Annotated in this window: 94 protein-coding genes and 6 pseudogenes (1 of these 100 running past the window's edge); 40 read left to right on the plus strand and 60 right to left on the minus strand. The window is 70.1% G+C overall.

The annotated features are described in order from the left end of the window. Together ACFYPC_RS26165 and ACFYPC_RS26170 are read left to right on the plus strand one after the other, a co-directional pair. On the plus strand, positions 1 to 5452 hold a 5452-nt coding region (locus ACFYPC_RS26165), incomplete at its 5' end, for a type I polyketide synthase (protein WP_388680707.1). A 245-nt stretch (positions 5453 to 5697) separates the two neighbouring features. Further along, positions 5698 to 8466: a LuxR C-terminal-related transcriptional regulator gene (locus ACFYPC_RS26170; protein ID WP_388680710.1), complete on the plus strand. Its 2769-nt coding sequence runs from the start codon at positions 5698 to 5700 to the stop codon at positions 8464 to 8466. 83 nt (positions 8467 to 8549) lie between these two features. On the opposite strand, the pseudogene ACFYPC_RS26175 reads toward ACFYPC_RS26170, so the two are convergent. Beyond that, a pseudogene (locus tag ACFYPC_RS26175) lies at positions 8550 to 9242 on the minus strand (thioesterase II family protein); the annotation flags it as partial. Between the two features lie 391 nt (positions 9243 to 9633). Here ACFYPC_RS26175 and ACFYPC_RS26180 point away from each other — a divergent pair. Genes ACFYPC_RS26180 through ACFYPC_RS26190 form a run of 3 tightly spaced genes read left to right on the plus strand, consistent with a single transcriptional unit; the run spans position 9634 to position 10831 of the window. Next, a complete protein-coding gene (locus ACFYPC_RS26180; RefSeq protein ID WP_388680713.1) occupies positions 9634 to 10380 on the plus strand; it encodes a thioesterase II family protein in 747 nt (248 codons plus the stop codon). Next, positions 10377 to 10604: a hypothetical protein gene (locus ACFYPC_RS26185; RefSeq protein ID WP_388680716.1), complete on the plus strand. Its 228-nt coding sequence runs from the start codon at positions 10377 to 10379 to the stop codon at positions 10602 to 10604. Before ACFYPC_RS26180 ends, ACFYPC_RS26185 begins: the two co-directional genes overlap by 4 nt. Beyond that, on the plus strand, positions 10598 to 10831 hold the full coding sequence (locus ACFYPC_RS26190) for a BTAD domain-containing putative transcriptional regulator (protein ID WP_388680718.1): 234 nt from the start codon (positions 10598 to 10600) through the stop codon (positions 10829 to 10831). The genes ACFYPC_RS26185 and ACFYPC_RS26190 overlap by 7 nt, the downstream gene beginning before the upstream one ends. A gap of 1093 nt (positions 10832 to 11924) precedes the next feature. On the opposite strand, the gene ACFYPC_RS26195 is transcribed toward ACFYPC_RS26190, so the two are convergent. Continuing rightward, the gene (locus ACFYPC_RS26195; RefSeq protein WP_388680721.1) at positions 11925 to 12719 is read right to left on the minus strand and encodes an acyltransferase domain-containing protein; all 795 of its coding nucleotides are present in this window, start codon (positions 12717 to 12719) and stop codon (positions 11925 to 11927) included. Then, positions 12709 to 13005 (minus strand): antibiotic biosynthesis monooxygenase family protein, encoded by a 297-nt coding sequence (locus tag ACFYPC_RS26200; RefSeq protein WP_388680723.1) that lies wholly within the window; start codon positions 13003 to 13005, stop codon positions 12709 to 12711. Before ACFYPC_RS26200 ends, ACFYPC_RS26195 begins: the two co-directional genes overlap by 11 nt. Positions 13006 to 13726: 721 nt before the next feature. On the opposite strand from ACFYPC_RS26200, the gene ACFYPC_RS26205 reads away from it, so the two are divergent. Continuing rightward, complete coding sequence (locus tag ACFYPC_RS26205) at positions 13727 to 14011, plus strand: PqqD family peptide modification chaperone (protein WP_388680726.1); 285 nt, start codon at positions 13727 to 13729, stop codon at positions 14009 to 14011. 101 nt (positions 14012 to 14112) lie between these two features. Next, on the plus strand, positions 14113 to 16770 hold the full coding sequence (locus tag ACFYPC_RS26210) for an AAA family ATPase (RefSeq protein ID WP_388680729.1): 2658 nt from the start codon (positions 14113 to 14115) through the stop codon (positions 16768 to 16770). Positions 16771 to 17421: 651 nt separating this feature from the next. Here ACFYPC_RS26210 and ACFYPC_RS26215 read toward each other — a convergent pair. The 3 genes and pseudogenes from ACFYPC_RS26215 to ACFYPC_RS26225 all read right to left on the minus strand — a co-directional run. Further along, a complete protein-coding gene (locus tag ACFYPC_RS26215) occupies positions 17422 to 18390 on the minus strand; it encodes an aromatase/cyclase (RefSeq protein WP_388680731.1) in 969 nt (322 codons plus the stop codon). A gap of 46 nt (positions 18391 to 18436) precedes the next feature. Further along, positions 18437 to 18922, minus strand: coding sequence for an aromatase/cyclase (locus ACFYPC_RS26220; protein WP_388680734.1), 486 nt, complete (start codon positions 18920 to 18922; stop codon positions 18437 to 18439). Between the two features lie 134 nt (positions 18923 to 19056). Beyond that, positions 19057 to 19152 (minus strand): annotated as a pseudogene (locus tag ACFYPC_RS26225) (thioesterase); the annotation flags it as partial. 35 nt (positions 19153 to 19187) lie between these two features. Here ACFYPC_RS26225 and ACFYPC_RS26230 point away from each other — a divergent pair. Then, positions 19188 to 19343 carry a hypothetical protein gene (locus ACFYPC_RS26230; RefSeq protein WP_388680736.1) on the plus strand — a complete coding sequence of 52 codons (156 nt, stop codon included), beginning with the start codon at positions 19188 to 19190 and terminating at the stop codon, positions 19341 to 19343. Between the two features lie 250 nt (positions 19344 to 19593). Here the strand turns inward: ACFYPC_RS26230 and ACFYPC_RS26235 are convergent, their stop codons facing one another. The 8 genes from ACFYPC_RS26235 to ACFYPC_RS26270 form a co-directional block, all read right to left on the minus strand. Further along, positions 19594 to 20415 (minus strand): BTAD domain-containing putative transcriptional regulator, encoded by an 822-nt coding sequence (locus ACFYPC_RS26235; protein ID WP_388680738.1) that lies wholly within the window; start codon positions 20413 to 20415, stop codon positions 19594 to 19596. 248 nt (positions 20416 to 20663) lie between these two features. Beyond that, a complete protein-coding gene (locus ACFYPC_RS26240; protein WP_388681240.1) occupies positions 20664 to 21647 on the minus strand; it encodes an MBL fold metallo-hydrolase in 984 nt (327 codons plus the stop codon). A gap of 229 nt (positions 21648 to 21876) precedes the next feature. Further along, positions 21877 to 22698: a 4'-phosphopantetheinyl transferase family protein gene (locus ACFYPC_RS26245; RefSeq protein ID WP_388680740.1), complete on the minus strand. Its 822-nt coding sequence runs from the start codon at positions 22696 to 22698 to the stop codon at positions 21877 to 21879. Beyond that, positions 22695 to 24704 carry a polyketide synthase gene (locus tag ACFYPC_RS26250; protein ID WP_388680742.1) on the minus strand — a complete coding sequence of 670 codons (2010 nt, stop codon included), beginning with the start codon at positions 24702 to 24704 and terminating at the stop codon, positions 22695 to 22697. The genes ACFYPC_RS26245 and ACFYPC_RS26250 overlap by 4 nt, the downstream gene beginning before the upstream one ends. Positions 24705 to 24736: 32 nt before the next feature. Then, positions 24737 to 25513 (minus strand): phosphopantetheine-binding protein, encoded by a 777-nt coding sequence (locus ACFYPC_RS26255; protein ID WP_388680745.1) that lies wholly within the window; start codon positions 25511 to 25513, stop codon positions 24737 to 24739. Positions 25514 to 25546: 33 nt separating this feature from the next. After that, positions 25547 to 26248, minus strand: coding sequence for a ScbR family autoregulator-binding transcription factor (locus ACFYPC_RS26260; protein ID WP_388680748.1), 702 nt, complete (start codon positions 26246 to 26248; stop codon positions 25547 to 25549). Positions 26249 to 26336: 88 nt separating this feature from the next. Beyond that, positions 26337 to 27179 (minus strand): BTAD domain-containing putative transcriptional regulator, encoded by an 843-nt coding sequence (locus ACFYPC_RS26265; protein WP_388680750.1) that lies wholly within the window; start codon positions 27177 to 27179, stop codon positions 26337 to 26339. Between the two features lie 311 nt (positions 27180 to 27490). Next, positions 27491 to 28126 (minus strand): ScbR family autoregulator-binding transcription factor, encoded by a 636-nt coding sequence (locus ACFYPC_RS26270; protein WP_388680753.1) that lies wholly within the window; start codon positions 28124 to 28126, stop codon positions 27491 to 27493. A 481-nt stretch (positions 28127 to 28607) separates the two neighbouring features. Between ACFYPC_RS26270 and ACFYPC_RS26275 the strand changes: the two genes are divergently transcribed. Continuing rightward, the gene (locus tag ACFYPC_RS26275) at positions 28608 to 29558 is read left to right on the plus strand and encodes a ScbA/BarX family gamma-butyrolactone biosynthesis protein (RefSeq protein ID WP_388680756.1); all 951 of its coding nucleotides are present in this window, start codon (positions 28608 to 28610) and stop codon (positions 29556 to 29558) included. Positions 29559 to 29605: 47 nt separating this feature from the next. Here ACFYPC_RS26275 and ACFYPC_RS26280 read toward each other — a convergent pair whose 3' ends face one another. Further along, positions 29606 to 30451 carry an NAD(P)H-binding protein gene (locus ACFYPC_RS26280; protein WP_388680758.1) on the minus strand — a complete coding sequence of 282 codons (846 nt, stop codon included), beginning with the start codon at positions 30449 to 30451 and terminating at the stop codon, positions 29606 to 29608. 127 nt (positions 30452 to 30578) lie between these two features. On the opposite strand from ACFYPC_RS26280, the gene ACFYPC_RS26285 reads away from it, so the two are divergent. After that, on the plus strand, positions 30579 to 31241 hold the full coding sequence (locus ACFYPC_RS26285) for a ScbR family autoregulator-binding transcription factor (RefSeq protein WP_388680761.1): 663 nt from the start codon (positions 30579 to 30581) through the stop codon (positions 31239 to 31241). A gap of 15 nt (positions 31242 to 31256) precedes the next feature. Here the strand turns inward: ACFYPC_RS26285 and ACFYPC_RS26290 are convergent, their stop codons facing one another. The 3 genes from ACFYPC_RS26290 to ACFYPC_RS26300 all read right to left on the minus strand — a co-directional run bounded on the left by ACFYPC_RS26290 (position 31257) and on the right by ACFYPC_RS26300 (position 33877). Continuing rightward, positions 31257 to 32723 carry an FAD-dependent monooxygenase gene (locus tag ACFYPC_RS26290; protein ID WP_388680764.1) on the minus strand — a complete coding sequence of 489 codons (1467 nt, stop codon included), beginning with the start codon at positions 32721 to 32723 and terminating at the stop codon, positions 31257 to 31259. 395 nt (positions 32724 to 33118) lie between these two features. Then, entirely contained in the window at positions 33119 to 33538 is a 420-nt protein-coding gene (locus tag ACFYPC_RS26295) for a DUF6193 family natural product biosynthesis protein (RefSeq protein ID WP_388680766.1), read from the minus strand. A gap of 123 nt (positions 33539 to 33661) precedes the next feature. Next, a complete protein-coding gene (locus ACFYPC_RS26300) occupies positions 33662 to 33877 on the minus strand; it encodes a DUF6243 family protein (RefSeq protein WP_388680768.1) in 216 nt (71 codons plus the stop codon). A 354-nt stretch (positions 33878 to 34231) separates the two neighbouring features. On the opposite strand from ACFYPC_RS26300, the gene ACFYPC_RS26305 reads away from it, so the two are divergent. The 3 genes and pseudogenes from ACFYPC_RS26305 to ACFYPC_RS26315 all read left to right on the plus strand — a co-directional run bounded on the left by ACFYPC_RS26305 (position 34232) and on the right by ACFYPC_RS26315 (position 35717). Next, the gene (locus ACFYPC_RS26305; protein ID WP_388680770.1) at positions 34232 to 34372 is read left to right on the plus strand and encodes a hypothetical protein; all 141 of its coding nucleotides are present in this window, start codon (positions 34232 to 34234) and stop codon (positions 34370 to 34372) included. Between the two features lie 536 nt (positions 34373 to 34908). Next, positions 34909 to 35103: pseudogene (locus tag ACFYPC_RS26310) on the plus strand (amidase family protein); the annotation flags it as partial. Positions 35104 to 35279: 176 nt separating this feature from the next. After that, positions 35280 to 35717: pseudogene (locus ACFYPC_RS26315) on the plus strand (molybdopterin-binding protein). A 368-nt stretch (positions 35718 to 36085) separates the two neighbouring features. Here the strand turns inward: ACFYPC_RS26315 and ACFYPC_RS26320 are convergent. From ACFYPC_RS26320 to ACFYPC_RS26330, 3 genes are all read right to left on the minus strand, one after another. After that, positions 36086 to 36523 (minus strand): DUF2267 domain-containing protein, encoded by a 438-nt coding sequence (locus ACFYPC_RS26320; protein WP_388680772.1) that lies wholly within the window; start codon positions 36521 to 36523, stop codon positions 36086 to 36088. A 55-nt stretch (positions 36524 to 36578) separates the two neighbouring features. Further along, complete coding sequence (locus ACFYPC_RS26325) at positions 36579 to 36974, minus strand: DUF2267 domain-containing protein (protein ID WP_388681242.1); 396 nt, start codon at positions 36972 to 36974, stop codon at positions 36579 to 36581. 99 nt (positions 36975 to 37073) lie between these two features. Then, positions 37074 to 37505: an Hsp20/alpha crystallin family protein gene (locus tag ACFYPC_RS26330; protein ID WP_388680775.1), complete on the minus strand. Its 432-nt coding sequence runs from the start codon at positions 37503 to 37505 to the stop codon at positions 37074 to 37076. Positions 37506 to 37632: 127 nt separating this feature from the next. Between ACFYPC_RS26330 and ACFYPC_RS26335 the strand changes: the two genes are divergently transcribed. Continuing rightward, positions 37633 to 38265 carry a type III effector protein gene (locus ACFYPC_RS26335; RefSeq protein ID WP_388680777.1) on the plus strand — a complete coding sequence of 211 codons (633 nt, stop codon included), beginning with the start codon at positions 37633 to 37635 and terminating at the stop codon, positions 38263 to 38265. 124 nt (positions 38266 to 38389) lie between these two features. Then, a complete protein-coding gene (locus tag ACFYPC_RS26340) occupies positions 38390 to 38533 on the plus strand; it encodes a hypothetical protein (protein WP_388680779.1) in 144 nt (47 codons plus the stop codon). 812 nt (positions 38534 to 39345) lie between these two features. On the opposite strand, the gene ACFYPC_RS26345 is transcribed toward ACFYPC_RS26340, so the two are convergent. The 13 genes and pseudogenes from ACFYPC_RS26345 to ACFYPC_RS26405 form a co-directional block, all read right to left on the minus strand. Continuing rightward, positions 39346 to 40167, minus strand: a complete 822-nt coding sequence (locus ACFYPC_RS26345; protein WP_388680781.1) for an SDR family oxidoreductase — start codon at positions 40165 to 40167, stop codon at positions 39346 to 39348. 27 nt (positions 40168 to 40194) lie between these two features. Then, complete coding sequence (locus ACFYPC_RS26350) at positions 40195 to 40965, minus strand: metallophosphoesterase (RefSeq protein ID WP_388680783.1); 771 nt, start codon at positions 40963 to 40965, stop codon at positions 40195 to 40197. Next, positions 40962 to 41237, minus strand: a complete 276-nt coding sequence (locus ACFYPC_RS26355) for a hypothetical protein (RefSeq protein WP_388680786.1) — start codon at positions 41235 to 41237, stop codon at positions 40962 to 40964. Before ACFYPC_RS26355 ends, ACFYPC_RS26350 begins: the two co-directional genes overlap by 4 nt. A 10-nt stretch (positions 41238 to 41247) precedes the next feature. Continuing rightward, positions 41248 to 41946, minus strand: coding sequence for a nucleotidyltransferase family protein (locus ACFYPC_RS26360; RefSeq protein WP_388680788.1), 699 nt, complete (start codon positions 41944 to 41946; stop codon positions 41248 to 41250). 94 nt (positions 41947 to 42040) lie between these two features. Then, positions 42041 to 42199, minus strand: a pseudogene (locus ACFYPC_RS26365) (cyclase); the annotation flags it as partial. A gap of 223 nt (positions 42200 to 42422) precedes the next feature. Next, positions 42423 to 43292 carry a universal stress protein gene (locus ACFYPC_RS26370; protein WP_388680792.1) on the minus strand — a complete coding sequence of 290 codons (870 nt, stop codon included), beginning with the start codon at positions 43290 to 43292 and terminating at the stop codon, positions 42423 to 42425. 630 nt (positions 43293 to 43922) lie between these two features. After that, on the minus strand, positions 43923 to 44561 hold the full coding sequence (locus ACFYPC_RS26375) for a CoA transferase subunit B (RefSeq protein WP_388680794.1): 639 nt from the start codon (positions 44559 to 44561) through the stop codon (positions 43923 to 43925). 2 nt (positions 44562 to 44563) lie between these two features. After that, positions 44564 to 45343, minus strand: a complete 780-nt coding sequence (locus ACFYPC_RS26380; protein WP_388680797.1) for a CoA transferase subunit A — start codon at positions 45341 to 45343, stop codon at positions 44564 to 44566. A gap of 64 nt (positions 45344 to 45407) precedes the next feature. Then, positions 45408 to 46214, minus strand: a complete 807-nt coding sequence (locus ACFYPC_RS26385) for a hypothetical protein (protein ID WP_388680800.1) — start codon at positions 46212 to 46214, stop codon at positions 45408 to 45410. A 287-nt stretch (positions 46215 to 46501) separates the two neighbouring features. Further along, positions 46502 to 48805 carry a hydantoinase B/oxoprolinase family protein gene (locus ACFYPC_RS26390; protein WP_388680803.1) on the minus strand — a complete coding sequence of 768 codons (2304 nt, stop codon included), beginning with the start codon at positions 48803 to 48805 and terminating at the stop codon, positions 46502 to 46504. A 30-nt stretch (positions 48806 to 48835) separates the two neighbouring features. Next, on the minus strand, positions 48836 to 50962 hold the full coding sequence (locus ACFYPC_RS26395; RefSeq protein WP_388680806.1) for a hydantoinase/oxoprolinase family protein: 2127 nt from the start codon (positions 50960 to 50962) through the stop codon (positions 48836 to 48838). Between the two features lie 27 nt (positions 50963 to 50989). After that, positions 50990 to 51397 carry an acetone carboxylase subunit gamma gene (locus ACFYPC_RS26400; RefSeq protein ID WP_388680809.1) on the minus strand — a complete coding sequence of 136 codons (408 nt, stop codon included), beginning with the start codon at positions 51395 to 51397 and terminating at the stop codon, positions 50990 to 50992. 47 nt (positions 51398 to 51444) lie between these two features. Then, positions 51445 to 53373, minus strand: coding sequence for a hydantoinase/oxoprolinase family protein (locus ACFYPC_RS26405; RefSeq protein ID WP_388680812.1), 1929 nt, complete (start codon positions 53371 to 53373; stop codon positions 51445 to 51447). Positions 53374 to 53587: 214 nt separating this feature from the next. Between ACFYPC_RS26405 and ACFYPC_RS26410 the strand changes: the two genes are divergently transcribed. Beyond that, positions 53588 to 55429: a sigma-54-dependent Fis family transcriptional regulator gene (locus tag ACFYPC_RS26410; protein WP_388680815.1), complete on the plus strand. Its 1842-nt coding sequence runs from the start codon at positions 53588 to 53590 to the stop codon at positions 55427 to 55429. 264 nt (positions 55430 to 55693) lie between these two features. On the opposite strand, the gene ACFYPC_RS26415 is transcribed toward ACFYPC_RS26410, so the two are convergent. The 10 genes from ACFYPC_RS26415 to ACFYPC_RS26460 all read right to left on the minus strand — a co-directional run bounded on the left by ACFYPC_RS26415 (position 55694) and on the right by ACFYPC_RS26460 (position 66649). Further along, positions 55694 to 56581, minus strand: a complete 888-nt coding sequence (locus ACFYPC_RS26415; RefSeq protein ID WP_388680818.1) for an NAD-dependent epimerase/dehydratase family protein — start codon at positions 56579 to 56581, stop codon at positions 55694 to 55696. Positions 56582 to 56661: 80 nt separating this feature from the next. Next, a complete protein-coding gene (locus ACFYPC_RS26420; protein WP_388680821.1) occupies positions 56662 to 57588 on the minus strand; it encodes an NAD(P)-dependent oxidoreductase in 927 nt (308 codons plus the stop codon). Between the two features lie 64 nt (positions 57589 to 57652). Next, positions 57653 to 58672: a substrate-binding domain-containing protein gene (locus ACFYPC_RS26425; protein WP_388680824.1), complete on the minus strand. Its 1020-nt coding sequence runs from the start codon at positions 58670 to 58672 to the stop codon at positions 57653 to 57655. Positions 58673 to 58753: 81 nt separating this feature from the next. Then, entirely contained in the window at positions 58754 to 59857 is a 1104-nt protein-coding gene (locus tag ACFYPC_RS26430) for an ABC transporter permease (RefSeq protein ID WP_388680826.1), read from the minus strand. Then, positions 59854 to 60879: an ABC transporter permease gene (locus ACFYPC_RS26435; RefSeq protein WP_388680829.1), complete on the minus strand. Its 1026-nt coding sequence runs from the start codon at positions 60877 to 60879 to the stop codon at positions 59854 to 59856. Before ACFYPC_RS26435 ends, ACFYPC_RS26430 begins: the two co-directional genes overlap by 4 nt. 119 nt (positions 60880 to 60998) lie before the next feature. After that, the gene (locus ACFYPC_RS26440; protein WP_388680832.1) at positions 60999 to 62582 is read right to left on the minus strand and encodes a sugar ABC transporter ATP-binding protein; all 1584 of its coding nucleotides are present in this window, start codon (positions 62580 to 62582) and stop codon (positions 60999 to 61001) included. Then, on the minus strand, positions 62579 to 63445 hold the full coding sequence (locus ACFYPC_RS26445; RefSeq protein WP_388680835.1) for a class II fructose-bisphosphate aldolase: 867 nt from the start codon (positions 63443 to 63445) through the stop codon (positions 62579 to 62581). The genes ACFYPC_RS26440 and ACFYPC_RS26445 overlap by 4 nt, the downstream gene beginning before the upstream one ends. After that, positions 63439 to 64911, minus strand: a complete 1473-nt coding sequence (locus tag ACFYPC_RS26450; protein WP_388680838.1) for a four-carbon acid sugar kinase family protein — start codon at positions 64909 to 64911, stop codon at positions 63439 to 63441. Before ACFYPC_RS26450 ends, ACFYPC_RS26445 begins: the two co-directional genes overlap by 7 nt. After that, the gene (locus tag ACFYPC_RS26455; RefSeq protein WP_388680841.1) at positions 64908 to 65591 is read right to left on the minus strand and encodes an aspartate/glutamate racemase family protein; all 684 of its coding nucleotides are present in this window, start codon (positions 65589 to 65591) and stop codon (positions 64908 to 64910) included. The genes ACFYPC_RS26450 and ACFYPC_RS26455 overlap by 4 nt, the downstream gene beginning before the upstream one ends. Before the next feature lie 353 nt (positions 65592 to 65944). Continuing rightward, a complete protein-coding gene (locus ACFYPC_RS26460) occupies positions 65945 to 66649 on the minus strand; it encodes a FadR/GntR family transcriptional regulator (protein ID WP_388680844.1) in 705 nt (234 codons plus the stop codon). Between the two features lie 400 nt (positions 66650 to 67049). Here ACFYPC_RS26460 and ACFYPC_RS26465 point away from each other — a divergent pair, with 400 nt between their 5' ends. The 8 genes from ACFYPC_RS26465 (at position 67050) to ACFYPC_RS26500 (ending at position 78674) form a co-directional block, all read left to right on the plus strand. After that, complete coding sequence (locus ACFYPC_RS26465) at positions 67050 to 69845, plus strand: SpoIIE family protein phosphatase (RefSeq protein WP_388680847.1); 2796 nt, start codon at positions 67050 to 67052, stop codon at positions 69843 to 69845. Positions 69846 to 70304: 459 nt separating this feature from the next. Next, a complete protein-coding gene (locus tag ACFYPC_RS26470; RefSeq protein ID WP_388680850.1) occupies positions 70305 to 71195 on the plus strand; it encodes an ABC transporter substrate-binding protein in 891 nt (296 codons plus the stop codon). After that, the gene (locus ACFYPC_RS26475; protein ID WP_388680853.1) at positions 71195 to 72796 is read left to right on the plus strand and encodes an amino acid ABC transporter permease/ATP-binding protein; all 1602 of its coding nucleotides are present in this window, start codon (positions 71195 to 71197) and stop codon (positions 72794 to 72796) included. The genes ACFYPC_RS26470 and ACFYPC_RS26475 overlap by 1 nt, the downstream gene beginning before the upstream one ends. Then, entirely contained in the window at positions 72793 to 73224 is a 432-nt protein-coding gene (locus tag ACFYPC_RS26480) for a RidA family protein (RefSeq protein ID WP_388680856.1), read from the plus strand. Before ACFYPC_RS26475 ends, ACFYPC_RS26480 begins: the two co-directional genes overlap by 4 nt. Beyond that, complete coding sequence (locus ACFYPC_RS26485) at positions 73221 to 74336, plus strand: acetamidase/formamidase family protein (RefSeq protein ID WP_388680859.1); 1116 nt, start codon at positions 73221 to 73223, stop codon at positions 74334 to 74336. The genes ACFYPC_RS26480 and ACFYPC_RS26485 overlap by 4 nt, the downstream gene beginning before the upstream one ends. A 104-nt stretch (positions 74337 to 74440) precedes the next feature. Then, positions 74441 to 75178, plus strand: coding sequence for a FadR/GntR family transcriptional regulator (locus tag ACFYPC_RS26490; RefSeq protein WP_388680862.1), 738 nt, complete (start codon positions 74441 to 74443; stop codon positions 75176 to 75178). A 279-nt stretch (positions 75179 to 75457) separates the two neighbouring features. Then, a complete protein-coding gene (locus tag ACFYPC_RS26495; protein ID WP_388680865.1) occupies positions 75458 to 76849 on the plus strand; it encodes an acetamidase/formamidase family protein in 1392 nt (463 codons plus the stop codon). Positions 76850 to 77033: 184 nt separating this feature from the next. Next, complete coding sequence (locus tag ACFYPC_RS26500; protein WP_388680868.1) at positions 77034 to 78674, plus strand: amidase family protein; 1641 nt, start codon at positions 77034 to 77036, stop codon at positions 78672 to 78674. Positions 78675 to 78944: 270 nt separating this feature from the next. On the opposite strand, the gene ACFYPC_RS26505 is transcribed toward ACFYPC_RS26500, so the two are convergent. Continuing rightward, a complete protein-coding gene (locus tag ACFYPC_RS26505) occupies positions 78945 to 80087 on the minus strand; it encodes a 4-hydroxy-3-methylbut-2-enyl diphosphate reductase (RefSeq protein ID WP_388680871.1) in 1143 nt (380 codons plus the stop codon). 136 nt (positions 80088 to 80223) lie between these two features. Beyond that, complete coding sequence (locus tag ACFYPC_RS26510) at positions 80224 to 81615, minus strand: hypothetical protein (RefSeq protein WP_388680873.1); 1392 nt, start codon at positions 81613 to 81615, stop codon at positions 80224 to 80226. Positions 81616 to 81832: 217 nt separating this feature from the next. Here ACFYPC_RS26510 and ACFYPC_RS26515 point away from each other — a divergent pair, with 217 nt between their 5' ends. The 7 genes from ACFYPC_RS26515 to ACFYPC_RS26545 are packed head-to-tail and all read left to right on the plus strand — an operon-like array spanning position 81833 to position 89218. Continuing rightward, positions 81833 to 82834, plus strand: coding sequence for an ACP S-malonyltransferase (locus ACFYPC_RS26515; protein ID WP_388680876.1), 1002 nt, complete (start codon positions 81833 to 81835; stop codon positions 82832 to 82834). A gap of 31 nt (positions 82835 to 82865) precedes the next feature. After that, a complete protein-coding gene (locus tag ACFYPC_RS26520) occupies positions 82866 to 84722 on the plus strand; it encodes an acyl-CoA dehydrogenase (RefSeq protein ID WP_388680878.1) in 1857 nt (618 codons plus the stop codon). Beyond that, entirely contained in the window at positions 84719 to 85780 is a 1062-nt protein-coding gene (locus tag ACFYPC_RS26525; RefSeq protein WP_388680881.1) for a 3-oxoacyl-ACP synthase III family protein, read from the plus strand. Before ACFYPC_RS26520 ends, ACFYPC_RS26525 begins: the two co-directional genes overlap by 4 nt. Next, positions 85777 to 86619 (plus strand): SDR family NAD(P)-dependent oxidoreductase, encoded by an 843-nt coding sequence (locus ACFYPC_RS26530; protein ID WP_388680883.1) that lies wholly within the window; start codon positions 85777 to 85779, stop codon positions 86617 to 86619. Before ACFYPC_RS26525 ends, ACFYPC_RS26530 begins: the two co-directional genes overlap by 4 nt. A 39-nt stretch (positions 86620 to 86658) precedes the next feature. Beyond that, positions 86659 to 87768 (plus strand): beta-ketoacyl-ACP synthase III, encoded by a 1110-nt coding sequence (locus ACFYPC_RS26535; RefSeq protein ID WP_388680886.1) that lies wholly within the window; start codon positions 86659 to 86661, stop codon positions 87766 to 87768. Continuing rightward, positions 87741 to 88007: an acyl carrier protein gene (locus ACFYPC_RS26540; RefSeq protein ID WP_388680889.1), complete on the plus strand. Its 267-nt coding sequence runs from the start codon at positions 87741 to 87743 to the stop codon at positions 88005 to 88007. Before ACFYPC_RS26535 ends, ACFYPC_RS26540 begins: the two co-directional genes overlap by 28 nt. Then, positions 88004 to 89218, plus strand: a complete 1215-nt coding sequence (locus ACFYPC_RS26545; RefSeq protein ID WP_388680891.1) for a beta-ketoacyl-[acyl-carrier-protein] synthase family protein — start codon at positions 88004 to 88006, stop codon at positions 89216 to 89218. The genes ACFYPC_RS26540 and ACFYPC_RS26545 overlap by 4 nt, the downstream gene beginning before the upstream one ends. Before the next feature lie 192 nt (positions 89219 to 89410). Here the strand turns inward: ACFYPC_RS26545 and ACFYPC_RS26550 are convergent, their stop codons facing one another. Next, positions 89411 to 90013, minus strand: a complete 603-nt coding sequence (locus ACFYPC_RS26550; protein WP_388680893.1) for a TetR/AcrR family transcriptional regulator — start codon at positions 90011 to 90013, stop codon at positions 89411 to 89413. Positions 90014 to 90103: 90 nt separating this feature from the next. Between ACFYPC_RS26550 and ACFYPC_RS26555 the strand changes: the two genes are divergently transcribed. After that, positions 90104 to 91036 carry a zinc-binding dehydrogenase gene (locus tag ACFYPC_RS26555; protein ID WP_388680895.1) on the plus strand — a complete coding sequence of 311 codons (933 nt, stop codon included), beginning with the start codon at positions 90104 to 90106 and terminating at the stop codon, positions 91034 to 91036. A 75-nt stretch (positions 91037 to 91111) separates the two neighbouring features. Here the strand turns inward: ACFYPC_RS26555 and ACFYPC_RS26560 are convergent. After that, a pseudogene (locus ACFYPC_RS26560) lies at positions 91112 to 91240 on the minus strand (dihydrofolate reductase); the annotation flags it as partial. 98 nt (positions 91241 to 91338) lie between these two features. Here ACFYPC_RS26560 and ACFYPC_RS26565 point away from each other — a divergent pair. Next, positions 91339 to 92664 (plus strand): MFS transporter, encoded by a 1326-nt coding sequence (locus tag ACFYPC_RS26565; RefSeq protein ID WP_388680898.1) that lies wholly within the window; start codon positions 91339 to 91341, stop codon positions 92662 to 92664. Positions 92665 to 93032: 368 nt separating this feature from the next. On the opposite strand, the gene ACFYPC_RS26570 is transcribed toward ACFYPC_RS26565, so the two are convergent. After that, positions 93033 to 93971, minus strand: coding sequence for a serine protein kinase RIO (locus ACFYPC_RS26570; protein ID WP_388680901.1), 939 nt, complete (start codon positions 93969 to 93971; stop codon positions 93033 to 93035). A 516-nt stretch (positions 93972 to 94487) separates the two neighbouring features. Here ACFYPC_RS26570 and ACFYPC_RS26575 point away from each other — a divergent pair. Continuing rightward, complete coding sequence (locus ACFYPC_RS26575) at positions 94488 to 94868, plus strand: VOC family protein (protein ID WP_388680904.1); 381 nt, start codon at positions 94488 to 94490, stop codon at positions 94866 to 94868. Between the two features lie 362 nt (positions 94869 to 95230). Continuing rightward, entirely contained in the window at positions 95231 to 95641 is a 411-nt protein-coding gene (locus ACFYPC_RS26580; RefSeq protein ID WP_388680907.1) for a RidA family protein, read from the plus strand. A 208-nt stretch (positions 95642 to 95849) separates the two neighbouring features. Here the strand turns inward: ACFYPC_RS26580 and ACFYPC_RS26585 are convergent, their stop codons facing one another. Beyond that, positions 95850 to 96761 (minus strand): alpha/beta fold hydrolase, encoded by a 912-nt coding sequence (locus ACFYPC_RS26585; RefSeq protein WP_388680909.1) that lies wholly within the window; start codon positions 96759 to 96761, stop codon positions 95850 to 95852. A gap of 116 nt (positions 96762 to 96877) precedes the next feature. Here ACFYPC_RS26585 and ACFYPC_RS26590 point away from each other — a divergent pair, with 116 nt between their 5' ends. Continuing rightward, positions 96878 to 97495, plus strand: a complete 618-nt coding sequence (locus tag ACFYPC_RS26590; protein WP_388680912.1) for a TetR/AcrR family transcriptional regulator — start codon at positions 96878 to 96880, stop codon at positions 97493 to 97495. A 435-nt stretch (positions 97496 to 97930) separates the two neighbouring features. Here the strand turns inward: ACFYPC_RS26590 and ACFYPC_RS26595 are convergent, their stop codons facing one another. Together ACFYPC_RS26595 and ACFYPC_RS26600 are read right to left on the minus strand one after the other, a co-directional pair. Next, positions 97931 to 98563 carry a DUF2461 family protein gene (locus ACFYPC_RS26595; RefSeq protein ID WP_388680914.1) on the minus strand — a complete coding sequence of 211 codons (633 nt, stop codon included), beginning with the start codon at positions 98561 to 98563 and terminating at the stop codon, positions 97931 to 97933. Positions 98564 to 98929: 366 nt separating this feature from the next. Then, the gene (locus ACFYPC_RS26600) at positions 98930 to 99118 is read right to left on the minus strand and encodes a hypothetical protein (RefSeq protein ID WP_388680916.1); all 189 of its coding nucleotides are present in this window, start codon (positions 99116 to 99118) and stop codon (positions 98930 to 98932) included. A 194-nt stretch (positions 99119 to 99312) separates the two neighbouring features. On the opposite strand from ACFYPC_RS26600, the gene ACFYPC_RS26605 reads away from it, so the two are divergent. Further along, positions 99313 to 102105 (plus strand): discoidin domain-containing protein, encoded by a 2793-nt coding sequence (locus ACFYPC_RS26605; protein WP_388680918.1) that lies wholly within the window; start codon positions 99313 to 99315, stop codon positions 102103 to 102105. A gap of 166 nt (positions 102106 to 102271) precedes the next feature. On the opposite strand, the gene ACFYPC_RS26610 is transcribed toward ACFYPC_RS26605, so the two are convergent. Then, positions 102272 to 103228, minus strand: a complete 957-nt coding sequence (locus ACFYPC_RS26610) for a LysR family transcriptional regulator (RefSeq protein WP_388680920.1) — start codon at positions 103226 to 103228, stop codon at positions 102272 to 102274. An 83-nt stretch (positions 103229 to 103311) separates the two neighbouring features. On the opposite strand from ACFYPC_RS26610, the gene ACFYPC_RS26615 reads away from it, so the two are divergent. Next, positions 103312 to 104073, plus strand: a complete 762-nt coding sequence (locus ACFYPC_RS26615) for a sulfite exporter TauE/SafE family protein (protein ID WP_388680923.1) — start codon at positions 103312 to 103314, stop codon at positions 104071 to 104073. Positions 104074 to 104241: 168 nt separating this feature from the next. Here ACFYPC_RS26615 and ACFYPC_RS26620 read toward each other — a convergent pair whose 3' ends face one another. From ACFYPC_RS26620 to ACFYPC_RS26635, 4 genes are all read right to left on the minus strand, one after another. Beyond that, positions 104242 to 104943 (minus strand): 2-phosphosulfolactate phosphatase, encoded by a 702-nt coding sequence (locus ACFYPC_RS26620; RefSeq protein WP_388680926.1) that lies wholly within the window; start codon positions 104941 to 104943, stop codon positions 104242 to 104244. Between the two features lie 11 nt (positions 104944 to 104954). After that, positions 104955 to 105128 carry a hypothetical protein gene (locus ACFYPC_RS26625; protein ID WP_388680929.1) on the minus strand — a complete coding sequence of 58 codons (174 nt, stop codon included), beginning with the start codon at positions 105126 to 105128 and terminating at the stop codon, positions 104955 to 104957. 245 nt (positions 105129 to 105373) lie between these two features. Continuing rightward, a complete protein-coding gene (locus ACFYPC_RS26630; RefSeq protein WP_388680930.1) occupies positions 105374 to 106624 on the minus strand; it encodes a hypothetical protein in 1251 nt (416 codons plus the stop codon). Between the two features lie 170 nt (positions 106625 to 106794). Beyond that, positions 106795 to 107151, minus strand: coding sequence for a hypothetical protein (locus ACFYPC_RS26635; protein ID WP_388680933.1), 357 nt, complete (start codon positions 107149 to 107151; stop codon positions 106795 to 106797). 210 nt (positions 107152 to 107361) lie between these two features. Here ACFYPC_RS26635 and ACFYPC_RS26640 point away from each other — a divergent pair, with 210 nt between their 5' ends. Continuing rightward, a complete protein-coding gene (locus ACFYPC_RS26640; protein ID WP_388680936.1) occupies positions 107362 to 107796 on the plus strand; it encodes a cupin domain-containing protein in 435 nt (144 codons plus the stop codon). Between the two features lie 44 nt (positions 107797 to 107840). Here ACFYPC_RS26640 and ACFYPC_RS26645 read toward each other — a convergent pair whose 3' ends face one another. The 3 genes from ACFYPC_RS26645 to ACFYPC_RS26655 form a co-directional block, all read right to left on the minus strand. After that, a complete protein-coding gene (locus ACFYPC_RS26645; protein WP_388680938.1) occupies positions 107841 to 108719 on the minus strand; it encodes a GNAT family N-acetyltransferase in 879 nt (292 codons plus the stop codon). Positions 108720 to 109394: 675 nt separating this feature from the next. Then, positions 109395 to 110417, minus strand: coding sequence for a DNA-directed RNA polymerase subunit alpha (locus tag ACFYPC_RS26650; RefSeq protein WP_388680941.1), 1023 nt, complete (start codon positions 110415 to 110417; stop codon positions 109395 to 109397). A 299-nt stretch (positions 110418 to 110716) separates the two neighbouring features. Beyond that, positions 110717 to 111403, minus strand: coding sequence for a M24 family metallopeptidase (locus tag ACFYPC_RS26655; RefSeq protein ID WP_388680942.1), 687 nt, complete (start codon positions 111401 to 111403; stop codon positions 110717 to 110719). Between the two features lie 317 nt (positions 111404 to 111720). Between ACFYPC_RS26655 and ACFYPC_RS26660 the strand changes: the two genes are divergently transcribed. Then, a protein-coding gene (locus ACFYPC_RS26660) for a molybdopterin-dependent oxidoreductase (protein WP_388681244.1) crosses the window boundary here: on the plus strand, positions 111721 to 115343 show its 5' portion. Its footprint extends 421 nt past the window's final position; the window shows 3623 of its 4044 coding nt (coding positions 1-3623); the start codon lies at positions 111721 to 111723; the stop codon falls past the right edge of the window.

The raw sequence follows: 115343 nt of genomic DNA on the forward strand, positions 1-115343 counted from the left end.
TTACGCCGCCGCCAACGCCTATCTCGACGCCCTCGCGGAGGAGCGCCGAGGCCGCGGCCTCACCGCCACCTCCCTCGCCTGGGGCCCCTGGGCCGACGGCGGTATGGCGGACGAGGAGATGGCCGCGGAGCTGGGCCGACGCGGTCTGCCGGCGATGGCTCCGGATGCGGCGGTCACGGCGATCGGCCACGCACTGGCGCTGGGCGAGACATGCGTGGCCGTGGCGGATGTGGACTGGGCACGCTTCGTGGCTCCGTTCACCGCCCTGCGGCGGAGCCCGCTCCTCGGTGACCTGCCCGACGTGGAGCAGGTGCTGCGGCAGACCGCTGCGCCGGAGTCGGCGGGCGGGGACGCGGTACTGCATGCCCGTCTGGCCGGCCTGACCGGGGCCGAACAGCTGCGCCTGCTGCTGGGTGTGGTCCGCGAGCAGGCCGCGCTGGTGCTGGGGCACAGCGGCGCCGCTGCGGTCGGCGAGACGGCGACCTTCCGGGAGCTGGGCTTCGACTCGCTCACCGCGGTGGAGTTCCGCAACGCCCTGGCGGGCGAGACGGGGCTGTCGCTGCCCGCGACCCTCGTCTTCGACTACCCGAACCCCGCCGTCCTCGCCGAGCACGTGCGGGACGAGCTGCTGGGCGCCGAGGCACAGACCGCGGGCGTTGCCGCGGCCGTCGGCGGTGCCGTCGACGGGGACGACCCCATCGCGATCGTCGGCATGAGCTGCCGCTACCCGGGTGGCGTGCGGTCGCCGGAGGACCTGTGGGAGCTGCTGGCGTCCGGAGCGGACGCGGTCTCCGGGTTCCCGGTGGACCGTGGCTGGGACCTGGAGCGGCTCTACGACCCGTCGCGCGAACGGGAGGCGGCTTCGTACGTCGACCAGGGAGGATTCCTGCACGACGCCGGGGAGTTCGACCCGGTGTTCTTCGGGATCTCGCCGCGTGAGGCCCTGGCGATGGACCCGCAGCAGCGGCTGCTGCTCGAGACCTCGTGGGAGGCGTTCGAGCGGTCCGGCATCGACCCGGCGTCGGTGCGCGGCAGCCGTACCGGCGTGTTCACCGGTACGAACGGCCAGGACTACACAGGTCTGCTGCTCGCGTCGCCGGACAGCGCCGAGGGCCATGTCGGCACGGGCAACGCGGCGAGCGTGGTGTCGGGGCGTATCTCGTACACGTTCGGTCTGGAGGGCCCGGCCGTGACGGTCGACACGGCCTGCTCGTCCTCGCTGGTCGCCCTGCACATGGCCATCCAGTCGCTGCGGTCGGGTGAGTGCGAACTCGCCCTGGCCGGTGGTGTGACGGTCATGTCGACTCCGGGCGCGTTCATCGAGTTCTCCCGCCAGGGCGGGCTCGCGGCGGACGGCCGGGTGAAGGCGTTCGCCGAGGCTGCGGACGGTACGGGCTGGGGCGAGGGTGTCGGCATGCTGCTCGTCGAGCGGCTCTCCGACGCACGCGCCAAGGGCCACCGTGTCCTCGCGGTCGTCCGGGGCTCCGCGATCAACCAGGACGGGGCGTCCAACGGTCTGACGGCCCCCAACGGCCCGGCCCAGCAGCGCGTCATCCGCCAGGCCCTCGCCAACGCGGGCCTGACCGGTGGCGATGTCGACGTCGTCGAGGCGCACGGCACGGGCACGACGCTGGGCGACCCGATCGAGGCGCAGGCCCTGATCGCCACCTACGGCCAGGAGCGGCCGGCGGACAAGCCTCTCCTCCTCGGCTCGGTGAAGTCGAACATCGGCCACACGCAGGCCGCCGCGGGCGTCGCCGGCATCATCAAGATGGTCATGGCCATGCGCCACGGCGTCCTCCCGCAGACTCTCCACGTCGACGAGCCGTCCACGCACGTCGACTGGTCGGCGGGCGCGGTGGAACTGCTCACCGAGGCCCGCAAGTGGGAGGAGTACGAACGGCCGCGCCGCGCGGCGGTCTCCTCGTTCGGCATCAGCGGCACCAACGCCCACGTGATCATCGAGGAGGTTCCGGCGGAGGCCGGGGTCGCGGATGAGGCCGGTCGCCCGGCGGACTCCCCGACGCCGGTGGTGCCGTGGGTGCTGTCCGCGAAGACGCGGTCGGCGCTGGCCGCGCAGGCACAGGCGCTGCACACGAGCCTGCTGAGCCGGCCGGAAACGGACGCGCGGGACGTGGCGTTCTCGCTGGCCACGAGCCGCAGCGCCTTGGAGTATCGGGCCGCTGTGGTCGGCGGCGACCGGGCCGCGCTCATCGAGGGCGTCAAGGCGCTCGCGGAGCGGGGCATGGAGGAGGACGCCCTTGTCGGCCGGGCCCTCCCCGGCAGCCAGGTCGGCTTCCTGTTCTCGGGTCAGGGGTCGCAGCGGGCCGAGATGGGCCGGGACCTGTATGAGGCGTATCCGGTGTTCGCGGATGCCTTCGACGCGGTGTGTGCGGAGCTGGACCGGCACTTGGACCACCCGGTCAAGGAGATCGTCTTCGGTGGCTCGGAGCTGATCGACCAGACTGTTTACACGCAGGCGGGCCTGTTCGCGATCGAGGTGGCTCTGTTCCGCTTGTTGGAGCACTGGGGGGTGACCCCGGACTATCTCCTCGGCCATTCCATCGGCGAGCTCGCGGCCGCGCATGTGGCCGGTGTCTGGTCGCTTCAGGACGCGGCCGCGCTGGTCGCGGCTCGCGGCCGTCTGATGCAGGCACTGCCGACGGGCGGCGCGATGGTCTCCCTCCAGGCCACCGAGGACGAGGTCCTTCCCCTCCTCACCGAGGGTGTCTCCATCGCAGCCCTCAACGGCCCTGACTCTGTTGTCATCTCCGGAGACGAAGACGTGGTTCTCGCCATCGCCTCCCGCTTCGAGAAGACCAAGCGGCTCCGGGTGAGCCACGCCTTCCACTCGCCGCGCATGGTGCCCATGCTGGCCGAGTTCAAGGCGGTCGCCGAGGGCCTGACCTTCCACACCCCCCGTATCCCGGTCGTCTCCAACCTCACCGGCGAACTCGCGGGCGAGGACATCCTGTCGGCGGACTACTGGGTCGACCACGTCCGCCAGACCGTCCGCTTCCTCGACGGCATCCGGCACCTCGAAACCCAGGGCGTCACCACCTACCTCGAACTCGGCCCCGGCGGAGTCCTCTCCGCCATGGCCCAGGACTGCCTCACCGAAGACGCGGCCTTCGTTCCCGTCCTCCGCAAGGACCGTCCCGAGGCTCACGCCCTGACCACCGCCCTCGCCGAACTTCACGTCCGCGGCGCCTCCGTCGACTGGACGGCGTACTACGAAGGGACCGGCGCCCAGTGCGTCGACCTGCCGACGTATGCCTTCCAGCGCCGGCGCTTCTGGCCGAAGGCCCCGCTTGCGGGCGGGCGCCCCGGTGCCGCCGGGGAGGTTCGGGCGGCGGACGCGGAATTCTGGGAGGCCGTGGCGCGCGAGGACCTGTCGGCGCTGGCCGGCGGTCTGGAGCTGTCGGCCGACAGTCCGCTGAGCGAGGTGCTCCCGGTGCTGTCGTCCTGGCACAGCCGTCAGCGGGAGCGTTCGGTGGTCGACGGGTGGCGCTACCGCGTCACCTGGAAGCCCGTACAGCCGTCGGGCGGTGTGCTGTCGGGCCGCTGGCTGCTGGCCCTGCCGGAGTCCCTGGTCGGCTCCGCCGTCGCCGAGTGGTGCGAGCACGGTCTGAAGGCAGCGGGCGCGGACGTCGTGCGCCTCGCCGGTGTCACGGACCTGTCCGCGAACGCCGACGCGGCGGGCGTGCTGTCCTTGCTGGGGCTGGCGGACGGCGAGACCCTCGACGCCGGCGTCGCCCCGGGTCTGGCGGCCACGCTGGAACTCGTCCGACAGCTGGGCGAGGCCGGGGTGGAGGCACCGTTGTGGTGCCTGACCCAGGGCGCCGTCTCGACCGGCACCTCGGACCCGCTGCGTAGTGCGGCCCAGACCCAGGTCTGGGGCCTGGGCTGGGTCGCGGCTCTGGAGCACCCGAAGCGCTGGGGCGGTCTGATCGACCTGCCGCAGGGCCTCGACTCCCGCGCCTGGGACCAGGCGGCGGCGGTGCTGTCGGGCACGCCGGGCGAGGACCAGGTGGCGCTCCGCTCCTCCGGCGTCTTCGCGAGCCGGCTGGTGGCGGCCGCGGCCCCCGCGGGCGACCGCGAGTGGACGCCGCGGGGCACGGTGCTGATCAGCGACGGCACCACGCCGCTCGCGGGACATCTGGCTGGCTGGCTGGCAGGCACGGCGGTGGAACGGGTCGTTCTGCTGACCCCGGCCGACGGCGCACTCGACCCGGACGTCCTCGCGAAGCTGGGCGAGCGGGCCGTGGTGCGGGCGGTCGACGTGACCGATCGTGCCGAACTGGCTGCCCTGGCAGCCGAGTTGGAGGCCGGCGGGGCTCCGGTCCGGGCCGTGGTCCATACCTCGGGCGTGCACCACTTCGCGCCGGTCGCCGGCACGGACGGGGCGCAGCTGGCCAAGGCGCTGCGGGCCAAGACGGCCGGAGCGGACGCTCTGGACGCCGTGTTCGCGGACGCCGGACTCGATGCCTTCGTCCTCTTCTCGTCCATCGCCGGTGTCTGGGGCAGCGGCGGACAGGCGGCCTACGCCGCCGGCAACGCCTACCTCGACGGGCTGGCTCAGCTCCGGCGGGCCCGGGGCCTGGCCGCCACATCCGTGGCGTGGGGTCCGTGGGTCGGGGACACGGTCGCGCCTGCGGCCGGAGGCGGCTCCGGCGACCCGGGTGACAACAGCGCCGAGGAGCAGATGCGCCGCCGTGGCCTGTTGGCCCTGGAGCCGGAGCAGGCGCTCACCGCGCTGGCCCGGGCGGTGGCCGAGGAGTCACCGGTCCTGACCGTCGCCGACGTGGACTGGGAGCGTTTCGCCCCGTCGTTCATGGCGCTGCGGCCGAGCCCGCTGCTGGCGGACCTGCCGGAGGTGGCCCGGATCACGGCGGCTGCCGAGGACGAGGCGGAGGACACGGATGTCTCCGACGAGCTGCGGCAGCGCCTGGCCGCCTTGTCGGAGGCGGAGCAGGAGGCCGAACTGGTCGAGCTCGTCCGCCGCCAGGCGGTCGCGGTGCTGGGGTACTCCTCGGTAGGTGACATCGAGGCGGGGCGGGCCTTCCGCGAGATGGGCTTCGACTCGTTGATGGCGGTCGAGCTGCGCAACCGGCTCACCCGGGCCACGGGGCTGCGTCTGCCCGCGGGCTTCGTGTTCGACTATCCGAACGCGGTCGCGGCGGCCCGTCTGCTGCGGCAGGACATCTTCCGGGACGGCGCGGCGAACGGGGACTCCCTGCTCACCGAGTTGGACAAGCTGGAGGTCTCGCTGGTCACCTCGGAGCCCGATGCACTCACCCGTACGCGGGTGGCGGTGCGACTGCAGGCGTTCCTCGCCAAGTGGCAGGGCGAGGAGACGGAGTCGGCGGCGGAGGGCGGTGTGCTGGGACAGCTGGAGTCCGCTTCCGACGACGAGCTGCTCAGCTTCATCGACCGCGAGATGGGGCGGTAGTCCTCGCACCCTCTGTGTCACCGGGGGCCCCTGGCCCTGCCGTCGGGGCGGCGGACCACGAGTTTCGGCCAGATCCTCGTGTCCGCCGCCCGGCGGGTTCCGTCGCCTGTCGCGGTTCGTCCTGTGCGGTGTTCCGCCCTGGCTCGACCCGCCCTGTAGGTGACGGCAGCACCCTGTAGGGGGCCAAGGTAGCCCGTCGGCGAGAGGTTCAGGGGGGCACAGTGGAACGGGATTGCCGTGAAGCGTTGGACGGTCTTGCGCGGCAACTCGCCGAAAGCGCCGACGGCGCCGGCCGGCTGGCGCTGGTGTCAGGGGGTCTGGCCAGCGGAAAGACTCATCTGATCCATGCGTTCTCGCGTTGTGTGAAGGAGTCCGGTGCGCTGCATCTGACGGCCACCGGGTCCCGGACGGAGTACGCGTTCCCGGTAGGGGTCGTGGATCAGCTGTTCCGCAATCCGGACCTTCCGCCGGAGGTCGTGGAGCGCGCGGCCCGCTTGTTGTCCGACGCGTCCGAGCCCGCCGGCGCGGCCCGTGCCGTCCATGAGCTCACCGTGGAACTGCTGGAACTGGCCAGGCACCGCCCTCTGGTGGTCAGCATCGACGACATCCAGTTCGTCGACGCGCTCACTCTTCAGCTGATCAGGCATCTGCGGCAGCGGATCGCCTCGGCGCGGGTCATGATCTTGCTGGCCGAGTGGAGCTGGGCCCACCCGGCGATGACGCGTTTCCACGCGGAGATCACGCAGTATCCGCATCTGCGGCTGCGGTTGGGGCCGATGGACGAGCCGGCTCTGCGCGAGCTGATCGCCGAGCAGACCGCGCCGCAGTTCGCCCCCGCGTACGCACCGGCCTTCGTCCGGCTGACGGGCGGCAACAGGCTGCTGGCCGCCGCGCTGCTGGAAGACTACCGGACCTGGCAGTTGGCGCATCCGGGGACGCCGGCCGAGCACGAGGTGGTCGGTCCGTCGTATGCGCAGGGAGTGCTGAGCTGCCTCTACCGCTGGGACACCAGTCTGCTGACCGTGGCGCAGGGGCTGGCCGTACTGGGCGGGGAGCGGGCTTCGGCCGCGCTGGTCGCGCAGCTGGTCGCCGTGCCGGAGGACGTGGTCGAGCGGGTACAGAGCGTGCTGTCGGCGGCGGGGGTGCTGGACGGTGTGCGGTTCCGGCATCCCGTGGCCGCGCAGGCCGTGCTGGGCACGCTCGCCCCGGAGGCGCGGGCCCGGCTGCACGGGGCGGCCGCCGAGCTGCTCCACCTTCGGGGAGCCGGTCCGGTGACGGTGGCGGGGCAGTTGATCGCCTCCGGCTCCGGGGCGGCCGCGCACTGGCCGGCCTGGGCCGCCGACGTGCTGCGCGGCGCGGCAGCGGAAGCGGCCGCGGTGGACGACGTCGAACTGGTGACCCGCTGTCTGGAACTGGCGCTGGAGACGACCGCGGACCCGGCGGAGAAGGAGGTGCTGCGGCGCGCTCTGTCCCGGGCGGTGTGGCAGGTTGACCCGGCGGCGTCGGACCGCTGGCAGGCCGCGGCGCGCGAGTGTCTCGCGGAGGACGCGCAGACGGGGCCGGACGCGCTGCCGCTGCTGAAGCAGGCGTTGTGGAAGGGCGATCAGGCCACGGCGCACCGGGCGCGGGAGGCGTACGGGCGCGGGACGGGATGGGACGGCGGCCGGTACGCGGAGGCGGAACTCCAGCTGGCGTACCGGTGGTTCTACGGCCCCGGCGCCGCTGGAGGTGCCGACACCGCGCCGCCCTGGCAGGGTGGCCGCGGTGGTGGGGACGCGCAGGTGGAGGATCCGTGGATCCGGGCGGTGCTCGCCGTCGCCGAGAGCGGCGCGGGGGCGGGTGCGAAGGGTGCGCTGCCCAGTGCGGAGCACATCCTGGAAAGCTGCCGACCGGGCGAGTCGCTGCTGGAGGTCGTAATCGCTGCGCTGTTCACGCTGATCGGCGGCAACCAGCTGCAGCAGGCCGGTGAGCGGACGGAGCGGCTGTACGCGCAGGCACGGCGGCGCGGTGCGCTCACCTGGCAGGCCGCGCTGGGCACCGTATGGGCCGAGATCGCGTTGCGCGGGGGCGAGCCGGCGGTGGCCGCCGGGCGGGCGCGGGCCGCGCTGGAGGTGCTGTCGCCCCAGGGCTGGGGCGTGATGCGTGGGTACCCGTTAAGTGTTCTGGTCTCGGCGCAGACGGCGATGGGGCAGCACGCCGAAGCTGAGGAATCGCTTCGCCAGATGGCCCCGGAGGCCGCGTCGACCACGCTGTGGGGGTTGCGCCTCCTGTTCGCCCGCGGTCAGAACCACTTGGCGACAGACCGGCTGCTCGCGGCGGTCAGGGACTTCCAGACGTGCGGCCGGCTGGCCCAGGAAGGGGAGCTGGACCTCACGGAACTGGTCCCCTGGCGCAACGGACTGGCCGAGGCGAATCTACGGCTCGGCCGTACGGTCGTCGCCCAGGACCTGGTCAAACAACAGCTGGGCCGGGCCCAGGGGGTCAGCCTGCGCACCCGGGGAATCTCGCTGCGGCTGCTCGCGGCGTGCGGCGAGCTGATGCAGCGTCCGGCTCTGCTGCGCAAGTCCGTCGAGGCCCTCCAGGCGGCGGGCGACCGGATGGAGCTGGCGCGTGCGCTGGGGGATCTGAGCGTGGCCTGCCGCAGCGTCGGCGCGCTCGACGAGGCGCGGGCGGCGTCGTGGCGCGCGGCCCAGGAGGCGAAGCTGTGCCAGTCCGGGATGGCGGCGGCCGACCCGGTGGCGCGTGCGCCGCGTACACCGCACCCCGGGTACGAGAGCGCGGCCCCGGCGGCCGAGCCGGCCGGTGACACGGAGACCTCGCTGCTCAGCGACGCCGAGAGCCGGGTGGCACTGCTGGCCGCCCGCGGCTTCAGCAACAGGGACATCAGCCAGCAGCTGTTCATCACGGTCAGCACGGTCGAACAGCACCTGACGCGCGTCTACCGCAAACTGGGCGTCAGCAGCCGCCGAGCACTCCCCACCCGCCTCCTGGCACCTCCCGTACAGTCCCTCTGACCCCGCGGGACCGGCCGGGACACCCTGCCGCCAAGCCATTCGGCCAGAAGGCCGAGCGCCCGCCGCCGTTCGCGGTTCGCCGTTCAGACGGGAAGGGCCGCTCGGTGCGCGACGCGGCATGCGCGGTCCAGGAGGCGGGGGAGCTCCTGGCCGCGTTCGAAGAAGTGGCCGCCGGAGACGGTCCGGCATACGAAGCGTGCGGCGGTCCAGCGGCACCAGCCGCCCGCGGTCGCGGGGCGCACCACCACGTCCTCGCTGCCGCAGAAGGCGAGCACCGGCACCGGCAGCGGTCCCCCTGTGGACGGGTCGTCGGCGGCCCTGCGCAGTGCCGCGGCCAGCCGCAGGTCGTCCCTGCGTACCGGCAGCGCGGAGCGGTACCACAGACCGCCCGGGTCCCTGGAGGTCCCGGGCGGCAGGGCGCCCAGATCGGTCAGGAGCCCGACCAGTTCCCGGTCGGGGAACTCGGCGGCACCCATCAGCGCGGGCGGGGCGTCCGGCGGCGGGCAGGCGCCCACGGCGACGAACGAGGGCTGCGGCAACCCTTCGTCGGCGAGCGCCCGCGCCAGCGTGTAGGCGACCATGGCGCCGAGGCCGTGCCCGTAGAACGCGAACGGTCCCTCGCCCGCACCACGCCGCCCCAGCCCGGCCAGCAGCTCGTCGACGAGCTGGTCGCGGCCGGTGAGCCGGGCGCCGCTCCGCCGGCCGTCCCGGCCGGGCGGGCCGGCCAGCGCGCGCCACCGGTGGAATCCGGTGCCCCCGGAACCGGCGTGCGCGAAGCAGTGGAGCGTTACGGGGCGCCCGTCGGGCGTGGCGTGGCATCTCCTTCACGAATTCCCCGCGGCCGCGGGAGCAGGACTACGGGAACAGGGCCCCGGGAACGGAACTGCGGGAACACGGGACTAGGGGAACACGGCCGCGGGAACGGGCCGGCGGGAGCGGGCCTGGAGGAACAAGGCCTCGGGAACAGGAAACCCCGGCCCCCGCCCCGAGCTTCGCCGCCCCGCCTGGAGGGTCGCTCGACATTCCGCCCAGGCGGCGAAAAGGTTTTTCCGGTCCGCTCGAGAACGCATTCACGCCCGCTCGAAAGGCAATCGCGCATTCCGTGCGAGGAGCGCGGAAACGGCTAGCGTCGTCTTGTCAGGATTCGCCCCCGGAACGGAGATCACGATGCGATTCGGCAGCGGTCTGCGGCTCTTCGTGTTCCCCCACGCGGGCGGGTCCCAGCTGATGTTCACCGAGTGGGCCCGGCTCTTCCCGGCGGGCTGGCGGCTGCTGCCGCAGGACTACCCGGGGCACGGGCTGCTGGCGGGCGAGCCTCCGATCGGCGACGCGGACACGCTCGTCGACTGGTTCCTGGACCGGCTGTCCGCCGAACTCGACGACGAGGGAGCGCCGTTCGCCTGCTTCGGGCACAGCATGGGCTCCCTCATCGCGTACGAGCTGACCCGCCGGCTCGTCGACGAGGGCCGTCGGCCGCCGGTGTGGCTGGGACTGTCGGGATGCGGAGCCCCGCGGCCGGACCGCCCGGCCGGCGAGCCGGACGAGATGTCCGACGCGGAGCTCCGCCGCAGACTGATCAGACTGGGCGGTACACCGCCTCGCATCCTCGACGACCCGGAGCTGTGGAGCGTCTTCGCCCCCGTCATCCGCGCGGACATCTCCCTGGTGCGGAACTGGCGCCCTCCGCGGGACGTGACGCCGCTGCCCGTGCCGCTCACCGTCTTCCACGGCGAACAGGACACGACGGCGCCCGCCGGCCGGCTCGAGCAGTGGGCCGAGTCCACCGACCGCTTCCTGGGCGTCCGGCGCTTCGAAGGCGGCCACTTCTACTTCCAGGACGATCCGGCCGCGCTGGCCGACGGGATCACCGCCGATGCGCTGACATGCCTGGCGGCCCGGGCGGACAACCCGTGACCGAGTTCCGCATCCTGGGGCCGGTCGAGGTGCACGACGGCCGCACGGGCCGGCGAGTCGTCCCGCCCGGCACCAAGCAGCGCACGCTGCTCGCCGCGCTCGTCCTCGGGGCGGGCCGGACGCTGACGGTCGACGGGCTGGCCGACGAGCTGTGGGGCGACGAGCTGCCGGTGCGGGCCGCCAACGCCTACAGGCCCACGTCGCCCGGGTGCGCCGGATGTTGAGCGGCTGCGGCGGCGGAGAGTGGATCAGCACCGAGCCGACGGGCTATCTGCTGCGGCTCGGCGGCGCCACCACGGACGCCCGGCTCTTCCACCGGCTGTCCGCCGAGGGCCGGGCCGCGGCGGACACCGACCCGGCGCACGCCACCGAACTGCTGCGGCGCGCACTGGCGGTGTGGCGCGGACCGGCGCTGCAGGACTGCCGGTACGGGCCGCTGTGCGCGGCGTAGGCCGAGCGGCTCAAGGAACACCGGCTGACGGCCCTGGAGGAGAGTGCGGTCGCGGCGATGACGCAGCGGTTGACCTGGAAGGTGCGCAGTGCCAGGGCCACGCCCTCGCTCGTCCGGCCGACGAGGGCGTCGGCGGGGATGTCGCAGTCGGTGAACCGCAGGCCGGAGAACAGGTTCCCCCGCATTCCGGTGGTGGGCACCCTGGGCAGTCTGGTGAGCCCGGCGGTGAGTTCGTCGGGGTCGAGGAGCAGCACGGAGTGGCTGAGGGGGGTGCGGGCGGGGTCGGTCCCTGCGTAAACGACGTAGGCGGCGTTGATGATGAGGTCCTTGCGGCCGGCCAGGGTGAAGCCGCCGCCGGGGCGCGGCCGGGCGGTGAACTCGTCGCGCAGGATGGCGTTGGCGTGGGCCGGCTCGTGGTGGACGATCGAGGCACGCCCGCCCGAGAGCAGCAGGTCGGCGGTGGTGCGCCGCTGCTCGGGCGTGTCCGCCGCCCACACGGCGGCGGTGGCGAACAGCGAGGTGATGCCGGATCCGAAGCCGAGTGCGAGGTCGCGGCGGAACACGGGGCGCAGCACCTTGACGAGCAGGTCGGCGCGGGTGAGCCGGCCGCCGACCTCGGCGGGCACGAGCTCGGCTCCCAGCCCGGCCTCGACGAGCAACCGCTCGGTGACGGCAGGCGGTTCGCGCCGCTCGTCGGCGGCGAACAGGGCACCGAGGCCGTGGAGGTGGCCGGCTCGTACGGGTCGCCGAGGAGAGCTTCGAGCCGGGCGGCCCGTCACAGAGCGTCGGTCTCCTCGGCGGCACGCCCGGCGATCCGCTCCGCGTGGATCTCGGTGGTGACCATGGTGGCGTGGATCAGCTCCTTCGTCACGGGACTCTCGGCGTAGGGGTGTCCCCGAAGTGCCCGGGCGGTACCTCGCCGGCACGCCCGGCAGCCGCGGGGCTGGTCCGTTCATGTGCGCGGGAGTTCCAGCGTCACGGCGGACGCTCGACATCCACTCGAGGCCCCGTACAGCCACTCCGCCACGGCCACGAAACCCGCTGGCGGCCCGGGGCCGGACGTACGGCTTCCGTCTGGGCGGGCACGCTGCCGTCAGTGTTGTGCCGGGCCCTGGGTGTGGATCCGGGCGGTGGCGCCGAGGGCGGTGCGCAGTTCGCAGCCCGGAGCGGTGTCGGTGGGGTCGGGGCCGCAGGGGTGTGGGCGCGGGAATCCGGACCGTTCCAGCGTGCGTACCGCGTCGGAGTCGTAAGTGACCTGGCGGGTGCGGCGCAGCAGGTACTCGGGCGTCCACGCCAAGCGGCCGGGTTCGGGCCCCATGGTGCGGCCGGTCGTCGCGCACACCAGCGGGATCCGCGGCGGCGCGGCGGCGCAGTCGGCGGCGGCCCGCAGGAAGGCGTCCGCCGCGTCGAGGGCGGCCGCGAAGTCCCCGGCGACGACGGCCGGGTGCACCGGCAGCAGCCGGCCGCGCGCGGCGACGAGGCGGGCCGCGTCGTTCAGGCCCAGCACGCCAGCCGCGTGGGCGGCGGAGAGTTCGCCGGCGCCGTGCCCGGCCACGGCGCCGGCCCGCAGCCCCCAGGACCGCCAGAGCCGGAACAGGGCCACGTGGAACGCGAAGAGGGCCGGCTGGGCGAACTCGGACCGGCGGATCAGGGTCGCGTCGACCCCGCCCTCGGGAGCGAACACCACGGCGGCCAGGGGCAGGCGCAGCCAGGGGTCCAGTGCGGCGCGCACGTCGTCGTACGCGGCACGGAACGCGGGGAACGTGCCGTAGAGCTCACGGCCGAGCCCGGGCCGGGTTCCGGCGCTGCCGGCGAAGAGCACGGTCAGGGCCGGGCCAGTCGCCGGACGGACCCGGCGGCCGAGGACCGCCGAGGTGTCATCGGGCATCGGTGGCCGCCTCCACGGTCTCGTACAGCGCGGGCTCGGGGGTGGCGAGCGGGCCGAGGTTCTTCACCAGGGCCTGGAACTCCTCGCTGCGGACGGCCCGCTGGTGGGCGGCGGCGTCCTCCCAGACGGCGAGCTCCAGGAAGACGCGCTCGTCGCCGAGGTGGCGCAGACCCTCGTGGCGGACGTAGCCGGGCTGGCTGCTCATGTAGGCGGCCAGGCGGTCCTTGACGGCCAGGAACTCGTCGATGTCGCCGTGGACGGTCAGCTTGTTGCCGAAGGTCACCATGTCAGGCTCCTGGGGTCGGCCACGGCAGGGGTGCCGCTCGCGGGTACGGGACGGGGTCGCGACCTCGTCGGGGTGGTCGCTGGGTCGGGCTGTGGATGCCACGGTCGACGGCGGTGCTCGAAGAACCGTCGAAGACCGCTCGAATCCTGCTGCAGAACGTCCCGAGACGCGGCGGAGGACGAGGGGGCGCCGACCGTCACCCGGACCGGCCGCGCCGGTTTCCCCGGGTGTTCCCCGCGGGGGTCGGAGCGGGTGTCACGGCGGCTTCGGATTTTCCTGCGCAGCCCCCTCGGATCCCGTCCGGGTGGAAAAGGGGCCGGGGTGGCGGAATTTCTTCCGCCCGGCCCACCGCCGGTATTCGGCTGATGGGATCGATTCCCTTTACCCGGACCGTTCATGCCTCACGGCCGCCCCTGTCCGCCCGCCACGCCGCCGGTCATTCCGGCCCAGGAGCCCCGCGCCGTCCGGGCGCCGCCCGGAGGCGCGCCCCCGGGCCTCGGACGGTGCCGGGACGCCGACGCGACGCGCCTCCCGCGCCCCCTATCCCCCGGGCGCCGCACTCCGCCTGGATAGGGGGTACGAAGCCCTCGAACCCCAGAGTGCGGCCACTTCCATGGATCTGACGGGGGTTGCGTAATAGCTTGAGCCTTCCTCGATCGGTTGAAGAGCCGACGCTCAAGAAGGTGTCTCCGGGGAAGCAGGCCCGGCGCTGGAGGTGTCCGTGCGTGTTCGACCGATGCCGGGGGTGAGTGTCGCCTCGGTGGACGCGACCGGCCGCCTGGAACTCCTAACGGAAACGGCGGTGGGATCCGGGCGCTACCGGTGCAGTCCGGTGGGCACCGCCATGTGGATTGCACTGCGCCGCAACGAGGGCGACACGGGAGCCGCGGCGCACATGCTCGCGGAATTGTGGAATACCGCACCGGAGAATGCCCGCGCCGATCTCGACATCTGGATCGAGGAAATGCGCGACGCCGGTCTCCTGTGCGCACAGCCCTCCCCCTGAAGCCCACCCCTGCCCTTCCTCAGCGGTAGCTCGACCGCCCCTGTAGGCGCAGACTTCACCCTGTCCCGGTTAGGGGTGGACCTTCATCGACGGGGGCGGGTATGAGACTGGTCGGCAGGACAGCGGTGATCGACACGCTGGGCGGCGCGCTCGCGGAGGCCGCGGCGGGCGCCGCCCGCGCCGTCCTGGTCGAGGGGCCCGCCGGATGCGGCCGGAGCACCCTGGCCGACGCCGTCGCCGAACAGGCGGCCACGGACGACGCCCTGGTCCTGACCGCCGTCGCCACGGCGGCCGAGCGGCAGGTCCCGCTCGGTGTCCTGCGCCAGTTCGGCCACAGCGCCCCGGGGATCGCGCTTCCCGACTACAGCGTCGGCGGGCGTCCCGCACGGACGGAGGCCCTGCAGGCGTTCTGCACGCGCGTACGCGAACTGAGCCTGGACCGGACGGTCGTGCTCTGCGCCGACGATGTGCAGCACGCCGACGCGGAGTCCCTGCGCCACCTCCAGTACCTCGTGCGCCACGCGCGTGGCGCACGCGTCCTCGTGGTCCTCACCAGCTCCCCGTACATCCCTTCGCAGGACCCCCTGTTCACCGCCGAGCTGATGCGTCACCCCCACTTCCGCCGGATCCGGCTCGGCCTCCTGTCCCCCGGGGAGACCGCCCGCGTACGGGAACAAGACGGCACCGGCGGATTCACCGCCGAGGAGGCGCACCTCGTCAGCGGCGGCAACCCGCTGCTGCTGCGCGCCCTGGCCTCGGAGTGCGGCGACACCGTCGGGGAGGCGGATCTCCCCGCCGGCGGCCCGTTCGCCCAGGCCGTCGTCGCCTGCGTGCGGCGCTCCGGTCCCGCGGCCGCCCCGATCGCCCGTGCGGTCGCCCTGCTCGGGGAGCAGGCCTCCCCCGCGCGCGCCGCCCGGGCCTCAGGCACGGACGGCGCCGCGGCGGCGCAGGGCCTGGCCGCGCTGGAGGCTGCCGGCATCCTGGACGGCGTACGGTTCCGGCATCCGGCGGCGCTGGCGGCGGTACTGGACGAGACCGGCCCCGCGGGGCGGGCCAGCCTGCTCCGGCGGATCGCACGGGTACTCCACGAGGACGGCGTCCCGGCCCCGGAGGTGGCACAGCGGCTGCTCGCGGCGGCCGCGGAAGGCCGCGCGGCCGGGGAGGACTACGCGCGCGAGGAGGGCTGCGTGGCCGAGGACGGGCTGTGGGACGTCAAGGTTCTGCGCGACGCCGCGGAACAGGCTCTCGCGCAGAACGACGCCCGACCGGCGGTACGCCTGCTGGAACTCGCCCTGGAGAACTGCCCGGACGACCAGCTACGGGCCACCCTGCGCATCCGGCTGGTCCAGATCACGGCCCGCTTCGACCCGGCCTCGGCCGAACGGCGCGTGGACGCCCTGCTGAGCGCCGTGCGCTCGGGCCGGGTGAACGCCGAGCACGAACAGCCGCTGTCCGGACTGCTGCTGGCCCACGGACGGGTCTCCGACGCGGCTGACCTGATCTGCGGCACGAGCGCAGGCGGGCCCGCCGCCTCCCCGCTGGACGCGATGGTCGACACCACCCCCGGGGCCGCGGAACGGCTGCTGCAGTCGGCCCGGCTGACGGACGCCACGCTCGCGCCGCTCGCGCAGGCCGTACGGTCGCTGTTCTGCTCCGAGCAGCCCGATCTGGCGGTCCGCTGGAGCCGCAGGCTGCTGGACGAGGCGGACGCCTGCGGGGCACCGGGCTGGGGCGCCGTGTTCGGGACCCTGTACGCCGAGTCCCTGCTGCGGCTCGGCGACCTGCCGGGCGCCCACGCGCATGCGACGGCGGCGCTCGCGGCCCTCCCGGAGCAGGGCGACAGCACCTTCTCCTGCGCTCCGACGGCGGTCCTCGTTCGCGCCTGCACGGCGATGGGCCGGTACACGGAGGCCTCGCGGCTGACCGACCGGCAGCTGCCGCAGCGGCAGTTGACGAGCCTGCACGGCCTGGCGTATCTGCGGGCCCGGGGGCTGCACCACCTGGCGGTCCACCAGCCGCATGCGGCGCTGGCCGACTTCCTCGAGATCGGCCGTCTGATGGAGAGCTGGGGAGTGGACCGTCCGGCGTTCCTGCCCTGGCGCACGGACGCGGCGGACGCACTGCTGCGGCTCGGGGAGGACCACCGGGCGGAGCAGCTGGCCCTGCGCCAGCTCGCGCTGCCCGACGCGAAGCGCCCGCACGTACGAGGTCCGGCGCTGCGTATGCGGGCGCTCGCCGGGGACCCCGCGCGGCGGCCCGCGCTGCTCACCGAGGCGATCGACGAACTGCACCGCTCCGGCGACCGCGTGGAGACGGCCCGCGCCATGGCGGAGCTGGGCCGGCTGCTCCAGCGGGACGGCTCCCCGTCGAAGGGCGGCGCGATGATCCGGTCGGCGTGGCACCTCGCGCATGAGACCGGCGCGACGCCCCTGTGCAAGGAGATCCTCCCGGACGCCCCGCTGGCACCGGCGCCGGGCGCCGCCGCGCCCACACCGCCGCCGGGGGCACGGCCGAGGCGTCCCGGCGGGAAGGCGGCGGAAGAGGCCGGCGTCCCGGCCAGGCTGAGCGGCTCGGAGCAGCGGGTGGCCACGCTGGCCGCGCAGGGCCTGACCAACCGGGAGATCTCGGCCCGGCTGTTCCTGACGGTGAGCACGGTCGAACAGCACCTGACGCGCGTCTATCGCAAGCTCCGGATCACCTCCCGGGGTGATCTCCCCCTCGACCTGGAGCGCACGGACGACACCCCGGCACGGACCTAGAGCGTTCCGGAGGCGGTCGCCGTCCGCCCGAAGGGCGCCGCGAACCGGCCACGGTTTCTCCCCCGGGGGTTGTTCGTCAGTCCGTCCCCGCCACCGCGGCCGGGGTGCGGGAGAGGGCCGACGCGCAGGCATCGGTGGCGGCGGCGGTGCCCGCGATGGCCACCGGCGGGGGCAGCCGTCCGTGCCCGGCGAGGTGCCGGGCGACCTCGTAGGTGAGGGATCCGCCGCCCGAGTAGCAGCCGAGCGTGACCGGTTCGGGCCGCGGCGAGGGCCGGGCGCAGGGCCTTCAGGCAGCCCGTCGTGTCCGCGGGGCCGGGCACGGTGAGCCAGGGTCTGCGGACCGGGGGTAGACGCGGGCCAGCACGTCACCGCCGTCAGCACCAGCGCGCTGTCGTCCTCCTGGTGGGCGGTCACGGACAGCGGAAACCCGGCGTGCGCCGCCACCGTCTCGGGCGCGGTCAACCGAATGCCCTCTGCGGCGAGTTCGTCCCGCAGCGGGTCCCGGTCGGCGGCCGGTTCGAAGGCGATCAGCGTCTCGGTGAGCCGGTCCTCGGCGGGCCGGCCGCTCCAGGCGTGCACCTGCCCCGCGGAGACCCATTCGTACGCGGCCGCACTCCCCACGTACCGCTGACACGGTGCTGACGTGGCGGTTCAGAGGGTCCGGACAGCCGTCTCCGCGTGCCGCCCGGCGAGCTCCAGGGTGGCGAGGCTGAACCGTCCCGCGGTCGCCCGGACATGGCCGCGGGCCTGCGCGAGACCGGCTCCGGCCCCGAGGAGCTTCCCGGCGGCCTCCTCGATGCCCTCCTCACGCAGCAGGACGCTGTGCTGGGCGATCACCAGGACGCCCTCCTCGTCGGGGATCACCGACCACTCGCCGGTGTGCGCGTCCACGATGGGCGAGGGAAGCGTGTGTTTCCACAGGATGCGCCCCGAATGCGGGAAGCACACGCGCACCGCCTCGAAGGTGTGGACGGCCCCGTCGGCCGAGAGCACGTCCAGGCTGGTGAGCTGGACGCCGGGCTGGAGTTCGGCGACCTCGGCCCGGGACACGTGCGGCATGAGGGCCGGCCAGTCGCCGATCCGGTACAGGAAGTCGTAGACGAGTTCGGCCGGGCCGTGGATGCGTACGGAGTCCTCGAAGGTCAGCAGCAGGTCGTCCAGGCGCGTCCAGCGCTCCGCGATCTCCCTCAGCCGCGCCAGTTCCGCCCGGCTGCTGGTGTCGGTGGCCTCCCGGACCCCGGCGACGTCGGCGGGCCGGTTTCCGGCGACGGTGAAGTCGTGCTCCAGGCGCAGCCGGCAGCGGCCTTCGCCGAGCGGTTCGACGGTCCAGCAGCCGCCCATCGAGCTGATCGGATCCGCGGGCGTCCCCTGCCGGAACTCGATGCGGCGGCGCGTCGCGTCCAGCGTGCGGTGCGAGAGCCAGGACCGTACCGTGCCGTTGGCGAGCACCCACATGTGGAAGCGGTCCTGGAAACCGTCGAAGTCCAGCCGCTCCACATGGATGCTCGGCGGCACGAACAACGGCCACTGCGTCGTGTCCGCGATCAGCCCGTAGACGACGCCGGCGGGCGCGGCCACATCGACCGCGTACTCCGCGCGGTGCACTCGCTCGACGGCCATCGCTCCGTACCCTCTCTCGATCCTGTACAGATGCTGTCCGAAGTCGCTAGAGGGCCGCTCGAGACTCCGCGTACCGCTTGGCGTGGTTCAGGGTCGCCGTGCTGTTGCGGCCGAGCGCCTCGCGTACGTACGACCGGGCCGCGGCGAGGTCGGCGCCCGCACCCAGCACCCGCTCCACCGCCTCCTCCCGCAGCACGACACTGTGCCGCGAGGTGGCGATCGTGGTCCCGTCCGGGCCGGGGGCCACGGTCCAGACGCCCGTGTGGGCCGACATGAGGGCCGGGGTGACGGTCTGCTTGTAGGCGATCCGCGCGGCGTCGGGGAAGCAGACCCGCACCGACTCGGTAGTGTGGGCGGCACCGTCGGCCGTGAGCGTGTCCATGGACATGACCTGGACGCCGGCCGCCTCTTCGGTGAGATCGAGGCCCGCGACATGCGGCAGCCGGTCGGGCCACCGCCCCGCGTCCTCCAGGAACGCGTACTCCAGCTCCGGCCGGGCGTCGATCCGTACGGAGTCCTCGAAGGACAGCACCAGTTCGTCCAGCCGCTCCCACCGCCCGGCGAGGGCGGCGAGGTTGATCCAGTTCGGCTCGGCTGTCGGTGTCCGTGTCCCAGGACGCGCAGCAGTTTCGCGTCGGGGAGCTCCGCCGCGCCGCCGAGGGGGGCAGGGGCGTCCGGGGGCGGGCAGGCCCCGACGGCCAGCAGGGCGGGCGGCGCGAGCCCCCACTCCCGCACGGCCTGGGCGACGGTGAGCGCCACCATCGCGCCGAGGCTGTGTCCGTAGAGCACGTACGTGCGTGCGGCTCGTCGGCGATCTGCTCGAACAGGGGCTTCAGGTCGGCGAGGAGCTCGTCGCGTCCGGTGATCCGGAGTTCGCGGCGCCGCTCGTCCCGACCGGGCAGCAGCCAGGGCGTGGTCCGCACCCCGCGCCCGGCGACCGCGTCCCACCGTAGAACGAGGACCCTCCGGCCCCCGCGTGCGCGAAGCAGTGCAGTCGCGCGGCCCGCCTGCCGCCCATCGCCACCTCCAAGGAACCGCGCCACGTGGACCTCGCCCCTCACCGACCTCGCTCGGGACATGCTCGAATCGGCGTGCAGGGCCGCGAGACCGCGCGAGGGCAGGAAGGCGGCGAACAGGTGGCGAGGGTCCCCTCGCCTGGACGCTCCCGTGCGGCGGCGAGCGACCCGTGCGGCGGGGCGGCGCCTACGCCGCGTACAGGTCGAACGTGGATCCGCGGCGCGGGCCCGCCAGTACGTCCAGCGCGGGGTCGACCGCCAGCATCGCCTGGTGCAGGCGCTGCAGCTGCGGGGACGGCTCCACGCCCAGCTCGCCGGTCAGCCGGCCGCGCAGCCTGCGGTAGACGTCCAGGGCCGTGGCCTGGCGGCCGGAGCGGTACAGCGCGACCATGGCCTGCGAGTGCAGACCCTCGTGCTGCGGATGCCGGGCGATCAGTTCGGTCAGCTCGGCGAGCACCTCGGCGTGGCGGCCGAGCCGCAGGTCCGCGTCGATGCGCCGCTCTGTCGTCACGAGGCGGCTCTCCTCCAGTCGCATGACCTCGATCTCGAGGATCGGTCCGACGCGTACGTCGACCAGCGCCTGGCCGTTCCACAGGACGAGCGCCTTGCGCAGCAGGTCGGCCGCGCGCTCGTTGTCCCCCTCGTCGAACGCGCTCTGGCCGCCGGCGACGAGGGCGTCGTACGCGTGGACGTCCACGGATTCCGACGGTATCTGGAGCAGATACCCGCCGTGCCGGGTCGCGAGCACGTCCTTGGCGGTGCCGGGCGCCCCCGGGCCCATCGCCGTGCCCAGTCTTCTGCGCAGTTGCAGGATGTACGTCTGCAGGGTGGTGAGCGCGCTCTGCGGCAGCTCGGTGCCCCAGATCTCCTCCATGAGGGTCTGCACGGGCATCACCCGCCCCGGATACAGCGCGAGCAGCGCCAGGATCTGACGCGGCTTGCCGGCCGTCGGAACAATCGAGCCCCCGTTGACCTCGGCACTCAACGGACCCAGAACCTGAATCTTCACGGTTTCCTCCGAATTTCGTCGAGTTCCCATCGATTTTCAGCCTTAGGCTTCCGCACAGTAGCCGGACCCAGGGCAATGTCCCGGAATTCTCGAGTCGGCATCTAGTGACCCTCCGTCCCGGGCGGGCGGAAACAGCGGGTGGATTCCCCTCCGGGGATAGCCGGTTACGAATTTCCGCTGTGCCCCCGACATGGAAGAACCCCCCGGCCGGTGACCTGTGGCAGAGGGCTTGGCCGGTCGCGGCGGGCTCAGGCGAGGCACTCCGGGGGGCGGCCGTGATAGGCCGTCATCTCCGCGCACAGCGCGCCGACGTCCAGCGGCGAGCCCTCGGGGAGGCCCTGTTCCTCGGCGTATCCCCGGTGCAGGTCGGGGAGCAGCCGCTCGGCGTCCAGCAGGTCCGCGAACGGGCCGAGGTCCGTGGTACGGGCCAGGTCCGGGGGGTCGCCCCGGCCGCCGCGCCCTCCTTGGCCAGCCGCTGGATCCAGCGCAGGTAGGTCTCGTTGACGTCGAGGAGCTCGGGGCCGCCGACCGGCCCGTGACCGGGTACGACCGTGCCGGCGCGCAGGGCGCAGCTGCTCCAGGGCCCGCAGGGAGCCGCTGACGGACCCCATGACACAGAACGGGGTGACTCCGTTCATCACCAGGTCGCCGGTGAAGAGCACGCCCTGTTCCGGCAGCCAGACGATGGTGTCGTCGGTCGTGTGGGCCGCCGGGCCGAGGCGGAAGGTCAGTTCGGGCGGGGTGATCTCGATGGCGCCCCAGCAGACGTCCGGCCACAGGCCGGCCATGTGCATCCCGGCCGCCCGGACCATGGCGCGCGTCCGCTCGTGGCCGATGGTCAGCGCCTCGGGGAAGACGAAGTTGCCGTAGGTGTGGTCCCCGTGGAAGTGGGTGTTGACCAGGGCGCGCGGTGGGCGCGGCGCCCGCGCGAGGGCGGCCCGGCGCAGCTGCCGGGCCCTGCGCTCGGTGGCCGCGGTGTCGACGAGGGCGCTGTGGCCGCCGTCGGTGAGGATGCCGGCGTTGTTCAGGCACCAGCCGCCCGGGGCTGGACGTACGCGTGGACGCCGTCGGCCACCTCGGTGACGGCGGCGGCCTGCCCCTGGGTGGTGGCGGTGCGCACGGGATACCTCTTTCCCTTCACGGCGGTGCTCTGCCGGGCCTACTGCTGATCCAGAACCCGAATTCTGGGACTCCTCGCCGTGGTCCCGGTCGACTTCTCGTCGAATTCGGATGCCGACCCGTGCACCGTAGCCGGAATCCCGCCTCTTCTTTCCGACCCTTGAACCGTTTTCGAGGCGCTTTCCGGCGCAATTGTCTCCGGCCCCCCAGAGCCCGTATCCGGTACAGCTCGGCGACGAGCTCGCCGGCCTGGTCGGGCTCGCTCCCCGTACTCACGCCCCCGCCTTTCACACCTCCGGCCTCACCCCGCGGGTACGGTGCCGCGACGTCGTCCGCGGACCGTCACACTCCAGCCGTCTCCGGCAGCACAAGGCGGCGCGGCGCGGCGCGGCCCCACGGGAATCCGTAGTGCAGATGGACGGCCGGCGGATGCCCGGCGTCGACCTCGACGGCGACCGCCGCCAGCACCTCGGCCACCGGCTCGATCTCCAGGAACCGCCAGTGCGCAGCCGAGTCGTCGGGGGGCGGCCGGAAGGCGAGGACGCCGCGATCCTCGGTCAGGGTGAAGGCGAAGGAGTCGAAGGGCAGGCCGAGCCCCAGCCCCCGCGCCTTCGAGTACGCCTCCTTCAGCGTCCACAGGCGCAGCGCGCGTCGGCTCCGCGGCCGCCCGGAGGCCGCGTCGGCGATCCAGTCCTGCTCCTCGGCGGAGAACGTCGCGATGATGTTCTCCAGTCCGCGCTCGCCACGGTCCAGCCGTTCCAGGTCGACGCCGATGCGCAGGCCCCGGGAGACGCCCAGCAGGTTGTACGCGTTGGCGTGGGAGAGGTTGAAGTCCAGAGTGTCGGCGCCGCGTGGCAGGCCACCGGCGGGCGTCTGGAGGAACGGCCGCCCGCGCGAGGAGCGCCAGATGATCGCCTCGGCCTCGGGAATGCCGGTCTCGAGCGCCAGCACCCGGCGCACCAGGGCGTGGGCGACGAGGTACTGACGGCGGTCGCGCTCGAACAGGAACCGGCCGGCCACCTCCCGCTCGTTCTCGTCCAGCCAGTACGAGGCCAGGGTGGCGGCGATCCCGGGCGCGAGGTCGTCGTTGGGGCAGAACCACAGGTTCACCGGGTCGGGCCGGGATTCGCCCGGCTCCGCCACGTCATGGAGGAGCGCGGTCATGCCTGTCCCTCCTCGCCGCCCAGCCAGAGCGGGACACGCAGGAAGGCGGACGGGGGCAGCGATACGGCCACGGCGCCTGAGCCGTGGGCCCGCTCCAGCGCGGCCCAGTCGATGTCGAGCCCGGACAGCCACAGCGCGCGCAGCTGACGCAGGTGCCCGGCCCGCCACAGCGCGGCGACATAGTCGTCCGTCTCGGGTAGACCACCCAGCCCGAGCGGGTCGGTGTCCCCGTCCCGCAGGTCGCTGCACGGCCCCCCGTCCCGTACGAACTGCTCAAGGGTCCGCACCAGTTCGCCGGTGTCGCCGACGACGGCCGCGAACCGGCAGTCCATGGCGGCCCGTCCCCCACGCAGAGCCCGTGCCACCACCCCGAGCCCCGGCACGACCCCGTGACCGCCGAGCAGATCGACGAACCTCCGCGCGGTGGCGACCAGATGCGCCGGGGTGGGCGCGGACAGAACGAACAACTCCCCAGCGGCGGGCAGGCACTCCTCCACGCCCGCTACGACCGAGACGCCGGACACGCACGCCTCCGTCCCCGCCGCTATCGACGGGGCCCTGCCCTGTGTCACCGCGGCAGCGGGCACGTACTCCTCCAGCACCACATGCGCCTCCGCTCCCCCACCGCCGCGCAGCCCGACGCAGATCCGGCGGGGGACGCTCCCCGCGCCCCCGGCGTTCTCCGCGTTCCCCCCGCTCTGCCAGGACTGCGCCTCGGCGCGGTCGGCTCCGGGCGGAAGGACCCGGTGCCGCAGCTGGAGCACGGCCCGCGTCAGGAGCGCGGCTCCGGTTGCGGCGCCCGCGTCGCCGACGAGCGCGCGCACGGAGCCCGCGTCCTCCCGGACGACGGCCGCCGCGTCCACGCCCGCGGCACGCAGGGCCTCGCGCAACACCCGCTGCGCGGACGCGTCACCGCTCCCCCCAGCGTCACCGCTCCCGCACTCGGCCGCGCCGCCGTGCGCAGGCCCGCCCGTACCCACGCCGACAGTCCGCGACCCGCGGCCGGGTCCGGCCGTCGCGCCGGAGGAGGGGTGGGGCGCGGTGTGGCCGACGGCGCTGCCGCGCACCACGCAGTGCACCGTGTCCCCGTCGGCCAGGGCCCGTTCCAGGGGCTTCAGCAGCAGCGCGCCGACGCCCTCGCCAGCGCCGGGCCGCCGGCTCGACGGGTGCAGCAGCAGCCGCACGCCGCCCACGAGCGCGGCGGCGCACTCGCCGCGGTGCAGGGCGGCGAGTGCGTGATGGACCGCGACCAGGACGGAGGACTGCTTCGTGTCGACCGACTGGCTGGGGCCGGTGAGACCGAGCAGGGCGGAGAGCCGGTTGGGCAGGCTCCACGGGCCGCTCCGCGGCATCGGCACGGCCCTCTCGCGCGTCCACGTCCGGGCCGCGAGCAGCGCGTAGTCGCCGCTCCCGGCGCCCGCGAACACGCCGACGCTGCGCCGCGTCCCGTCCGGGGCGGTCAGGGCGTCCAGGCGGCCTCCGGTGCATCCGGCGTCCTCGAGGGCCTCCCACGCGGTCTCCAGGAACAGCCGTTCCTGAGGGTCCATCAGGGCGGCTTCGTGCGCGTCGATCCCGAAGAACTCCGGGTCGAAGTCCTGTACGCGGTCCAGATAGTGACCCGTCTCGTCACCGGGCCGCCCGGCCGGCGGCGCCGACGCGCTGCCGTGTCCGGAGCACGTCCGGCGCCAGAAGGCGGCGAGGTCGGGCGCGCCCGGGTAGCGCCCAGCCATCCCGACGATGGCGACCGGCTCAACGGTGTCGCGGCCGGACACCGAGGAGGCCGAGGACACCGAGGACGTCACGGTCACCGAACGGGCCGCCGCAGGGGTCGGTCCGTCGGCGTCCCGCTCCGGCCAGGCGTCCGGCAGGTGGAAGACGACGGGCTCCGGACCGGCGGCGATGCCCGCGACACCGTCGCCGTCAGCGGCACCGCTCATTAGCGCGGCCACCTGGGCCCGGTCCAGACCGCCGTTCTTGAACCGGGTCAGGACTTCCTTCTCGTCCATCTGGACGGGCTCCTTCTGAGTGTGGAACAGCGTCAGCCGCGGCGGCCGAGCAGCACGAGTGCCTCGTCCAGGGTGAGCCGGTCGTCACGGATCGCGTCCAGCAGGACGTCGAGGTCGCGGCCCGGGAACGGCCGTACGACGGGAGCCGACCGGAAGAGCGGCCGGTGGGCCGTACGGGAGGCCGACTCGGACACCTGCGCCCCTGCGGCCGGGGCGGGGGCGGGGGCGGGGGCGGGCTCCGGCACGGACTCGCCGGTACGGATCGCGATGTACGCCGCCATGGCCGCGAGGTTGGGGTGCTCGTAGAGCAGGGCGGACCGCTCCCGGAGACCGAAGGTCTGGTTGACTGCCGCGATGAACTCGGCGCCCACGATGGAGTCCACGCCCAGCACGTTGAACGCGGCGGTGGTGTTGATGTCCCAGGGGTCGCAGCACAGGATCGCCGCGAGCCGCTGCCGCAGCACCTCCGCGATCCGCGTCGCGGGCGCGGGCCCCGGCTCCTGCGTGCCGGCGGCGACGGCGGGAGGGGCGGCAGAACTCGCGACGGCGGCGGCGCTGCTCGTCGGCCGCCTGATCTCCTGGGCGAAGGACGCCGGAGTCGGGTAGTCGTACAGATCGGTCGCGCGCACCTGGATCCCGTACCGCCTGCCGACGACGGCCACGAACTCCACGACCAGCAGCGAGTCGATTCCCAGGGACGGGAAGGTCTGGTCGGGGTCGATCTTCTCCGGCTTGACCCGCAGGACGTCGCCGAGCACTCCGATGAGGTCCGTCAGTACATCCGCGTCCGCGGGATGTTCACTCGTCATCGCTGGCTCCTCCAAGCCGTCGGTGGCACATGCTCACCGGGTGCTGCCGGTGACCCCGACCGGTAGCGGTTTCCCAAGGTCGTCCAAGGGACCGTCCGCGCCGCGGGACGGCAGGCCGGCTCCCTGCGTCCCCACGCGGTAGCCCGCCTCCGCGCCCTCGGGCACCAGGCTCGGCAGCAGCATCAGCCACATCCCGGTGACCCGGCGCTGGAGCTCGGCGTAGGGCATTCCCGTACCGGCCATCGCCTCGATCCCGAAGGCCGTCGCGGCCACCAGCGATTCGACGCTCTCCCAACTGTTCCCAGAGCGGAGTTCCCCCGCCTCCTGAGCCTGACGCAGCAGCCCGCAGACCACCGCGAACCAGACCCGGTGGAAGTCGGTGGTGACCTCCTGGAGTCCGGCGCGCTCCTTGGTGATCCGGAAGCCGGCCGGGACCGCCGGCTCCTCGCGCAGGCTCCAGGCGAGCCAGTGCGTCGTGTCGATCAGGGTCTGCAGCGGGCGCAGTCCGGACGCGCGCAGTGCGCCCACCGACTCGTGCAGCAGCGCACAGCCCCGCAGATGGACCGCCTCCGCCAGTTCTTCCTTGGAGGCGAAGTGGAAGTACAGCGCACCCTTGGTCACTCCGGCGAACGCGGCGATCTCGCCGAGTGTCGCGTTCGCGTAGCCGTTGCGCCGGAACATCTCGGCCCCCGCCTGTACCAACTTCCTGCGGGTCCGCTCCGACCTCACCTGCACGGCGCTGCCTCCTCGGCCCGTGGTCCGGGCGTGCGTGCGGCCCGGCGAGCCGGCCGCTGCCGCGTGCCTGGTGTCGTGTGCGGCCATGTCAGCCCACGCGGAGGAGTCGCTCGCTGGTGGTCTCCGCCGCCCCCGGACTCTCCGGGCTGGCCATGAGGATCGAGCGCTGCAGCCTGCGCAGCACGGCCGAGGGCTCGAGCCCCAGCTCGCGCACCAGCGTGGCGCGCAGCCGCTGGAACACGTCGAGGGCCTCGCTCCGGCGGCCGGAGCGGTGCAGGGCCAGCATGAACTGGCCGTGCAGGTTCTCGTGGGTGCGGTACCGGCTGGCGAGCACGGTCAGTTCGGCGAGCAGCTCGCGGTGCCGTCCTATCCGCAGGTCGGCCTCGATGCGCTGGTCGAGCGCGCACAGCCGGGTCTCCTCCAGCCGCTGGGTCTCCATGTCCAGCTGGATGCCGCCCTGCACGTCGGCGAAGGCAGGTCCGGACCACAGCGACAGTGCCTCGCGCAGCAGCCGGGCGGCGCCCGGGAAGTCACCCGCGTCCATGGCCCGGTAGCCCGTCCCCGCGATCCGGTCGAACTCGCGGACGTCGCTGGTGCCGCCGCCGCTGTCGAGCAGGTAGCCGCCCGGCAGCGTGACGAGCACGTCCTTGGCGGTACGCCGGCCGACGGCCCCCTCGTCGCCGTCGGCCGCCGCCTGTTCCAAGGCGGTCGCGATGAGGGCCCGCAGCTGCAGCACGTACGTCTGCAGGGTGGTCCGGGCGCTGCGCGGCGGTGCGCCCGCCCACAGTTCCTCGATGAGGGCCGACACCGGAACGACCTGGTCGGCATGGAGTGCCAGCAGAGCCAGCACCTGTCGCGGCTTCGGGGCCGTCGGAGTGACGGAGACCCCGTGCTCCCGCACCGCCAGTGTGCCCAGTACTTCGATGTCCACGCCGTACTCCCCTGTCCGTGGATGAGCAGTCAGTAAAAAACAGGACCAGCGGTTTGTCAATCCAAAACCAACCGCGCTGTTTTCACCTCTGAGACTCGCTGACGAACCCTCAAGAACCCTGTCTGTACTGCGTAGTTGATCTGCTGACGAGCGCGACAGCGTCTGCGACCCGACTCTTCATCCACCTCTAACACGGCAAGAGTCCAGCCAAAACAAACCGTCCGGTCGCCTCCCTGGACCAGGCTGACCAGACACGGAAGCCCCGGCCCTCCCGCACACATGAGCGAAGAACCGGGGCGCGACAACCGTCCCTACGGCAATCGGCACTCTCCGGCGGCCCCGTCGGCCCGGAGGCCCGCAACACTCGCCGCCGGCACGAGCGTCGGAAGCAGCAGCCGCCAGAAGCGAGTGACCGTCGACGCCGACAGCCAGGCCGCGTCCCGGACCCCGAGCACCCCGAACCCCACGGCGGCGGCCACCACGGCACTCTCCACGTCCCGCGCCGTGGCCCCGGGCCTCAACTCCCCCTCTACCTCGGCCCGCTTCAGCGTCTCGTGAACCCAGAGCCGCCACCACTCGCACAGATCCGCCCGGCGCGGGCGATTCATCTCGCCACACATGGCGAACCCGGCCCGCAGCACCACGTCGCCGGACAGCGCGGCGGCGAGCCCGTGGCTGACGTCGACGAGGAGTTGCACATGGCGGCTCGCCCCGGACCGGAGCGCGCGGTTCGTGACGGCCAGCAGCCTGGCGAGCGCCTCCTCCTCGACAACCTCCGCCAGAACGGCCTTGCTGGCGAAGTGGAAGTGCAGGGCCCCGTTACTCACGCCCGCCAGCGAACTGATCGCGGTGAGCGATGCCGTGGAGAAGCACTCCCGCTCGAAGACCTCGGCCGCGGACCGGATCAGGGCTTCACGCGTGCGCGCCGCGCGTTCCTGTTTGACCATCGACCGCTCCGTCATCACAGGGGGGTTACCGCGCTTGCCGAAGGGCAGGCCGGCGTACTGCCCCGATCCAGAAGCCAACCATAACAAACCGTCTGCGCGGTTTCTATCGGGGCTCGTCCGATCACCCATCAAAGTCCGGAAGTGGGGACCTTTGGATCCACCAGGACGCTGCACGCACCTTCGACCACCCTGCTCGAGAACGGCTCGTGCGGCACTCGACCCGTGCGGGGCCCGGGCCGCGGGCATCGGCCCTGCACAGGAGCCGCCGATCCGACTCCACCAGCGGCGCGGCATAAATCGGAAGGAATGCCTCCGCCAAATTTGGTGACGGAGTGTCAGTTGCACTAGTAATTAAACCGGTTGGTATGTACTTTCTGGGCCCAGGAAGACCACTGAGGTACTGACCACATCTCGCTTCGACCCAGGGGGAGCAATGTCTGCGAACACGTTTCACGTCGAACGGACAACATTCGACGGCGAAATGAGAAGAGATACCAAGGCTTCCACGATCAAGCCGGGCGGCTTCTACCCCATGACCCTGACCTCCACCGTCCCCAAGGAGCTGGTGCACCGTTCCGCCGTCTCGGAGGTCATGCTCACCGACTGGGAGCGGGTGGACGACACCCACTTCGTCATGTCTGCCCAGTGGCCCCGGGGCCACAGCTTCTTCACCCCGGTCGCGGGCGACTACCACGACCCGCTCATCGGCTGCGAAACGATTCGCCAGGTCGGCATCCTGCTGGCGCACGCCGAGTTCGGTGTTCCCTTCGGCCACCAGTTCGTCGTGTGGGACCTCGACATAGCCGTCCGGCCGGAGCACCTCCATGTCGGATACAAGCCCGCCGCGCTCAGCATCGACGTCACCTGCACGGAGATCAAACGGCGCGGCAGGAACGTTTCGGGTATGCGCGTCGACGCGGTCTTCCACCGCGACGGCCGCGTCGTCGCGACGGGAGGCGGCTCCCTGTCCTGCATGGCTCCGGCGGTCTACGAGCGCTTGCGCGGCGAGCAAACCCTCTGCGGCGGCTGGTACCAGCTCCCGCTGATCAGCCCGGCGGCACCCCAGAGTGTCGGACGCATGTCGCCCATGGACGTCGTGCTCTCGCCCACGAGCGAACGGGACCGCTGGCAGCTACGGGTGGACACGCGGCACCCCGTGCTCTTCGAGCACCCGGTCGACCACGTACCGGGCATGGTGCTGATCGAGGCGGCCCGCCAGGCAACGGCCTCGGTGCTGGGGCGCTCCTCCTACCTCCCCCTCGCCATCGCCAACGAGTTCAAGCGGTACACCGAGCTCGACTCCCCCTGCATGATCGAGGCGGTCCGGCTGCCCGCGAGCACCCCGGGTGAGGAGAGCGTCCTGGTGACCGCCCGTCAGGACAGTGCGGTCGTCTTCCGCTCGACCGTGACCGCCGGGTCGCACGGCTGCTGACCGGACCCGGTCGTCGGCCTCCTCCCTCAGGCGGCCGACGGCCGCCCTCAATCGGTCGTGAAGGCACCACGATGATCCTTCGCCCACCCGCGGAAGGTCCCGGCCGGCCGGCCGAGGAGAGTGGGAACCGCCGTGTCCACATCGCGCTTCGCCCCGTCCCTCTGCCGCTCCGCACTCTCCAGGAGCGCTTCGACGACGGTCGGCGGGTAGTACGAGCCCAATGCGGTACGTGCCCCATCCGGGCCCAGTTCCTCGAACCGCAGCGGACGCCCCAACGCCTCGGCGAGCTGGGCCGTCTGCTCGACCGCCGTGATCGGCTCGGGCCCGGTCAGCGTGTAGACCCTGCCTGCGTGGCCTTCCTCGGTGAGGGTGCGCACCGCCACCTCCGCGACGTCGCGCGGATCGACGCACGAGTTGGCCGACATCCCATAGAGGGCCCGCACCACGTCGTCCGAGCGGACGGACCTGGCCCAGGCAAGGGCGTTGGACATGAACGAGCGGGGGCGCAGCAGGGTCCACTCCATTCCGGATCCGCGCAACAGGTCCTCGTTCCGGCGCTGCATCCGCGCGATCAGGTCCTCGGCCCGGCTGTCCGCGACCGCCGCGGCGGACAGCTTCACCACGCGCCGCACCCCGGCCGAGAAGGCGGTCCGCAGGAAGCGCGCGTCGTCGTCCCCGTAGGGCATGGTCACCAGCAGCACGGTGCTCACCCCGCTCAGGGCGCGCTCCAGCGAGCTTCGATCCGAGAAATCCCCGGGAACGACCTGAGCCGTCCCCGCCGCCCCCGTGACCCGCCCCGGAGTCCGGGCCATGATGCGAACCGCCAAGTCAGCGGGGAGACGACGGACCACTTCCCGCCCTACCGTGCCGGTGGCACCGGTGACAAGAATCATGAACTTCCCTCTCTGGTCCGGGTCTTTCCCGGGCGGGGATGGGCAGGAACGACCGCTGTAAGATACGAACTGAGCGGTTTTTTTAGGCCCCTCAACGCTCGACAACCCTGAGGAGGGAGGAAGCAGAGTGGCTGAGCAGGTACGAGCCATCCGCACACGTCAGACGATCCTTCTGGCGGCGGCCACGATCTTCGAGGAACACGGGTACCAAGCGGCCACAATCTCCCAGATCCTGGCCGCGGCGGGGGTGACCAAGGGCGCCCTGTACTTCCATTTCCAGTCGAAGGAAGACCTGGCCCAGGGCGTGATCGCCGAACAGGAACTGCGTTTCTCCGTCCCTCCCCGCCCCTCGAAGGTGCAGGAGATCGTGGACGTCGTCATGCTGCATGCCCACCGCCTGCAGACCGACCCGATGGTGCGCGCCGGCGTACGGCTGTCGATGGACCAACTGGCGGAGGGCCTCGACCGCAGTGGCCCGTTCCTGCGCTGGGGCGAGGTCGGCCTCGACCTGCTCCAGCAGGCGCAGGCCCAGGGCGAGCTGATGCCGCACGTCTCGCCGTCCGAGACGGCCGATGTCATCGTCGGCTCCTTCGCCGGTATCCAGTCCATGTCCCAGGCCGTGAGCGACTACCGCGACCTGGTGGGCAGGGTCTCCGCACTGATGCGCCACGTGCTGCCCAGCGCCGTGGTGCCTTCGGTCCTCGCCTCGCTCGACCTGTCCGAGGGCCGAGGGGCCGCGGTCTTCGCCGAGGCGCTCAAGGCCGTAGACGCGCTCGAAGCCGCCGGCTGAGCGGGCGGGCCCCCGTCAGGGGCGCCCCACGAGGGCGCCCTCGGCGAAGTACACCGGCAGAACCTCCGCCAGTTCACAGTCCCCCGCCACCCAGGCGAGGTAGCCGTCGGGCCGCACCAGCACCGCCTCGTACGGCACATCGGGGGTGGGCCGGGCGCTCACCACTCGCACGGTGCCCTCCCAGGCCCGCGCCTCCTCGCGGTAGCGGTCCGCCCGCTCGCCGAGGAGCAGCAGCAGTGGCCGACCGTCCCGCAGCAGCGCGATCACATCGGTCTCGCCCGCCTCGGTGGACAGCGCCACATTACGCAGAAACGCTCCTGCTCCTGGGCAGCGCCCACCAGTGTGGTCCGGCAGCACCGTGTCCTGCGCGCTGATCACGCCGCTGAGCTCCCCGTACTCGCGCTCGGCCGCCATCAGCCCGGCGAACACCTGGCGCAGCGCGTCGAGTTCGACACCCGGCCGCATCAGGGCGAGCTGCGCCCGCGTGTTGTCGACGACCCGCCGGGCGATGGGCCTGCGCTCCTGGTCGTAGGTGTCGAGCAGGTCCGGGGCCGCCGAGCCGAGCACCGTGAGCGCCAGCTTCCAGCTCAGGTTCAGCGCGTCCAGCACACCGGTACTCAGGCCCTGCCCGCCGATCGGGAAGTGCACGTGCGCCGCGTCCCCCACCAGGAAGACCCGCCCCGCGCGGAACGTCCGGGCCAGGCGGTCGAAGTCGCTGAACCTGCTGAGCCACCGCGGATCGTCCATCGCGATCTCCCGTCCGGCGATCCAGGACACCTCTCCACGGAGCTCCTCCAGGGTGACCGGCAGCCGCCGGTCGGCGTGCGCCCCGGCGCAGTTGAGCGTCCGGATGTGCGTCCTGCCCTCTGGGTCGTGCTTGGACACGATCCAGCCGCGCGGGGTGCGCTGCCAGCCGTCGGCCAGCGCACCGGGGTCCGGCAGCGTCACGGTGCCCATCAGCGCGGAGACCGTGGCCGGATGGGTGTCGGAGCCGATCCCGGCCTGCGTACGGACCGTACTGCGGGCGCCGTCCGCCCCCACGACATATCCGGCGGCGCACATCACCACACCCCGCGGCCCCTCGGCCACGACCCGTACCCCGTCGTCCTCCTGGACGACCTCGGTCACCCGGTGCTCGCGCAGAATCCGCGCCCCCGCCGCCCGGGCCCGCTCCTCGAAGATGCGCTCGAGCTCCGCCTGGGGGCGCTTGAGGATCGGTGCCGGTTCGCCCTCGGGGGCCGTGATGACCAGCCCGGGAAGACCCGCGAAGTGGAACGGACCGGCTCCCCCGCCCTCCGGGTACGGGTATCCACGCCGGGCCAGGCACTGCACCGCCCGGGCGTGCAGCGTGGTCGCCTTGGGCCCTTCGGACACCCCCGCCCGGGTTTCCAGCAGCACCGTGTCGACCCCGTACGCGGCCAGTTCGGCCGCCATGAGCATCCCGACGGGCCCCCCGCCCGCCACCACCACCTGCGCCTGCACAGCGATGCCTCCCCCTCAGCCAACACCCCGTCCACAAACGAAATATACCGGATGGCCTGTTTCTTCTCCACCAGGTGGAAGAGGAACAGACCGTTGAGCCGGGGGTGGACGTCGCTTCAGCCGGGGCAGCGGCACACGCGGTGGTCAGCACATCCCTTACGCGCTACGGCAGGAGTTCCCGCTGCGCTCGCATACGGGGCACCGAGGGACACTGTACGGATCAGAGCAGGTCCTCGGCTACGGCGGCCACGCGGGGCCGTTCCAGGCAACCCGTACGTCCAGTTCGAGGCGGTGCAGCTTGGCCGACTGGCGCAGGTCGCCAATGACGTTCCCAGTCAAGGTGCTGAGTGAGCCGGCAGTGGGCCCGGGCCATAACTGGCCGGATCGGGCCTCGCTCACGCACGTAGAGAAGTGGCATGGCCCGGGGCGCAGCGCCTTTGAGCTGCTCGACGCGCTCGGTGGCGACCAGGGGCCGCGGGGACTGCTGGTCTTGCTCCAACCCCGCTGTCTCGGCAGCGCACTCGTCGGCGAACCTTGAACCGTTCGTTGTCCAGGGGCTCGATCGGTCCGGCCTGCACAGTCCAGGGGTAGCTGGTGGAGCGGCTGAAGAGCAGGGCGAAGTGGCTGGTGAACGGAGACAGCCGCCGTAGTCGTGGTTGAGCGGCGGCAGCCTTCAGCAGTGGGACGATGCCCGGATAGGGGCGCCTGGGCGTGCGGAGTTGGTGTACCGCCGGCTTCCACTGCCAGCTGAGTCGTAGGGCCTGCCAATGAGCCTCGACTACGTCAGCAGGCCCGCGACTGCGCGCTGCGGCCATGTCCGGCAGAACTGGTCTTGGTGGCAGAGGCAGTTGCTGATCGCAGGTCTCGTCATTCGCGGCCCGGCCCGCGCGTCGCGGTCCGGGCCCTGCCTCGTGCGGTGCCGCCCGCGGCGCGGCGCATCAGCCCTGTGCGGTGTCGTCGTCCGCCTGCCCAGCGCCCTCAGCTGCGCCTGCCTTCTCGCGCATTTTCCGCACCAGCTCCGCCTTCTTGTCGGCTGCACCCTGGCGGTCGAGGTTGCGGTACGGACCGTGGTTCTGCCGTTCGGCGCGTGACAGCTTCTTGCGCTGGCCGCCGCCCATGCCCACGGGGTTGTTGATGTTCTTGCTCACGGTCACGGGTTCTCCCGGTAAGGATGCGAAGTGATCTACGGATTCATCGGCGGGGCGGGCGCCGACGTCGAAAGACGTCAGCAATGGACAATCACGCCCTCACTCGTAAATCGGCGTCTGGAAGAACATGACAAAGACGTTACCCGCTTCCGTCTGCCCCGCACACCAACCTGTTCGCCGCCCCGGCGTCGGCCAGGCCTTCCGGTGAGCTCCCGGGCTCAGCCGTTTTTTCCGGGAATCTCAGCACCCGGCAGCACCCGCCGGTGGTCGTCGCCCCGCCCGGGGCATGTCCAGACCGGCGTGAGCTTGACTCTGTCGGTGATCTCGGAGGTTCGCGGTGCGGCAACATGATCAGCGGGGGTGGTCGAGGCTCTTCTCGATCTGACGCTGTCCCGCCTGGAGGAGGCCGGACTGGTGCGCGAGCGCACCACGCAGCGCACCGATTCCACCCACGTTCTGGCCGCGGGTCCGCGACCCGACACGCCTTGGGCTGCTCACTGAGGCAGTACGCGCCGCGCTGGACAAAGTCGTCGGCCCCCCTCCGCACCTGCTGGACGTCCTGGTCAATGAGGAAATGGAGACGCCGCTACGGCCGTCCGGTCCGCCTTGGCAAGAACCCCACCAAGCCCAGGAGCAGGATCCTCGCCACCGGCGACGACGCCGTCCGGCTGCATGGCAGCCGAGGCGGAGCCACACCCAGGGCCCCAGGCGAGGCGGGACCACCTCACCGATCCGGCCCTTGGGGGACACCGTTGCTGACATCTCTGCCGGACGACCATGTCGACCAGTCGGCCCTGCGCCAGGGGGTGTGGGAAGACCGGTCAGAATCAGGGCGACGAGTCCTCCGAACATCCGACACGGGGGGGGCACCGGTCTTGATGCTCATCACGGGCCACTTGGGATGAGTGCGTCTTCGGGCAGGCGAGGCCCCGCCCACGGTGACTACCCCGGTGGCGGTTCTGAGGTATCGGTCACGATCGCGGGAACGGGCGGCCGGACATGAAGCGAGACCCCACCGTGACTGTCGGTTTCCGTTCTACTTCGACCAGCTTGTCTGGGCCGGTCTGGCCACCATGCCCGGTCTCCCCGCCACCGCCATACCGGCGGGCCGGTCACCCGAGGGTCTGCCGGTGGGAGTGCAGCTCATCAGCCCGATGTTCGAGGACCGCACCCCGCTGCGGCTGGCCGAACTGCTCGAGCAGAAAATCGGCGGCTTCCAGGCACCAAGGTAGGACGTACTGACGGCGGTTCATCGGGTTTGCCGGCTGGGGTGAGCCTGAGAGCGCGTCCCCTTCGTCTGGGGTGTCGGCCGCGTGGTCGCCGCGGCCACGGGTTCCGGGGTGAGGGCCAGGCTCATGCGACGTGACGGGAGGCATTTCCCTCGCATCTGCGGCCGCGCCATCAGCGCATGCACACTTACCGTATCGGGGACGCTGCCGCCTTGCTCGTTGTCAGCGCCGACACCGTGAGACGCCTGATCGACGGAAACTCACCGCCGATCGCGATGAGGTGGGCCGCCGGATCATCCTCGGGCCGGCCCTAGCGGCCGCGCCCGGCAGGTGCACCGAGCGGAGCGGGAGTCCACCGGCTCCTCGGCCCGCAACCGCCTCTGCGGCAGCGTCACCGACGTGGTCCGCGGAGATGTGCCGGCGCAGGTGGCGATCCAGGCCGGCCGTTCCGGATGGTGGCGCTGGTCGTCCGCGAGTCGGCTGAGGAACTGAGGCTGGAACCCGGTGTTCCGGCGATTGCCGTGATCAAGTCGACCAACGTGATCGTCGAGCGTCACGTGGCCCGTCCCCGTCAACAGCGCCAGCTCGTGGGGCAGGTGATCACCCAGAGACCGTAGACACGTTTTCGCGAGCGATCGCAAGAAGCAGTGCCGCCGGCCCGGGTCGCCGGCCCGGCCGCCGGCCCGGGTCGAGTTCCCCGGCGCTCGGCTTCACCCGACCACGCGCTGCTACGGCACATACAAGTCGGCGGTTCATCCCTTGTCTGCCTCACCTGCCGCCGCGTCAGCGCCGTGCGCGCCGTGCCTCAGCACCCCACCCCGCGCCGTGCCTCGGCACCCCACCCTCTACCACCCCAGGCACTCTCAAAACAGCCTGACCAAGCCACGGAGCCTGATCGGACAGATGACAGCACCCTCCTCCCGGAAGGCAGGGCGGGCAGCGATGCAGGGGGCACCGTGCCCGCCTCGATCCCGCACGTCGTCGTCTACGCGGCGGGGGCGAGTTCGGCGCGGCCGAACAGCAGGGCGTAGCCGGTGGGGAGTTGGTGGAGGACGCGGGTGATCAGGTCTGGGTCGGCGTAGGCGGCGACGGCGGAGAAGACGGATCCGGTGTCCCAGCGGGTGGTGGCCAGGGAGGCGCCGGTGCGGGCGGCGAGATCCTTGACGAAGGCCCAGCCGGTCAGCGGCTGGGGGTCGGGCATCTGAACGGTCAGCATCCGTGCGGCTTCCAAGGGCAGGCTCGCGGCCAGGTCGGCGCGTTCGTCGCCGGTCAGTTGGCGCCCCAGTCCGGCGAGGACCAGGCGGACGGCTTCGTCGGCCCTCTCACGTGTGGGGTATGCGCCCTCGTAGCGGACCTTCTCCAGCATCTGCTCGTATGCCGTCCCGTACGGCTGCTGGTGCGGTGCGTGCCGGTCGGAGATCACTGGGATGTTGCCTTTCTTGCTGTGGCCGGTGTTCGGGCACCGGGGTGTGAGTTGGTCAGGTGGGCTGGGGACGGCCGAAGAGCAGGTCGTAGCCGACGGGGAGCTGAAGCAGGATCTGGGCCAGCAGGTCCTCGTCGACGGCGTCGGCGACGGTGGACAGCACGGCGCTGACGTCCCAGGCCGCGGTCTGCTCGGTAGCGCCTTCGATCCACGCGGCGGTTGCACGGACGAACCGTTCCGGGGGCAGCGGCTCGGCGCTCTGCAGCGGGTTGAGCAGGATCAGGGCGAACTCCTCCGGCAGGCGCGCCGCGAGCTGGGCGCGGACGTTGCCGACCAGGTGCGAGCCGAGGAGGGCGAGCACCACGCGTGCCGCGCGCTCGGCTTCGTGCCGACTGTCGTACCTGCCGCGTTCCTGCACATGGCCGAGGAACACTTCGCGTCGCAGAGCCATCTCGGCCGCCACCCCGTCTTCTTCGGACTGTCCACGGGGGTGCGGAGAACGAAGCGGAGGAAGAACAGGTGCCCGCCCTCCGCACCCGTCCGGCCGGTGTCAGCCGGAGATCTTCTTGCGGCCGGATCCGACGCCGATGGAGATCTTGCGGGGCTTGGCCCGCTCGGCGATCGGGATGCGCAGGGTGAGCACGCCGGCATCGTGGTCGGCCTGGATGTGCTCGGTGTCGAGGGTGTCCGCGAGCACGATCTGGCGGGAGAAGACACCCAGCGGCCGCTCGGACAGCTCCATCTGCACGTCATCGGACTTCGTCACCGGCCGCCGCTCGGCCTTTACGGTGAGCATGTTCCGCTCGACGTCGATATCGATCGCGTCCGCGGTGACGCCCGGGAGGTCGAAGGCCACCACGTACTCGTCGCCCTCGCGGTAGGCGTCCATCGGCATCGCCGACGGGCGGGACCAGGTGCCCGGGCCCATCAGCTGCTGGGCCAGCCGGTCCAGCTCACGGAAGGGGTCAGTGCGCATCAACATCGTGAAAACACCTCCAGCAGGTTCAGGCAGTTGCTGCCAATGCGCTCACTGACACCGTTGTAACATGTCATCCAATCGATGACAAGCACAATGTCGTCCACGTGATGACATCAAGAGGGAGGTGTCCGTGACCGCAGCCGACCAGCCGTCCAGGACCAGTACGACTACCCATGGCCCGGCATCGTTTCTCGCCGCCGCGGCGGCCCTGCACGCCATCGACGACGCCCTGCGCGACGCCCAGCGGGACTCCCCGGGCGCCCCGGATGCACCCGGTCCCGGCACGGAGCAGGCGCTGGCCTCCCTGATGCTGCTGCGCCAGGTGCGCGAGCAGCTCGCCGAATGGGAGACCGGTCTGATCGAAACCGCCCGCGATTCGGGGGCCAGCTGGGCCGACCTCGCCCACCCCCTCGGCGTCGCCAGCCGCCAGGCCGCCGAACGCCGCTACCTGCGCGGCCGCCCCGGCCCCGACGGAACCACCGGCGAACAACGCGTCCAGGCCACCCGCGAACGCCGCGCCGCCGAACGCACCACCGCCACCTGGGCCCGCCGCAACGCGGCCGACCTGCGCCGCATCGCCGGCCAGATCACCGCACTCACCGACCTGCCCACCGCAGCCGGCCCCCGGCTCAGCCAGCTCCACACGGCCCTTGCCCACGATGACCCCGCCGAACTCATCCGCCCCCTCAACGCCACCCGCCCCCACCTGACCACCAACCACCCCGACCTCGCGGCACAGCTCGACGCCCTCACGCCGCCGTGATCCCACCCGTTGCCCCCGGTTGTGTCCCAGATCCACCTGCCGTCACGTGCCGCAGCTCTGCGCCTCCGCGCCTCCTGCCGCGGTGCCGAGTACGCACACAGCACGGGCGGCCGGGTCAGCGAGCGTGCAGGGAGCAGACAGTGACCTCGAGAGCGGGCCGGAGACCGTGCCCGGTCTCAACTCCCTGTGGCTGACCACGACCGACGCCGACGCCAACGGCGGCCGGCCCGCCGACTCCGGCAAGGTCTTCCAGGTCGACCTGAGCTGAGCCCACCGCACCGTACGATCCCTTCGCCCCCATTTCGGTCCGCGCTTCCGTGACGTCCTACGTCCGGATCGGGAACAGGGAGCCCGCCCCGCTTCGGCAGATAAGGGGTGGCGTCATAGGCAACGGGTCCGGGAGGCCGGTCCGCCTGAGCGCCGTCTGATTGGTTCATTTTTCCGCCTGCCCATCCTGCCGGGGCTGCCGTCGTGCCTTCACACCCAGCCGCGCCCGCACACGAGTGCGCCCGCGGTGCCAGAACTGCCGTGTCAAGACGGCCGATCGTCCTTCTGGCCGCGTTCGGCCCAGTCACGCAGCGGACTGCATGATGCGCCGCCTGCACGAACGCCGGGTACCCAGCCCGCCGAAGAGCCAACCGATCCGGTTGAGCTGCGGGGCGCTGCCCGCGTCGCGGTTGCCAACAAAGCAGCCCTCCCCTCCCGAAGGCAGTGCGCGTAAAGACGGGAGTTTCCGGGACGGAAGTTTCGCGAACAACGCGATCACGGCCCTCAAGAAGAAGCGGGTGGTGACTCTCGACCGGGCGGGCCCTTCCAGTCAACGGGTCACGAGGCACGCGATCGTTCAGGTCTGAACATCGGCGACCCAGCCATCGAGCGTGACTCCGAGCCGGTACTCGTGGGCACCAGCGCCAGGGCCGTCAAGGGATATGCAGCGCAGTAACACACCGTCGTAGGGCCCTCCCGCTCACACTTCCTCACGGCGCTCCGGACACCTGGCACCGCGCAAGGGAAGCGGAACCATGACGCTCACCTTGATCATGATGGTGGCTCCGGTCACGGAGCCCTTGCCGGGCGGACTCAGGGCCGCCGCCAGGCATCGTCGGGAAGATGGCTGCCGGCCTGCGGTCCCATCCGCAGCATGCCGCCGTCCACCGCCCAGGAGGCGCCCGTGACGTAGGACGCGTCCGGGCCGGCCAGGAAGGCGATCACTGCCGCGACCTCCCGGGCATCGCCCGGGCGCCCCAGGGGGACCCCGGGCCGCCGCTCGGTGGTGACGTCGGTGTCCTCCTTGCCGGTCATCGGCGTGGCGATCTCACCGGGAGCGACAGCGTTCACGGTGATCCCGTGTTCGGCCAGTTCGAGCGCCATGACCTGGGTGAGCAGCCCGAGCCCGCCCTTGGCCGCGCAGTACGGTGCCGCCCCCACACGTGGCTGATGCTCATGAACGCTGGTGACGTTGATGATCCGGCCGCCGTCGCCCTGGGCGATCATGTGGTGGGCGGCGCGCTGAGCGCACAGGAAGGGCCCCACCAGATCGACATCGACGACCTCGCGCACGGTGTCGAGATCCAGATCGAGGAACGGGGTCATGGTGCCGGTCCCCGAGTTGTTGACCAGTACGTCGAGCCTGCCCAGCCGCTCGGCCAGCCGGTCCACGACCCCGGCGGCCTCCGGAAGCCGGGTGAGGTCCAACTGCTCGATCTCGGCGCGGCGCCCGGCCGCGCGTACCTCGTCAGCCGTCTGCTGTGCCCCTTCCTCGTCGCGGTGCCAGGTGATGCCGATGTCCATGCCGGCTTCGGCCAGCCGGACGGCTGTGGCACGGCCGATGCCGGAGTCGGACCCGGTGACCAGGGCCACGGGGGCGGCAAGTGGTCCCGGGGCGGGGTGCTGCGGTTCCATGGCGGCTCCAAGTGAGTGTTGGCCGGCTCACTCGACCGGACGAGCGAATGCGGGCTGAGCCGGCACGGGCGTGTCCCCGGCATGCAGGTGGTAGACGCTGAAGGCCCGGCGGATGACCGGCTGCGCGACATTCCGTACGCGTACGCCTCCGCCGGTCATCCCGTGTTCCGTGCCGGCGTGGGCGTGCCCGTGGACGACCAGGTCGGCGCCTGCGGTGTCCACCGCCTCCGCCAGCAGGTAGCTGCCGAGGAACGGATAGATCTCCGGGGGCTCGCCCGCCAGGGTGTCCGGAACCGGGGAGAAGTGCGTGAGCGCGATCCGTACCGTACAGCCCTCTCGCTCCAGAGCTTCGAGACTGCCGCGCAGACCGTCCGCGCATCGGCGCGTGTACCGGACGAACTCCTTCATCAGTGGTTCGCCGAACTCACTGCCGCACCGCCCCGCGAACCCGCCCCCGAACCCCTTGGTACCGGCGACGCCGACACGGATGCCGTCGACCTCGACAACCGTTCCCTCACCCTCCAGGACCCACACGCCCGCCTTACGGAGAATGTCGGTGACCTCCTCCGGCTTCTCGTCGTGATGGTCGTGGTTGCCGAGAACAGCCACGACGGGGACGGCCAGACCGGTCAGCTCCTCGGCGACCACCCGTGCCTCCTCCGGTGTGCCGTGCCGGGTGAGGTCGCCGGCGAGGAGCAGCAGGTCGGCGCAGCCGGGCAGGGTGTCGAACGCGGGCCTGAGGAGCCCCTGGCTGTCCGGACCCATGTGGATGTCACCGACGGCCGCGACGCGGATCATGTCAGGTCCTCCGAGTGGTCGGGCGGCGTGACCTCGGCGATCAGGATGTCCGTATGGACCGCGAGCCCCGCGAGTTCCTGACCCACCGCACGCAGCAGTTCCTCACGGCAGTCGGCGGTAGGCACGGTTCCCCGGACCGTCACGGCCGCCCCGTGCATCTCGATGCGCATGCCCAGCTCGCCCAGTTCTCCCGCGGCGAGGCGCGCCTCCAAGCCTGCGATCCGGTACTCGATGTTCGCCGCCGACTCCGTTTCCCTGCCGTGGCCGTTCATGACCGTCTCCTCATGTCCCACTCGCCGGCGTGATCACCTGCAGGCGCTCCAGCAGGTAGAGGAACGCTGCCGGCATCGGCGCGTCCGCGCAGTCCTCGCGGACCCGCTCCCAGTCGACCTTCTCCCGCAGAGCCCGTGCGATGGGCAGCACGGCACCGAAGTCGCAGTGGTGCTCGGAGAACGACGCCAGGAGGCTCCACACCAGATCGGTGGCGGCCAGCACCGGCATGTGCACCGAGTCCACGGGCAGATCCACCGCTCGGCCCAGCATCTCCGACGTCACCGGCTGATGCGCCAGCTCGAACAGAAGATCGATGTCCTGGCCCAGGCACTTCGCTTTCCACAGCCAGTCCTCGGGCGGCTCGACGACCCTCACGCCGGCCTCCTTCAAGGTGGCCGCGACGGCATCCGCGTCCTCGCGCCTCACGACGAAGTCGGCGTCGTTCTGCAGCCGACCCGATCCGCCGTGGGCGTGGACCGCAACGCTCCCCCCGAGGGCAAAAGGGTGACCTTGTCGCTTCAACAGGGAGCCGACCTGCTTCGCGGCCTCCAGAATCGCCTGATGGCGATCCTGCCAAGGACCCTGGCCCTCCGACGCTCCAAGTGCTATCGGGTAGGCGGCCGTATCGGCCGAGTACCCTGCCAGGGGCGCGCCGGGTACGGTGCCGCGCTCGCGCTCGCGCTCAGCGGAATCCTTCACCTCGGACATGCCTGCCCCTTCATCTCCCTGGCCAGAACAGCTCAGCAACCAGCCTCACGTGCACCTTCGCCTCCCTGCTTGTCAGATGGCCGAGCCAGGATCTGCCCGCCGATCTTGTGTTCCAGTGGTTGTGCCGGTCGTCAAGGTGTCGCACCTCCTCGACGCCCTCCATGAAGCGCGGGAACTCCTCGAACCGTGTCCACTGGGTGCAGGCCGTGCGGACGGCCCCGATGTCCACTGCTGCTTCTTTCACTGTGCCCATCGGTTCCTCCTCACTGACCGTTGTTCCGCGCGGAGCCCGACGCCAGATCTCATCCCGGCACGACGCCGAGTACCCAGGTACAGAGACATGAACTCCTGCACAACGGCGCTCATCGCCCACCGCGTCGGGCATTGGGGAGTATGAACGCCGAGGTTGAGACCGGCTGCCCGGTTCGGCATGATCCGCGGGACGGACCGCTCCGGCCCCCGCTGTCGCTGTCGTTCTAGCCCGCCGGGACGACGGCGACAGGGCAGTGCGCGTGATGCAGCACGGCGTGCACCACCGTGCCGAGCGGCAGCCCGAACCTGCCCTCCACCGAGTGGCGCGGCAGCACCACCAGGCCGGCCCCGTCCGACAGCTTCACCAGTGCCCCGGCTGCCGAGTCCACGGTCAGCTCGGTGTCCACATGGACCGTCGGGTGCTCGGCGACCGGACGCGCGGCGTGGTTCAGGATCTGAGTGTGGGCGTTCCGCTCCTCCTCCATGTGACTGACCCGCGAGGTCCCGGGGCCGGTGTGGGCAAGCGGCGTCCAGGAGTGCACCAGCCGCACATCGGCCCGGTGCAGCTCCGCCTCGACGAGCGCGAACCGTACGGCTTCCTCGTCCCGCTCGTCGCGTACGCCCGCGACGATGCCGTTGCCGACGGCTTTCACCGTGTCCCCGCGCACCACCACGACCGGCCGGTCGGCGTGCGCGGCCACCTTGCGGCTCACCGAACCCAGCAGCAGCTCGGCGAACCCACCGCGCCCCCGAGTGCCCACCACGATCAGATCGGCGTCCTCTGCCGCGCTCATCAGCGCCTGGGCCGGATCGTCCCTCGCGGGCTGGGTCTCGACCGGCACGCCGGGATGGCCGACCGTGAGTCGCGTCCGGGCGTCGTCGAGAACGCCGACGGCCGCCTCCATGGCCCGTTCCGTCAGGCCCAGCTCCAGCGCCTCACCGTACGCGGAGTCCACACCCCGGCTGACGGCGTGGACAACCCTCAATCCGCAGCCGCGCCGCTCCGCCTCCGAAGCCGCCCAGTCCGCCGCGAGCCGGGAGTACGGCGTGCCGTCGACTCCGACGACCACGCAGCCGTGCTCAGTGCTGGTCACTGTGCCTCCAGAAGCGCTCCTGCAGGGTTCCTTCGCTGGTGCGTAGTGCTGGTCAGGCAGAGAGGTCGGCCCCGGTGGACGCCCTGACGACCGTCATCAGTCTCGGCATCGCCCCGGCTCCCTTCGGGTGTCGTCGTGCTCTCCGCTCTCTCTTCGGCGTCCCGCCGCATCCCCCGGGTACCCCACCGGCTGCCGTGGACACGGTGCGGCGGCCGCTGGTGCGGGGGCGACCACCCCTGGCCTCCGCCGGAGATCGAATGTGTCGCTTGGAGGAACTGGGCGTGAGGACTGAGGGCCGGCGCCAGCATCTGGCGATGGCCGAGCATCACGCTCTTCGGCCGCCTGGGCGTGGCCGAGGTGGACAGGAGCAGGCGAGGTCGGCAGGCCCGTGGAACGCGGCGCGGCTACGAGGTCCTCGGATCCGGCGAACGCCTCGTACTCGGTACTGTCCGCCACCAGTAGCTCGATCCCCGGGACCGTGCGGACGGCGGTCGCCGCATGTTCCTCGCCGGTGACGACGAGGCCGGATTCGGCGTCACGGCCGATCCCGGCCACCGCGCGGGCGTGCCAGGTGGACCGCCGTGTGGTCGGGCAGGGCGGTGGCGGCGCAGGTCGGCAGGAGGGCAGCTTTCACGCAGGCCCTGTGATGAGTTCGGGTTCGGTCGCCGCCCGCACCTCGGCTTCGGTGACACCGGGGGCGCACTCCACCAGTCGTAGCCCGTCATCGGTGACGTCGAGGACGGCGAGGTCGGTGATGATCCGGTGGACGACCCGTTGGCCGGTCAGCGGCAGGGTGCAGTTCCTGACGACCTTGAACGCGCCGTCCCTTGCGACGTGTTCCATCAGGACGATGACCTTGCGGGCGCCGTGGACCAGGTCCATCGCGCCGCCCATCCCCTTGATCATTTTTCCGGGGATCGCCCAGTTGGCGATGTCCCCCTGTGCGGAGACCTGCATGGCTCCGAGGATCGCCGCGTCGATCTTGCCGGAGCGGATCATGCCGAAGCTCGTGCCCGAGTCGAAGAAGCTGGCACCCGCCCGGACGGTCACGGTCTCCTTGCCCGCGTTGATCAGATCCGGGTCCTGGTCGCCCGCGTACGGGTAGGGCCCCGTGCCGAGGATGCCGTTCTCGGACTGCAGGACCAGCTCCATGCCGGCATGGATATGGTTCGGGACCAGTGTCGGCAGACCGATCCCCAGGTTGACGTAGTCGCCGTCGCGCAGCTCCCGCGCCGCGCGTGCTGCCATCTGTTCCCTGGTCAGCGGCATCGTCACTCTCCCCGGAACTCGGACGGGCGGGGGCGGGTGGTCAGTCGTTCCATGCCCTTGTCCGCCACCTGTGCGGTCGTCAGGGGCAGGACCCGGTCGATGTAGACCCCGGGCAGGTGAATGGAGTCGGGGTCGAGGTCACCCGGCTCGACCAGGTGCTCGACCTCGGCGACGGCGGTCTTCGCGGCCATCGCGCAGACGGGGTTGAAGTTGCGCGCGGCCATGCGGAACACCAGGTTGCCGTGCCGGTCGCCCTTCCAGGCCCGTACGAGGGCGAAGTCGGCAGGCAGTGCCTGTTCGAGCAGAAAGGAACTCCCGCCGAAGTCAGCCACCGGTTTCGGCGGCGAGGCGACCGCCACCGAGCCGTCCTCCGCGTACCGCCAGGGCAGTCCACCCGTCGCCACCTGGGTTCCGACGCCTGTCCTGGTGTAGAAGGCGGGAATGCCGACTCCCGCGGCGCGCAGACGCTCCGCCAGCGTGCCCTGCGGAGTGAGCTCGACCTCGAGCTCACCGCTCAGATACTGACGCGCGAACTCCTTGTTCTCGCCGACGTAGGAGGAGACCATGCGCGTGATCTGCTTGCGCTCCAGGAGTTTCCCGAGGCCCACCCCGTCCGTCCCGCAGTTGTTGGAGTAGACCTCCAGGTTCTTGATGCCCGCGTCCGCGATCGCGTCGATGAGGACGGCGGGAATCCCGCAGATGCCGAAGCCTCCGGAGGCGATCGTTGCTCCGTCGCCGATGCCGGCGATGGCCCGGGTGGGGTTGTAGACCACCTTGTCCACAGTCTTTTCTCCTTTTCGGGCGAGTTCCAGGCAAGATTCCAAGTGGGCTCTCGGACGAGAGTTCTCAGGCGAGCTCGGCGAGTCGGGCGAGAACCGTCTCGGGCACGGCGTCCGCGGGAATGTCCGCGACGAGGAAGTCACCTGAGGGCGCGAGCACCTCGTCGGCGAGCCAGTACGTGTGCGGGATCAGCCCCCCGGAAAGGGCGGACCCGAGGAGCCCGACGCCGTCCTGGGTGCGCCGGCCCAGCGTCCAGCGATAGTGATCCGTGATGTTGGAAAGCGGCTTGTACGCCGCGTCCTCCACCCGCGGCAACTGCTGCGCGCCGGACCAGCGGTCGTCAAGGAGCAACATCGCCAACGGAAGGGCCGACAGTCGGCGTACCCAGTCCGCGACATACATGGCGGCGTTCTCCGCCCGGTCAGCGTCGAGATCGCTCACGGAGCCCGCTCCGCCGAGCGTGTGAGTGCGTGCCAGCCAACACATGGGCGACGGGATCTGCAGGATCAGCGGCGCCCCGGACGTCTCCGCCACGACACGGGCCAGCTCGACAGCCTGTCCAGCGACCGTGTCGGCCGCAAGGAGAGTCTTGAGCGCGTACCCGGTACGTGAACGGGCGGACAGGGACGACCTCAACGTGTCGTCGGCAGCGAGGACCTGGTCGTAGAAGGCGCCCAGGTCGAGCAGGGTGGCGTCGGACCGGAGCAGGCCCTGGGCCTGTCGGGCGTATTGCGCGTAGGCGGTCGGGTCCGTCCACGGGACCGGCCGGCCCCGGAGGATGACACCTTGTGTGTAGCGGTGGTGGTCGATGACGAGCGCGGTCCGGCGGCCCGAGGGCGGTGCGGAGACGATCGACGTGAAGGTCATGGCCATGAGGGGTCCTGGCGTCGGGGGGTTCGCAGAAGGGGTGTCGGGCAGTCGAGGCCGCGGGTGCGGCCGGATGGAGACCGGCGGAGGCCAGTGCTTCCCAGGCGCCGCCGGACGGCCGCGGGGGGAGCTGGGCCGGGGCGGGGCGGGGTGCCACTGGTCCTCCGCCGGTGGTTCGGTTCGACAGCTGTCGGCTGACGGCCGACGGCCGACCTGAGCGCGTGCGGACCGTCGGTCGGGCCGAGATGTCTACGCGTTCAGAGGCGTGCCGAGGAGCGGAACGGGCTGGGAGTTCAGGACTTCCGGCGCACTTCCTCGCCGTGCTTGTCCTCCAGCTCGCGTACGCGGGCCTCGAGCTGTGCGACCTTCAGGTCCCGGCGGTCCGGAATCATGACGATCGGCATCTTCTCGATCGGCGCGGTGACCCGCTGAGGGCCGTCGATGCCGAACACCGTGGCGGTGAGCTCCTCGGTGTCGTCGCCCCACGAGCCGTAGTACAGCAGGCCCTCGGCGGGCTCGTCGGTGACGAACTCCTCGACGAACTCGGCGTACGGCTTGCCGCGGCGGAGCCGGTCCTGGCGGGCCTGGACCCGCAGCTCCTTCGTGCCTTCGGTGTCCAGGATGAAGGTGTCCGGGTCGAAGGCGACGGCGAAGATGTCGCGGGCGACCTTCTCGCTGATCCGCTTCAGTTCGACGTCCTTGACCACGGCGAGCGGATCGCGCTCCAGGACGTCGCCGTAACCGCCGCCGGCTCCCTGGCTCATCATGTACAGCTCGCCGTCCTTGGCGACGTCGAACTGCAGACCCATGTGGTCGGTCATGTACTGGCCGCCCTCGAAGGGCTGCTCGTTCATGACCTTCTCGATGGAGAGGTCGAAACGGGCGGGGTCCTTGCGCAGGACGTCGTAGACGTTGATGCCCTTGACGCGGGCCAGCGGATAGGTGCCGCAGCCGTAACCGCCGAACATCCCGTACACGGAGGAGAACTTGGCGCCGGAGGTCACCGTCATGAACCCCCACAGCGGCGTGCCCTCGCTGGCGACGATCATCTCGTAGCCCATGCCGCCGGTGTGCTTGCCGAAGCCCATGTTGTCGCGGACCAGACGCTTGGAGACCAGCTGCATGAAGGGCACCTCCTCCTCCATGACCTCCTGCTCCGCCGTGTCGGCCATGGCGCAGAACAGCGGGGAGACGGCGTCCTCCCCGTCCAGGAAGGCCTTGGCCCCGCCCGGCATGCCGTTCAGGTCCGCGCAGAGGTTGCCGACCTGGTCGCCGTGCTGGGTCACACCGCCCCACAGGAAGGTGTTGATCTGGTTGAACCAGGGGGCGATGACGTTGGAGAACTTCTCCGGGTTGGCGAACTGCATCTTGGCCCAGGACGACTGCAGGGCGGAGAAACCGCGGAAGGACGCCTGCAGCGACTGGCCCATCGGGGCGTCGTAACCGGCATCGGCCCAGGTGTGCTCGTCCGAGATGATCTCGATCGGGCTCATGGCCGAGGTGCACCGGGGCAGATCCGGCCACCAGAAGGCCAGGATCGCCTGCATGAACATCGACTTCACCGAACACAGCGGGGAGTTGATGGCTCGGTTGAGGATCTCCGGCCCGGTGCCGCGAAGGTCGACTGTCATCTTGTCGCCCTTGACGGTCACCTTGCAGGCGAGCTTGATGAGGATGTTCTCCTTGAGCGTGGAGTCCATGAACTGGTTGAACCGGACCGTGCCGTCCGGCAGTTCCTTGATCCGGCGGCGGACCTCCTCCTCCACGTCCTCGACGGTGACGCGCAGGGCGGCGACGAAGGTCTCGACGCCGACCTCGTCGATCAGGAGGTCGATGCGCTCCATGATGCGCTGCACCGCGCCGATCTTGACCTTCAGGTCGGCGAGTTGGAGCTTGGGGTCGCGGACGGAGTGCTGGAGGAACGTGAGGAGGTCACGGCGCAGCTCACCCCGCTCGACGATCTTGAAGGGGCTCATCCGCAGACCGTCATCGAAGGGGGTCTCCGATCCGGAGGGCATGCCCCCGGGCTCGCAGGCGCCGTTCTCACCCTCGTGAATGGTGGCCGCGACCCAGGCGATGATCTCGCCGTTCCGGATGACCGGCATGATCATCGACTGGTCTGTGTTGTGGACGTTGCCGTAGCGGGCGTCGTTGTGGATGAAGCCGTCGCCGGGGTGAATGCCTACCGTGGGCTCGTCCTTCCAGTACTTCATGATGTACCGGATCGGATGGTGCAGGATCGCCGAGAAGGCGATGACGCCGTGGCAGGACAGATAGGTGACGTCACCGGAGGCCGTGTAGACGGCGGTGGTGAGGTCACCCCACTTCGCACCGGGTGCCGCGCCCATGGCCTCGCACATCTCGTAGCCCTCGTCGAGGGCGCCGGCGAGCCGCTTGCGGATGCGGTCGATCTGGAGCGGGTCGACGCCCTTGGCGATGTACTCGTCCTCCAGCACCGAGCGGGGCGCGATGTGGTGGGAGCGCATGATGTCCCGGTCGGGGCCCAGGAAGAGAGTCGTCTCGTCCATGAACTGGTCGACCCACTGCTGCTCCTGGGCCGTCAGCCCGGCGGCCGGAGACTCGTGAATGGCGGTCATTTCGCTACTCCTTGAAGTCTGTGGCGAGGCTCAGTCACGCAGGAACCACACGGCACCCTGAGGTGTGGGTTCCAGGCGCCAGCCGGGCTCTACGAGGTAGGTGGTGTTCTCGGTGGTGACGATGGCCGGGCCGGGGATGAGGTGGCGATGGGTCAGCGTCGCGGAGTCGTAGATCGGCGTTCTGACCGGTCCCGCCTCGCCGGCGTAGTGCACGTCGCGGTGGCTGACCGGGGTCGGTACCGTGCGCTCCCCCGCGTACTCCAGCGAGTCGAACTTCACGACGTCGCCGTCCACGAATGAGGCGACGCGAATGGTCTGGACGCGGATTCCGGCCTCGGGCGCCTCGGAACCCTCGCCGTAGCGCTGGCCGTAGATCTCGGAGAAGGTCCGGATCATCTGCAGGACGTCACCGACTCCATGGATCCGGTTGGTGTCGAACACCACGGCGGTCGTGACGAGTTGGTTGCCGTAGCGCATGTCCATCTCGAGCCGGTAGCGCACATCCGCCGGATCGAAGCCCTGGCGCACCAGATCCTCCCGGCCCTTTTCCTCCAGCTGCTCGACGATGGTGTTGAACTCGTCGTACCGGTCGTACAGAGCCCGCGTGGTGGCGTTGTACATCACCACGTGCGCGCCGCGCTCATGGATGTGCAGTTGCTTCATGTTGCCTGCGCCCAGGGCGGAGAACACCGACGCGAAGGGCGGCGCGAGGATCTTTTTGATCCCGGCGTGGTCGGCGATTCCGCAGGCGTGCAGGGGACCGTTGCCTCCGTAGGCGAGCATCGTGAAGTCCTCGGGGAGATAGCCCCGTACCCGAAGCTCCTTGGCGATGCCGATGGCCATCTGTTCGTCGACACCGCGCTTGATCTCCATGGCCGCCTGGATGACGTCCATGTCGAGCTCGTCGCAGAGCGTCTCCTCGATGGCGAAGACGGACCGCTTGGGGTTGAGCTTGATGAACCCGTTGGCGTAGTTGTCCGGGTCGAGGTAGCCGAGCAATAGGTCGGCGTCGGTGACCGTGGCGCGCAGACCACCACGGTCGTAGCAGGCCGGGCCGGGATCGGAACCGGCCGATTCGGGGCCGAGCTTGACTCCCTTGTGGATCCGGTCGTACGAGGCGATGGAACCGCCGCCCGCTCCGAGGGTCAGCAGGTGGATCATCGGGACCGACACCAGCCAGCGGTCGATCGTGGGCTGGAAGTCGTAGTGCTTGACGCCGCCTTCGGGGACCAGTCCGATGTCGAAGGAGGTGCCGCCCATGTCGGTGGAGATGACGTGGCCGATACCGGTCTCGCCGGCCAGGTGCTCGGCGGCGCCCACGCCGGCGATGGGACCGGAGTGAATCGTCTGGAGAGCGTCGGTGGAGTTCATCTGCGCCATGCCACCGGAGTTGTGGATGACCAGCATCGGCTTGTCGTAGCCGGATTCACGCAGGTTGTTCGCGAGCTGACTCAGGGCGTGGAACATGATCTCGTGCAGGAAGCCGTCCACGATGGTGGATGTGGCGCGTACGTACTCGCCCTTGCGGCCGGAGACCTGGTGCCCCAACAGGACCGGGATGGCGCCGAGTTCGTGCGGAGGGTACTCCTCGAGGATGATCTCCTGGATCCGCAGCTCGTGGTCGGGGTTCTCGGTGGCGTTGGTGAGCGAGACGACGAGCGCCTCGGCACCGGCGTCCACGAGTTCGCGCACCATGGTGCGCACGTCCTTCTCGTGGAGAGGGACGACGACCTTGCCCGCGGAGTTGACGCGCTCCTTCACCGAGCGGATGAGCTGCCGCGGGACGAGCGGGTCCGGGCGCTCGGCGGCCGGCAGGTTCTGCTGCATCGAGGGGTCCAGGCCCTCGCCGTAGCCACGACCGCGGGAGAGGGGGATGGTGTCCTCGAAGCCGTGCGTCACGATGGCGCCGACCTTGGGACCCTTGCGTTCGATGAGCGCGTTGGTGCCGAGCGTGGTCGCGTAGCGGACCGAGTCGACCTCGGAGAGGACCTGGTCGCGGTCCAGGCCGGCCCGCGAACAGGCCAGGTCCAGGGCCTCGTTGAAACCGAGCGCCAGGTTGTGATGGGTGGTCAGTGCCTTGGCCTCGACGTACTTCTCCTCCCAGACGAAGAAGCAGTCGGTGAATGTGCCGCCGATGTCGACGGAGATGCGCTTCATGTGACGGTCTCCTTTCCGGGTGGGAGCTCAGTGGCCATCGGCGGCGGAGTGGGTGTGGCGCTGGACGTCCTCGCCGGGGCCGTACACGACGGCCGTCATCGGGTCGGTGCCGCGCTCCTCCCACTGGGCCCGCAGCGCGTCGATGTCCCAGAGCATGTCGACGGTCGGCGGGTGGCCCGGGGGCACGTACTCGGTCTCCAGTTGGGTGGCGCAGCCCGGGCAGTAGAACTCGAGGATGCGGCAGTATGTCGGGTCCGGGGAGAAGGTGAACTCGTACCGGTCCGGGTCGATGATCGGCTGGTGGATCTCGCGGGGATCACGGTCGTAGACCAGCGTCCCCTCCTTGTAGTTGCCGCGGGCGTCGCCGAGGTCGTGGTCGCAGACCCTGCACCGCCAGCGTGCCGTTTCCAGGTCGATGAGCAGGTACTCGGTCATGGGTACGCGCATGGTGATCCGGCCTTTCCTGAGCTGGGGTTGCGAGGTCAGCGGGTGTCGGTGAGCAGCAGATCTCCCCCGGCGGTGACGTGCAGCTGCCAGCCCTCCAGGACGCGGGCGGTGAAGAAGGGACCTTCGACGAGGGCGGGTCCGGTGGCGGTGGCGCCGGGCTGCTGCTCCACAAGCGAGTAGACGGGCACGTCGTCCACCTGATCCGCGCTCGAACGGACCTGTCGGCGACCCGAGGCCTCGGCCGGGCGGGGCGCGAGCGCCTCGTTGCCGGCGAGTTCGACGTGCGGCAGCGGGGCGGTGGCCGTGAGCCTGAGCGAGCCGTGCAGTCCACTGCCGACGGCCGGATCGTCGCTGTACGCGTACGGCGTCTCGGAGACAAGCGTGCCGTCCTGCTCCTCCACGACGACGCTCCACTCCAGGTCGCACGAGGCCAGCTCGTGCCCTTCCTGGAACATGTCGCGCTCGGCACGCTCCAGCAGCGTGTCGTGCACCGCGGCGGCGTCGGCGGCCGACGACTGCGGGAGTCCGGCCTCGTAGCTCTGCCCGATGTCGGAGAAGCTGATGCCGAAAGCGGAGAAGACCGCCGCGAGTTTCGGAACGAGCACCGTCTTGACGCCGCTGAGACGTGCGGCGCCGCAGGCGCTCATCGGGCCGGCTCCGCCGAAGGCGGCGATCGTCGTGTCGGCGGCGTTCTCGATCATGTCGGTGAAGGCGTTCGCCACGGTGGCGAAGTACGCCGCCTCCATCCGCACGAGCGCTTCGGCGAGGCTGACGCCGAGCGGTTCGGCGACCGTCGCGGTGATGACGGCCTCCGAGCGTTCCGCGTCGAGGCTGAACCCGCCGTCCAGGTAGGTCGTGGGGTCCAGTACGCCGAGCAGCAGGTTGACGTCGGTGATGGTGGCGCTCTTGCCGCCGAACCCGAAGCAGGCAGGTCCGGGTGCGGCGCCGACACTCTCCGGCCCGACCGTGATGCGGCCGTCCCGGACGGTGATGACCGAGCTGCCGCCGACACCGCTGGAGCGGACATCGCTCATGGGGAACGAGATCGGTACGCCCTTGACCGAGCCTCGGCGCTCGACCGCGATCCGCGAGTCCTTGACGGACCCGACGTCGGTGGTCGTCCCGCCGACGTCGATCATCAGGACGTGGCGGAGGCCGTACGCCGTGGCCAGTGCGCGGGTGCCCTCGAGGCCGCCGCGCGGACCCGAGGAGTACGTCTTGAGCGCCACCGACTTGGCCACCCGGGAGGAGGCCCCGTCGTTGCGGTAGATGAGCAGGGGGTTCTGGACGCGGTGGGACCGGAGCCTGTCCTCGGTGTTGTAGAGGAAGCGTTCCATCGTCGGGTGCAGGAAGGCGTTGATCACTCCGGACCAGATCCGGCGTGAGCGCACGCGGTCCGCGGTGAGCTCCCAGGAGTAGAGGATGGGCACCGAGCCCAGCAGGTGGCGAGGGAACCTGCGAAGCAGAATGCTGCGCAGACGGCGCTCGTCCTGGCCGTTCGCGGCTCCGACCGCGACGACGATGCGCGCCGCGCCGTCGGTCGTCAGCTTGTTGACCCGCTGTACGAGGTCGAAGGCGAGGGATTCCTCATCGGCGTGTGGGTCGATGGTGGCGACGCGGCCGCCGATCAGGTCGTCGAAGAGGCTGGCCTCGCTCGACGTCGACCGCAGCTCCGCGACCACGGCCGGGTCGTCGGTGATGAGTCCGATGGGCGGGCCCTTGCGCTCCACCAGCGCGTTGGTGCCCTGGGTGGTCGAGTACCGGATGTGCCGTGTGCTGTGCAGCAGAGCCTCGATGTCGGCGACACCGTCCACGGCCTCGGACGCCTTGGTGATGCCGTCGAAGAGGCATTTGGAGAGGTCGAACGGCGTGGTCAGGGTCTTGGTGTACGTGAAGTCCTGACCGTCCCACACACAGATGTCGGTGAGCGTTCCACCGTTGTCGATATTGATCAGACGTTGCATGAGAGGATTCCCTTACGGCTGTCCGAGGGATGTCGGTGGTGCAGGTCTCCGGTGGGCGGCTCCCAGGAGAACTGACGACAAATGTGCGCCCTCCGCCAGAAGACGGCGTGTCCCACATTCGGACACCTGCGACAGCTCCCGTTCTGGTCACGGCTCTTCCCTGGAAGGGTCCCGGTCGAGAAGATCGAAGAATCCCCATCGGAAGGGATGCCGGATGGACACCGTCGACCGTCGCGTCGCCATCGCCGCCGCCCGCACCGGATTTTTGACCTCCGGATCGGCTGTCGAGGGCAGCGTCACCGATGTCGTGGCCGCGTCCTGGCGGCGCTCGCGCACGGCCGGCGTGGATGCCACCACGTCTCAGGCCGCCTTCCACCACGACGTGGACATGCAGAGCCGGCTGGTCCGCTGTTCGCAGCCGATCATCGACCGGCTGAGCGAGGAAACCGCGGACATCCCGCTCAGCATCGCCCTCACCGACGGGAAGGCCCGGGTTCTTACCCGCGTCGACACCGCCCGGACCATCGGGCTGATGCTGGACAAGGTCTCGTTCGCACCCGGCTTCGAATACGCCGAGGGCGGCATCGGGACGAACGGCGTCGGCACGGTCTTCGAATCCGGCCAGCCGATCCAGATCGTCGGTCCGGAACACTTCCACGAGTGCCTGCAGCCGTTCTCGTGCTCCGGGGCCCCCGTACGGGATCCGCTCAGCGGCCGTATCGAGGGCGTTCTCGACATCAGCTGCCTGACCGAGCACTCGAATCCGCTGATGCACTCCCTGGTCAGAGCCGCCGCCCACGAGATCGAGCGCAATCTGCTGATCGACCGCAGCCACCACCAGCAGGCACTCTTCGAGACGTTCGTGCGCGTCGACGCACGGTCGCGGGGCGCCGTCATGGCACTCGGCGGAACAGTGACGATGGCCAACTCCTTCGCCCACATCCTGCTCACTCCCGCGGAGCAGCAGACCGTCCAGGACCACGCTCGGCACCTCATGAGCCACCAGGACCGCGCCGTGGACGAGCTGGAGCTGAGCACCGGAAAAATCATCCGGATCCGTGGCACACGCCTCGCTGCGGGGCACGACGTGGTGGGCATCGTCTTCGAGGTCACGCTGATCGCGGAGGGCATTGCCGACAGACCCGCTCCTGCGGCCACCGAGGTGGCACTCCCCCCGCTGACCGGGGAAGGCGGCGCGCCCCTGAGCCTGGCCCAGCTGCTCACGCCTTCGACGCTGAGTGGCAGCGGCCGGTCGCCGCTGTGGCAGCGGGCCTGCAAGGACATCGCGTCGGGACTGTCCCGCCACGAGGCGCTGCTGGTCATGGGAGAGACCGGCACCGGCAAGTTCTCACTCGTCGCCGAGATCTACCACCGGGTCAATCCCGGCGGGCGCAGCCTGCTCTTCGACGCGGTGAACATCTCGCGCTCGAGCTATACCGACGCCGAGGTCGCCCTGGAGGCGACAGCCATTCCCACGCTGTACATCTTCCGCAACATCGACCAGCTGTCGACGGAGGGCGTCGAGCGGCTCAACACCTTCCTGCTCGCCGTGGCCGACAGCGACCGGCCGGCCTTCGTCGCCGCCACGCTGTCCGACGCCAACATCGACTCCGACCTGCCGTTCCACGATCTTCTGGTGCACTTCCAGCAGGCCGCGACGGTACCGGCGCTGCGCCACCGCACCGAGGACATCCCCAGCCTGGTCGCCCAGGTGCTCACCAAGATCTCGGCGAAGCGCGACACCCGGGTCAGCCCGGCGGCCCTGCGGGTGATCTGCCAGTACTCCTGGCCCCACAACATCAAGCAGCTCGAGGAGGCGTTGTCCGCGGCGCTGCTCAAGCGGCCCGTCGGAGAGATCCAGCCTCAGGACCTGCCCGGCTACTGCCACGACGCGGCACGGCGCCAGCTCACCGGTATGGAGGCCGTCGAACGCGACGCCATCATCAAGGCGCTCCACGATGCCAACGGCAACCGCGTCCAGGCCGCCGCCGCGCTCGGCATCGCGCGCTCCTCGCTGTACCGCAAGCTCAAGAGCTTCGGGATCACGACGATCTGACAGCTCGCCGAGTCGATCACGGTCTGTGATCGGCCCCGTGCCGAAAGGGCCGCTCCTCGCCCGCCATCTCGGACGTGACAAAGCCGTGCCCCGGTCCGTGATGGACCGGGGCACGGCCGGATGAGGACCGACGGGGTCAGGCAGCCGTCCTCATCCTTCTTCGCCGGCACGCTGCTCGCGGCATCTCCGACGGGTGCAGGCGTCGGAGAACCTGGCCGGTGCGCGGCAAAGTCTTGGGAAACCGGGCGTTGGCGCCCGGTGCCATCAGTCCTCGGCGCGCTCGTTGCCGTCCTCGTCGAGGTAGTCACGCCAAGAACGCTTCGGCTGCCAGCCGAGCAGGCGCTGCGCCTTGGCCGAGGAGATGCCGGAGGCGTCGACCCGGCTCAGGTCCCGGAGCTCGATCTGGTCGCCGTAGTACTGGCGGAGGATCTCCGCGAAGTCGCGGCCGCCGACGTTGTCGGGCGAGGCGATGTAGAAGACCTCGTGGCCCGGCAGGTCGGACTCGGCCGCGAGGACGATCGCGTCCGCGAGGTCGTACGCGTCGATGTAGCTCCAGAGGTTGGGGCTGAGCACCGACGCGTCACGCACCTGCGGTCCGAGGTTGCGCGCGTAGTTCCCCTTGTGCTGGACCCAGCTCGGCCGGATCGAGATGGCGCGGATGTCCGAGCGCTGGACCGCCGCGTCCATCAACTGCTCCGAGAAGAGCTTGGACAGCGCGTACGGGTCCTGCGGGCGGGCCGGGTGCTCCTCGTCCACCGGCGCGTAGTCCGGCAGGAAGGGCCGCTCCGGGAAGAAGAAGCCGGGAACGGTCTCCGAGGAGATGTTGACGAAGCGCTTCACGCCGAAGCGGACGGCCGCCTCGAGCACGTTGAACGTGGCCATGAGGTTGTTCTGGAAGACCACGTGCGGCGGGTTGTGAGTGGGCTCGGGGATGGCCGCCACGTGGATCACGACGTCGTGACCTCGTACCAGTGCGAACGCGTCGCCCGGGTTGGTCAGGTCGGCCATCTGGTAGTCGGGCGTGCCGGGGGCGGGGCGGTCGAAGTCCGGGCGGGCCAGGTCGGAGGCCGTCACCTGATGCCCGGCCTGGACCAGGGCCTCCGTGGTGGCGCGCCCGACCTTGCCCAGGGCTCCGGTTACGAGGATTCGCATGGTGCTTTCTCTCATTCTTTCTTTCGGCTCCGCCGAAGTACCTGGCCCGGATGTGTACCGGACCGGTGGCGGGCGGTCTTTCAGGGGGCTGTTGAACGCGGGGGCGGGGTCTGGCCCTCGATCCGGTTGGTGTTCCACCGTCGGAAGAGTTCGATGAGGCTGGAGTCGTCGGCGTCGGCGAGGCCCTCGCCGACGCCCATGGTGAACATCTGGGCGGCCGCGGAGGCCAGCGGCACCGGGACCCTGCCACGCTGGGCCTGCTCAACGACCAGGCCCAGGTCCTTGACGAAGAGGGACAGCGAGCTGCGCACCGGGGAGTAGTCCCGCCCCAGCATGCGTTGGCCACGGTCGTCGAGCATGAAGGACCCCGCGGCACCGCCCCGGACGGTCTGCCACACGGCGGCGGAGTCCAGTCCGAGTGACTCGGCGTAGGCGAGCGCCTCCGCCGCGGCGGCGATGTGCACTCCGCACAGCAGCTGGTTGACCAGCTTCACCGACTGTCCGTCTCCCACGCCCTGGCCGACGTGGGCGACCGTACTGCCCAGGGCATCGAGGACCCCTCGGCACCGGTCGAACGCGTCGTCCGGGGCGCCGACCATGATGACGAGGTCCCCGGTGAGCGCCCGGGCCACGCCGCCGCTCACCGGGGCGTCGACGACGGCCACTTCCCGCTCGGCCAGTGCGGCGGCCAGACCACGCACCGCGTCCGGGCCGACGGTGCTCATCAACACCACGGTGGAGCCCGGCTCCGGCACGGGATCCGTACCGTCTTCGGGGAACAGTGCCTGCTGGGCCTGGGCCGTGTCACGGACCATGACCATGATCAGGTCTGCGCCCTTGGCGGCCAGCGCCGGGGAGGCGGCAACCGTGATGCCTTCCGCCCCGGCACTGGCCCGAACGCCGGGCGCCGGGTCGAAGGCCGTGATCGCGGCGGCTCCGGAGGTGTGGAGCCGCCGTGCCATCGGCAGACCCATGGCACCGAGTCCCAGCCATCCGACCTTCGTCATACGACCTCCTTCTCCTTGGCCCAGAACCGGGGAGTCTCCCTGGTCGGCGGGGTTGCCGGGCGGGTCACCACTGGTAGTCGTCGATGTTGCTCTTGGTGAAGATCAGCGGCTCGGAGAAGGTGATGACACCGTCCTTCGCGGTGAAGGAGCCGAGGTCACCCGCAGTGAACGTGCTGTTCGGGCCGATCTTGTTGTCGTACGCGAGTCGTGCGACATGCATGACCAGCTCGCCCTCCTTGGTCTCGTCCCACAGCGGCGAGCAGGGGATGACGCCCGACTTCACGTACTGGCGGATGGAGGCGGGGTCCGACGTTCCGGTCACGAAGACCTTGCCGGCCTTGCCGAGCTTCTCGACCGCTTCGGCCGCGGCGGCTTCGGCGGCACCGTCGGGCGCGATGATGGCCTTGACGTCCGGGTAGGCCTGGAGGATGTTCTGCGCGGCGGTGAGCGAGTGGGACGGGCTGGACTCCCCGTACTGCGTCGTGACGATCTTGATGCCGGGGTAGTTCGCCGCGAGGTTGTCCTTGACGGCCTTGATCCACTGGTTCTGGATGGTCGCGTCCGGAGTGGAGGACAGGATCGCTATCTGAGCCTGCGAACCGGCGGGCTTGGCGACACAGTCCACCAGCGCCTTGCCCATGGCGGGCAGGTCGGTGTTCTGAATGAAGAAGTCACGGGCCTCGGGCAGCACGTCGGAGTCGTACGAGATCACCTTGATGCCCTGCTTCCGGGCCTGGACCAGGGTGGGTGCCAGCACCGACGGGTTGTTGGCCGTCGTGGTGATCACGTTGTACCTCTGGGCGATGAGGCTGTTGAAGACCTGCACCTGTCCCTGCGCCGAGGCGTCGACCGGCCCGGTGTAGTTGAACTTGATGTTGAGTTCGGCCGCGGCCTTCTCCGCGCCCTGCTGGTTGGCCTTGAACACGGCCAGGCCCACGAGCTTGGGGACCATGGCGACCTTGATCTGGCCGCCGGACGACGCGGTACCGGAGCCGGTGGTGCCACATGCTGTGGTGATCAGCATGGTGGCGGCGGAGGCCGCCGCGATGGCTGCCCATCTGGTGCGGGAGAGGGTGCGGGACATGGTGGTTCTGCCTTTCTTACGGTGGGTACGACGCTGTACTGAGCCGGCCGTGCCGGGGGCACGGGCCGGACGAAAGGGGACCTAGTTCGGGACCTTGCCCGGGGCGGCCGGGTTCGCCGGGGTGCCATGCACCTTTCGGAGGCGGTTTCGCAGCCGCTCGGCCGGACTGCCCTCGGCCGAGCCGGCGAACATCTTCACCGCGATGGCGGCCAGCATGACCACGCTGATGACCATGTTGCTGGTGAGCTGGGAGTAGCCGGAGATGAGCAGGCCCTGAGTGAGGTAGCCGAGGGCGAAGACGGCCACGACGACGCCGATCGTCCGGCCCCGGCCGCCGAAGATGTCCACGCCGCCCAGGACGATCATGGTGAGTGCGGGCAGCAGCAGGCTGTCGCCCAGGTCGGCCCGGACCGCGCTGTAGAACGCCCCGAGTATCAGTCCGGCCACTCCGGCCATCAGTGAGGAGAACATGTAGGCCCGCACCAGCTGGGTGTTGACCTTGATGCCTGAGTACCGGGCCGCGCTCGCGCTGTGCCCGATCATGGTGATGGACCGACCGAACTCGGTGCGGGTCATGAGGAGGAGGACCATGACGGCCAGCACCGCGAAGATGATCAGCTGAAACGGGACCTGGCCGATCGTGCCGGTGCCCAGCGTGGTGAAGGACGTGGGGAAGCCGTACGGCGGTGAGTTGCCGGCGACTCCGGTGGAGATGCTTGTCGCGATGAACCCGACGGCCAGGGTGCCGATGAGCGGTTCCAGCCGGCCCCGTACGACGAGCAGGCCGTTGGCCAGGCCCACCAGCAGGGCTGCCAGCAGACCGCCGAGCGCGGCGAGCCAGATGTTTGTGCCGCCCTTCCACAGTGCCGCCATCACCACGCCGGAAAGACTCGCGGTGGACCCGACCGACAGGTCGATACCTCCGCTGAGTACCACCGGCGCGAGGCCGAGGGCGACGATGCCTGTCGTGACGAACTGCTGGGACAGGGACAGCAGGCCGCTGCCACCGTTGAAGAAGTCCGGCGAGCTGACGGAGAAGTAGACCAACTCCACCACGAACAGCAGCAGCAGACTGGATTCCCAGCCACCGAACCTGCTGATCAGGCCTCTGGCGCGGGCCGGTCGCCGGGGACTGGTGCCTTGTGGGCCCGCCGGACGCTTGGGGACTACGGACAGGTCGGTCATGATGTGCTTCCTTCCACGCCGCCGACCGGGCGGGAGAGTCGAGCGTCGAGCAGGACGGCGATCAGGATGAGGACGCCCTGACCTGCGGTGTTCCAGATGGCAGGGACGCCGGAGAAGACGAGGGCAGTGAGTACCAGGGAGAGGAACAGGCTGCCGAGGACACCGCCCAGCACACCGCCGCGACCTCCGCTGATCATGGTTCCGCCGATCAGGACCGCCGCGATGGACTGCAACTGCATGTTCTCCGCGGTGCCGGTGGTGGCGGTCGCCGCGGCGGTGTGTGCGATGTAGACCAGCCCTGCGAGACCGGCCAGCAGTCCGCTGACGAGGTAGGTGCTGAACACCGTGAACCGGACGGGGATGCCGACCGCCCTTGCCGCAGGTTCGTTGTTGCCCACCGCGAAGACGTTGCGCCCGAAGACCGTGTAGCGCAGGACAGCCCAGCACACCACGGTGAGGACGGCCAGGAGCAGCACCGGCCGGGGCAGACCGGGCACGAGGGTGTTGTTACCGAAGGCGTCATAGGACGCGGGCACGCTCGTGACCTGGTCACCGTTGGTGTAGAGGAACTGGAAGCCACCGAAGAGACCGAGGGTTCCGAGGGTGACGATGATCGGCGGAATGCGTACCACGCTGACCAGGAAGCCGTTGACGGCCCCGAGTACCAGTCCGATCACCAGCGCGAGCAGGACGGCCGCCCCCAGACCGAGTCCGTTGCGCGTCGACATCAGGCCGGTGACCACTGCGGTGAGCCCCATGATGGGCGCCACCGACAGGTCGATGCCCCGGCTGATGATCACGAATGTCTGGCCGAGCGAGATCAGTCCGAGGACGACCGAGTTCAGCATGATGAACTCGATGTTGCCGCGGCTGAGGAACCCGGGGTGGACGGATCCCACGAGGGCACTGATGACGAGGAGCGCCACGACGAGCTGCGCCGAACGGTTGCGCAGGATGACCCGGGCAGACTGCCTGCGCAGCGGCGGGGCCGCTGGTGAGAGGTGCGTTGCTGTTGCTTGCATGAGCGCTCCTGGCGCGGGTGGGCTGGGGGTGCGGAGTGTGGGGCGCGCTGCCGTTCGGGGAGGTGAGCTGCGCAGCGGATGCGGGGAGTCGGGTGCGGGGAGTTGCGTGGTGCTGCTGGTCAGGCCTCGGGCTCGGCGGATCCGAGGATGAGTCGGCCGATGTTCGCCATGGAGATCTCCTGGCCGGTCAGCTCTCCGACGATCCGGCCTTCGTAGACGGCCAGGACGCGGTCGCAGAGCCGGACCAGTTCCTCCAGCTCGGAGGAGATGACCACGACTGCGAGCCCTTCTTGGGCAAGGCCGTCGATGACTTCGTAGAGGTCTTCCTTGGCGCCGGCGTCCACCCCGCGGGTGGGCTCGTCGAAGACGGCGGCCTTCGGGGAGGTGAGGAGTGCTTTGCCGAACAGACAGCGCTGCTGGTTGCCGCCGGACAGCGAGCGGATGGGCAGGTCGAGCGAGGCGGCGCGCACCTTCAGCCGCTGCGCCATCTCCGCCGTCTCGCGCTGCTCGCGACCGAGGTCGAGGAGCCCGAACTTCGACGAACGGAGGCGGTTGACGACGCTCGCCGAGACGTTCTGGGTGACCGTCATGTCCAGGAAGGCGCCGTTCTTGGCCCGGTCCTCCGGCAGGTAGACCAACCCTGCGTCGATGATCCGGTGCAGCGGAAGGGACGTCAGGTGCGTGCCGTCGATGGTCACTGTGCCGCTCGTACGGCCCCTGAGGTTGACCATGGTCTCGGCGATCTCGGTGCGTCCGCTGCCGACCAGGCCGGCGAATCCGAGCACCTCGCCGCGGCGGACCGTGAACGAGACGTCGGAGAAAGCCGGTGGGCTGCTCAGCCCTGAGACCTCGATGACCGTCCGGTCGGTGGCGTGGCTGGTCTCCTTGCGGCGGCCGAGGTCGATGGCGCGGCCGACCATCTTGTGCACGAGGTCCGCAGGATCGGCCCCGGGGCCTTCGACGCTTCCGACCAGATGACCGTCGCGCAGCACGGAGATGCGGTCGCTGATCTCGAGTACTTCGTCCATGCGGTGGCTGATGAAGCCGAGCACATAGCCCTGTCGCTTCAGGTCATCGATGACCTCGAAGAGTCGCTCGACCTCGTGGCTGGTCAGCGGGGATGTGGGCTCGTCGAAGAAGATCACCCGGGACTTGCGTACCAGCGCACGGGCGCATTCGAGGAGCTGCTGCTGGGCGATGGTGAGGGCGCCGACCGGGGTCCTGACGTCCACCGAGAGACCGACCAGGGGAAGGATCTCCTCGGCCCCCCGCCACATCCGCGTCCAGTCCAGGAGCCGTAGCCCGCGGCCGCGCTTGGGGCTGTTGCCGAGGTAGAGGTTCTCGGCAACGGACAGATGGGGCAGCAGCGAGGGTTCCTGCGGGACCAGGTAGACGCCCTGTTCCAGGGCAGCGCGCGGGCTTCCCAGCGGAACGTCGGTGCCGTCCATGCTGAACTGTCCGGAGTCGGCCCGGTAGATGCCGGAGAGGATCTTCAGCAGAGTCGACTTGCCCGCGCCGTTCTCACCCATCAGGGTGTGCACTTCGCCGGGACGGAAGTCGAGGGAAAGGTCGTCGAGGACGGTGACGCCGGAGAACGCCTTGCTCACATGCTCTGCCAGGTACCCCTGGTGGAGCGCGTGGTCGGGTGCCGGAACGGTGGCGGCGCCGCCGGTGCGGATGTCTTCGGTGGTGGGACTGGTCATGTTTCCTGCCCTCCTCGTGGCAGCCCGGCGAACAGCCGGATGCGGTCCTCGGCTGCCGCCGCGACGGAGTCCCGCATCACGTTCAGTACGCGCTGCAGGTGGTAGCCGTCCTCCCGGGCAGGCGCCAGGGTCTCGTCGAGGGCGCCGAAGCACGCCCGCCGCAGCTCCGCGTTGACGTTGATCTTGGCGACGCCGCGGTGGATCGCCGCGCGCAGTACGTCGTCCTCGATGCCCGAGGCGCCGTGCAGAACGAGCGGGACCGGGACGCGGGCCGCGATGTCGGCCAGCAGGTCGAGGTCGAGCCGACCGCCGTCGGCACTGAAGCCGTGCACGTTGCCGATCTGCACCGCCAGCGCGTCCACTCCGGTGCGCTCCACGAACTGAGCCGCCTGAGCGGGGTCGGTGAACAGTGCCTCGGGTCGGGCGGACACCGAGCGGTCCTCCTCGCCGGGAATGGCGCCCAGTTCGCCCTCCACCCACACCCCGGCCTTGTGCCCGGCGGACACGGCGGCCCTGGTGAGCTCGACGTTCTCCTCGAAGGGGAGGTGGGATCCGTCGATCATGACTGACGAGCACCCCAGGTCCAGGCATGCCTGGATCTCCGCGAGGTCGCGGCAGTGGTCGAGGTGGACGCCCAGGGAGGCACCCGACGCGGCCGCGACGTCGACAACCAGGCGGGTGAGCACCCCGAGGTCGACGTGACGGAAGGCGCTCGCTCCCAGTTGCAGGACGGCGGGGCTGCCGGCCGCCTCGGCGGCCCGGCACAGCGCGATCGTCGTCTCCATGTTGTAGGTGGTGAACGCACCGACCGCGCGACCCTCTTTTCGGGCGGCGATGAGTTCGCCCGCGTTGACGCTCAGCAAGAGGTGTCTCCATTCAATATGCGGACGGCCGCGAGCAGGTCGTCGCCGCCCCCGACATTCCCTGCGAACACCACGTACGGAAGGCCGACGTCGATGCCGTCCTCGGCCTGCCAGACCGAGACCATGCCCGGCAGCAGCGAGCCGAGCACCCTGGCCCGGCTGCAGGCCAGGCCGTAGGTGAACACGTCGCTGGACGTGATGCCGCCCTTGGCGAGGAGGAAGCGTGGGGACCGCGTCCTGACGACCTCGCCGACGGTGGTGACCAGAGCCTCGGAGACAGCCCGGGCGATGGCCAGGCTCTCTCGCCCGTCACCGCCAGTGACCAGTTCCCTGCTGGTGACCAGCAGTACGTCCCTGCGCTCCAGCGCGGACAGCACCTGCCGCACGGCCGTCCGGACGGCGCGATCGGCCTCCGCCGGGTCGAGCAGCGAGCGGACGTCCAGTTCGACGCGCTCCACCTCGCCGCTGTCCTGCAACGTCGTGACCTGCTGAGTGGTCAGAGCGACATGGGACCCGACCACCACCAGGCCATGGCCGCCACGGGGTCCGCTCGGGTAGATCTCCTTCCCCCGCAGCGGGGAACGTTCGCTGATGCCGCCCCGGGCCCTGACGAACGAAGGGCCGGTGCGATAGAGGAAGTGCCGTCCCTCCGCCTCCACCTGCAGGAGTCCCAGGAGGACCGCTTCCAGGTCGGTGGCCTCGACGGCGTTCACCACGGCGACCCGTCCGTTGCTCAGCTCGCGCAGCAGGGCTGCGACCCGGTTCGGGCCGCCGGAACGGATGTCCTCGAGACCGATGCTGAGAACGTCCTGCGCCCGGATCCCCCCGCCGGTCACTTCCTCGACGTAGTCGGGCAGGTGGGAGGTGGAGAAGGAGAACGTCGCGTCGGTGGCGTAGTGCGAGTCGGACACCGGCCTGAGCCAGTCGTCCTCGACGATCCAGTGCTCGTCTCCGGCGGTCACCCGGCCGGCCTCAAGGTACGAAGGGCAGAAGATCACGCCGTCGACGTGCTGCCCTCCCGCGCCGAGCGTCTCGATGATCGCGGACGTCTCGGCAGCGAAGTGGCCCCGGAGCGTCGAGTCGCCGCGGCTGATCACGCTCACGGGCACGCCCTCGGCCTCCGCGGCAGTCAGCAGGTTCGTCACGACCTCGCAGTTGACGGCCGCGGCCGCCGCCTCGTCCAGGCTGCGGGTGTTGGTCAGGACGTAGGCCACTCGGCTGTCACGTGTCAGCGCCCAGCGCAGGTCCTCCACGCTCCACCGGGTCACCACGGGAACGTCGTGGACGGTTTGCGTCCCGGTGGGGTCGTCGTCGAGGACCACGATCCGGCGACTGTCCTGTGCGAAGGCCTCCCGCAGAAGGGCGTCCCAGGCTCCGGCGGCGGCGGGCCCGGGCAGGCCCGCCAGCACGTCGGTGCGGCGCGCCCGGCCCGGCCCGGCCTTGTGGTGAGGGGCGGTCAGGCTCATGCCGACTGCCTGTTCAGCACGTGCACCACGTTCTCCACACCGCTGCGCGGGCTGGAGAGCACGGGCTTGCCGACGGCTTCGGCGATGGCGGGGGCCAGCCGCGCCATGGACGCCTGGGCCAGCACGATCGCGTCGACCTGGGTTGCCAGCTTGCGCGCCCCCTCCAGGACCAGGGCGTCGTGACCGTCACGGTCTCCGGACATCAGCACGCCGAAGGCGCCTTCGCACAGGTGCTCGATCACCGAGAGGGAACGCCCCGCGGCCTGGGCCTTCTCCTCGACCAGTGCGCGAGTGGGCGGCAGCGTGGTGGGAACCGTCGCCATCACACCGATCACGTCACCGGCGTCGACCGCCGCGGCGGCCATGGCGTCGTCGATCTTGATGATCGGCACGGACACCACGCGCCGGGCCTCGTCGATGGCGGGCCCCAGCGAGGAACAGGCGGAGAAGATCACGTCGGCTCCGGCGGCTTCCGCGGCCTGGGCCAGATGCACCATGCGGTGAGCGCTGGCGGGCGAGATGAACCCGTCCCGCATCACGGTCGCGAGCACGTCGCTGTCGACGAAGTGCATCACCTTGGCGTCGGGCGCCAGCTCCGCGAGGTAGTTGTTGATCATTGGCTCGACGTTGACGAAGACGAAGCTGGTGTGCAGCACAGCAATCGAGGATCCGGTGGACACCGGGGGCCTCCTTCGGAGTGTGGGACATCGGTCCTCGTGCCGGATCGGCTCGAGGACAGGGAGGCACAGCGGGGGAAGGCACCCCGGCGGCGCGGGCGAAGAGGGAGAGACGGGCCCCCGCACTGACGACGGGAGCTTGCCGCCCGGCACAGCCGGGAGGACACGGTCCACTGCCGGAGCGTCACGCCGGCCGGGGCGTCGCGCGGCGACGTGCCGGGTCGGGACATGGCTGTTCCGGTGCGGACTGAACAGTGTTCAGGAGTACGTGCGAGGTGGCTTCGGGGTGAGAAACCGTGGGCCCGTACAGGTTTGTACGGTGGCGACCGCTATTCAGTCGCGTCGACCGTCGGCAGTCAGCCGGCGGAAACGACGTAGCGGTCGAAGTCTTCTTCGGTCTGGCTCATGTGACCGATCATGGCCAGCCTGGCGGCTTCGGGATCCCGGCTGCTCAAGGCCGCCAGGACGAGCCGGTGCTGTTCGATCGCGTGGTCCCGGATCTCCGCGTGGGAGGAGGTCTGGGTCCGCGTGACATGGAGCAGTTGACTGATGGGATCGAACAGCGCCGCAATGAAGGGGTTGTGTGACGCGCTGAGAATAACCTGGTGGAACTCGAGGTCCGCCCGGACGAAGCCCTCGACATCCGCGGCCTCGGCCGCGGTGGTCATGTCGGAGAGGCTTGCTTCCAGATTCTCGAGATCCTCCTTTGAGCACCGGGTGGCCGCGAGTTCGCAGGCGGCCGCCTCGATGAACCGTCGGGCCTCGATCAGACGCTTGGGCAGCGAGGGATCGGAGCCGACCCGGTGCGCCAGCAACTGCGGGTCCAACGCAGACCACTGTGACACCGGATTGACGAACATTCCCCTGCCGTGGTGCACCTGGACAACCGACTTGCTGACGAGGCTTTTGACAGCCCCGCGCAGGGTCGGTCGACTCACGCCCAGGCGAGCGGCGAGGTCCTGCTCATTGGGAAGGGTGGAACCTGCAGGGTACTTGCCCGAGGTGATGTCGCGGATCAGCGCGTCAGCCACCGTGTCGACAAGGTCCCGTCGTTCAGCCATTCCCAGCTCCTCACACCTCAGACGTCAGAGGACTTGAGGAGGACAGTAGGTGCCGAATCGAACCTAGTCAACGGTTCAACGGAAACATCTCAGAAACCCCGCCGTTTCCGACCGCCGCACCCGGAGACGGGACGAACCACCCCACGCAAGGGCAACACACACGGCGGTCGCCCGGGCGGGGCTGGGCCGGGCGGGCTGCGGGCGGGCCGCCCTGACCGCATTACCGGTCACGCGACCGACGACCCTTACGCGGCCGAGGCAAACGGAGTGCGGACGAGCGGACCCCAAACCGCAGTTGTAGTAAATCTGCGAAGTCGTCCAAAATTATATCAATCGGAATACAATGTCGAAATAGTGCTAACCAGCGCGGACAGTCGCCTGCATCGAAAAGGTGATCTGCATGATCGGCTTCTGGGAGGAAGGGCATTCCGAGCCGAGCGCGCGCGCTCATGAGCGGTTCGTCACCGGTGAGCCCCTGGACAGCAGCGTGCGTGGGCCGATCCTGAGGTCGTGGCAACGCTGCCAGGCTCTCGGGCTCCTGCCTGACCGGTTCGAGCTTCCGTATGTGTCGGACCTCGACCTGGGAACACGCCTGATGGATGCGGCGGCTCCGGTGCTCGGCCGACTGGCCACGACCGTCCTGGGCTCCGACGCGAGCGTGGTCCTCACCGACGGCGAGGGGCGGCTGCTGCAGCGCCACACCGGGGAACGCTCATTCACCAAGCATCTGGACAAGATCCAGTTCGCCCCGGGATTCCGCTATTCCGAGCGCATCGCGGGCACGAACGCCATCGGCACCGCGCTCGCAGAGCGGAGACCCCACGTCGTTCTGGGCGCGGAGCACTTTGCCGAATGCCTCCAGCCGTACGCGTGCTTCACGGCCCCCGTGCGCGATCCGGTCAGCGGGCGCATCGAGGGCGCTGTGGACCTCACATGCTGGAGCACCGACGCGAAGCCGGGCATGGCGACCGTGGTCCGCGACGCGGCCACCGCCATCGAACGGCGGCTGATGGAGCAGAGCACGGATCGGGAGCGCGCTCTGCTCAGGGCGTACATGCAGGCCAGAAGGGGCGCACGCCCCAACACTGGGTCCCCGCACGTCAATTCGGCCGGATCGGACGCGCTGAGCAACAGCGAGCTGGGGTGGGCGGATCAACAGATCCTGAGGGAGAAGGCCACAGAGTTGTTCTCCGCGGGTAGTTGGGGTGTCGCTGAGGTCCCGATCTCCAAGGGCCAGGTGGTCACGCTCCTGTGCCGGCCGCTCGTGACGCCCTCCGGAATCGCCGGTGCCGCCGTTGAGGCGATCCTTCCCCGGGAACCTGACCGGATCGTCACTGTGGCTCCACTCTCCGTGTATCCGGTCGCGAACACCCTGTCGATCACCTCGATGCCCCTCCCCGCGTCGGGCCCGGCCGATGCGTACCCGACGGGTGCCGGTGCGCCCGAAGAGTCCGAGGGCGTCCTGCCGCCCACCACCGGGGCCGTCGGCATGGAGCGACTCCTCCTGGTGGGCGAGCCGGCCGTCGGGAAGATCGCCATCCGGACCCGGCAGCGCCTGCAACTCCTGCATGACGCGGGAATGCATCTGGGCACCAGCCTCGACATGTCAAGAACTGCGGAGCAGCTCGCCACGGTGGCGGTCCCTCGGCTCGCCGACTACGTCACGGTCGATCTGCTCGACTCGGTCCTGCACGGCGAGGACCCCGCCGACCGCGAGGAGGACGTCCACCGGATAGCGGTCAAGGGAATGTGGGAGAACTGCCCTCTCTACCCCGTGGGCGAGGTGTTCAGGTTCGTCGAAGGGACGCCACAGGCACACTGCCTCACAAGTGGACGGTCGATGCTCGAACCGGACCTCAACGTCGCACCCGGCTGGTTGGCGCAGGACCCCGTACGCGGTGAGAGGCTTCTCCTCGACCACGGAATCCATTCCCTCATCACGGTTCCGCTCCGCGCCTCCGGAGTCGTCCTGGGCCTGGTCACCTTCTACCGCTCAGGAAAGCTGGACCCGTTCGAGGGGGACGACCTTTCCCTCGCCGAGGAGTTGGTCGCGCACGCCGCGGTGTGCCTGGACAACGCCCGCCGCTATACGCGCGAACACGCGATGGCCGAGGCACTGCAGCGCAGCCTGCTCCCCCGCGGTGTGCCCGATCATGAGGCCGTGGAGGCCGCCTACCGCTACCTGCCCGCACGGGCGGGAGTCGGCGGGGACTGGTTCGACGTCATTCCCCTGTCCGGCGCTCGCGTGGCCCTGGTCGTGGGTGATGTGGTCGGCCACGGCATTCAGGCCGCCGCCACCATGGGCCGACTGCGCACCGCGATCCACAACTTCTCCGCTCTGGATCTCCCCCCGGACGAACTCCTCGCCCGACTCGACGACCTGGTCGACCGTCTTGACGGCGAGGGGCCCGTCGAGGGCGGAGGGCCGGGGATCACCGGCAGCACATGCCTGTACGCCGTCTACGACCCGACTTCCGGTTGTTGCACGATGGCCCGCGCCGGCCACCCCCTGCCGGCCGTCGTCACCCCCGACGGCGTCGCCACCTTCCCGGAAATGCCTCCCGGGCCACCTCTGGGCCTGGGCGGACTGCCCTTCGAAACGGCCGAACTACAGCTGCCCGCAGGGAGCCGGCTGATGTTCTACACCGACGGCCTTCTGGAGGCGCACCGGGACGACATCGACGTCGGCATCGAGATACTGCGCCGCACCGTTACCGTCCCCGACCGGTCCGCGGAGGAGACGTGTGACGCCGTCCTGGACGCCATGCTGCCCGCACGGTCGAGTGACGATGTCACTCTGCTTGTCGTACGCACACGCAGCCTGGACTCGCAGCAGATCGCATCCTGGGATGTGCCCTCCGACCCTGCCGCGGTCTCCGCCGTGCGATCCGCGCTCACCCGGATGCTGACCGAATGGCGCCTGGACGACCTCGGCTTCTCCACCGAGCTGATTCTCAGCGAGCTCGTCACCAACGCCATCCGCCATGCCAACGCCCCCATCCGGGTCCGACTGCTCCGCACCAGGAGCCTGATCTGCGAAGTCTCCGACGCCAGCAGCACATCACCCCATATGCGACGTGCTGCGATGACCGACGAGGGCGGCCGCGGCCTGTTCCTCGTCGCGCAACTCGCCCAACGCTGGGGCACCCGCTACACCTCTGCGGGCAAAGTCATCTGGGCCGAACAGGACATCTGACGTCCGCCATCCGCCATCCGCCATCCGCCATCATCCGTGGGCGTTGGGACGTAGGGGGCTGGGCCGGTGATTCCCGCAGGTCCGCGACTCTGTGACTCTGTGACTCTGTGACTCCTTGGCGGTGTCCGTCCGTTGGCGGTGTCCGTCCGCCGTTGAGCGGTGACCCGCCGGGATGCCGCGAAGCGCCCCCTTCGTCACGCGGCACCCGCATCGTCGCCGATCCGCGTATTTCTTCCGCGGCCGGCCGCGGACATTTCCTGGGATGTACCACCCAAGGCCGCCCGGTTACCTGCACATGTCCGCAAGCGCTGCGACAACCGACCTTTGTTGCATCCAGGTAAGAACGCCGTGACGTTCACTCCCGACTACTGACGCGACCATTAGCCGTTCGTATGGTGTGAGCACTTGGTCGGACCATCGGACCAACCTCCCCCACCCCCGAACGAGAGGAACTCCTCCATGCGCCCCCTTCTGTCGATCACCGTGGCGTCCGCCGCCTCCGCCGCCCTCTTGACGGCCTGCGGAACCGGGTCGTCGTCGAACACCGCGGCCTCGACCACCACGGCCTCGCCGGCCTGCAAGCAGCTGCAATCCGCTCATCCGGAACTCGCGGGCAAGACGTTCACCAACGCCCTCAATCCGCACACGCCCGGCTACGAAGCGCTCGACCCCAAGGATCCGAGCAGATACGTCGGGTTCGACATCGATCTCGGCACCGCTCTGGGCAACTGTCTCGGCTTCAAGCTCGACTACAAGCCAGTGGCCTTCCCCGCGCTGCTGCCCACGCTGCAGAGCGGCCAGGCCGACCTCGTCATCTCCGACATCTACGCCACCGCGGAACGCGCCAAGGCAGCGGACTTCGTCACCTACTCGAAGGTCTACGACGGGGTACTGGTCCGCAAGGGCAACCCGAAGAAGCTCACCGGCATCAACACCTCCCTGTGCGGAGCCACCGCCGCACTCAACACCGGGTTCGTCGAAGTGCCCCTCGTCCAGGACCTGGCCGGCGCGTGCAAGGCAGCCGGCCGGCCGGCTCCTCAGGTGCAGCTGTACGACAACAACGCGCAGTGCATCCAGGCCATCCTCGCCGGCCGCGCGGACACCTACATCAACGACGTCAACACGGTGACGCAGGCGGTCGCGGCGCACCCGGACGAGCTGGCCAAGGCGACCGCCGTGACGCTGCCGTACTCGATCGGCATCGCCGTTCCGAAGGGCAAGACACAGTTCCGCGACGCCATCAAGGACGCTCTCGTGGAGATCCAGAAGGACGGCACACAGACGAAGCTGCTCAAGAAGTGGTCGCTCGAGACGGGCACCCTGGAGGCGCCGCGGCTGGTGACCGGCTGATGTCCCAGTTCCTCCACTACCTCGAACTGCCGTATCTGCTGCAGGGCATTCTCGTCACCCTGGAGCTGACCGCCCTGGGGCTGCTCGGCGGTCTGGTGCTCGGCTTCGCCCTGGCAAGCATGCAGCTGTCCCGGCACCGGTCGCTGTCCGCCGTGGCCCGCGGATACACGATCATCTTCCGTGGCACGCCGCTGATTCTCCAACTGGTCTTCGCCTACGACGCGTTGCCGCACCTTGGCCTGACGCTCAGCCCCCTGACGGCGGCGGGGCTCGCGCTCGCGGCCAACGAGGCCACCTTCATCGCGGAGGTCTTCCGGTCCGGCGTACTCGGGGTGGACAAGGGCCAGGTCGTCGCCGGCCAGGCGCTCGGGATGACGCCGCTCGTGACCATGCGGCGAGTCATCGCTCCGCAGGCGGTACGCCTCATGGTCCCCGCCCTCGGCAACGAGGCTGTGACCACCCTCAAGAACTCCTCGCTCGCATCCTTCATCGCCGTCCAGGAACTGACCCTGCGCAGCACCCAACTCGCCTCGTCCACCTTCGACTTCTTCTCCGTCTTCTTCGCGTCCGGCGTCATGTACCTCGTCCTCACCGGCGGCATCAGCGCCATCCAGCTGGCGGTCGAACGCGCGCTCGACCTGGACCGTCCCGCCTCCCGGTCGTGGGTACACCGGCTGCTGCCGATCCGCCGGCCCGCCGCCACGCCGGAACTGGTGGCAGCACCGACGAAGCGCGCCGCAGACGACGACCCATGGATGCCGCCGGCCGCGCCCGAGCCGCGGGAGCGTGAAGCCCGCTTGGCCACTCTCGACGGAGCGCCGGCCTCGGTCAGGGTTCACTCCCTGCACAAGAACTACGGACCGCACGTGGTGCTCGACGGGCTGGACATGACCGTCCGAACCGGCGAGGTCGTGGCGCTGCTCGGGCCGAGCGGGTCCGGCAAGAGCACCCTGCTGCGCAGCATCAACCACCTGGAGGAGACAGACTCAGGGTCCGTCCTGATCGGCGGCCGCCGCATCGGCTACGGCGAGGACGGAAGGCCGCTCTCCCCCGCGAAAATCGCGCGGGCCCGCGCGGAGGTCGGGGTGGGCATGGTCTTCCAGCACTTCAATCTCTTCAGCCATCTCACCGCCCTCGAGAACGTCGCCGGGCCACTGCGGTGGGTCCACCGGCTACCGGCCGACGAGGCGAAACGCAGAGCGTCCGAGCTGCTCGAACGAGTCGGTCTCGCTCACCGGGCGGACGCCCTGCCGCGGCACCTCTCGGGCGGTCAGCAACAGCGCGTGGCCATCGCCCGAGCGCTCGCGCCCAGCCCCCGGGTGCTGCTGCTCGACGAGCCGACCTCCGCCCTGGATCCGGAACTCGTCCACGAAGTACTCGAGGTGATCCGCACCCTCGCCCGGGAGGACGGACTGACCATGCTCATCGCCACCCACCAGCTGCGCTTCGCCCAGGAGGTCGCCGACCGGGTGGTGTTCATCAGCAACGGCTCGGTCATCGAAGAGGGGCCGGCCGAGGAACTCCTCACCCGCCCCGAACATCCGGCCACCGCCAGGTTCCTGCGAGTCATGGGAGCGCAGACCATGGGAGGGGTCGCATGACAGTCCCAGCCGATGCCCCAGCCGGGAAGGAGACCTTCGTCTTCTCGCCCGGGGACGGCGTGCCCCCGCAGGTGGGCCCCTTCGCACACGCGACCCGCTTCGGATCGCTGGTGTTCGTCACCGGCCAGATGCCCACCGACCCGGCCACGGGCCGGTTGGTGGAGGGCGACGTGCTCGCCCAGGCGGAGCAGGTACGCCGCAATCTGGAGGCCGTACTCCGGCAGTTCGGCCTCACGCTCGACGACGTGCTGATGGTCCGGGTCTACCTGACCGACTTCGGCGGCTTCGACAACTTCAATGAGGCCTACGCAACCTGGTTCAAGGGCCCCCTGCCGAGCCGCACCTGTGTAGGCGTCACCGGCCTCGCCGTGGGGGCCGACATCGAGATCGACCTCATCGCCGGCCTCCCGGAAAGGAACCACCCATGAGTCTGCCCCTCCTTCAGCCCCATGAGGGACCCATCCACGGTCGCCACTACCTTGCGTCGACCGGCTCCACCGTCACCTGGGGGTGGCTTCCCGCCGAAGGGGCAACACCCGTCGCGCAGATCGGCTCCGGGGAGACGATCACCGTGGACACGGTGTCCCATGAGGGCATCATGGAGGACCAGGGCAGGGACCCCGTCGCCTTCTTCGGGAAGTTCGGTATCGATCCGGCGGACGTGCTGCGCGACGCCGTCGACATCGCCGCCGGTCACCCCGTCCGCGACCCCGCCGGCGACGGACCCCACGTCACCACCGGGCCCATCGCCGTCAGCGGGGCAGAACCCGGGGATGTCCTGCGGGTCGACTTCCTGGACCTCGTGCCGCGCGCCCCGTACGGCGTCATCTCCAGCAGGCACGGCTACGGTGCCCTGGCCGGGGAGCTCCCCCACCCGCCACATCCGGGCTTCGTACCCGATCCGGGCAACCCGGAGAAGTCGGGTACCGTCTCGACGTTCTGCCGGGCCGCGGCGGACCTGACGGGCAGCATAGAGACGCCGGGAGGCCGTGAGCTGCGCTTCCCTCTCGCCCCGTTCCTCGGGCTCGTCGGGGTGACGCACGCCGGTACGACCCCGCTTCACTCGGTGCCGCCCGGACCGTTCGGCGGGAACATCGACGTCAAGGACCTCGTCTCCGGCACCAGCCTGTACCTGCCGGTGCAGGTCGACGGCGCCGGACTGTTCGTCGGAGACCCGCACTACGCCCAGGGCCACGGCGAGGTGGCGCTGACCGCGCTGGAGGCCCCCCTGCGCGCGACCCTCCGGGCGACGGTACTGCCGAAGGCGGAAAGCAGTGCCCTGTTGGGGCTGCTGCGGCGGCCCTTCGGTGAGACCCCGGAACACTGGATCGCTCTCGGGCTGCACCGCGATCTGAACGAGGCTTTCCGCGAAGCGGTCCGCGAGGCCCTCCGTGTGCTTGCCGACATCTATCAGGTGCCGACGGACATCGGGTACGCCTATCTGAGCGCCGCGGCCGATTTCGTGGTGAGCCAGGTGGTGGACGACGTCAAGGGCGTCCACTGCCTGATCCGCAAGAGCGACTTCGGCGCGTGGACATGATCGTGGAGGATTGTCGATACAGGACCAGGCCCTGGCCAGAAGCCCCGGCCTGGCGTGATCGCACACGGTACGCTGGGCGCACATTCGTCGAGGAGGTAACGGGCATGGGAGTGGCGAAGGTTCCGCCGCTGCGTTCCCGTGCTCACAGCATCAGTGACGCGCTGGTCGCCCACCTGGAACAGATGATCGCGCTGGGCGAACTCGCCCCCGGTGACAGGCTGCCTTCGGAGCGGGAACTGGCCGAGTCGCTTTCCGTCTCACGGACCTCGCTGCGGGAAGCCCTGCACCAGCTGGAGGCCAAGCACCTCATCGAGCGGCGGCCCGGCCGCGGCACCGTGGTGCTGGCCCCGCCCACCCAGGTCGACGATCTGTACACCAGTCTGGCCGAGTTGGCCGAGGCCGACCGCCAACTGGGCAATGTGGCCGAGCTACGGACGGTCATCGAACCGAAGATCGCCGAATTCGCCGCCCTGCGCGCCACCAGCGCCGACCTGCTGCAAATGGACGACATCCTGCAGGCCACGCACGAGAACCTGCTGGATGCCGAGTCCCTCGAGCTCGACATCCGGTTCCACCTGACGCTGGCCAGGGCAAGTCACAACCCGTTGCTGACCGCGCTCACCACGATGGTCAGCTCCTGGACCACACCCGTGCGCAAGGACTCCCACAGCACACCGGAGGGCCGCCGGTCCTCACTGGCCGGTCACCAGGCGATCCGGGACGCGATCGAGGCCCGTGACCCGGCGGCCGCAAGCCGCGCCATGAGCCTTCATCTCGCCGACGTCGACCAGCTGATCCGGCGCTCGCGCGACGACAGCGCGGCCTCCGCCGACCAGGCCTGACCTCGGCTCACCCGGCGACACGCCTGACCTCGGCTCACCCGGCCACACACCCTCGGTCGACGAGGCCTGAGTTCCACCCGGGACGGGCACACCTCCGCATCGCTACGCCCAGCACGACGGCGTGACTTCCCGGCTAGCCATCCCCTTCACCGGTCCTGTTCGCGCGCACCGGTTCTGTTCGCGCGGTTTCCACCTCACGACGCCGTCGCGGGTTTCCCGGCCATGCCAGGACCCGCCCCACGGCTCTCCCGATCACACGACACGAACTCTGGAGTACCCATGAACACCTCTGCCATGGACCCGGGCGAGGCCCGGGAGCTGCTCATCTCCGGTCTCGGGCGCCGCGGTTTCCTCCGCGCCGCCACCGCCGTGACCACCGCGGGCGCGGCCGGCGCCGCGACGACACTGTTGTCGAGTGGCACGGCGCAGGCAGCCCAACCGACGACCGCGCTTCCCAAAGAGATCCTCCAGCCGGGCAAGGGGCCCATCCACGGCAAGCACTACGTGCCGTCCCTTCCCGAGCAGATCCGCTGGGGATACGTTCCCTCGGGCGGTAGCCGGCCGGTGCTGCGGATGCGATCCGGTGAGTCGGTGACCGTCGACACGGTCTCCCACGAAGGGCTCCTGGAGGACCAGGGACGCGACCCCGCCGCCTACTTCAAGAGCCAGGGTGTGCCCGCCGATCGTGTACTCAAGGACGCGATCGCCATCGCCCGCGACTACAACCGGACCACCCGGGACTTCGACGTCGACGGTCCGCACGTGGTCACCGGCCCGATCCACGTCGAGGGGGCGCAACCCGGCGACGTACTGAAGATCGAGATTCTCTCGCTCCTGCCGCGCGTACCCTACGGGGTTGTGTCGAGCCGCCACGGCAAGGGCGCCCTCGCCCGCCAGGCCGGCGGCTCGGCCCCGGCGGGAATCACGCTCGACGAGGTCATGCCCCCGGTCTCGACGGACGGGCGGTCCACCGGAGACCCCGTCCACTACGGCAATGTCTCGGTCTTCACTCCGGTCCGCAGTGGTGGCGGAGGGGTCCTCAACGGCGTGGTGCCGCTGGGCACTTCAGGTGAAGTCGCCTTCCCGCTCAACCCTCACATGGGCATGATGGGCGTCGCCTTCGCCTCCGCGGACGCCCTCACGGCACCGGTGCTCAACTCCATACCCCCGACTCTCGGGGGCGGCAACATCGACATCAACCGGCTCCAGCAGGGCTCGACCCTCTACCTCCCTGTCTTCGCCGAGGGTGCGCTGTTCTATACCGGCGACCCGCACATGGCCATGGGCAACGGCGAAGTGGCCCTCACGGCCATGGAGGGTTCCCTGCGCACGACCTTCCGTCTCACCGTGTGCCGGCAGGGCTCCGGCGACGCCCCGTCCGTCGCCTTCCGCTATCCCTTCGCCGAGACCGCCGACGCGTGGGTGGCCGTGGGCCTGTCGGATCCCGACGGCGGCCAGAACGGTCAGATCAACGACCTGAACATCGCCATGCGGCGGGCCGTGGTCAACGCTCTGGACTTCCTCCAGCACGACCTCGGCATGGACCGCGCGGTGGCGTACGCGTACCTGTCGGCGGCCGCCGACTTCGAGGTGTCCCAGGTCGTGGACCGCACCGTCGGCGTCCACGGGGTCATCCCGAAGGCTCACTTCACCAATGAGCGCCACGCGTAACAGTGCCGACCGCACAGGGGTGCCGGGCGGGACACACTCGCCCGTCTCCCGGGGGGCGCGACACACCGCCGCACCCATGGCAGTTGTCCCGGGCCTCCCCGCGTTGCTCTTCCAACGCAGTTGTCACGAGACGCACATACCCTGCCGCCGCCCAGCGGCGGTACAAGAGAGGATCAGTAGACACGTGAACGAGCTGAACAATCTGAACAGGCGTGGCTTCATCGGTGCCGTGGGCGCGGTCGGCGCCGTGGGCATAGTGGGCGGGACGGGAAGCCCGGCCGTCGCGCAGGGGGCGGCCACCTCGAAGGCAGCGGCCGCTGCGTCCGGGCCGCGGTCCCGCCCGGGCGGCTTCCAATTGATGGAGGCGACCATCGCCGACATCCACGACGCCTACCGTCGCGGTCAGCTCACCTGCCGGGAGCTGGTGCAGCAGTACCTCGACCGGATCGCCGCCTACGACCAGCAGGGGCCTTCCCTCAAGACACTCATCACGATCAACCCGCGCGCGCTGGAGACCGCCGACGAGCTGGACCGCCAGTACCGGCGTTCCGGCCCGACCGGCCCGCTGCACGGCATCCCGGTCATCCTGAAGGACAACTACGACACCTTCGACATGCCGACCACCGGCGGCAACACAGCGATGCGTACTTCCGTACCGCCCACGGACGCCTTCACGGTCGAGAAGATGCGCAAGGCCGGGGCGATCATCCTCGCCAAGGCCAACCTGCAGGAATTCGCCCGGGGCGGCAACTCCCTCAGCTCACTGGGCGGACAGGTCCTCAATCCCTACGACCTCACCCGCACGCCGGGTGGATCCAGTGGCGGCACGGGTGCCGCGATCGCGTCCAACTTCGCAGTCCTGGGCACAGGCAGTGACACCGGTCAGTCGGTCCGCTCTCCTGCCTCGGCCAACAGCCTCGTCGGCGTACGGCCCACAAGAGGTCTGATCAGCCGGCACGGCGTCATACCCAACAGCATCACCCAGGACGAACTCGGACCCATCACCCGTACGGTGGAGGACGCCGCTCGGCTGCTCGACGTCATGGTGGGCTTCGACCCGAACGACCCGGTCACGGGATACGGCGTCGGCGAGTCTCCGCGCAGCTACACGGACGGGCTGCAACGCAACGCGCTCAAGGGCGCCCGCATCGGCGTGATGACCAACCTGTTCGGCACCGAGGCCCGGCACCGGGAGGTCAACCGCGTGATGGAGGACGTCATCTCCACCATGCAGGCGCAGGGCGCGACCATCGTCCGGTTCAGCCTGCCGGCGTACGACACCCTGCAGTCCGTCGTGGTCACCTCGACGTGGGAGGCTCACACGGCCATGGACGCGTACTTCGCCGAACTCGGTCCGGACGCCCCGGTGCACACCTTCGACCAGCTGGTCGCGTCCAAGACGGCGACGCCCGAGGCCCAGGCCGCGCTCGATACGGAATTCGCCATCGTGGACGGCCTGAACGATCCGACCTACAAGGACCACTACGTCAACCGTGAAAAGCTGCGGCTGGCGGTCTCGGGCAAGATGGCCGAGCTCAACGTCGACGCGATCCTGTACCCGCTGCAGAAGGTGCTCGTCTCTCTGGTCGGCGTCCCGCAGCCGGAACGCAACGGCACCCTGTCCAACGGCACGGGATTCCCGGCTGTCTGCTTCCCCGGCGGGTTCTCCACCCCCACGGCCGCAGCTCCGGTCGGAGTGCCGGTGGGCGCCGAGTTGCTCGGCCGCGAGTTCAGCGAACCGCTGCTGCTCTCGCTCGCCTACGCCTATGAGCAGGCCGCGAAGGCCCGGAAGCTCCCGCGCAGCACCCCGGCCCTGTCTCGATGAGCGACGGCAAGAGGGGTTCGGTATCCACCGGGTGATCGCAGATCATTAACCCGTGAAGTGCCACATACGAAGTGCCGGACCCGTTTCATCGGGTCCGGCACTTTCGCGGTCGATTCTCCCGGCCCGCGGCCCGGAGATGACCTCGATGGCCCCGCCGACGGCCTTACGAAACTGGAATCCCCGCTTGGAATCCCCGCTTGGAATCCCCGCTTGGTTCAGCTCCGTGCACCCTGTCATCCGGGCGTGGCGTCGGCTTTCGGTGCGGACCGCTCACGGCACGGTGAGTGTGCGGGTGGAACGCGGCGCCGCCGTGGAGGTGCTGACGTGCCGCCAGACATGGTTTGTCGGCCCCAGACCGTCGAGAGCCCGCGTCACACCTCGGTACTCCCGTCCGTCGTCCTCCGCGTCGAGCACCGTGATCGTCGCCGCGTCGATGTCCTCGGGCCTGAGCCGGTCCAGTGCCGTGATGTCAAAGACGCGTACCCCCGTCCGGGCCGCGTACGTGACCGCGACCCGCACTGCGGGGCTGATTCCCCGACCGGTGACAAGGAGCACATCGGACTGGGCCAGCAGCGAACCGGTGGCCGTGTGCAGGTCGTCCATGGTGTAGCACCACTCCCGGGGGTGCTGGCCCCGTAGTCGCGGAAATCGCCTGCGCAACACCTTGAGGACTGCCGCGGCTTCCGAGACGACGGCGCCCGGGGCGACGACGAAGGCGAGGCGGTCAGGGTCCACAACCGCCAGCGTCTCGGCCTGCTGCGGCGTCACCACCCACCCCGCCCCCTCACGAAGCGCCCCCTTGGACCATGTCGCCCCAGCTCCGCGCCCGCCGGCCGGGACACCCACGACGACGACTTCGTCCCCTCTGTCCAGGAAACGGCGCAGCGACAGCTGCACGTTCTCAGCGGAGGGGCACCCTACGCGAGCGGGGCATCCGCAGGTCTGCCACGAGGAAGGGGAGTTGCTGGATGACTGCGGCGGGACCGGAGTGCTCCGTGGACGGGGGCCGTTCACCGTGCTCTTCGCCGTCCGCGGCGCCACGTGCAGGACCCTGCGGGTACGCAGGACTGCCTTCCAGGACTCGATCTGCCGGTGTGCCAGCTGCAGCGCGGCGGTGTCCTCGCTGCGGGCCGCGAGGGCGATACCGCAGTGTCCGCCTTCGGGTTTCTCGTAGGACACCGCTACGACCGTGGTCGGTGGCGCCGTGAGGTCGTCGCGTAAATCCCCGTCGTGCAGGGGGCGGTGGTCGGTGGTGACACCGGCTCGCCGGACGTGCGCGCCGACCAGGCGGTGGGCGGGGCAGTCCACGGGCCCGCGACTGGGGTGTCGCCACGATACGGCGACCACGAGCGTGCCGGGAAAGACCCGCAGAGTGGTGGAGTGGAACACCTCGGAGAGCACGCTTCGGTTCATTTTTTCCTGACATGGGCCAAGCGGAAGGAAGGTGACGCCCCCATCCAACAGCCGCCGCTTGACCTGCTTCTACCAGAATTTTCGGCTATCACCCTGATAGTCCAATGTCCGTCGAGACGCGGGAGACAGGTCACACTCAGGAGGCACGAGTGCGCAGGCTGTCCCGCTTCGTGGCGGCGGCCGACGTTCTGCTCGACAGTTCGCCGGCCCGCCTGAGCAGGCCCGCGGCGGTCGGATTCGCGGCATGTGGGCGGAGTCCTGCCATCAGGAAGCGCAGCCGGTCGTCGGCACGGGCACTGTGTATGACCAGATGGGTGTCGAGGAATTCGTGCCATGTCCCGCAAGCCCGCTCCAGGTGGCCGACTGCCAGTTGGGTCTCGGCGAGTTCCGCAAGGCTGAGGGCACGGGACCGGCGTTCGTCGGCGGGGCGGTGGCGCAGTGAGGTCTCAAGAGCCCTGGCAGCTGCCCGGTGGTCTCCGTGGCTCCTGGCCACCGCCGCGTGCTGGAGTGCGAGGGAGCCAGGATGGAAGGCGCCGACTGGGGACGAGCGGCTCGACGACCTCTCCAGGCAGCGCTCGGCCAGCGCCAGGTGACGGATCGAGCGGCTGTCACCCCGGCCGGCCTGAGCGACAGCCAATTGCCCGTAGAAGAAGGCTTGTTGATGTGGTGGGGCGTGGCGTACGCCGATCCGCACGGCCTGCTCCGCGAGGTCCAGAGCTTCGGTGAAGTGCCCGAGCGCGTGGGCCTGCACACTCAGCCCGCGCAGGGCGAGCGCTTGTCCGACCATGTCGCCGGCCTCACGGGCCAGTTCGACGCTCATGAGGTAGAGACGCTGGGCCGCGACATGGTGGTTCATGTCGAAGTGGGTGAACGCGCAGAGATAGGTGAGCTGGGCGGCGACGGTGAACAGTTCACTCCGGACGCCCGGCTTCATATCGCTCCGCAGCCAGGGAAGCAGCGTGGTGGACAGGTACTGTCGCAGCGGCTCCCGCACCGTTCCGGCCCCAAAGGCAGCGTCACCGCGGGAGAACAGCGCGAGCAGTTGCTGGGCGGACGCCGCCTGCTCCATGCCGACCGGCATCGACGCGTCGAGTGCGGAGAGCGGAGCCCGGCCTGCGGCGGGCGGTCCGTTCGGTATCGCCAGCGCCGCCAGCGAATAGGCGCCGATGCGTGCCGCCCCGCGCCGGTCGATGTCCCGCAGCACGTCGTCGAGGCGTTCCACGGCGCTCCCTTCGACGAGTGGCCTTCCCGCCCTCAAGCCCCACTGCTCGGGGCGGATCAGCCCAGTGTCCTGTACGTGGACGGGTCTGCCGAGACGCCGGGAGAGGACTTCCGCGACAAGAGAGGGGACGGGAGACCGGGGGCAACTGCCGACCAGCCAGTGCGCCACGGTGGTCCGGTCGTAGTGCAGCACGGTTCCCTGCACGGCTCCGAGCGCGTTGACCGCGCGAGCCAGCTGGGCTCCGCTCCACCCGGCCTCGGTCAGGAGGGTGCGCAGGGCCTGGTTCGGTGCACGAGGCGATCGCACGCTCCTTCTCTGTCCCCCTCGTCCCCGCGGCAGTACGAACGTTCAACATCCGCATGTGTTCAACGCGTTCGCCCGCCGCATATGCGGTGAAAGCACTCGCCCCCGTGCAGGATCAAGGTGCAACGCCGTCAGACCCGCGCCCAGTACGCACAGGAGGGCGCACGGCAGCCGACCTGCGCCCCCTGTGCTGCGGTACCCGTGCGAACGAAGGGATGACATGCGCGTCAGTTCAGTACGCGGACCTGATCACCCGGTGGCCCCTCGGCGTTCCGTCCATCTGTTCCCCGGTCAGGGGGACTTCTCCATCGGCACACTTGTCAGTGCCGTCCGTGCCCACAGCGGTGTGCGATCGGCCGTCGAGGAGGTCTTCGAACAGATCGACGACGTGGCGGCGGAGCGCGGACTGGCCGCGCTCGGTCCCCGGCTGCTCGGGGCACAGCCGCCCAGCGGCCGGGAGTTGGCGCACGCTCCCACGGGCACCGTGCCGATGGCTCTGTTCGGCGCGTCGCTCGCCGTGCACCGGGCACTGTGCCAGTCGTACGAACCACCGTCGGCGGTGGTCGGAGTGAGCTTCGGCGAGATCACCGCGCTGACCGCCGCCGGAGTTCTCACCGTCGCGGACGGCGCACGCGCAGCGCATGACCTCGCGCTCGTCCTTGCCTCCTGCCCCGGCGGCCTGACCCTGCTTTCCTGCTCCGAGCAGGCAGCACACCGTCTGCTGGCGGAATCCGGAACGGCCGGAACGGTGGTGGCAGTCGTCAACGACGACCGGTCCGTGGTGGTCACCGGCCCCGTACCCGAACTGACCCGCGTGGAGCAGACGGCCGTGGACAAGGGTGTCACCGCAGTACGCCTGCGCCTGCCGTTCTCCTCGCATCACCCCGAACTCGGCTCCGCGGCGGAGGTGTTCGCCAAGTCCCTGCGGGCCTACCCGCGTTCGGCCGCACTCTGCCCCGTCTATTCGGCCGTGGCGGGGCGCTGCTACCGCCCCGACGACGACCTGGCCGCACGCCTGGCCGACTGCCTCATCAAGCCGGCCGTGGTGCCCGCGGTGCTGCGTCAGGTCGCCGAACTGCGGCCCGATGCCCTCTTCGAGGCGGGCACGGGCGCTGCGCTGGCAAGCAGTGCCCGCCGGGTGCTCGCCGGCACTGCCGTGCTCGCCGGCACTGCCGCACCGCCCGTGCATGCTCCGCTCGCTGAACCCGACTTCCGCTGGTGACGACCCCACTCCCGGTCCTGGAGAATCCCTGATGCTCCTCGCGTCCCTGCCCTCTGCCGCCCGCGACGAGATACACCGACTCCTGTACGGCTCCTGCGAGCCCGCACTCCTGTCCGCACTCCACAAGGCGCTCGCCGTAGGTGCCCAGTTGGACGCCTCGCAGCCCGGTGACAGCAGGGGCAAACAACTGCTGCGCCGACTCGGCACGCTGGGCGAAGCCCTGCCGCCCGGACACGACCCCTTCGCCGACCCCGCACGCCTGGCCGCCGCGCACGCCTGGGCGGCGGTCGCCGACCCTCCGCTCTGCCTGGCGGCCCTGGTCCACCACGTCCTCTGCCTCGGCTCGATGGCCCATCTCTCCGCCGAACCCGACGCTCTGGCCCCCGAGATGGCGGCACTGCTGTCCGGACGGGCCAAGGGGGTCTACCTGATCACCGAAGCGGGCCAGGCGAACAGCCATCTCGCCACCCGCACGCGCGCCGACCACGACCCGGTCGGCGGAGGGTTCGTCCTGCACACTCCCGACCCGCTCGCCGCCAAGTTCGCCAGCGCGGGAACACTGGACATCCCGCAGACGGGGGTTGTCCTCGCCCGTTTGTTCACCGAGGGAACCGACCGAGGGGTCTTCGCCTTCGTGGTCGGTCTCACCGGCGACGCGGGACTCCTGCCCGGCATCGAGATGTCCTCACCGATCGGCCTGGGCGCTCTCCCCCTCGACTACGTCCAAGTGCGCTTCCACCACGTCCGGATCCCGTACGTCCACTGGCTCTCCGACGGTGCCCGCACAGACCCCGACGGCGCGTTCCATGATCCGGCGGGCTCGCACGAGCAGCGCCTTCAGCGCACCCTGCGCGTGGGCCAGGGGCTGTGGGCGACGATGCCGGCGGTCGCCGCGGCCACCTCTCGGCAGTCCGCCGTACAGGCCGTCAACTACGCCCGGCAGCGACGTACCCAGGGGCGACTGGCTCCCGGCGTGCCCCTGCTCGCGTACCGGACCCAGCAGCGCGTGGTCCTGGGCGCCCTGGCCGACGCGTTCGCCCTCACCTGCGCAGCGCACGGGGCACGAGAGGTGTGGACCGAATCCCTCGCAGCCCCACCCGCGGGACCGGACGACGGTGAGGCGATGAGCTTCACACCGTGGGCCGCCGTCAGCCGGCCACTGGCCGCGTACAAGGCTGTCACCGTGCGGATGGCTGCCCGTGTCAGCGCCGACTGCCAGCAGCGCTGCGGCTTCTCCGGCCACCTGGACGTGAACCGGCTCGCCGCCTATCACGGCTTCCACCACGCCTTCGACGCGGCCGGCGGCGACAGCCAGCTCATCTTCTACGACATCGGACGCGCCCTCGTCGAACAGGGACCCGGCACCGCGGAGCCTCCCTTGCCCGCCGACCCGCCTGTCACTTCGCCCAGGTGGTGGCCCGCGGTCCTGCGCCGGCATCAGGAGGAGTTGACCCGTCGCCTGGCACGTCGGCGCGACGCGAGCGACGCCACTGCGTTCGACGTATGGAACCCGCTGCTGGAAGAAGCCGGGCTGCTCGGTGAGACCTACGCGACGCGCCTGGTGGCCGAGGACCTGGCACACACCGTCGACAGGACACAGGACCGCACCCTCGCCCAGGCCCTCGAACCACTGGCGGCCCTGCACGGTGTCACGGCCGCCCGTCGCTGGTCAGGACCGCTGCTCACCCTCGGAACGCTCCGACCGCAGGACCTCGAAGACCTGCCCGCCGTCGCCGACCGACTGTGCGACGAGGTCCTGCCGCACCTGCCGCTGCTGACGGAAGCCTTCGCCCACCCCGACGACATCGCGTCGGCACCGCTGGCCGCGACGGACTACAACACCGCCCTGGAGACCACGTTGACCTGGACGCGAGGAGCAACGGCATGACCGGCCGCCGTATCGGAGTCCTGGGCATGGGGACCCACCTGCCGCCCACCGTCCGCACCAACGCCGAAGTGGCACGGGATGCCGGAGTGACCGCTGAGTGGATCAGTGAGCGCACCGGTGTACTCAGACGCCATGTGGCCGGTCCCGACGAGGCCGCCTCGGATCTGGCCGCGCACGCGGTCCGCTCGGCGGCCGACGCCGCAGGCATCGACGTCGCCGACATCGGCCTATTGGTCTGCGCGACCTCCACCCCCGACGAGCTCGGTCCCTCGACCGCCTGCCGGGTACAGGCGCTGATCGGCGCCTCAGGTGCTGTCGCCCTCGACGTCAGCGCGGCCTGCTCGGGCTGGCTGTTCGCTGCCAAGGTCGCGCACGACTGGCTGCGCGGCAGCCCGGAGATCCGGTACGCGGTGGTCGTCGGCGTCGAGGCGTACTCGAAATTCGTCGATCCGGCCGACCGGGGCACGGCGGTGCTGTTCGCCGACGGAGCGGCCGCGGCGGTTCTGGGGCCGGTGGACGGGGCTCAGGGATTCACGCACTTCGCCCTCGGCTCCGACGGTGCCCTCGCCGGCCGCGTGCTGATCCCCGCCGGCGGCAGCCGTCTCCCCGCCAGCACCGCCACCCTCGCCGACCGAAACCACTGCATCCGCATGGACGGCCGGACCATCAGCCGCTTCATCACCGACGTCTTCCCCCAGCTGATCACGGACACCCTCCAGCACGGCGGGCTGGACATCCGGGATGTCGCATGTGTCGTCGCCCATCAGCCCAACCCCGTGCTGCTGAGGCGCATCGCCGCCGACCTCGGCGTCCCTGCCGACCGCCTGGTGGTCGTCGGCGACGAGGTCGGCAACATCGGCGCAGCCAGCGCCCCGTACGCCCTCGCCGTCGCGGCCGAACGGCACGGCCTGCAGCCCGGAGACCGCGTCCTGATCGCGGTCTTCGGGGCCGGTATGACCTGGGGCAGCGCGCTGCTCACCTGGAGCGGAGCGCCCGCGATCACCCCCGTGTCCTCGTTCGTCCGCTCCGAATCGTCGTCAGAAAGGGCCCTGCTATGAACGCTGTTGACCTGTTCCGCCTGGACGGTGCACGCGCCCTGGTGACCGGCGCCTCCCGAGGCATCGGCAAGGCCGTCGCCTCGGGCCTCGCCGACGCGGGCTGCGACCTGGTCGTCACCGCACGCACGCTGCCCGCCCTCGACGGCACCGTACGGGAGGTGGAAGACCGGGGCCGCAAGGCCGTGGCCCTCGACGGAGACCTCGCCGTACCGGGTACGGCCGCCGACCTGGTGGACCGGGCTGCCTCCGCGCTGGGCGGCCTCGACGTCATCGTGCACAACGCGGGCACCCTGCCCACGGCGGAGGACGGCACCCCACTCCTTGCACCGCTGCAGCACTCCGACCAGGAGGACTGGGACAGGGTCATCGCCGTCAACCTCAATGCCACGGCGGCACTGTGCCGGGCCGCTCACCCGTACCTGGCCGACTCGGCGCGTGCCAGCCTCGTCCTGATGTCCTCCGTCGCGGGACTCGTCGGCACCCCCATGATGGAGGCGTACGCCGCCACCAAGGCCGCCCAGATCTCCCTCACCCGCAGTCTCGCCGTCGGCTGGGCCCGCCAGGGCATCCGCGTCAACGCCTTGTGCCCGGGCTGGACCCGTACGGACATGACGGCCTTCGCCAGCGAGGCCGGTCCCCTGTCGGACTGGCTCACCAGCCATGTCCCGCTCGGCCGTTGGGCCACCGCCGACGAGGTGGTCGGCGCCACGCTCTTCCTCGCCTCACCGGCCTCGTCGTTCGTGACCGGGCACGCTCTGGTCGTCGACGGCGGGCTCGCCGTACCGGACGGGGGCCTCGCCGGCCATCCCAAGCCCCCTTCCCCCTTCGCCACAACGTGACCCATCGGCCCGCCCCCACGACCCCACGAAAGGAACGCCATGAGCGCCGGTGATCCCACCGCGGTCATCACGGGCATCGGTGCCTGCCTTCCGCCCCGCATCGTCGACAACGACTCGGTCATCGCGCGCGGCGCCCTGCACACGGACGATGCCTGGATCCGTGACCGCACAGGCATCGCGCGACGCCGCCACGCCGACCCGAGCACCAGCACCGGTGACCTGGCTGTCGGCGCCGGCCGAGCGGCACTTGACTCCGCGGGCGATCTCCGGCCCGACATGGTGCTGCTGGCCACCAGCACACCCGACCATCCCTGCCCGGCCACCGCCCCCGAAGTCGCCCACCGCCTCGGCCTCGGAACCGTCCCCGCCTTCGACGTCTCGGCCGTGTGCTCGGGATTCCTCTACGCACTGGCCACCGCCACCGCCCTGGTACGCGGCGGCGCCTGCACAACCCCTCTGGTGATCGCGGCGGAAACGTACACCAGCATCGTCAATCCCTCGGACCGGACAGCTGCCCCCATCTTCGGCGACGGAGCCGGAGCCGTCCTGCTGCGCGCGGGCACCCAGGACGAACCGGGAGCCGTCATCTCCAGTGACCTCGGTGCGGACGGCAGCGGCAGCGACCTCATCACGGTCCCCGGGGGCGGATCCCGCCACCCCCGCCACCTGCCACCGCCGACTGCTGACGCCCACTACTTCCACATGCAGGGCCGTGCGGTCTACGCCCACGCCGTCCGCCGCATGACTCAGTCCGCCAACGCCGCCTTGGACCAGGCCGGTTGGACACCCCAGACGGTACGGTCCTTCATCGGCCACCAGGCCAACCAGCGCATTCTGGACTCGGTCGGCGACCGCCTCGGCATCGCACCGGTACACCGGTTCGGGAACATCCACGAACTCGGCAACACGGCCGCCGCCTCCATCCCCCTCGTCCTCGCCGACCCCGCCGTGCACCAGGCGGTCGCTCCGGGCGCACGCTCCCTGCTCACCGCCTTCGGCGGCGGCCTCACCTGGGCGTCCGTGACGCTCACCTGGCCATCCGTCGCCCCCAGGACCACGGCACCGCACACCGACCTGGACACCACCCCGCTGTGCACCCCCGACCTCTCAAGGAGCCACCCGTGGACCGCGTCTACGACCACCTCGTGATCCTCCTCGGCGACAAGTTCGAGGTCGCCACCGACCGCATCAGCCCGGACACAGTCCTTGGCGACCTGGACCTGGACTCCCTCGCCGTGGTGGAGCTGTTCGTCACTCTCCAGGAGGAGTGGAAGGTCCCGCTCGACGACTCCGCCGCCACCGTCGACCTCACCGTCGGTGAAGTGGCCCGCTCGGTGGCCGCCCTCCTGGACGAAGCAGCCCCGGGAATCGGGACGGCGACACCGTGAAGGACGAGATCGCCGTCACCGGCATCGGACTGGTGACCCCGGGTGGCATCGGCGTCGAGGCCACCTGGGACACGGTGCGCACGGGCCGGCCGACCGCGCACACCGACCCCGCCCTCAACAACACACCCGTGAGCCTGTCCTGCCGGGTACCGCCACTGCAGCCCGGGCGGGGCCGGCTGTGGCGCTTCGACCGCAGCACGCGGTTCCTGCTGACCGCCGCCCGGGAAGCCCTCGCCGCCGCCGGGCTGGACCCGGCCGACTGGGACCCCGCCCGAGTGGCAGTGGTGATCGGCACCGCGGCCGGCGGCATCGACACGCTCGAAACCCAGCACCACAAGCTGATCAGCACCGGTCCTGGCGCACTCTCCCCCATGACCCTGCCGGCCTTCCTGCCCAACATGGCCGCCGGACACCTGACCCTCGAACTCGGCGCCACCGGCCCCTCCTTGCAGACGTCCACCGCCTGCGCCTCAGGAGCCACGGCTCTCATCACCGCCTGCCTGCTCCTGAGCACAGGGGCCTGCGACATCGCCGTCGCGGGCGGCACCGACGCCATGATCACACCCCTGTGCGCCGCCGGATTCGCCAAGATGGGCGCACTGTCCCGCCGCGGCGACGACCCCGGCCGTGCCTCGCGCCCGTTCGACAAGGACCGCGACGGCTTCGTCCTCGGCGAGGGGGCCGGCATGCTCGTACTGGAGCGCCGACGGCACGCCGACGCGCGCACCGCCCGCCCGCTCGCCCTTCTGGCAGGCCACGGCAGCACGAGCGACGCGCACCACCCCACGGCTCCCCACCCCGAGGGAGTCGGGCTGCGGGCTGCGACCCGGACCGCCCTGGCCATGGCGGGAGCCAGTGCCTACGACGTGGACCACATCAACGCCCACGGCACCAGCACCCCGCTCAACGACGCCGTGGAAGCAACCGTGATCCGTGACCTCTACGCACGCCGCCAACCCACCGTCACCTCGGCCAAGGGGGCCCTCGGCCACACCATGGGCGCCGCCGGAGCCATCGAGGCGGCCCTCACGATCGCGAGCATCACCCGCCGAACGGCTCCGCCCACCGCCAATTTCACGACACCGGACGACACGACCTCCGGCATCGACATCGTCAACACCGCAAGCCGTCGCCAACACATCCGCCTCGCCCTCAGCCACTCCCTCGGCTTCGGAGGCCACAACACCGTGCTCGCCTTCACGGCCGCGTGACCCAGAACAACCTAGGGAAGCGTGACGCTTGCGCGAAGGCTTCCCCGCAGCGCCGGGGCCAAGGAGCACTCACCTTCACGGCCGTCGTCTTGATCAGTGCACCCGTGGGCGTAGCACACGATCAGACGATGGCCATGTCGGCGTCCGACGAATGCCCAGGTGAGTATGCAAGCTGGAAGGCCCGTTTCGACTTCAGACGTTGAAGGACAAGCTGAGGGCGGAATTCATGGATGAGCAGGACCGGCGCAGGAGTGCGGGCAGTTCGCCCGGTGTGCAGTCGGGCAGCCATTCGTCCAGTGCGCAGCGCCAGGCGGCCACGAAGAACTCGATGAGGAGCCGCAGTTCGAGAGGGCTCTGTACGTCGAGTCGGCGCGCGATCTCAGCCTGGACCTCGGCGCAGTGCCGCAGCGTATAGCCGTCGAGTGCGGGCGAGCCGGCGATCAGCCGCAGTGTGAGCGGAAAGCGCCGGTACCAGTCCTCGTCCATGCGCTCCAGGGTGGTCAGCATGGCGGCGAGGAAGACGTCGGCCAGCGGCCCCGACTTCTTGATGCCGTCCAGGACTTCCAGGTAGACGTCCCAGAGCTGCTTGACGGCGGTGAGTGCCACGTCCTCCTTGGAGCGGAAGTTACGGAAGAAGGTCCGCCGGGACACCTCCACCTGCTCCAGCAGCGCGTCCAGCGGCGTGCTGTCGAATCCGCGTTCGCCGAAGAGCGTGACGGCGGTGTCGGCCAATGTCTGGCGAGTGCGGAACTTCTTACGTTCGCGCAGGGTGGCGGGCTGTTCGGAGGCGACCATCGTGAGCACTTTACCAAGTACGCCGAGATCGCGCATGTGCTCTAATGAGGCAAACGCCACACTGTGGCAATTCATGAAGGGCATCTTCCTGTGCGCGCACTCGTCGTCGACCACAACTCACCCGGGCACCTGTTGCTGACGGATGTCCCCGCACCGCGGCCAGCCGCCCATGAGGCACTGGTGCGGGTCGAGGCGGTGTCGCTGAACTTCGGTGAGGTCCATGAGGCGATTCGTCCGGAGATGCCGCGCGGCACCGTGCTCGGCTGGGACGCGGCCGGGGTGGTCGTCCAGTCGGCCGCCGACGGCTCCGGCCCGGCCGAGGGAGAAAGGGTCGTCACTCTCGGCGAGGCCGGCTGGGCGGAGCTGCGAGCCGTCCCCGCCGCCCGGCTCGGCACCGCGCCGAAGGACGCCGACCCTGGCGCACTGAGCACCGTCCCCGTGGCCGGACTGAGCGCCCTGCACGCCCTGCGCCGGATGAGATCACTGCTCGGTCGGCGCGTGATGATCACCGGTGCTTCCGGCGGCGTCGGCCGCTACGCCGTCCAGCTGGCCGCCCGCGCGGGCGCGCATGTCGTTGCCATCAGCCGGAACCCCGCCCAAGCGGACGGACTGCGAGCCCTGGGCGCCCACGAGGTCCACGCCGAGCCGGCCGCCGTGCGGCAGCCCGTGTCGGCCGTTCTCGACAACGTCGGCGGCCAGTACCTCGTAGACGCCTTCGCCGCCCTGTCGGCCGGCGGCACCCTCTTCAGTGTGGGCCGCTCGTCCGAGGCCGACGTCGTGATGTCACCGGATGCGCTGCTGGGCAACGGAGGACGGCACGACCGATCGATCCGCACCTTCTTCCTCTTCGGTGACCCCGCCACCGACTTCTCCGCCGATCTGACCTGGCTGGCCGGCGAGATCACCGCAGGTCACCTCGATCCGGGCATCAGCTGGCGCGGCCCCTGGACTCGCCACCTCGAGCCAGTACAGGCCCTGCTCGGCCGCCGCCTCCACGGCAAAGCCGTCCTCGATCTCGAGTAACCGGCCGGATTCGACACAGTCACGACGTCCGCCGGCATCGAACCGTCAGGAATGGCACCGCCGGAAGCATCAAGGGCCACCGCCCACCAACACCGGGTACACCATGGCCCGGTGCTCGTCGACCAGACCCAACCCGGCCGCCTCGGCGGCCAGAGCCGCGCCGCCGATCGCGATCCCGCCCTCCCCCGGCTCGGCCCGCAACCGCCCACTCGGCTGCTCCCGTACGGCCCCTGGCGGCCCGCGTTGTTCCATTCGCCTGGGCCGGCGCATCTGTACAGTCTTCAGCCGCCTTGGCTACGTTGATGATCAGAATCGGGCTCGTCGACGCGTTGGTGGCTGGGTGGCGCGTCTCCTCGACGTGCCCGATGGAGACATCAGTGCCCTACCGCTCTCTGCTCCGTGTGGCAGGCGTCGGCTTCTTCCCCTTGGGATTCCTTGCCCGCCTGCCGTACGCGACCTCAGCTCTTTCCACCCTCATGCTGCTCCAGGCAGCGACGCACAGTTACGCCTTCGCCGGACTCGCGAGCGCGGCCCAGAGCATCGCCATCGCCGTCGGCGGCCCGCTTGTCGGGGCCCTGGCCGACCTGTACAGCCACCGGTCCGTCGGATTGGCCGCCGCGATTGCCAACTTCGCCGCTTGGTCGGCGTTGCTGGCCGCGAGCCACGGCAGCCGAGACAGCATGTTCGCTGCGGCCGCTGTCGTGGGCCTGACCCAGCCCCAGGTCGGTCCCCTCGTCCGGGTGCACTGGTCACGTCTGGTGGAGTCCCGTAACAGGCACCACCTTTTGCCCGCGGCCCTGTCCTACGAGGCGTCCGTCGATGAGTTGAGTTTTGTCGCAGGGCCCGCGTTCGTCGGATTGCTCGCGTCGGTCGGCCCCCTCGCACCCGCCGTCGTGACGATGGCTCTGATCGCAACGAGTACCCTCCCCTTCGCCCTGATCTACGCCCACCCCACGACTCAGCAGCAGCCTTCGGAACGGCAGGAGAAGCCGCACCTGCCGCGACGTCCGCTGGCCGTCATGTTCCTGGCGATGGTCGCGACAGGAGCGATCTTCGGCGCGGTCCAGACGGCCGTCACCGTGTACGCCGACACGATCGACCAGCCCGGCGCGGCAGGACTCGTGTACGCCGAGTTCGGCATCGGCAGCGCCCTGGCCGGCGCCGCCTGCGCCTGGCTTCCGCAACGGTTTACCCTGCGCGCCCGCTACGTCTCCTTCGCCGCCACCCTCTTCGTCGGCATGCTGGTCCTCTTCGTCGGCGCCCAACTGGTGTCCGTCCCCGCCGCGGTCGCAGTCGCAAGCTTCACCGTCGCGCCCTACATGATCAGCCTCTACGCACTGACCGAACGGCTGGCCCCCACTGAACGGGCCGCGGTCGCCATGACCGTCCTCTGCGCCGGAGGCCCCCTCGGAACAGCCGTCGGGCAAGCCGTCTCCGGCAACCTTGTAGACACCCATGGCGTCGAAGGTGCCTTACTGGTCGTCCTCATCGTCGCAACGGGAGCACTTCTGCTGTCAATTACGGCGCTCCTGGCCGACCGACAGCGCAACGTCTGGATCATCGACGCCGTGCCCACGAAGAACCTTGTGGCCCAAGAACCCTTCGAACAACCCCACAAGGCCCGTTGAGTGCACTGCGTGTAGTCCGTGCGGGCCCCGTTCAGGCGCTGAACCGGCAGGCGTCGGGGTGCGCCGGGCTGCCGGTGAACCGCTCCTTGCACAAGGCTCGTTCACCGCTCTGCTGTCGCTGCCTCAGGAATGGGCCGCGATGCCGAGTGGTGACGCGGCATCAGCACGTCACCCTCATCACGGTCGCCCACGCCTTCCTCACCGAACAGCGCCCTCTCCCCCAACGGCACCCACGCCGGCCTGACGCTCTGCCAGGTCCTGAACGCCATCCAGGGCCTCCTGAACTGCTGGACCAGCACCCGCGTTATCGACCAGCGCGAACGAGCGAGTCCCACTCGCACCTGACGGAGCCCAACCAGCCGCCCGCTTCAGAAGGCATGCGCCATGAGCTCCGCGAACAACGCCTGCTCGTCGACCTCCAGGCCCCGCGAGCGGAACCAGCCGCAGATGTTGGCGCAGTCGCGCTGGAGGAAGTTCATCCCGTTGAGGTTGCCCACCAGGTCGACGATCTGTGGCAGGTCGATGATGACCAGCCTGTCCCCCGCCGCCAGGATGTTGTACGCCGAGAGGTCGCCGTGCACGACACCGTTCTGCACCATCGTCGCGAGCGCATCGGTGAGCTGCTCGAAGTACGCCGCCAGCAGTTCGGGGGAGGGTCGGGTCTGGGCGAGCCGGGGCGCCGTCTCGACGGCGCCGTCCTCGCCGACGACGGTGATCCACTCCATCAGGATCTCGGTGCCGTCGATCTGGACAGGGTAGGGAACCGGCAACCCGAGGTTCCAGAGCCGCACCAGCGCACCCCACTCGGACACCGCCCACTCGCCGGCCGCGACCTGTCGGCCGAAGGTGCTCTTGCGCTTGACGGCCCGCTCGTCACGTGAGCGCTTCATCGAGCGGCCCTCGGTATAGGACGCGGCGCGGTGGAAGCTCCGGTGCTCGGGAGAGCGGTACCGCTTGGCCGCCATGACCACACCGGCGCCCGGGTCGAGCGGGTCGGCGCGCTCGACGAGGTGGACGTCGGCCTCCTTGCCGGTCTTGAGGACGCCGAGCTCCCTGTCGATCGCGCCCTGCGAGGTCACCACCCAGTCCGGGAGCGGCTCGGGGCCTCGGCAGAGGGGTTCGACGCTGAGCCAGGTCGACCAGCGCTGGCCGTCCTCGAGGTCGTCGTAGGGGCGGAAGTCGAAGACGAACCGGTCGTCGACGTCGCCCAGGTCGTCCGGTGCCGGGACGCGGCAGTCGGGGGCGGTGCTGAAGTCGTCAGGAAATGCCGGGTGTTGAGGGTGCTGCGAGAGATCGTCGCGAGACATCGCTGGAGGTGCTCCATGAGGCGAGAGGGAGGCGGTCTGCGGGCAGGCCGAGGACAGTCGTGGTCACGGTCGTGCCTCCTCTCGTGGAGCACCGGGCAGCTCCCGGTGTCTCGCCCATGGTGGGGGCGGACACGGAGAGCGGCAACCGAATAAAGCCGAGCCGCGTAGAGCGGCTTCAGCGGTGCCGTACGGATTTCGGCGTGACCCTGCGGACTGGGCCCGTCCGGCCCTGCTTGGGCTGACGTTGGTCGGTTCGTTGCCGGCCGGGCCGGCGGTGGGTGACCCGGGGCCTCGACGCCTGGTGGGAGCGGGATGGGAGACCCGGAATTCCCGAAGTCAGCTTTCCTGCTGCATGGCCAACGGAGTTGCCCGGCTGCCCGGACAGCATGGGCCCTCAAATCAATTCGCCCATGCTCGCCTCGTCCGGTACGTTCGCGGGGTTGTTTTCACTGCCGACGAGTCCATGAGGTTCGTGTGGTCTCTCCCGGCAGTCCCCGTCTGAGAGCAGGTTTCGCCATGGCATGTCGTATCAGTGAGCTCGTGCTCGGTTGCCGCGACCCCGAGGTGCTGGCGCGGTTCTGGTGCGAGGTCCTGGACTTCGTCGTGCTCGATCGCGAGGACGACGGCACTCTGGAGATCGGGCCGCGCGAAGGGTTCGGCGGTCCGCAGCCGACGATCATCCTCAGTCGCAGGGATGAGCCGGAGAAGGGCAAATCCCGACTGCACATCGACGTCAACGCCACCGATCGCGATCAGGACGCCGAGCTCGAACGCCTTCTCAAGCTCGGTGCGCGCCCGGCCGACATCGGACAGACAGGGCAGGAACAGTGGCATGTCCTGACCGACCCCGAAGGCAATGAGTTCTGCCTGCTCAAGGCCCGCATCAACCCGCTCTGAGACTCATTGCTCACACCTCGCCACCACGTACCGGCCATCGCCGAGTTCTCACCCCCCTTGTCGACCGGCGATGACACCACCTGGTGTCGGCTTCGAGTGATGTCGCCGAGTTTCGACACAACTTGGGTGCTTGGGGTGGGACTCCAGGTGGGCCAATCCCTTCACCGATCCCCGACGCTGCGCGGCCATCGTCGACCGCCTCGCCCTCGGCGGCGACCTGATCCAGACCGGCCCCAACCCCACCGCCTCGCCGTCACGCAGGCCCGGGCCGCAGCACTGGGCACCGATGGCTGACGTCACGCGGGCGGGGCTCGGCGAAATCCCCACGCATCCCAGCCGGCCAATGCAGCAGACTGTGCGCCATGACCGCAAAGATCACCCGCATCAACCCCGACCAACTGCATGAACCCCCCGGCTACCACCACATCACCGTCGTGGAATCGGGCCGGACGGCGTTTCTGGCCGGCCAGTGCCCCCTCGATCGCACCGGCGCTCTGGTCGGCCCCGGTGACCTCAACGCACAGACCGACCAGGTAGCAGCCAACGCCCTGGCAGCTCTGACCGTGGTCGGCGCCCAACCCGAGCACGTCGTCCGATCGGTGATCTACGTCGTCAGTGACGACACCACAGCCCTGTCCGCAGCCTGGAACCGCCTCGTCCACTCGCCCATCGGGGCCGCCTTCACCACGGCCAGCACGCTCCTGGGCGTCGCCCAACTCGGCTTCACCGGACAGCTCATCGAGGTGGACCTCACAGCAGCACTTCCCGACTGACCATGATCCAGTGGCCGCCGACCCTAGCCGCACTGCTGCGAGTTCCCACCGGCATTTCGCAGCCGTTCACAGCCGTCTGATCAACAACACTGCCCAACTCAGGCTCTGGGTCTACTTCTTGTGAAGAGGCCAGCGGCTGCGGCGGCCAGGTCACGTTCGAGGTGCTGGACGGAGTGGCTAGTGCTGGCGCCGTCGGCGCGGGCGGGAGTCAGTCGGCTGACGCCATGAAGTTCAGCATCCTGCGGTTGACCTCCTCCGCGTGGTCGATCTGCGGCCCGTGCCCCGTGTGGGAAATGATCTCGGCTCGGGCACCGGGGACCAGGCGCGGCACACGCTCCGCCTGCCGATGCGGGTGCACAAGGAGACTTCGCCTGCCGAGCACCAGATAGAGCGGAGTCCGGATGGCCGACAGCTCCTCTTCGGACAGGGGAAGCGGAGCAGGGCGACGTATGCGGTAGGCACGAACCGCCGTTCTGATCATCGCGCGCAGTTCCGGCATGACGAGGACCGGCTGCTGCAGCCAGACCGCCAGGCGTGGGCGGAAAGCCTTGGGCGCGAAGGTCGCGAAGAGGCCGGCGAAGATCCAGACGAAGAAGCGCAGCCCCACTTTCTCCAGGCCGCCTGGGTCGAGCAGCGTAGCCGAGGCGAGACGACCGGGCCTGCGGTACGCCTGGTTCAGGGCGAGCCAACCGCCGTAGGACGCGCCCACGAGATGTACCCGATCGAGGCCGAGCCCGGTGAGTGTCTCGTCCAGCCACTGTGCGGCGCGTTCGGGGTCGTGGATCGGTTCGCGCTGCACGCTGCGGCCGGGATCACCCGGGGTATCGATCGCATAGACCGGCCGGTCCGCGCTGAGGGCGCGGGTGTTCGGATACCACATGGCGGAACAGGAACCCGCCCCGTGCACCAGGACGACGGGGGTCCGGGATCGGGCAGCCTCGGCCACAGGCCCGTAGCGGTAGGCGTGCGTGGTACCGAAGGACGTCTCCACGTCCACTTCAGCGAGCGCGGGCGCTCCCAGCGCGTAGACCGCTTCGCAGGCTGTGAAGTAGCGCTCCCGCCTGGCATCGCTCACGTAGCGGCCGACATCGGCCTGGGTGCGGGCAGCGGTCTGGGGCATGGCCACCTCCGGTCGTCTCGGTTTTATGATACGAACGTACCACGTTCTTGGTACAGCTGTATCATCAAAAGCTCCCACGGGAACCACAGCCTGAACGACGAGCGGAGAACCGGCCGATGCCCAAACGCGTGGACCACACAGAACGGCGCACCGAGATCGCCGAAGCGCTCGTCCGGGTCGCTGGACGACGCGGACTGCACGCCGTGGGGATGCGCGATGTGGCAGCGGAGGCGGGCGTATCACTGCGGCTGGTGCAGTACTACTTCCAGACCAAGGAGAGGTTGCTGCTCTTCGGGCTTGAGCATCTGGCGCAGAGATTCGGGGAGCGGGTCTCCGCCCGCGTACGGGCCGCTGGGGACAGCCCGGGTCCGCGCGCGATGGTCGAGGCACTGCTGACAGCGGCACTGCCGGCAGACGACGAAAGCCGCACCTTCCACCACCTCTACACTTCGTACGCCGTTCTGGCCGTGAATGACCGGGCGCTCGCTGCCCAACCCTTCATCAAAAACCCTGACGCAGCCGAGGACGCCCTCACCGAGCTTCTGCGGCAAGCGGGAGAGGCAGCTCTGCTTGAGCCCGGTGTGGATGCTCAGCTGGAGGCAGCCGGCCTCCTTGCCATGTCTGCGGGACTCGGCACCAGCATCCTCGTCGGCCAACGCACCCCCGATTCCGCCGCCGCAGTCCTGGGCCACCATCTGAACCGAGTCTTCCGCACCAGTGATGCGGCCAATTGACGGGTCGCCGCTCACCGCGTGAGAGCCGCCGCCGACCCCGACAGGACGGCCGCACACCCCCTTCCGAGCCGATCTCGTCGCCAGGGAGTGCCATCACGAAAAGGCTGCCACAAAACAGCTGGGGCGCTCAGTCACCTTCGTCCCAGGCAAGTTCAGAGACGGTCCCGCGGGTTCAACGGCGGGAACGATCTGCGCCGGATGCTCGATGGCAACATCGCCACGGCCCACGCCCGCTTTCCCGGACTACTGCCGGATGCATTCTCAGGCGCCCTCCTCCTGGGCCCGTCTTCGACCGTGCCGCCACTCTGCCGAGGTCCCGGCCGGTCGTCGAGCGATGGGCGACCGGTCGACGCTGAGGGTACGGATCACCTCCTGAGCGCGGTTACGGCGCGGCACGGGCGTGGTTCCTCCCGCGCCGCGCGGCGCCTCGTGATGTCAGGCGACGCGCTTCACATGGCGGACCAGCCACATCAGCAGGGCATCCAGATCGGCTGCGGCCGAGAGGACCCGGTCGACCGCCTCAGGGGTGTGCAGCCACTCCTCGCAGCCGAGGGAACGGGCGGCGATCAGCGAACGGTGGCGCAGCAGGTTCGCACGGGAGTGATCCGTCGGATAGCCGCGCGGGGGGCGTTTCATCACGTCCCCGGAGATGTCGTAGCCCTTCTTCCGTACGTCCTCGACGATGGCGGACAGTTCGCGGCCGCTCCCCTCGGAGGCCACGGCCTTGCGGAACATGTCCACCTGGCCGGGATCGGGGTACCACCAGGCGCCCTGGATCCGCAGGCCGTCCAGGTCGAACCGGAGGCCGATCTCGATCTTGCGGCCGAGCCGGATCACCGCGCCCTGGTGCTGCCACCACCAGGAGTTGGTGCGGTAGTGCCAGACGGAGAAGTCCTCGTACCGGGAGTCGGCGTCCGCGACCTCGTTCAGAAGGGCGATCATCGGCTGCCGGACCACGCGTTCGCGGTCAGCGCGGTGGCGCTCGCGGGTCGCGTGGGTCGGTTCGCCCTGGAGCTGCCACAACACGTCCATGGCCTGCTCCGGCCAGCCGGTGAACTGTCCGCGCATGCGCGGAGGATAGCTCACCCATGATCCACGCGCGCCACGCCACGCTGACCCCTCCGCAGGAGATCGTGAAGAGTCGGCTTCATTTGAAGTGAGGGGGAATATGCGTCTAGGTCTTCTGATCCAAGTAATGGGGAGTACTGCCCTGTTATGCACCATTGAGGCGCGAAAGTGCCTTACCAGAGTGAGATTTGATGCAGGTCTTCCCTTCGCGACACACGAATGTCATAGTGACGCGCTGCGCGAAGCAAAAGCTATGAATCTAATTCATTTCCCGAAGGAGGTCTTCGACGTGCCAGGGCCGCAGGCAACGCGGGGACGAAGGAACGGACCTACCGTCCAACTGCTTCCGTCCGGGCCGCGTTTCGCTCAGGCGGTAGCACTCCCGCTGCTCGTCGTCGCGACGGCCGAGACATCCGAGACGACCGGGACGGCCGAGACGGTCAACAGCGCCGGCACTACCGCGGCGACTTCTTCGGCACCAGGGCCGCCCCCTTCGACGTCCGCGAAGTTACGACGCTGCGCCGCGGCATCACCGGTGCCACGCGGATCGCGCATCCTGCCGACGACGGCCTGACCAACCCGAACGCCACCTGCACGACGCGCTGGTGAGGTCGGCGTCCGTGACGCGCGAGCGCCCCACGGACGCCGAGGAGCTCGTGCACACGCCGCCCAACCCCGGGATCGGTGACCACGCAACGCCGTGCCGCCCCCGGCAGACAGATCTCCACCAACGACGCCTCGGAGAATCCATGCATCTACGTCTCCCGCGCCCGGCCGCATTCCGGATGGCCATCGGCGTACTGCCAACACTCCTCGCGGCTGCCACCATTGGTGTCGGCGTGCTTCCCGCCTCGGCCGCGGCCGCGCCCGTCGTCTACTCCGTCGCCCCCAACGGGCAGGGCACCACCTGTTCGACGACGGCCCCGTGCGCGTTGGCGACGGCGCAGAGCAAGGTCCGGGCGGCGACAGCCGCGATGACCACGGACATCAACGTCGTACTGGCCGACGGGACTTACCGCCTCAGCGGCCCGCTCTCGTTCAGCTCGGCGGCGGGCGACTCCGCGACCGGCGGTCACAGCGTCAGCTACCAGGCAGCTCCCGGCGCCCACCCGGTTCTCAGCGGCGGCCAGCAGGTCACCGGCTGGAGCCAGGGGGCCAACGGCGTGTGGAGCGCCAACGTCCCGGCCGGCACCGACACCCGGCAGCTCTACGTCGACGGCGTCCGCGCCAACCGCGCATCCGGACCGGCGCCGACCACCTTCACCCGTACCGCAACCGGCTACACAACCTCGAACACGACCCTCGCCGGCTGGCAGAACATCTCCAACATGGAGTTCGTCTACGGCGTCGAGTGGACGCAGATGCGCTGCGGCGTCGCGTCGGTGTCGGGAACCACCGTCACGATGCAGCAGCCCTGCTTCGACAACTCCACGAAGAAGCAGTACGGCGTGAACGCCGACATACCGACCTCCATCGAGAACGCAAAGGAACTGCTCAACGCCCCGGGCGAGTTCTACCTCGACAAGCCAGGCCACACCCTCTACTACCTGCCCCGCGCGGGCCAGCAGATGAGCACCGCCGACGTCGAGCTTCCGAGCCTGCAGAACGTGATCACGGGTGAAGGCACTGCCTCGAATCCGCTGCGCGGCCTTTCCATCAGCGGTATCACTGTCGCGTACGGCGGCTGGACCACTCCGAACTCGGCCGACGGCTTCTCCGAGGTGCAGGCAAACATGCGCCTCACCGGGGCGAACGCCTGGCAGAAGCAGGGTTCGTGCGATCGCTTCTCCACCACGGATCCGGGCACCTGCCCGTACGGCAACTGGACGATGACTCCGGGCAACGTCACGTTCGCCTACACCGACGGGCTGAAGCTCAGCGGCAACACGTTCCAGCATCTCGGCGCCGCCGGCCTCCAGTTGGGACAGGGTGTCACCAACTCCTCGATCACCGGGAACGTCTTCACCGACATCTCCGGAAGCGGAATCGAGATCGGCAACGGCACGGACGCGAACCCCGCTGACGTCAGCGTCATGCCCAGCGGCAACACCATCGCCAACAACTGGATCCACAACATAGCCGTCGAGTACACCGGGGGCGTCGGCATCTTCCAGGGCTACACCCGCAACGACACCATCACGCACAACCAGGTCAACAACGTCCCCTACAGCGGCATCAGTTCGAACTGGGGCTGGGGACGCACCGCCACCAAGACCACGGGCAACAAGATCACCAACAACCTCGTCTACGACTACATGCAGCAGCGCTCCGACGGAGGCGGCATCTACGTCCTGGGCCAGGAAGGCACCTCGCTCGCCGACGGCCTGGTCATCAGCGGCAACGTGGTACGCGGAGCCGGTGGTGGCGGTTTCGCCATCTACACCGACGGCGGCAGCCAGTACGTGACCATGACCGGCAACGCCGCCTACAACGCCAACAACGCGTCCATGGGCGGCTGCAAGGAGGGGACCACCACTCCCTACGGCGACTTCTCCTTCACCGGCAACTACTTCGAGAACCTCACGCCCAACTGGGTCTGCGGCAACCCGACCAACGTCAACGTCAGCGGCAACACCCAGGTTTCCGCGGACGGCGTCGGCGTACCGGCTTCCCTCCTGGCCAACGCGGGTCTGGAAACGGCGTACGCGGGCATCGCGGCACCGCCGAGCGGCGTGGCACCGACGAACCTCGCGGCCCACAAGCCGGCCGTGGCGCAGTTCCTCGACGGCAGCGCCGCGCAGTTGCAGCCGGGGTCCCAGTTGGCGTACGCGACGGACGGCGACCCCGCGACGTACGTACAGGCCAGTGGACAGTTCAAGTGGCAGCTCGTGGTCGACCTGCAGCAGTCCCAGACCCTGGGATACATCACGGTAGGCATGCCCCAGGCCCACTTCGCCACCGACTTCCACGTGGACGCCTCGACCAACGGCACCACCTGGAGCACTGTCGGCACCGTCAACAACAGCGGGTGGGGGAGCATCCCCGTCGCGTTCAGCACGCCGGTGACCGCCCGATACCTGCGGGTCGTAGCCGACAAGCCGGACAACTGGAACCAGCGGGGCGACCAGATGGCGATCAGCGAGGTAGGCGCGTACGCCCCCGCCGCCCAGGGCAGCAACAACATCGCGCTCAACACCCCGGCCCAGGCTCTGTACATCGACGGAACCCAGGCCGACATGCAGCCCAGTTCGACGCCGGCGCTCGGCGACGACGGCAACACGTCGACTTTCGCGCAGGCGTCGGGACGCTACCGGTGGTCGCTGCAGGTGGACCTCCAGCAGCCGCAGTCGGTCAACGTCGTGTCCGTCGTGATGCCCACCGACAAGTACGCGACAGCCTTCCACGTCGACGTCTCCCTCGACGGCTCCGCCTTCTGGACGGTCGCCCACCGCACTGACAGTGCCGGAGGCATCACCGGCGTCCAACTGGACGCGCCCGTAACCGCCCGCTATGTACGGGTCATCGCCGACCGTCCGAACTCCGGCGGCCAGACCGGCGGCCAGATGGCGATCAGCGAACTCGCCGTGTACGGCACCAAGTAGCGGCGAGCACCCGGATGCGCGGCCCAGAGCGGCCACGCGTCCGGGTGCGATCCGGCGTGCAGGCGCAGAACACCGCAACGTGAGGCGAACCACTGCCCCGAGAAGGTCTTTTGGCGCGGCGCCCGGATCCGGGGGCTCAACACCCCGGCCGGTTCCCGGTGTTCGATCAGTCGCCAGGGGAAGGCAGCCGACCGGCAGGGTCACCGTGTGCGCTGCGGGAGGAGGGATCGGACAGGGCCGCCTGGCGCAGGTGCTCGGCCAGCGCCGCAGTCGCAGTCGCGGTCGGGGAGGCGCGGTCCTTGACGCCCCAGGCCAGCAAATGGTGGCGGCGTGCCCAGGGGGCCTGCAGCTCGCACACGTCGAGTGGCTGGTGGAGATCGATGGCGCGACGCGGCACCACGGCAAGACCAACGCCTGCGCCGGCAAGCGCGACCAGCACGTTGAGGTTGGCCACGGTGGTGCGGTAACGCACCACCGGCGCGTGTGGCCCGAGGTGCTTCTCGATCCAGCGCCGCAGCGAGGAGTCGGCGTCGAGTCCGACGAGTGGGTGCTCGGCAACCTCGTCGTAGGTCAGTGCGGTCCGCCCGGCGAGGATCCCTCCGGCCTGGCCGATCACGACCAGGGAGTCGTCACCGAGGGGCTCCAGGCGCAAGCCGCAGTCGCGGGCCTCACCGTCGAGGACGACCCCCAGATCCGCCTCTCCGTCGGCGAGCATCCGCACGGTCCGAGGGGTACGGCTCTCGGACACCGTGACGTCGACGTCCGGGTGCGCGCGCAGGAAGGAGACCAGGGCCCGCGGCACGAGCCGATGCATCGCCGAGCCGCCCCCCAGCAGGATCAGCGGAGCGGTCGGAGAGCGGGTGTAGCTCGCAACGGCGCCTTCGAGCCGCGCAGTCTGGGCAAGCACATCGCGGGCGTGGCGGGCCAGGGTCGTCCCCGCCGGCGTGGGCCGCACGCCCCGCCGACCACGGACCAGCAGCGCCACGCCGGCGTGGCCCTCCAGCGCACGCACTCTGGCGCTGGCCGAAGGCAGGCTCAGATGCATCCGGCGAGCGCCCGCCGTGATCGACCCCTCCGCCACGATATGGAGAAAGAGCCGCAGATCGTCCAGGTCATAGCGCACCGTCTCAGCCTAAGCTGCAGACTTAGGCTGAGTCTGTCGATTACGCATTGTGGACTCATCGGTGACGGGGTGATGCTCGGCGTGTGCTCGAGACATTGCTCGCCCTGCTGGCCGGTGTCGCCGCCGGAGCGTTGAACGCCATCGGCGGTGGGGGCACGTTCGTGGCGCTGCCCGTTCTCGTCGCGTTCGGTCTGTCACCGGTGACGGCGAACGCGTTGTCGCGGATTGCCCTCGTGCCCGGGGCAGTGACCAGCGCGTGGGTCTACCGACGCGAGTTCGCCCCGGTCGGGGCGACGTCCACCAAGACGCTGACAGTGATCAGTGTGATCGGCGGTGGAGTCGGCGCCGGCTTGCTGCTGGAGCTGCCGGCATCGTCCTTCGACACCGCGGCGCCGTGGCTGCTCGCTTTCGCCACCGCGATCCTCGCCCTCGGACGCAGCCTCTCCAAAGCGTTGAACACCGCGCTCGGCCGCTCGGTCAAGATGAGTTCTCGAGCCGTCCTGATCGGCCAGTTCATCCTCGCCGTGTACGGCGGATACTTCGGCGGTGCCGTAGGCATCATGATGCTGGCTTTCTGGAGCATCGGCCTCGGCCTTGACGCCGCGCTCACCAACCCGATGCGGATCGCACAGCTCACGGCCATCTATCTCAGCGCGACCGCACTGTTCCTCTTCGCCTCGGACGCGTTGAGCGCTCCACTTCTCCTCACGTGCATGCTGGTCGGCGCGGTGGCCGGCGGCTTCGCCGGCGCTCACCTCGCCCGCCGTCTCCCCGCCTGGTTGCTGCGGGGCATCATTCTGACCACCGCCATGATCATGACCGTCCTGTATTTTCTGCGCGGCTGACGACGCGGTAGGTCGCGATGATCAGCCCCGGTCGTCGGAGCCGAGGCTGACTGAAATGACCGAAGGTGAAGCGCGAACCACCGCGCCGTACACGATGCTGCGCGCGCGAGGCTGGTGCTCTCCTACGAGGCATGCGAACTGCGCCCCGTGAGCAGACCTCACCAGCTATCAGACCGTGTCCTCGACAGCCGACGTAGGCATAACGCGTGGACGCAGGACCATGAGTGAGCCCTCCAAGGTCGCCACCATGGCAAAGGGGAACCGGTCGACCTCAAGACAGAGCGCGATGTCATCAGGATGGACCCCTTGCCGGACCCCCTCCGCCAGTTCGGCGGCGGCACGCGACTCGGCAGCGCGGCGGACGAACTCAGCAGCATCCGTCCCAGCCTCCGTGGCCCTGCGAGCGATGTACTGAGCACACGCCAGATCTTCATCGGCCCGGCCATCGTCGCCGGTGACCACGAAGGTGACGCTGTCGCTCGCGTGCATCCGCAAGAGCCGAGCCGTTGCCTCCGCCACCACGAAGCTGGCACACAGCACCAGCGCAGCCTCCTTGACCGCAAGGGCGCCGACCGTCCCTGCCGTGGTCTTCTGCACAACGGTCCGCCCGCCAAGGTCGATAGACCGCAGCAGGCCCGGCGAGTTGACGATGTCGAACCCGGGAGCGGGCGGACCGTCTTTGAGCGTTACCCAATCCGGGTGGCGAGCCCTGAGCGCCAGGGCTTCGTCCAGCGACTCGGCGAGAACGATCTTTTCCGCCCCCTGGGCAAAGGCCCAGGCGGCCACGGTGAAAGCACGCATGACGTCGACCACGACCGCCACGGACGGGGCTTCGGCCAGATCAGCGATGCCAAGGAATCGAGAGTCCATTCCGATCATGATCACACATACCCGACCCGAATCATCCGGTTCCAGGGCGCTGAAACCATCAGGGCGGCGTACGCCGACACCGCGTCGGCGAACGCCGCCCTGGCCGCGATCCCGGCGGCCCCGACCGCCTGCCGGGCGCGGTCCGCCGACATCGTCGGCTGAAACGAGCGCGCCGTCACCGACACCGCCAAGATCTCCAGAACCCACCGGTCGAAGAAGGGGTCGCCGTGTATCGAGCCGACTGCAAGTGACGACTGATCCCGCAGCCCGCGCCGCCGCGCTTCGGTCTGCGTTCGCAGGAGGCCCGTATTCGCGGACCCGGTCGCGTTCCGGGCCCGGCCAGCCGTACTGGCCGGGTACCAGATCGACCGGGCTCATCGCCGACCGCGTCGGCGGAGGAGCAGAGGAGTCGGGCTGGGGCTTGGCTCGGTCAGCGGACGCGGTGCGCGAAGACGTCGCTCATTGCATTGGTGTCCTCCGCTACGAGGTCGGTGTCGTAGGAACTGAAGATCACGGCCCGGCCGTTGCCTGAGACGGCTCCGCGGGTGAGCGATCCGTTCGCAGGCCCGCCGTCCGTGCCCGAACTCACGCGCCGGGACTCCCCCGTCTTCAGGTCGAGGACCACGACCGGCCAGGACCAGCCGGATCCGGCGGCCGGGTCGTCGGCGCCCAGCTCGTACGCGAGATGGCGGCCGTCGGCGCTCAGCTGGCCGTCGCGGGTGCCGGGCCTGACCGGATTGCCCGGGACCGCGATCGTGGTGCCGGACTCCACGTCCCTCACGAACGTGTTGCTGAACCGGTCGTCGGCGGTGACGGGCCCGCCGTTGAACCTCTCGAAGAGGACCCGGCGGCCGTCGCCGCTTATCGACGGGGGGTTCAGGACCCGCAGGGGTGTCGCCCCGTCGTACGCCACGTCGACGATCTGCTCTGTGTCGGTGGTGCGGTCCTGCAGGAACACATGGCCGATGTCGGGCCCCTTGGGGATGGGCCTGGTGAAGGTGTACGCGATGCGCTGCCCGTCGTCGCTGATGGCCGGGCCTCCCGCGTAGTAGGTCTCGGGCTCGGTGTCGGGCCTGCTGACCCGCTCCGTCGTTCCGGTGGCCCGGTCACGCACGTACACCCGCGACCCTTCGTCCGCGGTCGAGCCGGTCGGCCGGTGCACGACGAACGCGACATGCAGGCCACCGGCGGTCAGCGTGGGAGAGCTGACCGCACCGGCCGCGAAGTCGTCCTCGGGCGGGGCGGCGAGCCGCTCGACGGCGCCGGTCCGCAGGTCCTGGACGTACGCACTCCTCAGCCCGGTGCTGTTGGCGTAGGCGGTGTACGCGATCAGGCGGCCGGTTCCGCTCAGCGACGGCGCGCTCAGTTGGTGGCCGGCCAGGGCGACACGCTGCAGCGATCCGGTTCGCAGCTGACGTACGAACAAGTCCTGCGTGCCCGACGATTCGCCCGGGACCAGGTTCGAGGCGGACGACACGAACGCCGCCACCCGGCCGTTCCTGCTGATCACGGCGCTGCCGGAGTAGGCGTTGGCCTGCGTACCGTCCGCCGCGACGTTCAGCCGCACAGTGGGCGGCGCCGCAGGCGCGGCGTGCGCCGCCGACAGAGTCGTCATCATGAGCGCGGCGACCAAAGCGGACGCGCCTGTCGCCGCGCGAACCACGCGAACGGAATAAGTCATGTCTCCCCCACGGACATTCCAAGGCCCGACCCCCCGCCGGGCACACGGAGAGTAAAGCCCACCTCTCGCTCCGTGAGCAATCCGACCGATTATGTACAACCCAAGCGGGCGACGAACCGTCCGCGCCAAGGGGCATCGCCGCACCGCGCACCGTTCACCGAAGCGGGGAGTCAGTTGAAAGCGTCTGTCATGCAGTCCACCCGGCACCTGGCGGCCTCGAAACGTCGGCGGAGGGCGGCCGCTGCCTGTTCGCGCTCCACGGCGAGGAGCCCGTAGTGCTGATGCGCCACGCTGATCACATCGCTGACCGTGACGACAGCCGGTTCGTCTTGTGCGGCCCGCCGGCGAGCCTCGGCGATCGCCATGTCCGCGGCCCGCAGCAGATTCCGGGATTGGTCCCTGGCCGCGGCCGCCTGGGACCGTTTTACCGAGAGGGGGCGCAGGACGCGTCCCTTCCAGACAAGTCCAGCGGCGGCAAATGCGATGCCGAGGCCTATGAACAGGACTCCGCCGGGATCGTAGGGCATCGGCCCAGTCTCCAGCATTCGCGCGGTCGGTGGATGCAAGTCCGCTGTCCAGGCCAGACGCTACGAGTATCCAAGCGACAGGGGCGTCCCCAACGGCTTCTGTTGAGACCTGTGGGGCCGATGCGACGAACTCCGTGAATCCTGTGCGCTTGTACGACACACTCCTCATCGGAAACACCAACTCTTCGCCCGCCGAAAGGACATCCCCCCATGGGCACCGTGCTCCGTACCGGAGTTGCAGGAACCGCAGTCCTCTGCTTTTCACTCGTCGCCGGCCCCGCCTACGCGACGCCTCCCGGCCCGGGAGTCACCGGCACAGTGATCGCGCAGACCACCGTCGGCGACACCGACTACATCCTGCGGGAGATCACCGTCCCCGCGGGCCAGAGCACCGGCTGGCACTACCACGACGGAACGCTGTACGGCCTCGTCAAAGAAGGCACCCTGAGCCACTTCGACTCGAACTGCGCGCCCGACGGCACCTACCGGGCCGGCGCCACCCTCACCGAACCCTCCGGCTCCGACCACGTGCACATCGGCCGTAACCTCGGGACCACCCCACTGGTCCTGGACGTGCTCTATGTACTGCCGCACGGCGCCCCCCTGTCGGAAGACGCCCCCAACCCGGGCTGCGACTTCCAGTAACCAACGGAACGCCCCCGTTGAGTTCCGGCAATCCTCCGCGGTTCCTAGCCGCCTTCCGCCCCGGCATGTGAAAAGTCGTACACGGCGAAGTCGGCAACCGGGACGTACCCGATTCGCCGGTAGAGGCCGTTGCTGGTGGCGTTGGCCAAGTCCGCGAACAGCACGACCTCCGTCGCCCCCGCGGCCAGCGCGGCCCGGCTCACCTCGACCGTCACGGCGCCTGCGTAACCGTGCCCACGGAGGTGAGCCGGGGTGTAGACGGGGGCCACCCGGATCTGGCCGGCGACCATCGGGGTCACGCCCGCCATGGAGACGGGAGTCCCGTCCGGGCTTTCCCAGAACATGACGCGTTTGTGGGCGATGCGTTCAACCGCCCAGGAGTCCGCGTCTGTGGAAGGGACTTCTCCGATGGCGGCAGCGAACTCGCGGTACCAGCACATCAGTTGCTCGCGGTCCTGCTCGCCCGCGACTCGGGCCCGGCCCTCTGGGAGTGGGTCCGGTGCGGTGAGCGTGTCGAGGCGGTACAGGCGGAGCCGTTCGCGGAGTGTCGGCGCTGCGCCTGTGTGCCGCTGCCAGGCCTCGGCGAACGCGGTGGCGGTGTCGCGGTCCGCCCTGACACCGGGGAGCAGCTGGCCGAGGCCGGCCAGGCGGGCGGCGAGCGTGTCGGCATCCTCAGGGCTGAGGGGGGTGGGGCTCAGGGCGTGGGGCGGAGTGCGGAAGAAGGTGGCGCGGACCTCGCCCGCTCGCTCCAGTCGGCCGAACACGGGGGCTCCGCCGCCGTACGCGTCCGCCCCGCGTGTTCGCAGCGTCTCGGTCACCGTCAGCGGCAAGGTGTGCAGGGCGGGGCGCGAACGCAGGAAGTCTCCGGTCCGGGCGAGGAAGTCGTCGACGTCTTCGGTGAGTTGCCAGTCATCCGGGCGCATGGTTCATGATCCGTCATGCTGTTGGCGTGCGCCCGTGGTTTTTCTCCGGCGAGGCGGCGGGGCCTCATATGGCGCCGGAGGCCGGTCAACAGGCCTTTTCATGTGGGCAGTCCGCCGCAGCAGACAAGTGCGATCGCGACGAATGCCCACAGGCGCCGCCTCGTACGTCGTCGAGAGCGGGGAAGGCTTCTACCTTGGCGCGAACTCATCGTCCCCGCGCGGAAGCGGCGACCGTGGGACGAGCGGAGACCCGCGCACACCGCTGTGGTCCTGGCGTCGAACTGCCAGGACCACAGCGGCCGAGGCCGGCCATTGTTCAGCCTTGTGCTCCTCGGGTCACCGGCCTACTACGTCGCTCGCAGGCCGACCGGCAAGGCCGACGTCTCCACCGTCGCCTGCCTGTCAGTTGAGCCTCTCGGCGGGCCGGAGGGCTCACGAAGGCAGCCGCGGTGGAACAGCTCGTACGGAAGGACGTCGAGCGGTTCGACAAGTCGGAACGCCGAGCCGGGCCACGTTCCCCCGTGGGCCGGTGACACCCCGGGTGTCGGGAACCTCGACCGGGCCAGGACAAGATGCCTGGCCCGGCGGACAGCCCTCTGGGAAAGGGGGCGCAGAGGTCCGATGTGCCGTCTTCTCTTCTTTACCGACTTCCCGCGACCCGGCCCAGCGCAGCGGTCAGTACTGCTCGGTCTCCACGAAGCCGGCGTCCACGTCGTTGTCGGCGCCGAAGGCGTCGGCAGCGGCGGTCGGGTCGAATCCGGGCGGGCTGTCCTTGAGGCCCAGGCCCATGCCGGCCAGCTTCGCCTTGACCTCGTCGATGGACTTCGCACCGAAGTTACGAATGTCGAGGAGGTCGGCCTCGGAGCGGGCGACGAGCTCGCCCACGGAGTGGACGCCCTCACGCTTGAGGCAGTTGTAGGACCGAACGGTGAGCTCCAGCTCCTCGATCGGCATGACCAGATCGGCGGCGAGGGCGGCGTCCGTGGGCGACGGGCCCATGTCGATGCCCTCGGCGTCGATGTTGAGCTCGCGGGCCAGACCGAACAGCTCGACCAGCGTCTTACCGGCCGACGCCATCGCGTCACGGGGACGCATGGCCTGCTTGGTCTCGACGTCGACGATCAGCTTGTCGAAGTCGGTCCGCTGCTCGACACGCGTGGCCTCGACCTTGTATGTGACCTTCAGAACCGGCGAGTAGATCGAGTCGACCGGAATACGACCGATCTCCTGGCCCACCTGCTTGTTCTGCACCGCGGAGACGTAACCGCGACCGCGCTCGACGGTCAGCTCCATCTCCAGCTTGCCCTTGCCGTTGAGCGTGGCCAGGACCAGGTCGGGGTTGTGCACCTCGACACCGGCCGGGGGCGCGATGTCGGCGGCGGTGACCAGACCCGGACCCTGCTTACGCAGGTACATCACGACCGGCTCATCGTGCTCACTGCTCACGACGAGCTGCTTGATGTTGAGGATCAGGTCGGTGACGTCCTCCTTGACGCCCGGCACGGTGGTGAACTCATGCAGGACACCGTCGACGCGGATGGACGTGACCGCCGCACCCGGGATCGAGGAGAGGAGCGTACGGCGCAGGGAGTTGCCAAGGGTGTAACCGAAGCCCGGCTCCAGCGGCTCGATCACGAACCGGGAACGGAACTCGTCGACGACCTCTTCGGTCAGGGACGGACGCTGAGCAATCAGCACGAGGTGTTGCCTCCAGTGGTTTGGCGCCCGCTATGTGACGCCGTTGACACAACGAAGGGTACGGGGTAAGTGGGCGAGCGCGTCCGTATCGTCGAGGAAGGCGGCTTGGACGCTGGTCGCAGAGGGGGCCCGCTCGCCGATCTGTACAGGCCGCAGCGGGGCGCTGGATTCCGTCGCGGCCAAATTCCGGTGTGTCGTCGTACAGCGCGGGGCAGGCCGCGCGCCTGCCCGAGGGTGAGTCCGGGGACCGTCGGCGAGAGCGAGCGGGGCCGGTTGCCGATGGCTCGCCTCGACGAGCGTCAGAGGTCCAGCAGCTCCTCGTAGAAGCCCCCGAAGCCCCGGTCGAGGTCGACGAGATGGATCTCCAGGATCCAGTGCAGGAGTCGACCCGCCTCGTCCGTGCGCCGTAGCGGCTTGTCGTTGGCGGGCACGATGTGGGAGTCGACGTCCTCCAAGTCGTCGTGCTCGGGCGGGAACGCGCCCACCAGGTGGCCGACGTGCCAGCCGCCCAGCTGCCAGCCCGCTTCGGCGGCCAGCCGCTCGACCTCGGCGTAGAGCTGCTTGCCGGTGATGTCGGGGTCCGCCTCGAAGGCGCGGCGTCCCGCGGCGAAGACGGTCGCCAGGTCATCGCGCAGGCGGTGCTTGACGGGGTCGTCGCCGAGTACGAAGGTCCGGCCGAAGTCCGCCTCGAACTCCTCGAAGATCGGACCGAAGTCGGCGAAGACGATGTCGTCCTCACCGATGACCCGGTCCGGCGGGTTCTCCCGGTAGGGCAGGAGGGTGTTCGGTCCGGACCGGACAATCCGCTTGTGCCAGTAGTGCGTGGTACCGAACATCTCGTTCGCCAGGTCACGGACTCGGTCGCTGACCGTACGTTCGCCCTGGCCGGCAGTGACCAGGCCGCGGGCCTCGATCTCGGCGAACAGCAGTGCCGCCTTGGCCTGGGCGTCCAGTAACCGGGCCGCGCGCGTGGATTCGTCTGTCACGCTACTCACCGTAGAAGTACCGGATCGGCTGGGGCAACCGATTTGATCACCGCGGAAGGCCCTCCCCCGGCCGGCCCTTCTTCATACGGGTACGGTCACGTCGGCCATCCGGATCTCCGCAGCCGTGCTCCTCACACGGCCCGGAGCACGGCTGTGTGGAGGGCGTAACCCAAGCTGATCGGACGGCGTGACACCGGCGCAACGGGCACTTCGTAGCGTCGGCGGAGGAAGGATCCGATCATCTGGAGGGGCCGCCCGTGACCACGACCACCACTCAGGTGCGGACGGTCTGCTCGTACTGCGGTGTGGGCTGCGGAATGGTCCTCGACATCGGGATGGGTCCCGAGGGGCGGCGTACGGTCCTCAAGGCGTCCGGCGACAAAGCGCACCCCGCGAACTTCGGCCGCCTGTGCACCAAGGGCGCCACCACGGCCGACATGCTCGCCGCCCCCGGGCGACTGACCAGCGCCCTGGTGCGCGCCGAGCGCGGGGCGGAGGCAGCGGCCGCCCCGGTGGACGCGGCGATCACCGAGACGGCTCGGCGGCTGCGGGCGGTGATCGACGAGCACGGGCCCGACGCCTTCGCCTTCTACGTCTCGGGGCAGATGAGCCTGGAGGCCCAGTACCTGGCGAACAAGCTGGCCAAGGGCTTCGTCCGTACCAATCAGATCGAGTCGAACTCGCGGCTGTGCATGGCCAGCGCGGGCACCGGCTACAAGCTGTCGCTCGGCGCGGACGGCCCGCCCGGCTCGTACCAGGACTTCGAGCGGGCGGACGTCTTCCTCGTCATCGGCTCCAACATGGCCGACTGCCACCCCATCCTCTTCCTGCGCATGATGGACCGGGTCAAGTCGGGCGGCGCCAAGCTGATCGTCGTCGACCCTCGACGCAGCGCGACCGCAGACAAGGCGGACCTGTTTCTGCCGGTCCGGCCCGGGACGGACCTGGCACTGCTCAACGGCCTGCTGCATCTGCTGTACGAGAACGGACACACCGACCCCGAGTTCATCGCCTCGCACACCGAGGGCTGGGAAGCGTTGCCGGAGTTCCTGGCCGACTACCCCCCTGCCGTGGTCGCTGAGATCACCGGGGTCCCGGAGGACGACATCCGCGAGGCGGCGCGGCTCATCGGCGAGGCCGGGGAGTGGATGAGCTGCTGGACCATGGGCCTCAACCAGTCCACGCACGGCACCTGGAACACCAACGCCCTGCTCAATCTGCATCTGGCGACGGGTGCCATCTGCCGCCCCGGCAGCGGTCCCTTCTCGCTGACCGGCCAGCCCAACGCCATGGGCGGCCGGGAGATGGGCTACATGGGTCCCGGCCTGCCCGGCCAGCGGTCGGTTCTGGTGGACGAGGAGCGCGCCTTCGTCGAGGAGCTGTGGAAACTGCCCCCGGGCACGGTCCGCAAGGACGGGGTCGGCCGGGGCACCATCGAGATGTTCCAGAAGATGGCCGCCGGGGACATCAAGGCCTGCTGGATCATCTGCACCAACCCGGTCGCCTCCGTGGCCAACCGCAAGACCGTCATCGAGGCCCTGGAGAGGGCCGAGTTCGTCGTCGCCCAGGACGTCTTCGCCGAGACGGAGACGAACGCGTACGCGGATGTCGTACTGCCCGGAGCACTGTGGACCGAGACCGAGGGCGTCCTCATCAACAGCGAGCGCACCCTCACCCTCGCGCAGCCCGCCGTGGAGCCGCCCGGGGAGGCGATGGCTGACTGGCGGATCATTGCCGCCGTCGCCCGCGAGATGGGGTACGAGAAGGACTTCTCGTACGAGAGCGCGGAGGAGGTCTTCGAGGAGATCAAGCGCGCCTGGAACCCGAAGACCGGCTACGACCTGCGGGGCGTGACCTACGAACGGTTGCGTTCCACCCCCGTGCAGTGGCCGGCGGCGAGCCAGGACGGGCCCGACCGCAACCCGATCCGCTACCTGGACGAGGGTGGCGACGGCCCGGTCTTCCCCACGGCGAGCGGCCGGGCGATGTTCTACGCACGCCCGCACATCCCTGCCGCCGAGCTGCCCGACGAGGACTACCCGTACGTCCTGAACACCGGGCGGTTGCAGCACCAGTGGCACACCCTCACGAAGACGGGCAAGGTCGACAAACTCAACAGACTCAACCCAGGGCCCTTCGTGGAAGTGCATCCCGGCGACGCAGCCGAGCTCGGCATCGCCGACGGCGACTCGGTGGAGGTCGCCTCGCGGCGCGGACGGGCGGTGCTGCCCGCCGTGGTGACCGACCGGGTACGGCCCGGCTGCTGTTTCGCACCCTTCCACTGGAACGACCTGTTCGGCGAGTACCTGAGCGTCAACGCGGTCACCAGTGACTCCGTCGACCCGCTCTCCTTCCAGCCGGAGTTCAAGGTGTGCGCGGTGTCACTGACGAAGGTGGCAACTCCGGTGTCCCTGGCGGTACTTCCAGCGGTCGCGCGCGGCGCTCGTCCCGGTGCCGCGGTGGGCCCAGCGCCTGCGGGTACGGCCACACAGGCCGGGATCGCGGGCGGGTTCGGGCTCGCTCCCGCCCCACCGCCCGTGCTGGCCGAGCACGAACGCCAGTACCTGATCGGCTTCCTCGCCGGGATCGAATCAGGCGCCCCCGGTGTGCCGGTGCTGCCGCCGGGCGCACCCTTCAGCCCCGAGCACGCGCTGTGGGTGAACGGTGTGCTGGCGGGCATGTACTCCCGCGCCGTCCCCGCAACGCCCGCCGCCTCCGCCTCACACGTCTCCCCCGTCTCGCCCGTCCGGGAAATTGTCGTCCTGTGGGCCTCGCAGACCGGCAACGCCGAGGAGTTCGCGGCGTCCGTCGCCGACCGGCTCCTCACCGACGGCCACAAGGCGACCCTCGTCGACATGGACGACGCACACCCCGGGAACCTGCCGGCCGGCGCCGACATCCTGTTGATCACCAGCACCTTCGGCGACGGCGACGCCCCGGACAACGGCACCGGCTTCTGGGCCGCCCTGGCCGCTCCCGACACACCCCGCCTGGACGGCGTGCGGTACGCGGTTCTCGCGTTCGGCGACTCCTCCTACGAGGACTTCTGCGGCCACGGCCGCCGTCTCGACCGGCGCCTCGACGAACTGGGCGGGGTGCGTCTGGCCCCGCGAACGGACTGCGAGCCCGACTACGAGCCCTCGGCCAGGGCTTGGCTCGACAAGGTCCTCAGCTCCCTGACCGACGCACCGGAACCGGACTCCGCGCCCGCGCCGAACACGGCGTCCGCTCTCCGACCGAGAAGGCCGGCTGCCGTCACCGCCCGCCTCACCGGCAACCGGCTGCTCAGCCTGCCCGGTGCGGGCAAAGAGGTCCGCCGCTTCAGCTTCGACACCCGCGACAGCGAGACACCGCTCCTCTACGAGGTGGGGGACGCCCTCGGCGTACGCCCCGTCAACTCCCCGGACGTCGTCACCGAATGGCTGGCAACCACCGGTCTCCACCCGGAGACCGCGGTGGATCTGAACGGCGCCAGTGAGGTCCTCCTCCAGGAGGCCCTGCACCGTCATCTGGACATCACCCGCATCACCCCGCACTTGCTGCGCTTCGTCGCCGAACGCACCCACGACCGCGTACTGAAGAAGCTGCTGCGCCCCGACAACAGGGACGAACTGGCCAAGTGGTCCTGGGGCCGCCAGGCCGTCGACGTCATCGCCGAGCACTCCGTTCGCGCGACGGCCCAGGAGTGGGCCGAGGTGCTGAATCCGCTTCAGCCCCGCCTGTACTCCATATCGTCGAGCCCTCTCGCCGACCCCGACGTCGTCTCGCTGACGGTCTCGGTCGTCCGGTACGAAAACCCCGAAGGGCGACCGCGCCAGGGCGTCTGCTCGCCCTTTCTCGCCGATGCCGCGCCCGGCACACCGGTGCCGGTCTTCGTCCAGCCCTCGCCGAGATTCCGGCCGCCCGCCGACCCCGCCACCCCCATGGTGATGATCGGCCC

Source organism: Streptomyces sp. NPDC005808 (genome assembly GCF_042871385.1).
Lineage (GTDB): Bacteria > Actinomycetota > Actinomycetes > Streptomycetales > Streptomycetaceae > Streptomyces.

Coding starts and splice junctions, on each gene's coding strand:
- ACFYPC_RS26515 (WP_388680876.1), top strand. CDS start 81,833: ATGCGCGTCAGTTCAGTACGCGGACCTGATCACCCGGTGGCCCCTCGG.
- ACFYPC_RS26410 (WP_388680815.1), top strand. CDS start 53,588: ATGGACACCGTCGACCGTCGCGTCGCCATCGCCGCCGCCCGCACCGGA.
- ACFYPC_RS26635 (WP_388680933.1), bottom strand. CDS start 107,151: ATGCCCTACGATCCCGGCGGAGTCCTGTTCATAGGCCTCGGCATCGCA.
- ACFYPC_RS26565 (WP_388680898.1), top strand. CDS start 91,339: ATGATCAGAATCGGGCTCGTCGACGCGTTGGTGGCTGGGTGGCGCGTC.
- ACFYPC_RS26270 (WP_388680753.1), bottom strand. CDS start 28,126: ATGGTCAAACAGGAACGCGCGGCGCGCACGCGTGAAGCCCTGATCCGG.
- ACFYPC_RS26420 (WP_388680821.1), bottom strand. CDS start 57,588: ATGACGAAGGTCGGATGGCTGGGACTCGGTGCCATGGGTCTGCCGATG.
- ACFYPC_RS26250 (WP_388680742.1), bottom strand. CDS start 24,704: ATGGACGAGAAGGAAGTCCTGACCCGGTTCAAGAACGGCGGTCTGGAC.
- ACFYPC_RS26425 (WP_388680824.1), bottom strand. CDS start 58,672: ATGTCCCGCACCCTCTCCCGCACCAGATGGGCAGCCATCGCGGCGGCC.
- ACFYPC_RS26590 (WP_388680912.1), top strand. CDS start 96,878: ATGCCCAAACGCGTGGACCACACAGAACGGCGCACCGAGATCGCCGAA.
- ACFYPC_RS26385 (WP_388680800.1), bottom strand. CDS start 46,214: ATGGCCATGACCTTCACGTCGATCGTCTCCGCACCGCCCTCGGGCCGC.
- ACFYPC_RS26255 (WP_388680745.1), bottom strand. CDS start 25,513: ATGACGAGTGAACATCCCGCGGACGCGGATGTACTGACGGACCTCATC.
- ACFYPC_RS26600 (WP_388680916.1), bottom strand. CDS start 99,118: ATGCGCGATCCGCGTGGCACCGGTGATGCCGCGGCGCAGCGTCGTAAC.
- ACFYPC_RS26200 (WP_388680723.1), bottom strand. CDS start 13,005: ATGGTGACCTTCGGCAACAAGCTGACCGTCCACGGCGACATCGACGAG.
- ACFYPC_RS26430 (WP_388680826.1), bottom strand. CDS start 59,857: ATGACCGACCTGTCCGTAGTCCCCAAGCGTCCGGCGGGCCCACAAGGC.
- ACFYPC_RS26215 (WP_388680731.1), bottom strand. CDS start 18,390: ATGGCCGTCGAGCGAGTGCACCGCGCGGAGTACGCGGTCGATGTGGCC.
- ACFYPC_RS26400 (WP_388680809.1), bottom strand. CDS start 51,397: ATGACCGAGTACCTGCTCATCGACCTGGAAACGGCACGCTGGCGGTGC.
- ACFYPC_RS26520 (WP_388680878.1), top strand. CDS start 82,866: ATGCTCCTCGCGTCCCTGCCCTCTGCCGCCCGCGACGAGATACACCGA.
- ACFYPC_RS26390 (WP_388680803.1), bottom strand. CDS start 48,805: ATGACCGCCATTCACGAGTCTCCGGCCGCCGGGCTGACGGCCCAGGAG.
- ACFYPC_RS26535 (WP_388680886.1), top strand. CDS start 86,659: ATGAGCGCCGGTGATCCCACCGCGGTCATCACGGGCATCGGTGCCTGC.
- ACFYPC_RS26345 (WP_388680781.1), bottom strand. CDS start 40,167: ATGGAACCGCAGCACCCCGCCCCGGGACCACTTGCCGCCCCCGTGGCC.
- ACFYPC_RS26375 (WP_388680794.1), bottom strand. CDS start 44,561: ATGCCGCTGACCAGGGAACAGATGGCAGCACGCGCGGCGCGGGAGCTG.
- ACFYPC_RS26550 (WP_388680893.1), bottom strand. CDS start 90,013: ATGGTCGCCTCCGAACAGCCCGCCACCCTGCGCGAACGTAAGAAGTTC.
- ACFYPC_RS26350 (WP_388680783.1), bottom strand. CDS start 40,965: ATGATCCGCGTCGCGGCCGTCGGTGACATCCACATGGGTCCGGACAGC.
- ACFYPC_RS26180 (WP_388680713.1), top strand. CDS start 9,634: ATGCGATTCGGCAGCGGTCTGCGGCTCTTCGTGTTCCCCCACGCGGGC.
- ACFYPC_RS26295 (WP_388680766.1), bottom strand. CDS start 33,538: ATGGCCGCAGCGCGCAGTCGCGGGCCTGCTGACGTAGTCGAGGCTCAT.
- ACFYPC_RS26405 (WP_388680812.1), bottom strand. CDS start 53,373: ATGCAACGTCTGATCAATATCGACAACGGTGGAACGCTCACCGACATC.
- ACFYPC_RS26275 (WP_388680756.1), top strand. CDS start 28,608: ATGAGAAGAGATACCAAGGCTTCCACGATCAAGCCGGGCGGCTTCTAC.
- ACFYPC_RS26525 (WP_388680881.1), top strand. CDS start 84,719: ATGACCGGCCGCCGTATCGGAGTCCTGGGCATGGGGACCCACCTGCCG.
- ACFYPC_RS26595 (WP_388680914.1), bottom strand. CDS start 98,563: ATGCGCGGACAGTTCACCGGCTGGCCGGAGCAGGCCATGGACGTGTTG.
- ACFYPC_RS26460 (WP_388680844.1), bottom strand. CDS start 66,649: ATGGCTGAACGACGGGACCTTGTCGACACGGTGGCTGACGCGCTGATC.
- ACFYPC_RS26605 (WP_388680918.1), top strand. CDS start 99,313: ATGCATCTACGTCTCCCGCGCCCGGCCGCATTCCGGATGGCCATCGGC.
- ACFYPC_RS26395 (WP_388680806.1), bottom strand. CDS start 50,962: ATGAAGCGCATCTCCGTCGACATCGGCGGCACATTCACCGACTGCTTC.
- ACFYPC_RS26360 (WP_388680788.1), bottom strand. CDS start 41,946: ATGTCCGAGGTGAAGGATTCCGCTGAGCGCGAGCGCGAGCGCGGCACC.
- ACFYPC_RS26280 (WP_388680758.1), bottom strand. CDS start 30,451: ATGATTCTTGTCACCGGTGCCACCGGCACGGTAGGGCGGGAAGTGGTC.
- ACFYPC_RS26450 (WP_388680838.1), bottom strand. CDS start 64,911: ATGAGCCTGACCGCCCCTCACCACAAGGCCGGGCCGGGCCGGGCGCGC.
- ACFYPC_RS26585 (WP_388680909.1), bottom strand. CDS start 96,761: ATGCCCCAGACCGCTGCCCGCACCCAGGCCGATGTCGGCCGCTACGTG.
- ACFYPC_RS26325 (WP_388681242.1), bottom strand. CDS start 36,974: ATGGCTCTGCGACGCGAAGTGTTCCTCGGCCATGTGCAGGAACGCGGC.
- ACFYPC_RS26485 (WP_388680859.1), top strand. CDS start 73,221: ATGAGTCTGCCCCTCCTTCAGCCCCATGAGGGACCCATCCACGGTCGC.
- ACFYPC_RS26330 (WP_388680775.1), bottom strand. CDS start 37,505: ATGTTGATGCGCACTGACCCCTTCCGTGAGCTGGACCGGCTGGCCCAG.
- ACFYPC_RS26640 (WP_388680936.1), top strand. CDS start 107,362: ATGGGCACCGTGCTCCGTACCGGAGTTGCAGGAACCGCAGTCCTCTGC.
- ACFYPC_RS26645 (WP_388680938.1), bottom strand. CDS start 108,719: ATGCGCCCGGATGACTGGCAACTCACCGAAGACGTCGACGACTTCCTC.
- ACFYPC_RS26355 (WP_388680786.1), bottom strand. CDS start 41,237: ATGAACGGCCACGGCAGGGAAACGGAGTCGGCGGCGAACATCGAGTAC.
- ACFYPC_RS26630 (WP_388680930.1), bottom strand. CDS start 106,624: ATGACTTATTCCGTTCGCGTGGTTCGCGCGGCGACAGGCGCGTCCGCT.
- ACFYPC_RS26495 (WP_388680865.1), top strand. CDS start 75,458: ATGAACACCTCTGCCATGGACCCGGGCGAGGCCCGGGAGCTGCTCATC.
- ACFYPC_RS26620 (WP_388680926.1), bottom strand. CDS start 104,943: ATGGACTCTCGATTCCTTGGCATCGCTGATCTGGCCGAAGCCCCGTCC.
- ACFYPC_RS26440 (WP_388680832.1), bottom strand. CDS start 62,582: ATGACCAGTCCCACCACCGAAGACATCCGCACCGGCGGCGCCGCCACC.
- ACFYPC_RS26570 (WP_388680901.1), bottom strand. CDS start 93,971: ATGTCTCGCGACGATCTCTCGCAGCACCCTCAACACCCGGCATTTCCT.
- ACFYPC_RS26195 (WP_388680721.1), bottom strand. CDS start 12,719: ATGCCCGATGACACCTCGGCGGTCCTCGGCCGCCGGGTCCGTCCGGCG.
- ACFYPC_RS26575 (WP_388680904.1), top strand. CDS start 94,488: ATGGCATGTCGTATCAGTGAGCTCGTGCTCGGTTGCCGCGACCCCGAG.
- ACFYPC_RS26490 (WP_388680862.1), top strand. CDS start 74,441: ATGGGAGTGGCGAAGGTTCCGCCGCTGCGTTCCCGTGCTCACAGCATC.
- ACFYPC_RS26475 (WP_388680853.1), top strand. CDS start 71,195: ATGTCCCAGTTCCTCCACTACCTCGAACTGCCGTATCTGCTGCAGGGC.
- ACFYPC_RS26530 (WP_388680883.1), top strand. CDS start 85,777: ATGAACGCTGTTGACCTGTTCCGCCTGGACGGTGCACGCGCCCTGGTG.
- ACFYPC_RS26470 (WP_388680850.1), top strand. CDS start 70,305: ATGCGCCCCCTTCTGTCGATCACCGTGGCGTCCGCCGCCTCCGCCGCC.
- ACFYPC_RS26505 (WP_388680871.1), bottom strand. CDS start 80,087: ATGAACCGAAGCGTGCTCTCCGAGGTGTTCCACTCCACCACTCTGCGG.
- ACFYPC_RS26245 (WP_388680740.1), bottom strand. CDS start 22,698: ATGACCGCGCTCCTCCATGACGTGGCGGAGCCGGGCGAATCCCGGCCC.
- ACFYPC_RS26435 (WP_388680829.1), bottom strand. CDS start 60,879: ATGCAAGCAACAGCAACGCACCTCTCACCAGCGGCCCCGCCGCTGCGC.
- ACFYPC_RS26190 (WP_388680718.1), top strand. CDS start 10,598: ATGTTGAGCGGCTGCGGCGGCGGAGAGTGGATCAGCACCGAGCCGACG.
- ACFYPC_RS26480 (WP_388680856.1), top strand. CDS start 72,793: ATGACAGTCCCAGCCGATGCCCCAGCCGGGAAGGAGACCTTCGTCTTC.
- ACFYPC_RS26210 (WP_388680729.1), top strand. CDS start 14,113: ATGAGACTGGTCGGCAGGACAGCGGTGATCGACACGCTGGGCGGCGCG.
- ACFYPC_RS26580 (WP_388680907.1), top strand. CDS start 95,231: ATGACCGCAAAGATCACCCGCATCAACCCCGACCAACTGCATGAACCC.
- ACFYPC_RS26465 (WP_388680847.1), top strand. CDS start 67,050: ATGATCGGCTTCTGGGAGGAAGGGCATTCCGAGCCGAGCGCGCGCGCT.
- ACFYPC_RS26415 (WP_388680818.1), bottom strand. CDS start 56,581: ATGCGAATCCTCGTAACCGGAGCCCTGGGCAAGGTCGGGCGCGCCACC.